We start from the raw sequence: 99,096 nt of genomic DNA, 5'->3' as shown, positions 1-99,096 counted from the left end.
GCGCAACGACTTCACCGCACGCGGGGAGAACAAGCGCGAAGAACTCGCCGCATTCCTCGAAGACCTCGAGCGGCAGGCCACCAAGTTCGAGGAGATGCGCGATCGGTCCCTCGCCCGCGAACGCGCGAAGGCCGAAGCACGCGCGTCGTAAGCTCAGATCGGCTGGTGTGCCCGGTACCGACTTCGGTGCCGGGCACCACTGTTTTCCGGGATCTGTCTTCCGACCGCTGTCCCCGGCCCACCGATGTCACCATGATCACGTTCCCTCCGTTCCAAAGGCTTCCCTCATGACACTGCAGATCGGCTCGCTGGAGTTGCGCAGCCCCGTCGTCCTCGCACCGATGGCCGGCGTCACCAATGTGGCGTTCCGCACCCTGTGCCGGGAGCAGGAGCTGGAGCGGGCCGGCAGTACCTCGGGTCTGTACGTCTGCGAGATGGTCACAGCGCGAGCGCTCGTCGAACGGCAGCCGGCCACTATGCACATGACGACGTTCGGCCCGACCGAAACTCCACGGTCGCTGCAGCTCTACACCGTCGATCCGGACACCACGTACGCCGCCGCGAAAATGATCGTCGACGACGATCTGGCTGACCACATAGACATGAACTTCGGCTGCCCGGTTCCGAAAGTCACCCGAAAAGGCGGCGGTGCCGCACTGCCCTACAAGCGAAACCTGTTCGGCCGCATAGTCGCGGCTGCCGTCAAGGCCACCGAGGGCACCGACATTCCCGTCACCGTCAAGTTCCGCGTCGGCATCGACGAGAACCACCACACTCATCTCGATGCAGGACGAATCGCCGCAGGCGAGGGCGCAGCGGCGGTGGCCCTGCACGCCCGAACCGCCTCGCAGCGTTACTCCGGAACCGCCGACTGGAACGAGATCGCTCGACTCAAGGAACATGTCTCCGGCATCCCGGTCCTGGGCAACGGCGACATCTTCTCCGCGTCCGACGCGGTCCGCATGATGGCGGAGACGGGCTGCGACGGCGTCGTCGTCGGGCGTGGTTGCCTCGGTAGGCCCTGGCTGTTCGCCGAACTCAGCGCCCGCCTCAACGGTCGACCCGAACCAACTCCACCCACCCTCGGCGAGGTGGCCACCATCATCGCTCGGCATGCCGAGTTGCTCGCCGAGCATCACGGCGAGAAGAAGGGCCTGCGAGAGCTGCGCAAGCACGTCTCCTGGTACCTGCGCGGATTCCCGGCCGGATCCGACCTTCGAGTCTCGATGGCATTGGTCTCGACCTTGACCGAGCTGGACGACCTTCTGGCGCAACTCGATCCGACCGTTCCGTTTCCCAAGGACGCCGAGGGCCCCCGTGGTCGACAGGGCTCACCCGGCGCGGTGTCGCTGCCCGACGGTTGGCTCGACGATCCCGAGGACGTCTGCGTGCCCGCCGGTGCCGACCTGATGCACTCCGGCGGCTGATTTGCAGCTGACCAGCCGCCGACCTCGCACGAGTGGACCATGCCGCTCGAGTCAGTACTATGGCTGGGATCGCCGAGCAGGCGGCGTGTGCGTGTGATGGAAGGCCAGGTTCGAATTCGTGGGAGACGATCGAGAGTCGGGCCCGTCTGTGCCCGAGGGTCGCGCCCCATGGGAGCGACCGCTGTCCTCAATCAGACAAACCGGCTCAATCGGACGGTCGGGGCAGCGCCCACCTCATTCCGAGCAGCCTGCAACACCGGACGAGGAGCAACCGCCGCAGCCCGGGGACAGTGGCAGGCTCGGCAAACGATCGCCGCGTAACGCCGACACCGTCTCGGTCGCCGAGTTGGTGGACAAGATGTCCCGCTCGGGATCGACGCGGCGGGTGCCGGACGACCGTCCCGAGGTCGAAGAGCCGACCGAGGTCATCGCCCCCATCACCGATTCCACTCCCCCGCCTGCCCGAGCAGTACCGCCGACTCCGCCGCCGCACGCGGCACCGGAACCGGTGGGTGCGCCCGCAACGGATCGCCCGGCTCTGACACGGTTGGCGATGAGCCGGGTGCGTCGACGCCGTCGGGTGCGGATGATCGGCCGAAGCCTGGTCTCTCTCGTCGCGATCCTGGCGGTGGCCCTGACCGGAGTGGTGTGGGGATATCTCCGCAACACCGATCAGGGATTTCTCCAGGTCGCCGCACTCGATCCCGATTCGACCGACGTCGTCGACGCCGAAGGCCAATACGGCGACGAGACGTACCTGATCGTGGGCACCGACACCCGCACCGGGGCCAGCGGCGAGGTGGGTGCCGGCACCGTCGCCGACGCCGAGGGAGCCCGTTCGGACACGGTCATGCTCGTCAACATCCCGGCCGACCGCAGCCGCGTCGTCGCCGTCTCGTTTCCCCGTGATCTCGATGTGACGCGGCCGGAATGCGAGCAGTTCGACAACGACACCAATACCTACACCGGAGAGATGTTCCCCGAGGCATACGGCGACAAGCTCAACGCCACCTATGCTCTCGGCGGCCCCAAGTGTCTGGTCAAGACCATCCAGAAGATCTCCGGCCTGCGTATCGGACACTTCGTCGGGATGGACTTCGCCGGATTCGAGTCCATGGTCGACGAGGTCGGTGGCGTCGAGGTCTGCACCGCGCAGCCGCTGATCGACTACGAATTGGGTGACGTCCTCCCCAACGTCGGAACACAGCGCATCGACGGCCGCACCGCACTGAACTACGTTCGAGCGCGCAACGTCGAGTCCGAGGGCAACGGCGACTACGGCCGCATCAAGCGACAGCAGCGTTTCCTGTCGTCGCTTCTGAGGTCCGCGCTCTCGAACAACGTGCTGCTCGATCCCGGCAAGCTCAACGGATTCGTCAACGCGTTCACCTCGGACACCTTCGTGGAGAACGTCAAGACTCAGGACCTGGTGACGCTGGGGCGCTCGCTGCAGAACGTGGACGCCGGTGCGGTGACCTTCCTGACCATTCCCACCACCGGCACCAACGACTACGGCAACGAGATCCCCAACGACGACGCGATCGGTGCGATCTTCCAGGCCATCATCGACGACGCTCCGTTGCCCGGTGAGGAACGCGCGGAGCCGGTGACACCCGAAGAGCCCGCACCTGCCGCCGTACCCGACGCGCCGCTGTTGGCCGTCGATCCGGCAACCGTCTCCCTGCAGGTGTCCAACGCATCCGACATCGCCGGGATGGCTCAGACGGCATCCGACGAACTCGCGGTCTACGGATTCCAGATCCTGACGGTCGGCAACTTCTCGGGCACCGCGGCCCAGACCGTGGTGCGCTACTCCCAGGATCAGGAGGCGGCTGCGGCGACCGTCGCGTCGGCGATACCCGGCGCGGCCATCGAGCTGGCACCGAGCCTGAACAACGTCGTCGAGGTCGTGCTCGGCTCGAACTATCCCGGATACACCCAGTTCCCGACAGCATTCGGCACCCAAATCGATCCCACTCAGGTCGAGGGCACCACCCAGAGTGCGCCCCTTCCGGAGGATCTCTCGTACACCAACGCCGCTGACGACACGTGCGCCTGAGTTCATTCATGCTCCGTTAACCCTCGGGACAGGGAACTGGTCGGTGTGACCCACTAAACTTCGCTCATGCGCGTCGCCTACAACGAACAGATGAACGAGCTTGCCGATCTCCTCGGAGAGATGGCGAGCCTGGCTGGTGCGGCCATGGAAAAGGCCACGCAGTCCCTCCTTCAAGCAGACCTGGTACTCGCCGAGCAGGTCATTTCCGAACACGACAGGATCACCGAACTCAGTGCGGTGTGCGAGGAGAAGGCCTTCACCCTTCTCGCCCTGCAGGCTCCGGTCGCAGGCGACCTCCGTTCGGTGGTGGCCGGCATCCAGATCGTCGCCGACATCGATCGCATGGGCGCACTCGCACTGCACGTCGCCAAGATCACTCGTCGCAGGCACCCGAACCATGCTCTCCCCGAGGTCGTCAACGGGTACTTCGCCGAGATGGGTCGCCTCGCCGTTCAGATCGGCGCGTCGGCCCGTGAGGTCCTCGAGACCCGCGATCCCGAGCGCGCTGCGAAGCTGCAGGAGGAGGACGAGGCGATGGACGATCTGCACCGTCACCTCTTCACGGTGCTGATGGACCGCGAGTGGAGCCACGGCGTCGCTGCTGCGGTGGACGTGACTCTGCTCGGACGCTTCTACGAGCGCTTCGCCGATCACGCTGTCGAGGTCGGCCGTCGAGTGATCTTCCTGGTGACCGGTGAGCTACCCGTCGACCTGAGCCACAACAACATCCCCACTTCGTAGTACCCACCCTCGCCGAGACCGAGTGGCGCTGCGCTGCAGCGCTACTCGGCTTTCTCGTCGGAACAACGAGCGCAGACACCCACGAAAGAACCCCCGCCGAGCTTTCGCTCGACGGGGGTTCTTTCGTTCGTGTGTGGTTATCCGAAGCGGCCGGAGATGTAGTCCTCGGTGGCCTTCTGCGTCGGATTGGAGAAGATCTTCTCGGTGTCGTCGATCTCGATGAGCTTGCCGGGCTTGCCGGTCGCCTCGAGGTTGAAGAAGCCGGTCTGATCGCTCACCCGTGCGGCCTGCTGCATGTTGTGCGTGACGATCACAATCGTGAAGTCCTGCTTGAGTTCCTGGATCAGATCCTCGATGGCGAGAGTGGAGATGGGGTCGAGAGCCGAGCAGGGCTCGTCCATCAGCAGAACGTCGGGCGAGACGGCGATCGCACGAGCGATGCACAGACGCTGCTGCTGTCCGCCGGAGAGGCCGCCTCCGGGCTTGTCGAGGCGGTCCTTGACCTCGTTCCAGAGGTTGGCACCCTTGAGCGAGCGCTCGGCGATCTCGTCGAGTTCCTTCTTGCCGCGGCCGCCCTGCAACTTCAGGCCGGCGACGACGTTGTCGCGGATCGACATCGTCGGGAAGGGGTTGGGGCGCTGGAAGACCATGCCGATGGTGCGGCGCACACCCACCGGGTCGACGCCACTGCCGTAGATGTCCTCGCCGTCGAGCAGCACCGAACCTTCGACGCGTGCACCGGGGGTCACCTCGTGCATGCGGTTGAGCGAACGCAGGACGGTCGACTTACCGCAGCCGGACGGTCCGATGAACGCGGTGACGCTGCGCGGCGGTACGGCCAGAGTGACGTCGGAGACGGCATGGAACTTGCCGTAGTAGATGTTGACGTCCTTGAGATCGAGACGCTTTGCCATGTTCTTCGTTCCTTAGGATTCGCTGGAGTCGGGTGGGTCAGAAGTTCTTGGGCGAGAAGAACTTCGAGACCAACTTCGCGCCGATGTTGAGTATTGCGACGATCAGGATCAGCGTCAGGGCTGCTCCCCACATGCGCTCAGCGGTGAGCACGCCGGTTCCTGCTTTCTGCAGGTCGACCATCATGAGCGGCAGAGACGTCTGCGGCCCCTCGAAAATGTTGAAGTTGATGGCGGTGGCAGATCCCACCAGGATCAGCACCGGCGCCGTCTCACCCATCACGCGGGCCAGGGCGAGCATGATGCCGGTGACGATGCCGGAGAGCGCCGTGGGGATGACGATCTTGGCGATGGTCTTCCACTTCGGCACGCCGAGCGCGTAGGACGCCTCGCGCAGATCCTGAGGAACGATGCGCAGCATTTCCTCGGCCGAGCGCACGATCACGGGGATCATCAGCAGCACGAGGGCGAATGCGACCGCCACACCGGATCGCTGGAATCCGAAGGTGGCGATCCACAGCGCGTAGATGAACAGGGCCGCGACGATGGACGGCACACCGGTGAGGATGTCGACCATGAAGGTGGTGACTCGGGCCAGGCGCGTGCCCACGCCGTACTCGACGAGGAAGATGGCGACGAAGATGCCGATCGGGATGGAGATGACGGCGCAGAACAGTCCTTGCAGGAGCGTTCCGACGATGGCGTGGTACGCACCGCCACCTGCGATGAACTGGGTGACGCCGGCCTGCGAGTTCTGCCACCAGGTGGGCGACACGACTGCGGACAGTCCGCGGGAGATCACCGTGTAGAGCACCCAGATCAACGGGACGAGAGCCACCAGCACCGAGAGGCTGACGAGGATCGTCGCCGACAGGTTGGACGCCTTACGCCGAGCGCTGACGCCCTGGAAGGTGGGTTCCTTGACGGGCTTGTCCATGGTTGCGGTCATGGGTCAGTCCTTCTTTCCGGCGATGGCGGCGCGAGCACCGGCGTTGACGACGAAGGTCAGGACGAAGAGCACCAGACCCGCGGCGATGTAGGCACCGGCTTGGAGCGGGTTGTTGAACTCGCCCGCGGCCAGCGCGATCTTCGTGGCGAAGGTGGAACCGCCGTCGAACAACGTTCCGCCGAAGGTCGACTGGGTACTGCGAATGATGATGTAGAGCGCGATGGTCTCACCGAGAGCGCGGCCGAGGCCGAGCATGGAGCCGCTGACATAACCGGACTTTCCGAACGGAATGACCGTGGTGCGCACGACCTCCCAGCGAGTGGCCCCGAGCGCGAGAGCGGCTTCGATCTGCCCCTTCGGCGTCTGCATGAACACCTCGCGAGTGACGGCGGCGATGATCGGCAGGATCATGACGGCGAGCACGATGCCACCGGTGAAGATGGTGCCGCCGCCGGCGATGGAGACCGACCCGGTACCGAAGAGCGGGAACCAACCCAGGTTGGTGTTCAGCCACTCGGCGAACGGGCTGATCACCGGCGCGAGGACGTACAGGCCCCAGAGACCGAAGACGATCGACGGGACTGCGGCCAGCAGGTCGATGACGTAACCGAGCGGTCCCGCGACTCGCTTGGGCGCGTAGTTCGTCAGATAGATGGCGATGCCGAGGGCGACAGGCATCGCGAGGACCAGCGCGAACAACGACACGGTGACGGTGACCAGGAACAGATCGAGAACACCGAACACCATGGCCGAGGTGTTGGTCGTGTCCCAGGCACCGTTGTAGGTCAGGAAGTTGACCGTGTTGTTCGACAGTGAGGGGATCGCGCGCCAGATCAGGAAGATGCCGACAGCGGCGATCAGGGCGATGATGAAGATACCCGAGCCCGTGGCGAGGCCGGAGAAGATCCTGTCACCGGGGCGGGTGACGGTCCCCGATTTCTTCTTGTCTGACAATTGTGGTTCTTCCGGTTTGTGCGCGGCACCCGCGGAGGGCACAGAAGCCGCGGAGGGGACGCCGGTCATCGAGTGGGTGTCGCTCATACCGCTCACTGTCTCGTGTGGAGGTCGAGGACGGTCCTGCTTCGACTCGCGTTGCCGCGAGCCGAAGCAGGATTACGTCTCATTTAATCAGGCGATTGCTTCGATGGCGGTGATCAGACGCTCCTTGAAGCGGTCCGGCAGCGGCACGTAGCCGGCTTCTTCGAGGCCCTGCTGGCCCTCGTTCGCGGCGCTGAGCAGGAACGACTTGACTGCTGCCGAGGTGTCGGCGTCGTAGCCCGCCGAGCAGACGATCTCGTAGGTGGCGAGCACCAACGGGTAGCTGTCGGCCTCGTTGCTGGCGTACAGCGTGTCGAGGTCGAGCACCAGGTCGTTGCCTTCACCGGAGAAGGTCACGGCGTCGATGGCGGCGGCAGCACTCTCGGTGCTCAGCTCGACCGGGCCATTGCCGAAGTCGATGTTCGCGGCGCTGAGGCCTTCCTGCTCGACGAAGCCGAACTCGACGTACGTGATCGAGCCGGGAGTCCCGGACACGGCCTGGGCGACGCCCGAGGAGCCGTTGGCACCTTCGCCGACGCCGCCGGCCCAGTCGGAGCTGTGATCGAGGGTCCATGCCTCCGGGGCAGCGTCGGACAGGAAGCGCTGGAAGTTGTCGCTGGTGCCCGAGGAATCGGAGCGGTAGACCGGGGTGACCGGGGTGGACGGCAGGTCGACGCCTTCGTTGAGGGCGGCGATCGCGGGATCGTTCCAGGTGGTGATCTGGCCGGTGAACATCCGTGCGGTGACATCGGGTGTGAGCACCAGGCTGTCGACGCCGTCGAGGTTGTAGGCCACTGCGACGGGCCCGAAGACCAGCGGCAGGTTCCATGCCGGGTTGCTGTCGCAGCGGGTGGCCGCCTCGGCTGCCTGCTCGTCCTTGATCGCGGAGTCGGAGCCGGCGAAGTCGACCAGACCGGCGACGAACTGCGTACGACCGTTGCCCGAGCCACTGGTGGTGTACTCGACGGACTTGCCCGAGCAGACGCTCGAGTAGACCGAGGTGAAGTTGGACATCGCGTTCTGCTGAGCAGACGATCCTTCGCCTGTGAGCGGAGACTTGCCCTCGCACGAGGCGGAAGAATCGTCCGCGCCGACGGTTTCGACGTTCGCGTCGCTACCGCATGCGGTCAGCAACATGGCGCTGATGGCCACTGCACTCATGAGAGCACCGTTGCGCTTGAGGTTCACCTGTTTCCTCCGAGGAATCTTGGGCCGTGTCCACGGCTCGGACCTGATCGGCCGCGCTGTGACTGTGTGGGTGCCGGCTCGAAAGAAACCTCGCACCAGGCGGCGTAGGTTGCCGCCCATGGAGAAAGGTAGGGGCAGGTGGTAGACGTTTACCCCCGCGTGGGTGAACGGGAGATGAACACCGCAGTCTGAAATGTCCGTTCAGACGCTGCGAGCGTATGCGGCATCCACGTGGTAGTTCTCGAAGCCCAGCTTGCTGTAGGTGTGCACGGCAGCGGTGTTGTCGGCCTCGACGTACAGCATGATCTGGCCGAGTTCTCTGCTATGCAGATAGTGCAGGCCGGCCAGCGTGAGCACTCGACCGAGACCACGACCCTGCGACTGCGGATCGATACCGACCACATAGACCTCACCGATGGCCGGTTCCACACCCTCGGCCGGGTGGACCTTCGTCCAGTGGAAGCCGAGGAGGCGGTCGCTGCCCTCCTCGAAGGCCAGGAAGAGGCCCGCCGGATCGAACCACGATTCGTCGCGGCGCGAGGCGATGTCGCGATCGGTCCAGCCACCCTGTTCGGGGTGCCAGGAGAAGGCCGCATTGTTGACCCGCAGCAGCTCGGCATCGTCCTGATGCCCACGATACGTTCGAAGTGAAATACCTTCCGGCACAACTACATCCGGAAGATCGGGATGCGCGGACGCGCGACGCATCTGCAGCAGCTCGCGAACCACCTGCAACCCGAGCCGCGCCGCGACCGACTGCGCCGCCGGCAGGTTGCCGTGCGCCCAGATACGGGTACCGGAGCCGATTTCGAGTGCGCGAGAAACCAATTCGCGTCCCACTCCGTGACCGCGGAACGGAGGATCGACGACGGCCTCGGCCATCCCGTCGGCGATTCCGACGTAGCCGACGACACGATCACCTTCGGTGGAGACCAGACGAACGACGTCGTCACCTCGGTCGACAGCCTTCACGGCCTGCTCCGACAAGGGTGCAGTGCCGTCGACTTCCGTTGCACGGGAGAGGATCTGATGAATCTCGTAGGAAACACGCGAAGACGGTGCGTCGCCGTCGATGGGGTGGACGTCGAACGCAGGATCCGAATTCATCTACGAGAGAGTACTCTCTTGCTCGAACTCGAAATCCGCATCGTCGGAATCCCCGCCGGCAGCGTCCGAGACCACCGGTCCGCCCTTGGCGTTGCGCGCGGGTCGAACCGCCTTGTATCCCACGTTGCGCACCGTTCCGATGAGCGACTCGTACTCGGTACCGAGCTTGGCGCGCAGGCGTCGAACATGGACGTCGACGGTGCGCGTGCCACCGAAGAAGTCGTAGCCCCACACCTCCTGCAGGAGCTGGGCGCGAGTGAAGACCCGACCCGCATGCTGAGCCAGGTACTTCAGCAGCTCGAATTCCTTGTATGTGAGGTCGAGCGGACGACCTCGCAGCCGCGCGGTGTAAGTACCTTCGTCGATGACCAGTTCGCCGAGCGTGATCTTGCCCGAGGTCTCCGGGCTGGCAACCCCTCCACTACGGCCGACCAGCAACCGCAGCCGAGCGTCGAGCTCTGCGGGGCCGGTACCGGGGAGCAGGATGTCGTCGAGACCCCAGTCGGAATTCACCGCGACGAGCCCACCCTCGGTGAGCACCGCGACGACGGGGATGGCCGATCCGGTACTTCCCAACAGGCGACACAGACCACGAGCGGCGGCCAGGTCCGTACGAGCGTCGACCAGTGCGATGTCCGCCGAGCCGGCTTCGAGCAGCGAGGACACCTCGGTGGGTACCGGGCGTACGTGATGCGCCAGGAGAGCGAGGGACGGCAGAACGCCCTCCGGATTGGGATCGGAGGTCAGTAGTAGGAGCTCCACTGCGTCTCCATTCTTACTGCTGGCCGGTCCAGTCCAGGCTGGACTTGAGTGATCGTCAAGGACACAGACTAGCTTGTCCGTACAACCGGCCGAAGAGGGCAGTGCGCGATTCGTCGGTCACAATGGACCCGTGCGCACACTTCTCATCGGACTCGCCAGCCTGCTGGCCCTCACCCTCGTGGTGGATTTCGGCGCTGCGGCCTACTCGGAGTATCGAGTCTCCCGCGCGATCCGCGCCGGCGGTGAGCTCACCTCGGACCCTCAGGTGATAGTGCACGGTTTCCCGTTCCTCACTCAGGCCGCGGACGGGCGCTACCAGAACATCGAGATCCGCGCGCAGGACGTGCCGACCGAGTACGTCGGCTCGACGACGATCGAGGCCAATCTCCGCGGCGTGCACATCGAGTTGTCCGACTTGATCGACAACAACGTGCGGGCGATTCCCGTGGACGAGCTCGACGGCCGCGTACGGATCGAGGCCACGGACCTCGGCCGGTTCCTCGGCATCGTCGACCTGCAGGTTTCCGCGCCCCCGGCCGACAAGTCGGACGGCACCGGCGGCTCCGGCGGATCGGGCATGACCACTACCGGGGGCGTCGTGCTGACCGGAACGGTTCCGGTCGGCCCGCTCGAGACGACGGTGAGCGTGCAGGCCGACCTGTTGCTCGAAGGTGACGGCGTCGCCATCGTGGCGTCGGACTTCTATTTCGGCCCGGAGGGCCAGGCGGACTTCTCGATCCCCGATTTCGCCAAGCCCACGGTTCTCGGACTGTTCACCAAGACCATCGAGCGTCAGAGCCTGCCCTTCGGGCTCGTCCCGACCGACGTCTATGCGGAGGGCTCGCAGATCGTCGTCGAAGGATCGGGCGAGAACGTGACCATCGACCTCAACGAAATCGAAAAGCCGTGACAGGGATCACAGTTCTCGTCGTCGTGGCGATCCTTGCCGTCGCTACCGGATTGTTCCTCCGCAGCCGATCGGGTGCCGTCCGGGCGGTGCGTGAGCCCGACACCGAGACCGACGAGCTGTACCCACTCCTGCTCGACGCGGGTGCCACGACCGACTCTGCAACCGTCCTGCACTTCTCGGCCGACTGGTGCGGACCGTGCGCAGCCGTGCGACGTGTCGTCCAGCAGGTGCTCGACGACCGGAGCGATGCCCGCGAACTCGAACTCGACATCGACGCTCATCCGATCCTCGCTCGCGAACTGGGCGTGCTGTCACTGCCCACCACTTTCGTACTCGACACCCGATTGCAACGGCGCTCCAGAATCGCGGGTGTGCCGTCCGCGGCGGCGCTGCGGTCCGCACTCGACGCTCTCTGACCACGCTTCTTCGGACCGGCGGTAGGACGCGCCGCTGGTAGCGGGTACGATGCTCTTCGTGTTCTCCTGCCGCGAGCTGATGCTCACCAGTCGTCGCACAGTCGATCTGTGCCGACTGGGCGGTTGTTGCTGTCGCTGCTGCTGATTTCCTTCTGCCGCCACGCCCATGCGTGATGACGGCCCGATGATCGAAATCCATGTCCGAGCACTGCCGATGCGGCGTGCCCCGACCTCGCACAGGAGTACTTCTCGATGTCGACACCCGACACCCGGACCACCACCCCCACTGCCACGATCGACCAGGTGGACGTTCGTGGTCCACGCTTCGCGGCGTGGATCACCACCGCCGTTCTGGTCGTCGTTCTCCTCCTGACCACGTTCTCGGTCCCCGCGGCGGCAATCCTGCTCGGGCTACAGGCGATCGTGTTCGGAATCGGAGCCGTCCGCGGACCCAAGCGCAGTCCGTACGGCACGATCTACGCGACATTCGTCGCACCGCGGCTCTCCCCCACCAGCGAACGAGAGCCGGTGGCACCGTTGAAGTTCGCTCAACTGGTGGGCTTCGTGTTCGCCGCCGTGGGAGTCCTCGGCTTCGCGATCGGCGCTCCCGTCGTCGGAACCGTGGCGGCAGGCTTCGCGTTGTTCGCGGCCTTCCTCAACGCCGCGTTCGCGGTCTGCCTCGGCTGCACGATCTACCCCCTCGCCTCGCGGCTGCGCACCACCTCGCACACCGCATCCTGAACAGGGTCGCTTGAGCAGGCTGCAGTCCTGTCTCGACCTTCACCGATCCATAGAGAAAGACCGAAAGGAACACCATGGCTCGCTCCGACGTCCTGGTCTCTGCCGACTGGGCCGAGCAGAACCTGAACGCACCGAAGACCGTCTTCGTCGAGGTCGACGAGGACGCAAGCGCCTACGACGGCGGACACATCGAAGGTGCGGTCAAGCTCGACTGGCGCAAGGACCTGCAGGACCCGGTTCGCCGCGACTTCCTCAATCAGGAACAGTTCTCGGACCTGCTGTCGGCCAAGGGCATCAGCAACGACGACACCATCGTGCTGTACGGCGGAAACAACAACTGGTTCGCCGCCTACGCCTACTGGTACTTCAAGCTGTACGGCCACAAGGACGTCAAGCTCATCGACGGTGGACGCAAGAAGTGGGAACTCGACGGCCGCGCGCTGTCCAAGGACGTCGTCAGCCGTGAGACCACGCAGTACCGCGCCGAGGCACCCGACCTGTCGATCCGCGCGTTCCGCGACGAGGTAATCGACGCCATCGGCAACAAGAACCTGATCGACGTGCGTTCGCCCGACGAGTTCTCGGGCAAGATCCTCGCCCCGGCTCACCTTCCGCAGGAGCAGGCGCAGCAGCGTGGCCACGTGCCGTCCGCGATCAACATCCCGTGGAGCACCACCGCCAACGAGGACGGCACGTTCAAGTCCGACGAAGCGCTCGAAGAGCTGTACAAGACCAAGGGCTACGACGACAGCAAGGCCACCATCGCCTACTGCCGCATCGGTGAGCGTTCGAGCCACACCTGGTTCGTCCTCAAGGAGCTCCTCGGCAAGGAAGACGTCAAGAACTACGACGGCAGCTGGGTCGAGTACGGCTCTCTCGTCGGAGCACCCATCGAGCTGGAGGTTCACTGATATGTGTGGAGCACCCGTACAAGGCCAGACCATCCCCGCAGGTGTCGACGTCGAGAAGGAAACGGTCATCACCGGCCGCGTCCTCGCCGGCGACGGTGAGCCCGTAGCAGGCGCATTCGTGCGGCTGCTCGACGGCAGCGGCGAATTCACCGCAGAGGTCGTCGCGTCGGGCACCGGAGACTTCCGGTTCTTCGCCGCTCCCGGACAGTGGACGCTGCGCGCCCTGTCGGCATCGGGCAACGGCGACACCGTGATCGCTCCCGAGGGCGCAGGCGTGCACTCGGCGAACGTCACCGTCGGAGTCTGATCCGACCGTCTCGCCCAGAACGAAAAAGGACCCCGCACCTGCTCGCAGGTGCGGGGTTCTTTCGGCTCGGTGGAGGCTTCTAGTTCGGGACGGGCACCGAGGCGGCGGGATCGGGAACCGTCGAATACTGCGGCGGGAACATCCCTTCCGGTACCGGAATGCCCTGCGATTCGAGGAACGCTCCGAGATCGCTCACCTGCGTGACCGTTCCGGGCTCCGGCAGCAGGCGGGGTTCGGGTGCGATCTCCGGGGCGGGGGCTTCAGGTGCCGCCGTCTGCGGTGCGTTCTTCTTCTCGCGTTCGGTGCGCGCAAGGTCGGTGATCCACGCGACCATCTTCTCGCTCTCCCACTCGTACCCGTCGTTGGGGTCGTTGTACCAGTAGGACAGGTGCTGCAGGAAGCCGAGCGCCAGGTAGGGCCCGAGCACGACGTCGGCGATGCCCTTGTTGTTCTCCTCGAACCCGGTGGCCTCGGCACGGAGCTTGGCTTCCACGGTCTCGGCACCGGGCCCCATCGCCCAGTTGAGATCGGCGAGGAGCTGCTCCGGTGTCAATGCGTCCACCGCCTGCTGATCTGCGACGGTGTAATCCACGTCAGCCACCCTCACCAGGACCTGCAGCAGAGTCTCGTCGGAGGTGAACCATGATTTGTCGGTGGCGATATCGACGATCGCGCGCGAAGCAATGGTCGTCACTGCGCGCGCGAAGTCGGACACGGTCTGTACCGGGTTGAGGACGGTCAGCCGCATCTGCGAGATGACCTCGAGGGCGAGCTGCAGAAGTTCGATGTCGTCCGGAGCGTCGCATGCCAGATCCCACGGTCGGCACGACCAGGTGACCTTGTCGGTCAGCGTTCCGTAATCCCGCGGCGACTGGTCCATGAAGCCACCGAGCGATTCACCCGGCTCGTCACCGAAATTCGGCACACCGGCCGGGCGGTAGGGCGAACCGACCATGATCACGCCTGCGATGTCGTCGCCGTTGACCAGGGCACTCGAGTCACGCGCGCCGATCTCGGTGGACAAACGATCGAGTACTTCGCCGCCGACGCTGTATCCGAGGAGTACGAACTTGGTTCGGTCTCCGCACTTGACCTTGTACTCGTCCATCAGACGATTGGTCGTTGCGACGCCTTCCACGATCGACTCGTGGTAGGTCGGCACGTCGTCCAGAACGTCGAAGCCGTACGTCGAGGCGTACGGGACGTAGAGCCAGCCGACGGTACCCGGGCTGTCGGCATTGGCCTCACCGACCGGGACCGTCACGTTCCCGACCCAGTTCGACGCGACCGTGGACGCCTGCTCGGCCAGAGGGTTGCGGTCCGACGCCGAGTCGGTGGCACCGGACACCGCCAGCACCAGCACATCGGGGCAGTCCTGCGCGTAGTTGTTGGGGTCGATGTTCGGGCCCTGCGACGACCCGAAGTCGGAGGAACCCGCGTCGGCGGAACCGGAGTCCGATGATCCCGACTCTGCCGATCCCGATTCTGCCGATCCCGAGTCCGGAGCGGCGAGTGCGGCTGCGGGAGCGGCCAGCGCCAACGCCAGGGTCACCACCGCCGACCTGATCAACAACGGACCGAACGACGATGTCAGAGCCCGTTTACGACGCAGCATTGTTGCGGAGACCTCCCCAGCCTTCGTGACAGAACACAGTGAACAACATCGGAAACTCACCCTCGAGCGCCCGACGCCCCCCCGAAGAAGGTACCTGCTCGACAGGATTTCTCCACAGCTATGAGTGATCCAGCGCACTCGAGGCCCCGAATTCGGTTGGATGTCACCAAGGACACAGGCGGTATTCGGGCCGCTGTCCTCGACGACGATCGCTGCGGGTTAAACTCGCACTCGTGGTCATCTTCTTCGAGCTACTTCTCGTTCTTGCGGCAGTAGCCATCATCGCGTTCTCGCTCTACGTCGTCTACCGACTGGTCAACGACGAGTCGTGACAGAACCGGTTGCGGGGCAACCCGGCAGAGCTGACGAGGGGCTCGATACCCCCGTCACCAGTGGCGACGAAGCAATAGCGGCTGCCGAACAGAAGTTCGCCGACGCGTCGACGCGGAACGTTCCGGTCCTGCCGGACATCCCGCACCCCGACGACACGGCCAATCTTCGCCTCGGCCCCGATCTGCACCCGTCGATGCTCGCTCTGCTGCCGCTCGTCGGCGTGTGGCGTGGCGAGGGCGAGGGCCACGACCCCGAGTCGGGTACCGACTATCCCTTCGGTCAGCAGATCGTCGTCACTCACGACGGCGGTAGCTACCTGAGTTGGGAATCGCGTTCGTGGAGGCTCGACTCCGACGGCAACTTCGCACATCCCGACCTCCGCGAAACCGGATTCTGGCGGATGAGCGGAGGCCACGGGCTCAAGGGTTCCGAGGACGAAGAGCTCGTCGAACTGCTGCTGACCCACAGCACCGGAGTCGTCGAACTGTATTACGGCCACGCCCTGACCAAGTCGTCCTGGGAACTGGCCACCGATGTCGTCATCCGTAGCACTTCGGGTGCGTTGGTCGGCGGGGCCAAGCGGCTCTACGGCATCGTCGAAGGCGGGGACCTGGCATACGTCGAGGAACGCGTCGTCGCCGACGGCCCACTGGCACCGCGGTTGTCCGCGCGCCTGTCTCGCTACATCGGCTGAGACACAACCACTTCGGTACCCACAGCGAACGGCCCCCGAGCCATACCTGATGTCAGGTCCCGACCGGACAGGTCGGGGGCTCGGGGGCCGGGTAGCTGCCTGGGATTCGCTTGCCGCTCGCGCGGTCTTCGCAGTGAATCCGTCAGCGATTGCGGCTAGCTGACAGCCACCTCACGCGTCCTAGAGTTCTTCAACTTCAGACCACCTCCTCTCTCGTGTACTTCACAACGTACGCCCGAGTTTCCGAGTCGGCAAAGAGTTTTTTCCCACGATTCGAGCCGAGGTCGATCACCTGGTCGGCGTCGGTGTTCTCCGGCAGTTGATGAGTGACGACCACCACGATTCGATCGGCTCCGAACAGGCCGTCGTCGGTGGTGAGCAACTCTCGCAGTAGCTGTTCACCGGAGATTCGGTCGAGATGTTCGGTCGGCTCGTCCAGCAGCACGATCGGGGCCGTACTGAGCACAGCGCGAGCCAACAGCAGTCTGCGCCGTTCTCCGCCCGAGACGGCCTGCGCACCGCCGACCAGGGTGGTGTGAACCCCGAGGGGCTGCGCGTCGAGCCATGGGCCAAGGCCCACGCGTCGCAGCGCATCCGATGCCTGTGCTTCGTCGACATCGCCGCGCACCACACGTAGGTTCTCCAGAATCGAGGTGTCGAACAGATGCGCGTCCTCGGCGAACAGCGCTGCGTCCGAACCGCATTCCTCGGCGAACTCCCGCAGCATCGTGGACTTGCCCGATCCGCTGGGCCCGATGAGTGCGCTCCGCGCATGTGCACGGAAGTTCGTAGCAGGGGTCGAGTTTCTACTCACATGCGGCGGAGCCGCATCCAGCATCGCCATGATTCGAGTGGCCGCGATTCGTCCACGCATCAGGGCGATTGCCGCCCCGGGGAGTGCCGCGGTTGCCTCGAAGGCGGCGAGCGGAACCAGCACGATGATCGCCAGAGCCATCGGAGTCATGCCGCCTGCGGTGCCTCCGGTCGGTCCGTACAACCCGATGCCGACGAGAAAGGACCCGATCACCGATGCACCGATCGACAACGGAACGGCGGCATCGGCCAGCGCCGACGGTCGCGCCGCCCGGTCGCGGGCAGTGACCGAATCCTGCGCTGCGCCGCGGGCTTCGGCGAGGGTCGCGTCGAGGCGCCCGGCGACCCGCAGTTCCGCGGCGTGGTCGAGTGCTCGGACGGCGGTCTCGGCGAACCGCGCGTCGGCGTCGGCTCCGGCCTCCTCGGCGATCCTCGCCGACCGCGCCGCCAGAATCGGTGCGCCCACCCCGGCGATCAGCAACGACACCGCCAGGATCGACGCAGCAGCAGGTGCGATACCGGCGAGCAGTCCCACGGCTGCGAGCATCATCACGACGCTGACACAGATGGGGACGATCGCGCGTATGACAACGTCGCCGAGCACGTCGACGTCCGCCCCGGTGCGAGCCAGTACGTCACCGCGCCGCAGAGCGAGCGCGCCGTGTCCGTTCGCCAATTGCTCGTAGATCCTCGTGCGCGCTGCCGTCGTACCGCGTAGGGCCGCGTCGTGCGTGGTCAATCGTTCGAGGTAGCGGAACACACCGCGCGAGATGCCCAGCGCCCGAACGGCTACCACTGCGACGGTCAGGTCCATCACCGGAGGCATCTGCCAGGCTCGGGTGATCAACCATGCCGACAGTGCGGCGAGAGCCAGTGCGCTGCCGAGTGTTGCCACGCCGGCCGCCACCGCCAGTGCCACCCTGCGCGGGGAGAGCTCGAACAGTGCCAGTGCGCGTCGTAGGTCAGACATGATCGAACTCCGGTACCACCGGCGAACTGCTTCGCACCTCGACGACGCGATCGGCGGCGTGCAGCACCGCGCGCCGGTGACCGACCATCACCACGGTGACGCCTCGGTCGGCTGCATCTCGAATGGCGTGCAGCACGGTCTGTTCACTCGCCGCGTCCAGGTGCGCCGTCGGCTCGTCCAGTACCATCACCGTCGCGTCGGAGACGAAGGTTCGGGTCAGGGCCAGGCGTTGCAGTTCGCCGAGGGACAGACCCACTCCGCCCTGCCCGACGCGAGTGTTCCAGCCGTTCGGGTGCTCTCGGAGTACGGCGTCGAATCCCGAAGCGCGGCAGGCTGCGTCCAGTGCATCGGCGTCGGGCACACCGTGGAGGGTGACGTTCTCGTACAGCGTGCCGGGAAGCAGCACCGGCCGCTGCGGGAGCCAGGCGACCTGCGCCCACCACCGGTCGAGATCGAGATCGACCACGGGCACCCCGCCGACGAGTACCGCACCGCTCGTGGGCGTCGTGAGCCCCAGAACGGCCTGCAGCGCAGTCGATTTACCCGAGCCGTTGGGGCCGGTCAGTACGGTGATGGTGCCCGTTCGGCACAGCGCACTCAGTCCGGCCGGAGCGTCGCCGTCCCGGCTCGCGACGGTGAGTCCGACGAGTTCGATGTCCGCGGTCGTCGCGTTCACGGTCCGGCCACCGGTCGGCTGTGTCGTACGCCGGTCCAGGACCCGGAAGGCTCGCTCCGCGGCCTCGACGCCGTCCTCTGCTGCGTGGAACTGGGTCCCCACGGCGCGCAGCGGGAAGTACACCTCGGGGGCGAGGATCAACGCGATGATGCCCGCTTCGAGCGTCATCTCCCCGAAGACCAAGCGCAAGCCGATGCCGACGGCCACCAGCGCGACACACAGGGTCGCGAGCAACTCGAGCACCATCGACGAGAGGAAGGCAACCTTCAACGCGCGCATCGTGGTTCGTCGATGGGCGTCGCCCAGTGCGCGGATGCGAGCGGCCGGGCCGTGTTCGCGGCGCAGCGCGCGCAAGGTCGGCAGACCGGCCAGTAGATCGAGCAACTGCGCAGACAACCGGGTCATCGTGGTGAGCGTCGCCGCGGCTCGGCCCTTGGTCAGCAACCCGATCAGAATCATGAAGATCGGGATGAGCGGCAGGGTCACCGCGATGACCACAGCCGAGGTCACGTCCTGAGTGACGATGACGACCAGAACGAGCGGAGTGACGATGACCGCGGACACCAGCGCCGGCAGGTATCCGGTCAGGTAGGCGCGCAGACCCCCGATGGCTCGGGTGACGACGACGGTCAACTCCTCCCGTTCGCGGTCGAGCTCTCGGGGCTCGAAACGGGTTGCTGCCGTGAGTACCTCGACTTCGAGCTCGGCCACCACACGCGACGCCGACCGGTGCGCATAGCGGGACTGGGCTCCGGTGGCGAGCACACGGACGGCCATTGCGCCCGCCAGCACGGCGAGTTCCGTCGTCCAGGCGGACAACGACCGTGCCGTCGGGTCGGTGATGACGCCTGCCAGTACGCGGCCGATCGCAAGCGCGCCGACGATGATGCAGACGGTGACGACGGTCGACAGAGCGACAGTGCCGATCAGGTAGCCCCGCGCCGATCGGGAGTACTTCCACAGTCGCGGGTCGACGGGCCCCTTCGCCCGTCCCCGCGGCGCAGCGGGCGCGGTCACGATTTCACCGTCAGTCCGATCGAGTCCGGAATCTGGGCACTCGAAATGCGCTGGCGGAAGACCCAGTACGTCCAGGCCTGATATCCGAGAACGACAGGGGCGGCGAAGGCTGCAGCCCACGTCATGACCTTCAACGTGTACGGGCTCGACGACGCGTTCGCGATGGTGAGATCGAACGCGGCATCCGTACTGGACGGCATGACATTGGGGAACAGCGAGGCGAACAACAGCACCACGACGGCAACGATGGCAACGCTGGTGAAGACGAATGCCCAGCCTTCACGCACTTTCGCCGTCAGCGCGACGACGAGAAGCAATGCGACAGCGGCCACCGCGACGAGTAGCCACGTCCACGTCTTGCCGTGCGCGAGTTGGGTCCACAGGGCGAAGGCGCCGCCGACGAGAACTGCCGGAACCGACAGGCGCGTCGCAATTTTCACGGAATCCTCGTGCACGTCCCCGGAAGTCTTGAGCGCGATGAACACCGCGCCGTGCAGGGCGAACACCAGCGCCATGGTGGCACCGCCGAGCAGAGCGTACGGGTTGAGCAGATCGAAGAAGCCTGCGGTGACCTTCTTGTTCTCGTCGATCGCGACGCCGCGCACGATGTTGGCGAACGCGACGCCCCACAGCACCGCCGGAACCCACGAGCCGATGCCGATGCCGATGTCGCAGCGCCGACGCCACACCGGGTCGTCGATCTTGCCGCGCCATTCGATGGCGCAGATACGCAGGATCAGGGCCACCAGGATGAGCAGCAGCGGCAGGTAGAAGCCCGAGAACAATGTGGCGTACCACTCCGGGAAGGCCGCGAACAGTGCGCCACCTGCGGTGATGAGCCACACCTCGTTGCCGTCCCAGACCGGGCCGATCGTGTTCAGTACCGCACGCCTGCGCTTCTCCCCCGTGGCGGCGTCGGGATGCCTGCCCAGGATCGGCATGAGCATGCCGACGCCGAAGTCGAAACCTTCGAGCACGAAGTATCCGACGAAGAAGAAGGCGATGACGAAGAACCAGAATTCGGGCAGTGACATGGTTTTCCCCTAGTACGCGAACGAGAGCTGTTTGGGCTCTTCGTCTTCCGATTCCGGTGGATCGACGTGCGGATGCGCGTCGTGGTCGAGAGGTCCTTCGATGACATAGCGGCGAAGGAGGAAGAACCAGACACCACCGAGGGCTGCGTACAGCAGGGTGAACGTCACCAGCGAGGCGAGAACGAGGCCGACGGGATGGTCGGACACGCCCTGGTCCACGGTCAGCCGTATCTGATCGACTCCCGAGAGGTTCGGCGCGACAACCCATGGCTGACGGCCCATTTCGGTGAAGATCCAGCCCGCACTGTTGGCGAGGAACGGCGTCGGAATCGCCAGCAGCGACAACCACGAGAACCACTTCTGGTCGGGAATCCGGCCACCCCGGGTGACCCACAGACCCGCGATGGCGAGCAGGGCCGAGCCGGCTGCCAGTCCGATCATCATTCGGAACGCCCAGTAGGTGACGAACAGGTTCGGCTTGTAGTTTCCGGGGCCGAACTGCTGCTCGTACTGCTCCTGCAGTTGGTTGACGCCCTGCACGGTGGCGCCGAAGTCGTTCTCTGCCAGGAACGAGGTGAGTCCGGGAATCGCGATGAGGTGAATCACGGATTCGCAGTTGTTGTGGGTGCCCACGGTCAGGAGCGAGAAGCTGGCCCCGGTCTCGGTGTCGCACAGCGATTCTGCGGATGCCATCTTCATGGGCTGCTGCTCGAACATGAGCTTGCCCTGAATGTCTCCGGTGATGGCGAGCGCACCGCCGGCAACGATCATGACGATGAAGGACATTCGTGCTGCGGATCTGAACATCGAACGCGAGTCAGTGGCCGGGAGCGGAGCCTGCAGAGTGGCGACCCCAGCGGCCGGGAGCGGAGCCTGCGGTGCGAGTCCGTTTTCGGACAGCGGAGTGAGCGCAGCCTGCTTCCTGCGAGCCTCACGCACCATCCACCAGCCGGAGATGCCGGCGACGAAGGTCGCGGCGGTGAGGAATGCTCCTGCGACGGCGTGCGGAAAGGCCGCCAGCGCAGTGTTGTTGGTGAGCAGTGCCCAGATGTCCGTGAGTTCGGCGCGGCCGGTCTCTTCGTTGTAGATCGCGCCGACGGGATGCTGCATCCAGGAGTTGGCTGCGATGATGAAGAAGGCGGAGGCGTTGACGCCGATGGCGACGAGCCAAATGGTCGCCAGGTGAACGAGTTTCGGGAGTCGGCTCCAGCCGAATATCCACAGGCCGAGGAACGTGGACTCGAGGAAGAACGCGACCAATCCCTCGAGCGCGAGGGGTGCACCGAACACGTCACCGACGAACCGTGAGTATTCGCTCCAGTTCATGCCGAATTGGAATTCCTGGACGATTCCGGTCGCGACGCCGAGGGCGAAGTTGATGAGGAACAGTTTGCCGAAGAACTTGGTCAGCCGATACCAGGAGTCCTTCCCGGTGATCACCCACATGGTCTGCATGGCGGCCACCATCGGCGCGAGGCCGATCGTGAGAGGTACGAGAATGAAGTGGTAAACGGTGGTGATACCGAACTGCCACCGCGAGACATCCAACGCGTCCATCGATACTCCGAACTCTCACACCCGAGCTGTGACGGGCAACACCGCAGGTCAGGGCGTTGGCCCGCGACAAACTCGAATGTACTACTACGGTTAGTAGTAGGGAAGAGTCTTTCGGCAGGGTCGTTGGACTCCTATCGAGTTTCGACCGCCTCCACGGCCGTATCGACCATCGTCGAAACGTCATCGGCACGCCTCCGCGTGCCCAGAGGAACGCCGTTCATCGCCGTGACCCGAGCCGCGAGGGTGACGCTCGAGACAAGCCAAACGCCATCTGCGGCAATGAGATCCGCGGGATACAGGTGCCCGTGTTCGCATGTCCAACCAGCGGACTCGGCCACCGCGAACAACCCGGCGACCGTGGTTCCGGCCAGGATGCCTTGTTCGACGGACGGTGTGACGAGAGTCTTACCGCGCGCGAGCACCACCGTCGAGCGTGGACCTTCGAGCACCCGCCCCTCGCTGCTGAGGTAGATCACGTCGTCGACACCCTGCGTTGCGGCATGTCGCAGCGCGGCCATGTTGGTCGCATACGACAACGTCTTGGCCCCCGCGAGCTGCCACGGCGCTCTTGACGAGAAGTCCACCGAGTAGCCGCGATCGAGCGTGATCACCGACACCCCTTCGGTGCGCGCTGCCCGTACTCGCTCGGGCAGCGGCCCCACCGTCACGTATGCGGTGGGGCCACCACCGCCCTCCCGTCCGCGGCTGAGGACCACGCGAAGAACCGCCTCGTCCTCCGACTCCTGCGTCCACAGACCCACGGACTGTTCGACGACGGCGCGCCACTGTTCGAGATCGGGAACGGGTAGGTCCAGCGCCTTCGCCGACGCCACCAGCCGGGCCAGATGCAACTCGACCGCACAGGCCGCGCCGCCGCGCACGAGCAGCGTCTCGAAGACCCCGTCGCCGCGTACCGCGGCCAGGTCGTCGGCGAACAGCAACGGCCGATTCGCGTCGTGCACTCGGCCGTCCAACGTCACCACTACCGACTCCGACATGCCCGCCACCTTAGAGGGGAGCGGACGCGTTCGATCAATCCGCTCGGTCGGCCGTTGCCAGCGCGTCGGCGTACTCGTCGAGGTCGAGATCCTCGGCGACGACGACCTTGGTGCCGTTGTAGACCTCGCGGTCGATCTCGTCGTCGGCGTTGGCGACGAGCATCGCGACGAACGTGTCTCCGTTCACGTTGAGGAAGGTACGGAAGATCCCGGCGAACCAGTCCACGGCGATCAACAGGCCGACGGCCTCGAAGGGAAGGTCGAGCGAGGTCGCAAGGAACATCGCGACGACGGGGAATCCGCCGGGCACGGTGATGGTGCCCATGTTCAGCAGAACCGCCAGGCCCATGCCCAGCACGATCTGCCCGAGGCTCAGGTCGATGTTGCCTGCCTGCGCGAGGAACATCACCACGATCATGTAGTTGAGAACGGCACCGTAGGAGCCCATCGTCAACCCGATCGACAGCGTGAAGTTGGCGACCTTCTGACTGACGCCGACCTTCTCGACGGTGTTGCGCAGCACCGTCGGGAACGTGACGGCCGAACTCGTCGTCGTCACCGCGACGGCCGTCTGTTCGGTGAGCTTGCTGGGCAGCTTCCACGGGTTCAATCGGGTCCGCATCGTCACGACCACGACGAAGAGTGCGAACAGAATCAGCACCCCGAGCAGCGTCGTACCGAGGTAGCTCAGCGCGGTGGACACCACGGAGAATCCGACGTCGCCGGCGAGCGCGGCGAGCAGGCAGAACACACCTACCGGGGCGATGACCATGACGAGCCGGATCATCGTCAGGACGATCTGCTGAATCTGGTCCATGAACGAGAGCACCTGGGTGTTGCCGGTCTTGGTGATGTGACTGCGCAGCGCGATACCGAAGAGCAGCGAGAAGACAATGATCGGCACCATCGTCGCCGTCGACATGGCGTCGAACACGTTGGTGCTGACGAAGTTCAGAAGGGTGTCCTGCCAGCCGAGCGCCTCGCTCGCCGACTCCTCGAGCGCCGGATCGAGCTGCTGGGTGAACACCATGCCCGCGCCCGGCCGAATGATGGTGCTCAGCACCCAGGCCAGCACAGCAGCGACGACCGAGAACCCGATCATCCACTTGAAGGTGCGAAACGCGATCTTGCCGGTTCCCGCCCCCGCCATCGACCCGGTGGCCACGATGACCGAAGCCATCACCAGCGGGACGATCGACATCTGGATCAGTCGGATGAACAGATCACCGATGAACTTCAGGTTCGCGGCCCACTCGCCGACCACCAACCCGAACACGATGCCGCCGATCGCGGCGAGGCCGATCTGCGCGGCCGGATGCGCCAGTTTCTTCATGGGTCGACACGCTAGGTCCGTGTCGTCGCGGTGCCGTGTCGTCGCCGTTTCGAGGGTGTAAAGGGACCGGTCACCGAGTTGCTGCGCCGACGGGCTCCTACTATGGGGGATGTGTCCGACACAGTCACGATCAGCCCGAGTCCACTTCTGACACTCCCCGGCGCAGTGCCCTCCCCCGACGACAGCGTCGATGCCGGGGTGGCCTGGCATTACGGCAATCCGTTCGGCGAGCAACGCGACGCGGTCAGCGGCGCTGCCGTCATCGACCGTTCCCACCGTTTCGTGCTGGCCATCAGCGGAGACGAACGCCTGAGTTGGTTGAACACGATCTCGAGCCAACTCGTCTCCAACCTGCCCGACGGCAGCTCGGCCGAGAATCTGAGCCTGGATGTCAACGGCCGCATCGAGCATCACTTCGTCCAGACCGACCTGGCCGGCGTCACGTACATCGACACCGAGCGCTCGGCCGGACCGGATCTGCTGTCGTTCCTGAAGAAGATGGTGTTCTGGGCCAAGGCCGAACCCCGTGAGGCCGACGAACTCGCCGTTCTCACCGTCCTCGGATCCGACGCGGCGTCGGTGCTCGAGAAGGCCGGCCTGCCGGCTCCGAGCGAGGTCTACGGTGCGTCGCCGATCGACGGCGGCGGTTTCGTGCGGCGGATGCCCTGGCCGGGCGCAAATTCGTACGACGTGGTGATCCCCCGCGCGAGTCTGAGCGAGTGGTTCATCCGACTGCGCGACGCCGGGGCCGCCCCGGCCGGAACCTGGGCGTTCGACGCGTTGCGGGTGGAATCGTTGCGTCCGCGGGTGGGCGTGGACACCGACGAGAAGACCATTCCGCACGAGGTTCGCTGGATCGGCAGCGCAGCCGAGTTCGGCGCGGTGCATCTGGAGAAGGGCTGCTACCGCGGGCAGGAGACGGTCTCGCGCGTGCACAATCTCGGTCGCCCGCCCCGGCACCTGGTGCTGCTGCATCTCGACGGCTCTGCGGACGGTCGTCCCGGCACGGGCGATCCGGTGACCGCAGGCGGACGCTCGGTGGGCCGTCTGGGCACCGTCATCGACCACTTCGAGCTGGGGCCGATCGCATTGGCCCTTCTCAAACGAACGATTCCGGTCGACACTGCCCTCGAGGCGGGGCCGTGTGCCGCGTCGATCGATCCGGACTCGATCCCGTCGTACGACGACGTCCAGGCCGGCCGCGCTGCGGTCGACCGCCTGCGCGGCCGGTGACCGGGAGGGTCCTGGCGGTCTGCGTCGTGCACGCCGATGTTCCGTTCGGACGCCGAGCGGTGGTCGACAGTGGTATCGACAAGCGGCCCGTCGACGGGCAGGTGGACGTGCACGAGCTCGGCATCGGCGGTGATCACTGTCGGGACACGAAATTCCACGGCGGACTCGATCAGGCCGTGTACGCCTACGACGAGGTCGAGGCGCAGCACTGGGCCGACGAGCTGGGGGTGCCGGTTCCACCGGGTCGATTCGGGGAGAACCTCCGCACCGAGGGTGTGCCGGTGACCGACGCGGTGATCGGGTCGCGGTTTCGCATCGGCACGGTGGCCTTGGAGGTGACGATCGCCCGCAAGCCCTGCGCGACGTTCGCACGGTGGATGGACCAGCCGAGATGGATCCGTCGCTTCGCGGACCGAGGTGATGTGGGTGCGTACTTCCGAGTTCTCGAACCCGGGGTCTTCGGCGGCGGTGACACGGTGACGGTGGAGTCGGTACCCCAACACGGGGTTACGGTTCGCGACCTGTTCCGAGGAACCGACGCGACCGCGATGTCCACTTTGCTCGATCAGCCCGATTTGGCTCCGAAGGTCTACCGCGATGCGGCTGCGGCACTGAAATCGTTGCGCAACTGACCCCTGAGTGCGTCGCTCCCCATGACGCGCAGCACGTAGTTCTCGTGTCGCGAAACGGAGATAGTTTGCCTGTGCACGGATTTCTGCAGGTACAGGCTGCGTCGACCCATTTTCCGGGCGTGTCGCGCCCGTTCGCCCGGCACCGACACGTGGTGCCGTCTGCGCATCGCGGCGATTCGCGCGCTAGAGTGTGTCCCAGGAAGAAATACCAACTCTAACGGGGCCGCCAAATTTCCCCAGGCCGCCCCGAAAGTCCGCGAGGGGGCACCGCCATGGGCCGAGGCAGGGCTAAGGCAAAGCAGACAAAGGTCGCTCGTGAGCTCAAGTACAGCTCGCCTATTACGGACTTGGAGAGACTGCAGCAAGAGCTCTCCGGTGGTTCGTCGAACTCGCATCGTGGCGGCGTCGACTCGGACGCGCCTTCCCGAGTCGAAGAAGACGAGTACGAGGACTGGCGACGCTAGTACTGAGCACGACAACGACTGAGGGGGAGCCGCGATGCGGCTCCCCCTCACTTGTTTGCCCGTCCTCGGGCGATCAGAACCTCGGGTGGTTACCCAGCAGCAGCGCACGCTCGTCGGCGACGTCCTTACCGGTCGCCTTCTTCACCGTACCCAGCGTCCAGCAGTCGATGTGGCGTGCGGTCAGCACGGCGAGTGCGCGGTCGACGTCCTCGGGTGCCACGATGGCGACCATGCCGACTCCCATGTTGAACGTCTGCTCCATCTCGGCGCGCTCGACGCGCCCGCGCTGAGCGATCAGCGAGAAGATCGGGGCAGGGCTCCACGTGGTGCGGTCGAGTTCGGCGACCAGGCCCTCGGGCATCACCCGTGAGAGGTTGTTCGCCAATCCGCCGCCGGTGACGTGGCAGAACGTGCGCACGTCGGTTTCGGCCGCGAGCGCGAGGCAGTCCTTGGCGTAGATTTTGGTCGGTTCGAGCAGCTCCTCGCCGAGGGTGCGGCCGAACTCCTCGACGTGTCCGCCGAGATCCATGTGGTTGATCTCCAGCAGCACCTTGCGCGCGAGGGAGTAGCCGTTGGAGTGCAGACCCGACGATCCCATGCCGATGACGACGTCACCGGGACGCACCCGCTCGGGTCCGAGGATCGAATCAGCCTCTACGACGCCGATGCCGGTGGCCGAGAGGTCGTAATCGCCGTCGGCCATCAGTCCCGGGTGCTCGGCCGTCTCGCCGCCGAGCAGTGCGCAACCGGCGATGATGCAGCCTTCTGCGATGCCCTTGACCAGTTCCGCGACCTGCTCGGGAACCACCCGGCCCACGGCGATGTAGTCCTGCAGGAACAGTGGCTCGGCACCACAGACGACGAGGTCGTCGACGACCATTGCGACCAGGTCGAGGCCCAGGGTGTCGTGCTTGCCGAGCGCCTGCGCCACGGCCACCTTGGTGCCGACGCCGTCGGTCGAGGCGGCCAGGACGGGCTCGCGGTAGTCGCCCTTGAGCGCGAAGAGGCCGGCGAAACCGCCGAGACCGCCCATGACCTCGGGCCTGCTGGCCTTCTTGGCGAGCGGCGCGAACAGTTGCACTGCTCGATCTCCTGCGGCGATGTCGACCCCGGCCGCCGCGTAGGAGGCACCGCCCGAGTGAGTTGCGCTCGTGGGTTGGGATTCCTCGGTCATTCGGCTCCAGCCTGTGTACTCGATCATGTGAGCGCCCGTGACGGCACAGATAGCGCCCTAACGGTACCGGAGTGCCCGGTGGCGAGAAGAATTCACGTGTGCAGGCGCTTGCCCGGGATCGCCGCCAACAGCTTCTTGGTGTAGTCGGCCTCCGGCGATCGCAGGATCTTCCACGGTGTTCCCTCTTCCACGATTGCCCCGTTGCGCAGCACCACCACGCGATGCGCGACGCGGTCGACCACCGCGAGGTCGTGACTGATGAACAGGCAGGCGAAGCCGAATTCCTGCTGCAGTGCCTCGAACAGATCGAGCACGGCTGCCTGCACCGACACGTCCAGAGCGCTGGTCGGCTCGTCCGCGACCACCAGATCAGGTCCCAGCACCAGTGCCCGCGCCAGGCTGACGCGTTGCCGCTGCCCACCGGAGAGCTCGTGGGGGTAGCGCTTGTCGGTGCCCGACGGCAGTTGCACGGCGTCGAGCAACTCGGTCGTCCTCGCCGCGATCGCGTCCTTGGAGCCGTACTTGTGCACGATCATCGGTTCGGCGATGCACTGCCCGACGGTCAGTCGGGGGTTCAGTGATGCGGACGGGTCCTGGAAGACGAAGCCGAATCGCTTACGTAACGGCTTCAGCTTGCGTTCGCTCACGCCTGCGATGTTCTGCCCCATCACCGTCACGCTGCCGCTGGTCGGCTTCTGCAGTGCTGCAACACATCTGCCGATCGTGGACTTGCCCGAGCCGGATTCGCCCACCAGCCCCAGGGTTTCGCCGCGGTGGATGGTGAGCGAGACGTCGTCGACCGCCCGGAACGCAGGTGAGCCGACGCCGCCGGAGAACTGCACCACCAGACGCGAGACGTCGAGTACCGGTTCTCCCGAGGTGTCTACCGTCTTGTCGGACTCCACGGCGGCGAGGGTCGGCACCGCGGCCAGCAGCTTCTTGGTGTAGTCGTCGGCGGGTGCGTCGAAGAGTTGCGCCACCGGAGCTTCCTCGACGACGCGGCCGTTCTGCATGACGACGACGCGGTCGGCCAGGTCGGACACGACGCCCATGCTGTGGGTGATGAGCACGATGGCGCAGCCGAGCCGATCCTTGAGATCACGGAGCAGGTCCAGGATTTCGGCCTGCACCGTGACGTCGAGAGCGGTGGTCGGCTCGTCGGCGATGATGACCTTCGCCTCGCACGAGATGGCGATCGCGATCATGACGCGTTGCTTCTGCCCACCCGAGAGCTCGTGCGGGTAGTACGAGAAGCGCTGCTCGGGATTGGGCAGACCCACCATCGTCAACAGCTCGACGGCCCGAATCTTGGCATCCTTCGCCGACATTCGCTTACCGTCGTCACTTCGGGTCGTTCCGCCGGCTCCACTCCTGGCGCGTGTGTGCGCCCGCAACGCCTCGACGATCTGATAGCCGATGGTGAACAGCGGATCGAGGGCGCTGCCCGGTTCCTGGAACACCATCGAAATCTTGTTGCCGCGCAACTGCGCCCACGCCTTGTTGCTCAGCGTCGTCACGTCCTGGCCACCGAGTACCACGTGTCCTTCGACGCGTGCGGTGTCGGGGAGCAGGCCGATGGCGGATCGGACGCTGACGGACTTGCCCGATCCGGACTCCCCCACCACGGCCAGTACTTCGCCGGGGAACACCTCGAACGAGACCTCGGTGACGGCATCGACTTCGCCGGCGTCGGTGAGGAACGTGACGGACAACGACTTCACCGACAATGCGGACTCGCGTGGAGTTGCAACACTCGATGTCATACCTTCACCGCCTTCTTGAACTTCTTGCGGGTGCGCAGCAGCGGATTGAGTGTCTCACTTGCGCTTTCGCCCACCATGGTCAGGCCGAGCACCACCAACACGATGCCCAGGCCGGGGAACACCGACGTCCACCAGATGCCGTTGGAGATATCGGGCAGCGCCTTGTTGATGTCGTATCCCCACTCCGAGGCGGAGGTGGGCTCGATGCCGAATCCGAGGAAACCGAGTCCGGCGAGGGTCAGGATGGCCTCGGCACCGTTGAGGGTGATGATGACCGGCAGCGTCTGCACCACATTGGCGAGGATGTGCCGGAACAGGATTCGCGGAGTGCCGGCACCGGTGACCCGGGCGGCGTCGACGTACGGTTCGGTCTTGACCGCCACCGTGGCGTTGCGCACGACGCGAAAGTACTGCGGGACGAAGATGGCCGTGATGGCGATGGCTGCGGATGCGATGCCACCGAAGCTCGACGACTGGCCGCCTGCGACGACGATCGAGATGACCACCGCGAGAAGCAGGGACGGGAATGCGTACATCGCGTCCATGAACAGCACGAGCACGCGGTCGAACCAACGGCCGATGTAGCCCGAGGCGAGGCCGAGCGGAACACCGATGATGAGCGAGAGAATCAACGACGACGCGATCACCATCAATGCCGTTCGGGCACCGTAGATCACGCGCGAGAACACGTCCTCACCGCGAACCGAGGTGCCGAACCAGTGCTGCGCGGACGGGGCTGCTTGTCGGGCGAAATCCTGCCCGGCGTCGCTGGTCTGCGAGAACCCGTACGGCGCGAGAAGCGGGGCGAACACTGCGGCGATCACGAACGCCACCATCAGGGCCAACCCGACGATCAAGGTGACACGTTGCAACCCGGACGTGGACTTGACGAATGCGACGCCGGGAAATCCTCGACGGTGCGGACGGGTGGGAGGGACGTCGGACAGCACGACTTCGGTGCTCATCAGAACCTCACTCTCGGGTCGATGAGTGCGACGATCGCGTCGGTGACGAAGCTGACGACGGCGACCACGACGGCCAGGAACGTCACGATGCCCTGCACCGCAACGAAATCGCGTTGCTGGAGGTACCGGGCGAGTTCGTAGCCCAGGCCCTGCCACTCGAAGGTCGTCTCGGTCAGTACCGCACCGCCGAGGAGCACGGCGATCTGCAGGCCGATGACGGTGACGATGGGAATCATGGCGTTGCGGAACGCATGTCGTCGCGTCACCGTGCCCTCGCTCAATCCGCGAGCGCGCGCAGCGTCGACGAACGGTGCCTGCAACGTCTGAATCAGGTTGACGCGCACCAGCCTCAGGAACACTCCGGCCGTCAACAGACCCAGGGCGAGTGCGGGTAGTACGGCATGCTCGAGCACGTCCACGATGTAGCTCGGCTCGCCGTACAGGAACGAGTCGACGATCAGAATGTTGGTCTTGGGCGAGACGTTCTGCAGTGCCAGTTCCACATTGGTGCTGGCACGACCGGCGACAGGCAGCCAGCCGAGCTTGACTGCGAACAGCAGCTTGAGCAACATGCCGACGAAGAACACCGGAGCCGCGTACGCCAGGATCGCGAAGATCCGCAGCGAGGCGTCGCCGAATCGGTCCCGATGGGTGGCGGCGAAGAATCCGAGCGGGATGCCGACCGCGAAGGCGACCAACAGTGCCCAGAACGCCAATTCCAGTGTGGCAGCACCGTTGACGAGCAGGACGTCACTGATCGCGCGGTTGTCGGTGGCGGAGCGGCCGAAATCGCCGCGCAACAGTCCGGTCAAGTACTCCCAGTACTGCGTCAGAATGGGTCGGTCGTAGCCGGCCTCGGCCTTGCGCTGGGCGATCTGTTCGGCAGGTAGGCGACCACCGAGGGCCGCGGTGATCGGATCACCGATCACCCGCATCAGAAAGAACACGACGGTGACGAGAATCCAGGCAGTCGGAATGATCAGCAGAAATCTGACCCCGAGATAGCGGGCGAGCGCGCCGTACCGTGACGGCGCGCTCACCTGCTGTGCTTGCTTCTCGCCCTCTACCGTCGTGCTGTCGGTAGTGGGCACGCCGGTCAGCCCTTGGCGAGAGTGACGAATCGGAACTTGAACGAGGCGTCGAGAGTCTCGTCCACGCCGCTGATCTCGTCGGTGGCGACGGCGATCTGCTTGCCCTCCAACAACGGAAGCGTCGGCAGGTAGTTCGTCGCGAGCTCGGTCTGAATCTGACCGATGATCTGCATCCGCGCATTCTCGTCGGCGGTCGTGCGCTCGAGATCGAGCAGTGACGTGATGGCCGGGCTCTCGAAGTGCGACTGCAGGAAGTTGTCCGGCCCGAAGAACGGCGTCAGGTAGTTGTCCGCATCGGGGTAGTCCGGGAACCAGCCCAGCTGGTACACCGGGTAGGCGTCGGCGACGCGTTCCTTGGTGTACGTGCTCCACTCGGTGGACTGCAGGTTCACGTTGAACAGGCCCGTCGCGTCGAGCTGGCTCTTGATCGCGGCGTATTCCTCGCTCGAGCTCGAACCGTAGTGGTCCGGGTTGTACTGCAAGTTGAGCTGCACCGGGGTGGCAACGCCTGCGGCAGAAAGGAATCCGGCTGCTTCGTCGCGGTTCGGGGTGGTGCCGTAGACGTCGCCGTACGCGGTGTTCGCACCGGCCAGGCCTGTGGGTACGACGGAGTACAGCGGGGTGTAGGTGCCCTTGTAGACGCCGTCGGACAGCGCCTGGCGATCCACCGAGGCCGCAATTGCCTTGCGCACGGCCAGCTTCTGATCAGGGGTGTCACCGGGCATCGTGTTCATGTTGAAGACCATGTAGCGCGATTCACCGCCGGGTCCCTCGTGCACCGTCAGACCGTCGACGCTGCCGAGCGATTCGACATCCGTCGGGGTCAGCGATCGCCATGCGACGTCGATGGCCTTGTTCTGCACGTCGAGCTTGAGGTTGTCGGAGCTGGTGTAGTACTTCGCGTTGATCGACGAGGTCTTCGGGGTTCCGAGGATGCCCTTGTAGTCACCGTTCGCGGTGAAGCTGACGAGGGAGTTCTTGGCGTAGCTCGCGATGGAGTACGGGCCGGCGAACGGGGTGCCCGCCACGATGGCGTCGTCGTCGAGAATCGAATCTGCCGGGAACACGGTCTGGTCGACGATCGGGCCCGCCGGTGTCGCCAGAATCTGCGGGAACGTCTGATCGTTCGCGGCCTTGAGCGTGAACTCGACGGTCTTCTCGTCCGGAGTCGCGATGCTGTCGAGGTTCGTCAGCAACGACGCGGGTCCGTTGGGATCGTTGATGGCGACGATGCGATCGAAGGAGAACTTCACGCTCTCGCTCGTCAGCGGGTTGCCGTTCGCGAACGTCAGATCGTCCTTCAGCGTGCACGTGTAGACGGTCGGCTCGGCGAAATCGCAGCTCTCGGCGACATCGGGCTCGAGCTCGGAGCTACCGGGCGCGAAATTCATCAGGAAGGGATACGTCTGGTTCATGACCATGAACGAGCCGTTGTCGTACGAGCCCGCCGGGTCGAGTGACGTCACCTGGTCGGTGGTGCCGACGGTGATGGTGTCGCCACTGCCCTCACCGGAGCCACCGGCTTCGTCGGTGCGGCCCGAGCCGCAGGCTGCCGCAGTCAATGCGAGTACCGACAGTGCTGCCACTGCAGCAAATTTCTTGCCGTGTTTGCGTCCCGCTGTACCGGGTGCAGCGGTCTTCGATGCCGCGCTGTAGCGCTGCATGCGTCCGTCGTCGGGCGACAGGGTCATCTGAAAGCCTCTATCCAATCGGTGTGTCCTATGTAACTGAAAGGACAGTACCGACGGACTGTTTCCAATATGTGGCATTGAGAAAACCCTGCTGTTCCCTCGCAGGAACGCCCTGCTCAGGGACGACTCAGAGCACTCACGTTCGCGTCGTTGTCCACCGGCTGCCCGGCCGCCGAGGCCAGCAGACCCTCGAGAACGTGCTTGCCGAGTGCGTTGTCGGCCGGCAGATCGATCGGATACTTGCCGGTGAAACATGCTGCACACAACCGGGATTCAGGCTGCTCGGAGGCCGCGATCATGCCGTCGATGGAGATGTACCCCAACGAATCGGCACCGATCGCCTGCCGAACACCCTCGAGAATTCCGTCCTCGGAATCGACACCGTTGGCGATCAGCTCTGCGGGAGAAGCGAAGTCGATGCCGTAGAAGCAGGGCCAGCGCACCGGCGGCGACGCGATTCGCACGTGAATCTCCAGCGCACCGGCCTCGCGCAGCATCCTGATCAGGGCGCGCTGGGTATTGCCGCGAACGATCGAATCGTCCACCACCACCAGCCTTTTGCCCCGTATGACCTCTTTGAGAGGATTCAGCTTGAGCCGGATGCCGAGTTGACGAATGGTCTGCGACGGCTGAATGAACGTGCGGCCCACATAGGCGTTCTTCATCAAGCCCTGGCCGTAGGGGATGCCGGAGCCCTGCGCGAAACCGACCGCAGCGGGAGTTCCGCTCTCGGGCACCGGGATGACCAGGTCCCCCTCGGCAGGATGTTCCTTCGCGAGACGACGTCCGATCTCGACGCGCGTCGAGTGCACCGAACGACCACCGATGACGCTGTCGGGACGAGCGAGATACACGTACTCGAACACGCACCCCTTGGGCTCGGGAGCCGCGAAGCGTGAGGACCGAACACCGTCGGCATCGATCGCGAGCAGTTCACCGGGCTCGATGTCGCGGACGAACGCGGCACCGACGATGTCGAGTGCCGCAGTCTCGCTGGCAACCACCCAGCCGCGATCGAGGCGGCCGAGGCACAACGGTCGAACGCCGTGCGGATCACGCGCGGCGTAGAGAGTGTGCTCGTCCATGAACGTCAGACAGAAGGCACCCTTGAGCAGAGGCAGCAGTTCCATCGCCGCCTGCTCGATGGTGCAGTCGGCTGCCTTGTGCGCCAGCAGCGCGGTCACCACGTCGGAATCCGACGTGCCGTTGCCCTGCAGTCGGTCGCTGATCAGCCCTGCGTCGCGCGCCTTGGTGGCGAGCTCGGCGAAGTTCACCAGGTTTCCGTTGTGGCCGAGTGCAATCCCGGTCCCGGCAGTGGTGGTACGGAAGATCGGCTGCGCGTTCTCCCACGTGACCGAACCACTGGTGGAGTAGCGGCAGTGCCCGATGGCGACATGCCCGGGCATCGCACCGAGCGTCTGCTCGTCGAACACCTGGCTGACGAGACCGAGATCCTTGAACACCAACACCTGGGAACCGTCGGACACTGCGATGCCGGCAGCCTCCTGTCCACGGTGCTGCAGCGCATAGAGGCCGTAGTACGAGAGCTTGGCCACATCCTCGCCCGGTGCCCACACTCCGAACACACCGCACTCCTCGCGCGGCTCGTTCTCCGGTTCGTCGAGGGGTTTGCCTAGCAGAAGATTCGGACTGTCGACCGACAAATCGGCGTTGGTCACGGGCATTGCTCCCTTGGGGGACGGGGCGGGGGGCCGTGCCTGAGTCTACGGGCACACGACCGGAGTCAACGCATCGTGTGTACGGGAGATTCCCAGTAGGTGAACGTGTGTCCGATTCGAACCGATCACCTGATGGACAACAGCGGCAGCCAGCGACCCACTTCGGCCGCTCTGCTGCCGGACGCATCGATCGAACCGTCGGCGAGAGCGTCGGCGAAATCCCGGATTCCGGTGACCACCTGCAGCCACGTCAGCGCGTCGGTTTCGACCACGTTCGGCGGTGTCCCCCGGGTGTGACGCGGCCCCACGATGCACTGCACCGCGACGAACGGCGGTACCCGCACCTCCACCGAGGATCCCGGCGCATTCTGGCCGAGAGTTCTGGCAGTGGTGCGTACCGCGGCGGCAATCTGCGCCCGCGCAGGCTTGTCCGCCTCACCCTTGATCCATTGCTCGACGGCCAGAACGGCCTCGCGTACCTCGGCGGGGCCGACTTCCTTGTGCGGTGGCACTGCGTCTAACTCCTGTCGTTCGCAGCGAGATGCGCCAGAACGGCGCCGCTGGCGTTGAGGAAGTAATGCAGCAGAGCCGGCGCGAGCACACTGCCGCTGCGGGCTCGAAGCCACGAGAACACCACACCGGCCGCTGCCGTTGCCACCACAGTTCCGACCACGGTGTCACCCGCCGCGCGGGCCGGGTGAATGTGCCAGAGCCCGAAGAAGATCGGCGACAGAGCGGGCGACGCGGCGTCGAGCACACCGCGGAAGAGCAGTTCCTCGGTCAGTACCGTTCCCACCGGGATGCGAAACAGGACCCACTCGGCCAGTTCGTCCTCGGACGGCCGGACGCGGCGTCGCAACGCGGGAATCGCGGCGACGACGGCAGATCCGAGCACCGGCACCGCCGACGCCGCAGCGCCCCACTTCAGGCCGGCAGCGAAATTGCGCAGGCCCAGCTCTGCTGCGCTCGTTCGAGACAGTGCAGCCACACCGACGGCGAACGACGCGTTGGCCACTGCCCGTCCACGGGCATCGAGACCCAGCGCGGGAACGAGGTAGGTACTCCACGCCGTCGTCGCGATTCCGGTCAGAATGGGTCGTTCCGCAGGCTCCACTCCGGCCAGAATGGGTCGTTCCACAGGCTCCACTCCGGCCGTCACTGCGGTTCTCACTTCTCGGGACCGTCTCGGCCGGCGAACTGCTCCATGACTCCGCGGACTCGTTCGGTGTCGCGGTCGGTCCACCCCTCGGGTGCGGCAACGGCCACCCAGCCGTCGAGCACGAGGGTTCCGTAGTTGTGGCCGTGTCCGTCGGGAACGCCCGCGGCGTTGGTCAGATCGGCGGCCACCTGCCAGAAGGTCACGACCGGGAACCATCGCATGCTCGGCAGCCGGTCCGGCCCCGGTGGCTCGGACAGCCAGTCGGGACGCTCGAACAGCAGGTCGGGTGACCACCAGACCACCGGATCCGACGCGTGCTGGACGTAGAGGATCCGCGGCTCGTACCAGGGCTGATCCTCTGGCGGGATACCCGACGAGTTGTCGGCGAATCGGACCGTCAGTCCCTCGGAGTAGACCGGCCGCACCTCCGGGCTTCCCGGGTCGCGTCGGCTGACGAACTGACTCCAGATGCGGTTGTTGTTCGGCGGTCCAACCCACAGGACGCCGTCGGTGGTGGCCCGGATGTCGGCCAGACCGTCGAACGCTCCTTCACCCGCCTGGGTACCGAGGCTCTCGCCGTAGACGTAGAACTTCGGGCGCGTGGCCTCCGGTTCCTCCAGCCAGCGGTCGTGCACCTTGTCGATCAGAGCTCTGCCTGCCTGCGCGGCCTTGTCTCCCTCCGCGATGAAGGAGATCCAACTCGGCAGGTACGAGTACTGGGATGCGACGGTGGCGACATCGCCGTCGAACATGAGCTCTTCGGCTTCGATGGCGGTGGGATTGACCCATCCGGTTCCGGTGGTCGGGACGACGACGAGAGCCGCGCGCTGGAATGCCCCGGTGCGTTCGAGTTCGGCGACCACGATGTTCAGTCGCTCGTCCTGGGTCTCTGCCGTTTCCAGGCCTGCGTATGCCCGGATCGGTTCGAGGCTGGGGCGGCCCGTTGCCCGCTCCATCTCGTCGGCCCGTAGTCCGCTGGAGACGAAGTTGCGACCCTCGAATCCGAGGGTGTCCCATGGCGCCAACGAGTTCGGGCTGCCGGAGCGTTCGTCGGCGACGGGTTGTTCTGCGCCGTCCCGGGTTTCGTCGTTCTGCAGACTGAACACGGAGTTGGTGACCTCGGAGACCGCGCGCAGCAGGACACCCTGAACCAGGGCGACGGACAACACGACGAGGACGACGACCCCGAGCGCATTGGCCACTTCGCGCGGCATCTTCACGACGCGGTTGATCTGACGGGCGAGCAGACGAACGAAGTCACGCAACACCCGCCACACCGAGATCAACAGGGCCGCAATGGCGATGCTGAGCGCGCCGGTGCGGAAATACCCCGTCGTGGTGGTTCCCTCCGCGTCCATCAGAGCGGCCAGCTCACGCTGCCATTCCGCCGAGATCGCCAGCATGATCATCGACGCCGCGATCGCGAGGACAGGAACGGCAGCCTTGACGGCCAGCTCGACCTTGCGCGGCAACGGCCACCACGATCGGGACGAGAGCCACCACCGAGTGACGGCCCACCCCACCGCGACGCCGAATGCGTAGCCGATGGCCGCGTTGATACCGCCGATGATGCCCTGGAACAGCCATCCACGAGGGAGCAGAGACGGAGTCAACGACCAGCAGAAGAACAACGCGCTGAACGCAATTCCGGTGAAGTCCAGGCGCAGCAGGCCCCAGGCCCACATGACGAACGGATGCTCGGCGGGTGAGGGGACGACGAACTCGACCGAGGGCAGGTGGTACCGATGATGCTGGTCCTGCTCGAGTGTCGCGTCGACCTCGTCGTGGCGCTGCTCCGATGTGCGTCCCCCCACCTCGGTCAGCCGAAGAGTCTGGGAAGAGTGCTCTCGAACGTCTCGCGCAGCTCCGTCATCGGGACGGAGAACTGCCCTTGCACCTCGATCGAATCCGAACCCTCGTCGACGACGCCGATGCGTGCCCACGGCAGACCGCGGGCGGTGCACATGCCGGTGAAGCGAGTTTCTTCCGTGCGCGGTACCGCGACCAGTACGCGGCCCGAGGACTCGGAGAACAGTGTCACGAACGGATCGGCGCCCTCGGGAACGATGATGCGGCAACCGGTTTCACCGGCCAGAGCAGCTTCGACGACGGCCTGCGCGAGGCCACCCTCGGACAGATCGTGGGCTGCCGAGACCAGTCCGTCACGCGAGGACGAGAGCAGAATGTCGGCGAGCAATTGCTCGCGGGCAAGATCGACCCTGGGCGGCACGCCGCCGAGGTGATCGTGCTCGACCTGCGCCCAGATCGACCCATCGAACTCGTCGTAGGTGTCGCCGAGCAGGATCAGCGTCTCACCGGGCTCGAGTCCGAGGCCGGTGGGGATGCGGCGATGCACGTCGTCGATCACGCCGAGCACACCGACGACGGGTGTCGGCAGGATCGGCTCGGCACCGGTCTGGTTGTAGAAGCTCACGTTGCCGCCGGTCACCGGAATGCCGAGGGTGACGCAGCCGTCGGCCAGTCCGCGCACGGCCTGCTGGAACTGCCACATGACGCCCGGGTCCTCGGGCGAGCCGAAGTTCAGGCAGTTGGTGACGGCCTTGGGCGTCGAGCCGGTGACAGCGACGTTGCGGAACGCCTCGGCGAGCGCGAGCTGCGCGCCCTGGTAGGGATCGAGTGCGGTGTAGCGGCCCGACGCGTCGGTGGCCAAAGCGATTCCACGACCGGTCTTCTCGTCGATGCGGATGACGCCGGCGTCGGCGTTCTCGGCGAGGACGGTATTTCCGCGCACGTAGCGGTCGTACTGCTCGGTGATGAATCGACGGCTGCACAGCTGCGGCGAGCCGATCATCTTCAGCAGCGTCGCCCGCAGCTCGTCACCGGTCTCCGGACGCTTCAGCGACGCAGTGGTGTTCGCGACCAGATCGTCCTGGGTGGCGGGTCGCTGCACGGGACGGTTGTACACCGGTCCCTCGTGCGCAACGGTCTTCGGCGGAACGTCGACCACGGTCTCGCCGTGCCACGTGATCTGCAGATGCTCACCGTCAGTGACCTCACCGATCACGGTGGCCAGGACGTCCCACTTGCGGCAGACCGCCATGAACGCGTCGACGTTCTCGGGCGTCACCACCGCGCACATGCGCTCCTGGGATTCGCTCGAGAGCACCTCGGCGGGCGTCATGCCGGTGGCGCGCATCGGCACCTTCTCCAGCTCGATGCGCATGCCGCCGCTGCCCGCGGACGCGAGTTCGGAAGTGGCACAGGACAATCCGGCACCGCCGAGATCCTGGATGCCGACGACCAACTTGTTGGAGTACAGCTCGAGGCAGGCCTCGATGAGCACCTTCTCGGTGAACGGATCGCCGACCTGCACGGCCGGGAGCTTCTTGCGGCCCCCGCCGGTCTCGTCTCCGTCGAAGGTCTCCGACGCGAGCACGGACACGCCGCCGATGCCGTCGAGACCGGTGCGGGCGCCGAACAGAATGATCTTGTTGCCCAGGCCCGACGCGAACGCGAGATGCATGTCCTCGACGCGCATGACACCGGCACACAGAGCGTTCAACAGCGGGTTACCGGCGTAGGAGGCGTCGAACACCGTCTCGCCGCCGATGTTGGGGAGGCCGAGGGAGTTTCCGTAGCCACCGACGCCTGCGACGATGCCACTCAGGACGCGGCGCGTATCGGGTGCATCGGCAGCACCGAATCGCAGCTGGTCCATGACGGCGATCGGGCGAGCGCCCATGGCCATGATGTCGCGGACGATGCCGCCGACGCCCGTCGCCGCACCCTGATAGGGCTCGACGTACGACGGGTGATTGTGGCTCTCGACCTTGAACGTGACGGCCCAGCCGTCGCCGACGTCGACGACGCCCGCGTTCTCACCGATACCGGCGAGCATGGGCTTGCGCATATCGTCGGTGGTGGTCTCACCGAAGTACTTCAGGTGCACCTTCGAGGACTTGTACGAGCAGTGCTCGCTCCACATGACGGAATACATCGCCAACTCGGCGTCGGTGGGCCGACGGCCGAGGATTTCCTTGATGCGGACGTATTCGTCGTCCTTGAGTCCGAGTTCCTTGTACGGCTGCGCTACGTCGGGGGTGGCGACGGCGTTGGAGACAGTGTCTGTGGGTACAGAGCTAGCGGACACGAGGAATAGGTCCCTTCGATGGAGCGAAATGCCAGGGAGAGTCTATCGGGACCGTGCGACATGTACGGCATCGGTCGTGCGGGGTCACTCTTCGGTCGTGCGAACATCACCTGATGGACATCGCGCTGACCGAGAACGATCTGGACGAAACGGGCGTCATCGACCCGTCGATGGTGGCCAAGGGAGTCGACGTACCGCCGAAAGCCGTCGTCTGTTTCTTCTCCGAGGTGATCGAGAGCATCTGCGCGAAAGGCGACGCCCGAGTCGTCTCGATCATGCGCTCCGAGCACGGCGAACATCCCGTCTACGAGATCGAACGGAACGGGGAGAAACTTGCTGTCTTCCACCCCGGCGTCGGAGCTCCGCTGGCCGCGCTGTTCCTCGAAGAGGCCATCGCGATGGGCTGCACCCAGTTCGTGGCCGTCGGCGGCGCGGGGGCACTGTCCGACGACCTGGGCATGGGACACGTGATGGTGGTCGACAGCGCCCTGCGTGACGAGGGCACCTCGTTCCACTACCTACCGCCGGGACGGATCGTCGACGCCGATCCCGCAGGGGTTGCCGTGCTGCAATCCGTGCTCACAGACGCCGGAGTCGACTTCGTCACCGGCCGCTCGTGGACCACCGATGCGCTCTACCGCGAGACCCGTGCGCGCGTTTCCCGCCGCGTCGAAGAGGGATGCCGAACCGTCGACATGGAAGCCTCGGCCTTCTGCGCCGTCGCACGATTCCGCGGCGTGCGATTCGCGCAACTGCTGTACGCGGGTGACTCCCTCGCCGCCGACTGGGACCACCGCGGCTGGACCAAGGCCACGACAGTGCGCGAACAGTTGTTCTGGCTCGCAGCCGATGCATGCCTGCAACTGAGCCCGATCTAGCCGAGACGCGGGTTGCCGGTTCACTGGGTTGCTGATTCCTATTCACTGGGTTGCTGGTTCTGGTTCACCGGGTCGCTGACTCACCTCCGCCGCCTACCCCCCACACCCGACCCCCGCAAATGCGCGCGCGTTTGCCACACGCGCGCGAAATCGCCCCAAGCACAGGTCACGAATCCGCGAGCACCTGACGAATGCGCGCGCATTTGCGACCGACGAACGAGAAACGGGAAACGAGAAACGGGGAACGGGGAACGGTGTTGCGCCGCGGTATTCAGCCTCCGTCCACACCCTCCGCCCCGCACCCCCGCAAATGCGCGCGCGTTTGCCACACGCGCGCGAAATCGCCCCAGCACAGGTCACCAATCCGCGAGCACCTGACGAATGCGCGCGCATTTGCGACCGCCGAACGGTCTCAGACTGGGGCCAGGAATGCCGCCAACGCGTCGGCGTAGGACTTCACGTCACTGGCTCCCATCAACTCTCGCGACGAGTGCATGGCCAGCTGCGCTGCGCCGACGTCCACCGTGGACAGGCCGGTGCGCGACGCAGTGATGGGTCCGATGGTCGAGCCGCAGGGCAGATCGGCTCGATGTACGTAGCGCTGCAGAGGAACTCCGGCCTGATCGCAGGCGAGCGCGAAGGCACCGGCACCCGCGGAATCCGTTGCATAACGCAGGTTCTGGTTGACCTTGAGCACCGGTCCCCCACCGAGTTCGATGCGATGCGCGGGCTCGTGCCGGTCCGGGTAGTTGGGATGCGTCGCGTGCGCCATATCGCCTGAGGCACAGATGGATCCGGCCATCGTGCGCAGGAATTCCTCACGGCCGCCGCCGCGTCCGAGCACGATGCGCTCGAGCACGGTGTTCAGCAGATCCGAGAACGCGCCGCGGTCGGACATACTGCCGACTTCCTCGTGGTCGAACAGGGCCAGCACCGGCGTGACAGCGGTCGGATTGTCCACTGCGGCAAGCAAAGCCTGAGTCCCGGCGTAGCAGGTGCCCTGATTGTCCAGACGTGGCGCGCTGACCAGTTCGGACTCGACACCCACGACGGCACTGGGCGCCAGATCGTGCGTCATCAACTCCCAACCCAGTACCGAATGCGGGTCGACGCCTTCTCGCTCGGCGACGTATGCGATGAACGATTGTGGCGAATTGCCCACGCCCAAAATGGCATTGACGTGTCGCTGCGGATCGAGGGTGACACCCTTGCGATCCTCGGAGAGGTGGATCGCAAGCTGCGGGACTCGCAGAATGGGCTCGTCGACCTTCACCAGAACCTCGCGCACCGCGTTTCCGTCGCGCACACTCAGCCGGCCGGAAATGCCCAGATCGCGATCGAGCCAGGAGTTGAGCCACGCACCGCCGTACGGCTCGAGGCCCACCATCTGCCAGCCCGCGGATTGCAGATCGGGATGTTGCTTCACGCGGAGGTTGGGGCTGTCGGTGTGTCCGCCGACGATACGGAACGGGCCATCAGGAGTGGAGCCTGCGGAACGACCCGAACTACTGCTCTCGGTGCTCCAGGCGACCAGTGATCCGCCGCGGATCAGGTAGTAGCGGCCTGCTTCCGTAGGCCAGGTATCGGTCTCGTCGAGCCGTACGAATCCTGCGTCGTCGAGTTGGACGGAGACTGTCCGGCACACGTGAAACGGTGACGGAGAGACGTCGACGAAGTTGCAGAGACCGGTTGCGGAGGCGTGAGTCGACATGGGAACCATTGTGGCAGCCGCCGCGTCGAACACCTCGAGAGCACACACCGACCGGGGGGACGACTTCATGAAATTTCATTCTCTGCCTGATTACGGCGCAGTTCACGCGACCACATTCGCCATCGTGCGAATGAAGACGATCGAAGCATTTCGCAAGCGTGGGGTGGTGGTTCACCGCGAGGATGCGACGACGTTGGCGGTGGGCTCGGGCGTTCGCATGTCACTGAACAACGTGTTCGCCCGATGCTCCGGGGTGAGTCGATCGGCGTGGGACGGCATCATTGCCGGCTATGTCGACCTGATGATCGAGATGATGCGCGAGGCGGATCCCACGTTCTTCACCGGATTGTCGGACGACGAGTTCTACTCGAGGCTGCGCGAGCGCGTCATCGCTCCGTCCGCCCTGGCGGCCATGGGTGAGTGCGAGTACGAGTATTCCGTCCCGCTACTCGACGTGCCGGGCGCACCGCGACGGGTGCTGAACCTGTCTTCTCCGAATCGCGCTGTGACACTGGCAGATCGGCATCTTGTCGGCCGAGACCTGGACGCCGCCTGGGCCGCCGGCCGAAGGAACACCGCAGCGCTGAAATTCGAGGACGGCCGAGTTCTCAGCAGAAACAGCGTCGACATCGAGGTCCTCAGCGGTGATTCGATCTACCTCGCGTCGAAGGTCGCCGATATGACCACGCTGATCTCCGCGCACCTCGGCGAATGTCTGTACGGCGTATTGTTCGTCGTTCCCAATGCCTACGAGTTCATTTTTCACCGGCCTCGCAACGCCGACGTGGCGCTCGCGGCAGCAGCCGAGCTCGCCGAGCTGGCAGATATGTTCACTCGTGACACGCCTAGCCCACTGTCACGCTCGGTGTTCTTCTGGCGGGACGGCGAGTACTGCGACGTATCGGGCGGGCCCACGGGAGTTTTCGCCGCTACCTTGGCTGAGCTGCCGGCGGCCGCGGCCTGACCGCGGTCACGTGCCGGTAGACCCGCTGTTCGGGCGGCGGGGTGGTGGGCCGTCCCGCAGCAGCATCGCAAAGACGTCCCAGCCGACCACGAGCGTCATCCAAGCTTGGGCGGGCATCCGCCGCTCAGTGCGAACCGGACACGCAGAACGAGTTGCCGTCGGGATCGGTCAGTGTCACCCAGCGAAAGTCGCCCATGGTGTGCTGCGCAATTTCGCTTGCACCCGCCTCGACGAGCCGCGTGACCTCAGCGTCGAGGTCACCGGTGGTCATGTCGAGGTGGACGCGATTCTTGCCTGGCGTCGGGTCGTCGATCTTCTGGAAGGCCATTCGATACGGTGCCGACGCGAGTTCGACGACGTAGAACCAGCCGTCGTTCTCCTCCACGATCGTTCCGTCCGCCTGCGCGGCCCACCAGCGGGCGAGCGGTCCCGGGTCGGTCGTGTCGAACGTGATCATCGCCAAGTTCAGTGTCATGGCGGCACAGTAACCGCGACCACCGACACGTTCGAGTCAGGCGTTGACGATCGTGTCCAGTGCCGAATAGAAGATGCCGAGGCCGTCGTCGCTCGGTCCGGTGAGCGGCTCGGTGGCGTGTTCGGGGTGCGGCATCAAACCGACGACTCGACCGTTGGCCGAGGAGATCCCGGCGATCCCGCGCTGTGATCCGTTCGGGTTGCTGCCGCTGTAACGGAAGACCACCCGGCCCTCACCCTCGAGCTCGTCGAGCACGTTCTGCGGTGCCTGGAATCGACCCTCGGCATTCTTGACCGGAATCAGAATCTCAGCACCGGGCTCGTAACGCGACGACCACGCGGTGTCGGTGTTCTCCACTGCCAGCCACTGATCGCGGCAGACGAAGTGCAGCCCTTCGTTGCGAGTCAGCGCGCCGGGGAGCAGGCCCACTTCGCACAGAACCTGGAATCCGTTGCAGATACCGAGAACCGGCATACCGCCCTCGGCGGCCTTGACGACGGACTCCATCACGGGGGCGAAGCGGGCGATCGCTCCGGCGCGGAGGTAGTCGCCGTAGGAGAATCCGCCGGGGACCACGATGGCGTCGACGTTCTTCAGATCGGCATCGGCATGCCACAGGCTGACGGCTTCGCCACCTGCGAGGGTGACCGCGCGAGAGGCGTCGACGTCGTCGAGGGTCCCGGGGAAGGTGATGACTCCTACGCGGGCGCTCATGCGGCGGGCTCTACCGACACGCGAGTGACCGTCCAGTCCTCGATGACGGTGTTGGCCAGCAGCGATTCCGCGATCTTCTCGAGCTCGGCGTCGTCGACCGTGTCGTCGACCTCGAGTTCGAAACGCTTGCCCTGGCGGACGTCGGACACACCGGAGATGCCAAGACGGCCCAGTGCACCGGCGATCGCCTGACCCTGCGGATCGAGAATCTCGGCCTTGGGCATGACATCGACAACGACTCGGGCCACGAAAGCGCTCCTTGAAATACGTACGGCTGGTTACCGGCAGGTGGGAGTCTACGCAGCCCTGGCGGGAGGCGCGAAACCGCGCTTACTGTGGGGACCATGCGGCTGACACACTTCGGACATTCCTGCGTTCTCGTCGAACTCAACGGCACCACCGTGCTGTTCGATCCCGGCACGTTCTCTCACGGGTTCGAAGGCATCACCGGACTCGACGCGATCCTCGTCACCCATCAGCACCCGGATCACGTCGATCTGCAGCGACTTCCCGCTCTGGTCGAGGCGAATCCGCGTGCGGCACTGCATGCCGATCCGATGACCGCAGGCCAACTCGGCGGCCAGTGGACTCCGGCTCCCGCGGGTCAGGCCTTCACGGTCGGCGGCATCACGGTCACCGGCGTCGGCGGCACCCATGCCGTCATCCATCCCGAACTGCCGGAGATCGACAACACCGGTTACCTGCTCGGCACTCCGGAGAATCCGGGCCAGCTGTTCCACCCGGGCGACTCGCTGTTCGTCCCCGAGCAGCAGGTCGAGGTTCTCGCGCTCCCCGCTGCCGCGCCGTGGTCGAAGCTCTCCGAGACCGTCGAATTCCTGCGAGCAGTGAACCCCAGGATGGCATTCCCCATCCACCAGGCCATCGTCGCGGAGCAGGCCAGGGGCGTCTACTACGGCCGCTTCAAGGAGATGTCCGACGCCGAAATCCGCGAGCTTCCCGAGGAATCGTCCGTCTCGATCTAGCCGGTGACCTCGGGCGGGAGGGTGCCGATCATGGCGACCTGTGTCCCGTCCCAGCGGTAGTCGATCGTCACCGGGCCGCCGGTGGGATTGGCATTGGCATCGTTCGCGAGCGGCCAGCGGTAGTTCACTGTGATCGTGTCGGCGGATTGCGCCGCGACAGAGGTGAATCCGTACGGCTCAAGCGTGGCCGTACCCAGATATTCGGCGTCGTGGAAGAACAGCAGATGTGTCGGTGAGCTGACCGTCGCGCCGTACGGCATGGCTTCGACCCAGGTGAACGACGCACACGGGTCGTCGATCCGCGTGGCAACCCACGGTGAATCCGCGAACACCAGAGGCAGTGAGTCGACGGCCGCGGTCACCGGAGCCGACGTCAGACTCAGGCACTGTGACTCCGTTACCGGCGGGCCCATCGGAACCAGGTCGCTGGCCTCCTCGGGTGGCGTCCGCTGCGGCTGTGCTCCCTCGGTCACGGGGGCCGGGCCGGGCGTCACCGGTGCCGGACTTGCCTGGGTGGTTGCCGGAACGGCCGAGGACGGTGCTGCCGACGGGGTTCCTTGCTCCGCTCCGCCGCAGGCGACGAGGGCTGTGGCACTGACTACGAGGAGTAGAAGACGTTTCATTGAGACCACCTGGTTCGATTTGCCCGACGCCAGGTATGTCCGCTCGCAAACGTGTTCCGTTACATCACGTTTCGGTCAAGAGGACGTTACCTCCGCAGCGATCTGCATTTTTCGCACCACTACGCGCACATTTCGCGACATTCCCGCGGAAATTTCGGCACAGTGGAGCATCAGTTGCACACTGGAGCACGCGTCATTCAGGCCAGCCGATGTCGAGCCGAACCAATTCACGAAGTGCCGACTCGTCGACCGTGTCGAGTCCGTCGAGGAACGCGGCAGCGAAGGACCCCGGCCGCGACGTCGACCGGGCAGCGATCTCCGACGCGACCGCAACATGCGCGTGCGCCGCGACGGCACCGATCAGCACATTTGGCGACACCGAGCAGTAGGCAGCCGTCAGCGCACCGAGCGCACACCCGGTAGCCGTAACCCGTTGCAGCAGTGCGCTTCCGCCGCCCACCTTCACCATGCCGTCGGGGCCGAGAATGTGATCGGTCTCCCCCGACGCCGCCACGACCTCGGCCCGATCGAGCAGCGACCGGGCCGCATCGACCGAATCTGCCACGTGTGCAGACGAATCCACCCCGCGCGATCCACCTTCGGCACCCGCCAGTCCCATGACCTCGGACGCGTTCGCGCGAATGACGCTGGGCCGGTTGACAAGTAGCTCGACGGCCACCTGCGTTCGCCACGGCAGACCGCCGGCTCCCACCGGATCCAGTACCCACGGCTTCCCCGCTGCCCTCGCTGCGGCCGACGCCAGGTGAGAACTTTCCACCTGCGCCGCCGTCGGAGTTCCGAGATTGACCAGGACCGCGTCGGCGATCTCGGCGAAGCCTGCCGCTTCCTCGGGGTTGTCCACCATCGCCGGCGCGGCCCCCGCGGCCAACAGCGCGTTGGCGACGAACTGCACCGACACCGTGTTGGTCAGACACTGCACCAGCGGATTGCGCTCGCGCAGAAGTCGATGTGCGGCAACGATGTCGTCCAGGGTCACGCTCGAATTACTCATCGCTGACGAGTCTACGACCGCACTCACCCCGTTCGCGTCAATGGACCACTGCATACGTCTGAGCGGTGCAATGGCACATTCACGCCACAACCCCGTACGCGTGAATGGCGCATTGCAGACGTCTGAGCCGTGCAATGGTCCATTGACGCGGGGTGGGGTGGGGTGGGGTGGAGGGCAGCGAACGGCTTGCTAGGCCACGCGAGAGTTGCTGCGCGGCAGCCATTCGTATACGCCGGCCTCGGCTCCGTGGTGCAGGGAGAGGTCGATGGCGTCGAGGATTGCCTGTCGCGGTCCCGGGCGTCCGAGTTGCTTGGCACTGATGGCCAGGCGCACCACTCCGTCACGTCGCGCGGTGCGGCCTGCGCCGATTACCAGTGCCTTGAACCACCACGGTTCGGCTTTGAATCCTTCGCCGATTCCCCACACCCGAGCACGCACGATGCCGTCACGCTCGAGATCGTGAATACCGTTCAGCGCAGCCAACATTCGGAATCCCGCGTCGGGGAGTGCCTCGACCGCACCGGGTGAGGCGATCCAGCGCGGAGCGGCGAACACTCGGGTGCGCAGGCCCGTCTGTTCCATGACGCGGTCGGCGGCCATCAGACGCAGTCGTGCTTCGTGACGCGGCAGCGAGGAGAACTCGGATCGTCGACGCTTCGTCGCGGCCTGGTCGTAGCCGTGCAGAACGATCGCGTCGCCGCCGTCGCGTTGCGCCCGCAACCATTCCTGGGTGGGCACGTCGGCTGCGAGGCGGTATTTGTCTTTCAGCCGTGGTGCGACGAGCAGCGACAACGGAACGCCGCGACCGTCGAGGATCCGCGCGAACTCGGCGGCGTGCTCGTAGGTGTCGTTCTTGATTCCGCTCACCGACACGATCAGGCGTCCAGACATGACTCGAGCCTCGCACACCAGCGTGAACGAGGCCCGACGTCGATGCAGACAGAAGCTAAACGGCCATCGTGTCCTTCGGCAGGATCTTGTCGATCGCTGCGAGCACCTCGGGTGCGTCCGGCTCGGTGCGCGGACGGAAACGATCGGTCACGACGCCGTCGGGCGAGATCAGGAACTTCTCGAAGTTCCACTGGACGTCTCCGGACTTGCCGTCGGCGTCTTCGGTCTTGGTCAGTTCGGCGTACAACGGGTGCTGGTTGTCACCGTTGACGTCGACCTTCTCGGTCATCGCGAACGTGATGCCGTACGTGGTGGAGCAAAAGGTCTCGATCTCTTCTGCGGTGCCGGGTTCCTGGCCACCGAACTGGTTGCAGGGCACTCCGACGACAGACAGGCCTCGCGCCGAGTATTCGTTGGCGAGCTTCTCGAGCTTTTCGTACTGCGGGGTCAGTCCGCACTTGGAGGCGACATTGACCACGAGGACGGCCCTTCCGGCGTACTCGTCGAGCGAGGTGGGCGCACCACCCAGCGTGTTGATGCCGATGTTCTGAACTTCAGTCATCATCCGAACTTACCTGTGAGTACCGACAGAATGGAACCGACGTACGAAAAACAAGAACGACCCCGCTGGTGGCGGGGTCGTTCTTGGTTCTTCCGAACCGGGCGACGGGGGGATGCGCGGCGCCCGGCAGGTATCACGCCTTGGCGGCGTGCTTTTCGATGATGACCTGCTTGTCGGCAGGTCGCTCGTCCTCGGGGAGGTGGTCGTCGACCATGGTCTCCTCGTCGAACGGCAGGCCGCCGTCGAGAACGGTGTTGACCCGATCCTTGTCGATCGTCTTGGTCCAGGTGCCGACCAGCAAGGTTGCGACGGCATTACCGGAGAAGTTCGTCACCGCGCGGGCCTCGGACATGAACCGGTCGATGCCGATGATGAGGCCGACTCCGTCGAGCAGCTCGGGGCGGTGGCTCTGCAGGCCACCGGCGAGGGTTGCCAGGCCGGCTCCGGACACTCCGGCCGCACCCTTCGAGGCGATGATCATGAACAGCAACAGCGAGAACTGCTCTCCGAGAGAGAGCGGCATGTTCATGGCGTCGGCAATGAAGATCGAAGCCATCGTCAGGTAGATCGCGGTGCCGTCGAGGTTGAACGAGTATCCGGTGGGGACGACGATTCCGACGGTGGTGCGCTGCACTCCGACGTGCTCCATCTTGGCGATCAGACGCGGCAGGGCCGACTCGGACGAGCTGGTGGCGACGATGAGCAGGTACTCACGGGCCAGGTACTTCACCAGCTTGAAGATCGAGAAGCCGGTGACGAACTTGAGAATCAGGCCGAGGAAGAAGAAGACGAAGATGAAGCAGGTGATGTAGAACGCGAGCATCAAAGTGCCGAGTTGGACCACTGCGTTCCATCCCGTCGCTCCGACGACACCGGCGATGGCACCGAACGCACCGATCGGGGCGACCCACAAAATCATGGTCAGGACGCGGAAGACAAGCTTCTGTACTGCGCCGATGCCCTTGAGGATGCCTTCGCCGCTCTTGCCCATGGCCTGAAGTGCGAAGCCTACGAGAACAGCGACGAACAGCGTCTGCAACACACTTCCAGCAGTCAGCGCGGAAACCAGCGTCTCCGGGATGATGCCGGCGATGAAGTCCATGGTGCCGCCGGCACCCTCAGCTTGATCGACGTACTTGTCTACCGCGCCGGAGCTGGGGATGTTCAGGCCCGTTCCCGGCTGGATGAGGTTGCCGACGACCATGCCGATGCCGAGCGCGATCGTCGACATGGCGATGAAGTAGCCGAGGGCCATTCCGCCGACGCGGCCGACACTGGCTGCGGCTCGGACGGCACCGATGCCGAGGACGATGGTGCAGAAGATGACCGGACTGATCATCATCTTGATCAGACTGATGAACAGCGTGCCGAGCACCGCGAGTTCCGTGCCGACACCCGGAGCGGTCAGGCCGACGATCACACCTGCGATCACGGCAATGATCACGGCGATGTAGAGCCAGTGAGTTTTGTCGCGCTTCTTCTTGGGCTCGGCTGGCGGATTGTCGAACCGCTCGGCATCGATGGTTGTCATGAGTCTTCCTTCTGGTTCAAATGAAGCGCGAGTCGAACTGCGGACTTCGTGACTACGGGGAGTGGAGTGAGGTGCATCACCCCTGCTGAGAGATGATGTTGCTGCACGAGGTGACAGGAGTCACCTATACGTTCATTTCGTTCACACCGACTGTTCTTGCGCGAAAGGAATCCGTTGTCCACCAAACGTCCGCTGAGCGTCGCCGGCCAGGTGTTGGTGTTGCAGCTCGTCGTCATCGGGGTCGTCGTGTTCGCCGGCGGCATCCTGACGGTGCTCAACGAACGGTCCAACAGCGACGACGCGACCCGACGCGAAGTCACGGCGATCGCGGTCAGCATCGCCAACGAGCCGTCGACGCCCATTGCGATCGAATCCGAAAACCCGACGTCACGTCTGCAGCCGGAAACCGAGAAGATCCGTCAGGTCACCGGGGTCGACTTCATCGTCGTCATGGCCCCGGATCGCACGCGGTTCACGCACACCACCGTCGACCTGATCGGTAAACCGTTCAGCGGCAACATCGATCGCGCGCTACAAGGCGAGACGTTCACCGAGACGTACGTGGGATCGCTCGGGCCGTCGATCCGTTCGGTCACCCCGGTCACAGATACAGAAGGTGAGATCGTCGGCCTCGTTTCCGCCGGCGTCACCCGTCAGAAGATCAGTGATCAGTTCTTCCAGGGACTCCCGCTGATCATCGGGGTCGTGCTCGCTGCGTTCGTCGTCGCCGCAGCGGGATCGACGCTACTCAGCCGCCGGCTCCGGCGTCAGACACTGGGGATGGCGCCGGCGGAACTGCGCACGATGTACGAGCATCACGATGCCGTCCTGCACTCGATCGGTGAAGGCTTGTTGGTGTTCGGCCGCAGCGACGAGGCGGAGTTGGTCAACGACGAGGCCCGACGCCTGCTCGATCTGCCGGAGGGCCCGGTCTCGCTCGCGTCGCTGCCGGAGTCGATGCAGCAGATGGACACCGGCATCGTGCGCGGTGAGTTGCATCTGACGAAGGATCGGGTGCTCGTCGTCAATCAGGATCCGGTGATGTGGGAGGGCCGACGCCTGGGCAATGTGCTGACCATCCGCGATCAGACCGAATTGCGTTCGTTGATGGGCGAATTGGACTCGGTGCGCAGTTTTGCGGAGTCGCTGCGTTCACAGGCGCACGAGTCGGCGAACAGGCTGCACACCGTCATCACCATGGTCGAGCTCGGCCGGCCGCAGGAGGCCGTCGAGTTCGCCACCGCCGATCTCGAACTCTCGCAGACGCTGATCGACCGCCTGATGAACTCCGTCGGCGAGCCTGCACTCGCGGCGCTGCTGCTGGGCAAGGTCAGTCAAGCTGCCGAGCAGGGTGTGGAGCTCACCATCACCGACGACACGGCGATGGAGGACGAAGGAGTGCTGACGGCCCGCGAATTGGTCACGCTGGTAGGCAATCTGATAGACAATGCCATCGATGCCTCGAAAGAATCCGATCAGCCGTGGGTCGAAGTGACCGTCCGTGACGCCGACGCCGAACTCGTCGTACGCGTTGCCGACAGTGGTCCCGGAATGCCGCCCGAGACGCTGAAAGCTGCTCTGCGGCGCGGCTACTCGACCAAGTCCGGCTCACGCGGTCTGGGGCTGGCGCTGGTGGCCCAGGTCATCAACCGCCATCGGGGCACTCTGACGTCGGAAGTGACGTACGGATCTGTCATGGTTGCCACCATCCCGGGCTCGACGTCGTGATCCGGGTACTGATCGTCGACGACGAACCCTTGATCGCCGAGGCCCACAAGACGTACGTCGAGCGCACCCCGGGCTTCGAGGTGGCCGGGGTGGTGCACACCGGCGCTTCGGCCATGCGCTTCGCCAGTACCGAGGCCGTCGATCTGGTGTTGCTCGACATCGGGCTGCCCGATGCGAGCGGCATCGACGTCGCGGCCGCGCTCGGTGGTCTGCGGCCGAGTCCCGACGTCATCGCCATCACCTCCGAGCGGGATCTGTCGGTGGTGCGTTCGGCGGTGGCACACGGCATCGTGCTGTATCTGCTCAAGCCGTTCACGTTCGCCGCGTTCCGCGACAAGCTCGAGCGCTATCGCGAATTCCATGCCGCGTTGCCTGCCGGCGAGAACGCGTCGAGTCAACGCGACATCGACCGCGCCATGGCACATCTACGAACAGCCGACGAACGCGTGTCGACGCCCAAAGGCATTGCTCCACAAACCATGGACGGCATCACCGCCAGCGTCAGAGAAGCCGCTGACGGACTCAACGCATCCGAGGCCGCCAAGGTCGTCGGAGTGTCCCGCGTGACCGCGTGGCGGTACCTCGAGCGCCTCGCCGACGACGGCCTGGTCACCCGGCACACCGAATACGGCAGAGCCGGGCGACCTCAGGTCCGTTACGTGTGGCGTTAGAGCGGCTGGCGCCGCATGTGAGCGGAAACTCGTAGCAGGCTACGAGTTTCTATGCACGTGCGCCGGAGGTGCTCACGATCCACGCGTACTCGAAGGCCGCTTCTTTCCATTTCTCGTATCGACCGCTGACTCCGCCGTGTCCGGCGCTCATTTCGGTCTTGAGCAGCAGGTCGGAGTCACCCGTCTTCGTTGCTCGCAGGGCGGCAACCCATTTCGCGGGCTCGACGTACAGAACGCGGGTGTCGTTGATGGACGTGATGGCCAGGATCGACGGGTAGTCCTTGGCCTCGACGTTCTCGTAGGGGCTGTACGACTTCATGTAGTCGTACACCTCCTTGCTGGCCAACGGGTTTCCCCATTCGTCCCATTCGATGACCGTCAGCGGCAGCGACGGATCGAGGATGGAGGTGAGCGGATCGACGAACGGAACGTTGGCGAGAATGCCGTTGAAGAGCTCCGGCGCGAGGTTGGCCACCGCCCCCATCAGCAATCCGCCCGCGCTGCCGCCGTCGGCGACGAGATGCTTCGGCGAGGTGCGTCCGGTGTCGATGAGATGCTGTGCCGCAGCGATGAAGTCGGTGAAGGTGTTCTTCTTCTTCAGCGTCTTGCCGTTGTCGTACCAGTGCCTGCCCATCTCACCGCCGCCGCGTACGTGTGCGACGACGAAGACGATGCCGCGGTCCAGCAGCGAGAGCCGGGCGACGGAGAACGACGGATCCATCGAGGCCTCGTACGATCCGTAGCCGTAGAGCAGCGTCGGTGCGGGGCCGTCGGGCACGTCCTTTTGCGCGATGACCGACAGCGGAATCTGCGTGCCGTCCGGCGCAGTGGCCCATTCGCGGTGCTGAACGTAGTCACCGGCATCGAACTTGCCCAGAACCGGCTGCGATTTACGAAGCAGCAGTTCACCACTGGCGATGTCGAGGTCGTAGACCTGGCCGGGGGTGATGAACGAGGTGTAGACCATCCGAAGCAACGGCTGATCCCATTCCGGGTTGGAGCCGGCTCCGACGGAGTACAGCTCCTCGTCGAATTCGAGCTCGCGGTACTCGCCGTATCCCTGATCGGTCAGCGGCCAGATCGCCATGCGGGTCAGGGCTTCTCGCCGGTAGGTGAAGATCAGGTGGCCGGCGAACGCGTCGATGTCCTCGACGCGGACGTCGTCGCGATGCGGAACGAGGATGCGCTGATCGAGTGGGTCCGAGACCGGAGCCTCCGCGAGCAGGAAGTTCTCGGCCTTCTCCCCCTCGGTGCCCCAACCGTTGACCGAGCCGTTGTGGGTGATGAGGAATCGATCCTCACCGGCCACGACGGCATGTTCGATGCTGTATTCGACGCCGTCCGTGCGGGGCAGTACGACGCGGAACTCGCCCTCGGGATCGGTGGACTCCAGCACGAGGCATTCGGAGGTGATCTTCGAGCCGACCCAGATCATCAGGTACTTCTCGCTGCGGGTGGAACCGAAGCCCACCCAGTAGCTTTCGTCGGGTTCGTGGAAGACCTTGACGTCCCCGGACTTGCCGAGGGTGTGTCGCCAGACGGTGTCGGGACGCCAGGATTCGTCGACCGTCAGGTAGAACACGTGCGTGGCGTCGGCAGTCCAGGTGGCCCCGGGCGCGACGTTCTCGATGGTGTCGGCGAGCAGCTCGCCGGTCTCCAGGTTCTTGAAGCGCAGCGTGTAACGCTCGTCGCCCTCGGTATCGGTCGAGTATGCCAGCAGCGTGCCGTCGAGGCTGATCGAGAACGCGCCGAGGGAGAAGAAGTCGTGACCCTCCGCTTCGACATTCGCGTCGAGCAGGACCTGCTCACCGGGAACGTCCACGTCGGACGACAGCGTGGGCGGGGTCCAGTCGTCGGGAGAGTCGACGGGGCAACGGCATTGGAGACCGTACGACTTCCCCTCGACGGTGCGCGAGTAGTACCACCACTGCCCCATGCGCGTCGGCACGGACAGATCGGTCTCCTGGGTCCGCGACTTGATCTCGTCGAAGATCTTGCCCCGCAACGATTCCAGGCCGGCGGTCTGCTGCTCGGTGTAGGCGTTCTCGGCTTCGAGGTAGGCGATCACCTCGGGATCTTCCTTGGCGCGCAACCATTCGTAGTTGTCGATGAAGGTGTCGCCGTGATGGGTGCGCTCGAGTGGCACCTTCTTGGCAATGGGTGGGGTGATCGTCATGGCGTGACCCAATCGTCGAAGTTCAGGCCCGAGATGCGCTCGTAGGCCTCGATGTAGCGGCTGCGGGTTGCGGCGACGATGTCGTCCGGCAACGGTGGCGGTGGAGTGTCGGAGTTGCGATCCCAACCGGAGTCGCCGGTCAACCAGTCTCGAACGAACTGCTTGTCGAAACTGGGCTGAACGCGACCTTCCTCGTACGAATCGGCCGGCCAGTAGCGCGAGGAATCGGGCGTGAGCACCTCGTCGGCGAGGACGAGGTTGCCGTCGGCGTCGGTACCGAACTCGAACTTCGTGTCCGCAAGGATGATTCCGCGTTCCAGAGCGAAGTTGGCTGCCCGCGTGTAGATCTCGATGGTGTCTTCACGCAACTTGAACGCAAGTTCGGCACCGACCTGCTCGACGGCCTGGTCGAAGGTGATGTTCTCGTCGTGGTCGCCCAGTTCCGCTTTGGACGCGGGGGTGAAGATCGCCTCGCTGAGCTTGCTGGATTCCACGAGCCCCGGCGGAAGTTCGACGCCGCACACCTTTCCCGTCGCGTTGTAATCCGCCAGCCCGGAACCGGTGAGGTACCCGCGCGCGACGCATTCGATCGGAACCATGTTCAGCTTCTTCACCACCAGGGCGCGGCCGACCAATTCGGCGGGGATGCGTTCGTCGAGCGGATCGCCTGCCAGATGGTTGACGCCGCCGAGCTCCTCGAAGAAGAACACGCTCATCGCCGTCAACACGCGTCCCTTGTCCGGGATCGGGGTGTCGAGGATGTGGTCGTAGGCCGAGATTCGGTCGCTCGCGACGAGCAACAGATGCGCGTCGTCGATCGTGTACAGATCGCGGACCTTGCCGCCGGCCAGATGCTCGTAGCTACTCAGTGATGGTCGCACGGTGTTCAACACTATCTGGGCCGGTGGCGGCGGGGGTGTCGGCAGGCATCAGACTGGTAGCCGTGGCAACGAACAACTCGACATCGGAAGTCGGATTCCGCTCCGAACGCGGGCCGATACTGATTGCGTTGATGCTCAGCACGTCGCTGGTAGCCCTGGACGCGACCATCATCGCCACGGCGGTGCTGTCCATCGTCGACGACCTGGGCGGCTTCACGCAGTTTCCGTGGCTGTTCTCCATCTATCTTCTGGCACAGGCAGTATCGGTGCCGCTGTACGGAAAACTGGCCGACCTGTTCGGCCGCAAGAAGATCATGCTGTTCGGCATCGCGGTGTTTCTGCTCGGCTCGATACTCTGCGGCCTGGCCTGGAGCATGCCCGCCCTGATCGCCTTCCGAGCAGTTCAGGGTCTCGGCGCGGGTGCCGTGCAGCCCATGGGCATCACCATCGCCGGCGATATCTACACGCTGGCCGAGCGCGCCAAGGTGCAGGGCTACCTGGCCAGCGTATGGGCGATGTCCTCGGTGCTCGGGCCCGCGCTCGGCGGAATTTTCTCCGAATACCTGTCGTGGCGCTGGATCTTCTTCGTCAACATTCCGTTGTGCGCGCTGGCCGCGGGGATGCTGTGGCGCAAGTTCGACGAGGGAGCCGTGGAACGCACCAGGCCCAAGATCGACTACCTCGGTGCCGTGCTGCTGACGGTGGGCGCAGCCCTGGTGCTGCTGGGACTGCTCGAGGGCGGACAGTCCTGGGCATGGAACTCCCCCGTCAGCATCGCCATCTTCGCCGCCGGAGTCTCCTTGCTCGCCGCTTTCGCAGTGGTTCAGACCAGGGTCGAGGAGCCGATCCTGCCGCTATGGGTGTTCACCCGTCGTGTCCTGGTGGTCAGCAGTTTCATCTCGCTGCTCGTCGGTGCGTTGATCCTCGGCCTGACGTCCTACGTTCCGACGTTCGTGCAGGGCGTGCTCGGCACCGGCGCGATCGTCGCCGGCTTCGCGCTGTCGACCCTCACGCTCGGCTGGCCCATCGCGGCATCCCTCTCCGGGCGGGTGTACCTCCGGTTCGGTTTCCGCACCACAGCACTGATCGGTGCCTCCATCGCGGTCGTCGGAGCGGCATTCGCCACCGGCCTCGGTGCCGGTTCACAGGTGTGGCAGGTGGGTGCGGTGTGCTTCGTGATCGGCCTCGGTATGGGCCTGATCGCCAGCCCCACCCTCATCGCCGCCCAGTCGAGCGTCGAATGGTCCGAGCGCGGCGTCGCCACCTCGACCAACATGTTCGCCCGCTCCATCGGCAGTGCAGTCGGGGTCGCGGTGTTCGGTGCCATCGTCAACTCACGCATCTCCGACGACCCGAGCCCCCAACAACTGTCCGACGCCATCCATCCGGTCTTTCTGGGTGTCCTGGCGGCGGCAGCGGTGATGGCCGTCGCGGCACTGTTCATGCCCAAACGTGCGAAGGAAGCGACGCGATAGCCCTCAACTCACCTGACGCGGAAACCAGTGCACCGGAGACATCACGGAAACCTCCACGGCGGTACCGGGAGCGAATCGGTCGGCGGTACGGGCGATGGCCCGAAGCCGCAGCCCGGTGTCGTAGTGCCGCAGAGTGACCGAGGATTCGGGGCCGGTGAAGAACTCGTGTTCGACGAAAAATGCGCCGTCCTTGCGTTCCGAGACCACCAATTGCTCGGGCCTGAGCAACGCCTGCCCGTTTCCCGTTGCTCGGGTGGTGGACTCGAGACGGCCGAGGACGGTGTCGACGTGGCCACCCCGCGCTACGGCGTCGACGAAGTAGGCGTCGCCCACGAACCGCGCGACGGCGGGTGTGGCGGGCCGCTCGTAGACCTCCCGCGGTGTGTCGATCTGGGCGCAGCGACCACCCAGCAGCACGGCCACCCGATCGGCTGTTCCGAGTGCCTCGGCCCGGTCGTGGGTGACGAGGATCGACGCGGTCTTGCTGGACTGCAACAACTCTCGGACGTCCTGTCGAATGGAGGTACGTAGCCCCGCGTCGAGCGCGGCGAACGGCTCGTCCATCAACACCACCGACGGAGCCGGTGCCAGCGCACGCGCCAACGCGATGCGCTGCTGCTGACCGCCCGAGAGTTCACTGGGCTTCACCCCACCGGAATCGGGTAGTCCGACGAGTTCGAGCATCTCGTCGACGCGTCGTGCGCGCTCGTCGCGACCGGACAGGTAGGGCCGCAGAAACCCTGCACGCAAACCGAATTCGATGTTCCTTCGTACCGTCAGGTGTGGAAACAGTCCACCTTCCTGTGGCATCAGGCCTATGCCCCGCTTCTCCGGTGGCACCTGAATCTGCCCCGCCACCGAGATGTCCCGTCCGTCGGAGGTGATCCGACCCGCGTCGATGCGGTGCAGTCCCGCGATCGATCGCAACAGGGTCGTCTTGCCGCAGCCGGAAGGGCCGAGGACGGCAAGCATTTCGCCGTCGCCGAGGTCGAGATCGATACCGTGCAGCACCGCCGTACTGCCGTACGAGGCGACGAGACCGGAAATCACCATGCTCATGGCAGTGCTACTCGCTTCCGCGTCGTGCGTCCCAACGCTCGTGTCAGAACGACCGTCGGGACCACCGAGATCAGGATCAGGGCCAGGGCGTAGGGAGCAGCCTCGCCGTATCGGAACGCCTCGGTGGTGGACCACAGCGTGGTCGCGAGCGTGTCTACTCCCCGCGGCCGCAGCATCAACGTCGCAGGCAGTTCCTTGGCGACGGTCAGAAAGACCAGAGCGGCCCCGGCGGCGATGCCGGGCGCGGCGATAGGGATCGTCACGCGAAGATCGGTACGCAGCCGGCCCGCGCCGAGGGTTCGTGAAACATCCTCGAGGACAACGGGAGTGGCGTCGACGACAGCTCTGGTGCTGCCTACGGCCAACGGCAGGAACAGCACCACGTAGGCCAGTACCAGCAGAACGGCCGTCTGATAGAACGACGGCAGGAACCGGATTCCGAGAAAGACCGTGGCGAGTCCGACGGTGATTCCCGGCAGCCCGTGCGCGATGTAGGTGGACAGCTCGGCACCGCGAGCGGCCCTCGACGTGGATCGGGCCGCGAACAGCGCGACCGGCAACGCGAGCACGGCCACCACCACCGCGGCGGTCGCGGAGTACTGGACGGTCTTGGCGGTGACGGCCAGCACGTCCACCCAGTCGACGGTGAAGCGCAGCGATCGACTCAACCACCGCGCCAGGGCCAGAATCGGTACCAGCACCGAAACACCCAAAGCAGCAACGACTACGGCCAGAGCGGGTACGCGCCACCGGCCCAGGACGACAGGCTCGGCCATCCGGTCGGTTCCCGATCCCACCCTCGCCGTGGCACCGCGTCGGGCACGCCGTTCGAGGAGGGTGAGCACCAACGCACCCACCACGAGGACCAGCCCGAGAACAGCGGCCGCGGTGCGATCGAGTCCCCCGCGGTACGCACTGTAGATGCCCAGCGTGAACGCGTCGTATCGCATCAGAGCCACCGCTCCGAAATCACTGATGGTGTACAACGCGACCAGCAGTGCGCCCGCTGCCGCGGCCGGAACGACGCGACGGCACTCGACGGTCAGCGCCGTGCGCACTGCGCCTCGACCGAGGGTTCGCGAGACCTCGGCCAACGAGGGGTCCGCGGTGGCGAACGCCGCGGACACCGGCAGCATCACCAGCGGGAAGCAGGACAACGTGAGCACGAGAGCTGCACCGGAAAAGCCTGCCAACGAGGGGAATTCGGCGATCCACAGGTACCCCGAGACGTAGGACGGGATGGCGAGTGGAGCTGCGAGGACCATGGCGAAGAAGCGTCGCCCCGGCAGATCGGTACGGACGGTCAGCCACGCCAGCAGCGTCCCGACCACGACCGACGCGAGGAGCACGGTGATCGTCAGTGTTGCCGTACGAATGGCGAGGTCGAGTGTGCGCTGTCGCAGGAGCAGTCGCAGCACCTTCTCGGTTCCGCCGTCGAACGCTCGAACGAACAGGTAGACCAGGGGTGTCAGCGTCAGCGCTCCCACGCACAACGCGGTCGTCCCGAGAACGGGACGACCGCCGAAGTGGCGCCGCCGAAGCGGCTGAAGTGCAGACGCGAGCACCCGACTAGATGATTCCGACGTCGGTGAGGAGGGTCTGCGTGGCCTCGAGCGACGAGAGCTGACCGAGATCGAGATCGGTCGAGCCCAGCTCGGACAGTGGCGGCAGGTCGTAGTCCGAGGTGACTCCGTCGATGACGGGGTATTCGGCGGTCTCGTTCGCGAAGTACGTCTGCGATTCGGTCGAGAGCAACTCGCGCACGAAATCGAATGCGGCTTCCTGGTTGTCCGAGGCGGCCAGCACACCGGCACCGGCGACGTTGATCAGCGCGCCGGGGTCACCGGGCTCGAAGTAGTGCAGCTCGACCGGGACGTCGTCGCCGTTCTCTTCCTTGAAGGGGTACCAGTAGTAGTGGTTGAGCAGGCCGGTGGCCACCTGTCCGTCGTTGACGGCGGTCAGCAGCGGGCCGTTGCCCTCGAAGGCGACGGGCTCGTTGGCGACGAATCCTTCGAGCCAGGTCCGAGCACCGTCCTCGCCGCGCTGCACGCGCAGGGCGGTGACGAAGGCCTGGAACGACGCGTTGGTCGGTGCGTAGCCGATCTGTCCGCGCCAGCGCGGGTCGAGCAGTCCGTCGATACCGGTGGGCAGGTCTGCGGCCTGCACCGAATCGGAGTTGTAGGCCAGCACGCGGGCTCGCGCCGAGGTGGCGACCCAGGTGCCGTCGGCACCGCGGTACTGCTCGGGAACGAGGGAGAGGATGTCCTCGGGCAGCGGCGCGAGAGCACCGGCCTCGTCGAGGGCACCGAGTGCGCCTGCGTCCTGACCGTAGAAGACGTCGGCCGGGGTGGCGTCGCCTTCCTCGAGGATCTTGGCGGCCTGGGCGTTGGTGTTGCCCGAGTAGTCGACCTCGATACCGCCACCGATGCGCTCGATCAGTGGGTCGACGAGCTCTTCACCGCGGCCGGAGTACACCACGAGTGAGGACTCTGCGGTGGCGGACTCGGAGGTGGACGTGCCTTCGTCGGAGGAGCCTTCCGAGCTGCATGCGACGAGACCGAGGGCGAGGGTTGCGCTGAACGAGAGCAGCGCCAGACGGCGAACGGTGAACACGGTTCTCCTGACGAAAACGGGTCATTCGGACAATTCGATGAAAGTACACCACAAAGGTGAGGCTCAGCTACTTTCCCTCCGGGATTGAACGGCCACAGGCCCGGGCACTCCCACTCCATGACCTCTCGTGTACTCGTCACCGGCGCCAGCATCGCCGGCCCGACCGTCGCGTTCTGGCTGGACCGAGCCGGCTTCGAGGTCACCGTCCTCGAACGCTCGCCGCACCTGCGACTGGGCGGCCAGAACATCGACGTCCGCGGCTCCGGCCGCGAGGTGCTGCGACGCATGGGTCTGGACGCGACCCTCCTCGCGAACGGCACCACCGAGAAGGGCACCCGATTCGTCGACGACGCCGACGCCACCATCGCGGCCTTCCCGGCCGGCGACGGATCCCACGACGGCCCGACGGCGGAGTTGGAAATTCTGCGCGGCGAGTTCGCGCGGATTCTGGTCGAGTCCGCCGGTTCACGCACCGAGTATCGCTACGGCGATCGCGTCGTCGGGGTGACTCAGAATGCCGCCGGCGTCGATGTCACCTTCGCAACGGGCACAGCGGAGAGGTTCGACCTCGTTCTCTTCGCCGATGGAATACGTTCCAGCAGCAGAGAACTGGTGTTCGCCGGCGAGGCCGAGACCACCCCGGTCGGCTTGTACACCGCATACGGCGTACTGCCGAAGGGACCGAGCGACGACGGCTGGTGGCGATGGTACAACGCCCCCGGATCCCGAGTGGCCAATCTACGACCGGACAACCTCGGCACGACGCGATTCAGCCTGTCCTGGGTGTCCGACGACAGCGGCTACGAGGGCGCGTCCACCGAACGCGTGATCACCGCTCTGCGTTCGACGTTCGCCGACGTCGGTTGGGAAGTGCCCCGAATCCTGGACTCGCTGGGACCGGACTCGGAGCTGTACGTCGACTATCTGGCGCAGGTGAAGGCCCCGCGCTGGTCCGACGGCAGAATCGGCATGCTCGGCGATGCCGCATGGTGCGCAACGCCGTTGAGCGGCATGGGCACCACGTTGTCAGTCACCGGCGCGTACGTTCTCGCCGGCGAGCTCGCGCGGGCGAGCGATCATCGCGCCGGGTTCGAGGCCTTCGAGACGCGCATGCGTCCGTTCGTCGCTCAGGCTCAGAAACTCCCACCCGGCGTGCCTCGCGTCGCGCATCCGAAGACCTCGGTGGGAGTCGCCGCATTCCGCACCGCACTGCGGCTGGCCGGATCGAAGCCGGTACAGGCCGTGAGCAGCAAGTTCCTCGGTCCCGACGCGGCGACACTCGAGCTGCCGGACTACGAGTTCGAAAACGCAGGTTAGAGCCCCACCCGCTCGAGCAGCGCATCGAATGCCTCGCTGGCTTCCTGCTCGGAGCGGCCGGACTCGATGACGCCGTTGTACACCGCGAGCGCCTCCTCCTGGTATTGCTTGTATTTCTCGAGCCACTTCTCGGAGTCGGCGCGCCAGTACCCGATGATGTCGAAGTACGCGATGTCGTAGCCCAATTCCTTGCGGAAGTACTTGCGCACCCGACGCGAGGACGACGCCTCGCCGGCGAACCACACGTAACCGCGCCCCTCGGGCAGGGGGTACGCCAATGCCGCGTCGTCGAGAACGCTTGCGCTGTCGCCGTTTCCGGATCCGATGCGCCAGTCGAACGTGACGTCGGCCTTGGTCTCGAAGGATTGGATGTCGCCGCGTTCGAGAACCTCGACGATCGCGTGCGCACGCATTCCGGCGGGCAACTGCTCGACGAGTCGGCCGAGTGCGGGCAGCCCGGTCATGTCCGCGACCAACAGCAGCCATTCGACGTCGGCGGGCGGTGAATACCAGGATCGCGGCCGGGTGAACAGCACCGTCTGCCCCGGGACGGCCTGCTGAGCCCAGGTGGATGCGACACCGCCCTCGTGGGCGAAGAAGTCGATGGTCAGCTCACCGCGCTCCGGATCGAGACGGCGGATGGTGTAATTGCGCCCTTCGGGAGCGTCGTCGAGACCGTGGAACCACCAGAACCCGTCGACCTCGGTCATCGGCGGCGGGATCGCCTCGCCTGCCCTGGGGAAATAGACTCCGATGCATTCGTCGGGCACACCGAGCGTGCGGTAGCCGGCAACGTGCTCGCCGCCGAACGTCACGCGCACCATGTGCACCGTGAGTCGTTCCACTGCAACGACGTCGGCGTAGTAGTAACCACGCGGTTGTTCGTTCATCTTCGCCCTCGATACATATCTCGACGTGGCTCTCGAGAGAACCCGCAGGCCGACTCGGCAGCCATTCCTCCTCGATTCTAAACTAAGCCTTGCCTAGCCTGCGACCGCCCGCCTTGGGAATCACCAACGGTGTGTGCGATTCCGGGTCGTCGATGATGCGGCACGGCAGCCCGAAGACCGCCTCCACCAGCTCGGCGGTGACGACGTCGGCGGGCGCACCCTCGGTGACCACTGCGCCGTCCTTCATCGCGATGATGTGGTCGGCGTACCGGCAGGCGTGATTGAGGTCGTGCAGCACTGCGACCAGAGTGCGACCGTTCTCGCGGTTCAGAGTGGCCAACAGGTCGAGAAGCTCGATCTGGTGGGCGATGTCGAGAAAGGTCGTCGGCTCGTCCAACAGCAGCAGCGGCGTCTGCTGCGCGAGAACCATTGCCACCCAGACGCGTTGCTGCTGACCGCCGGACAGTTCGTCCACCGGACGAGCGGACAGTGACGTCACTCCGGTCGAGTTCATGGCCTCGATCACCGCGGCCTCGTCTTCGGTCGACCACTGTCGGATCAGCTTCTGATGCGGATAGCGGCCCCGCGCAACCAGATCGGCCACCGAAATGCCGTCGGGTGCGATGGAGGTCTGCGGAAGCAGGCCGAGGCGTCGGGCAACTTCTTTCGCCGGATACGACGAAATCGCCTTCCCGTCCAGCAGAACGGTTCCACGAGAGGGCTTCAGCAGCCGCGAGAGTGCCCGCAGCAGAGTCGATTTACCGCAGGCGTTCGGTCCGACGATGACGGTGAACTTGCCGTCGGGAATTTCGACGGTCAGGTTCTCGCTGACGACGCTCTTGTCGTATCCGACCGTGATGTCGTCGGTGTGCAACCGAGGCTTCGTCACTGCTTCCTTCCTTCCCGCGCCAGCAACCACACGAAGTATGCGCCGCCGACCGATACGGTCACCACACCCACCGGGAGCTGCGTGGGAGCGAAGACGCGCTGTGCAACAACGTCGCTGACGACCAGCACCAGCGCTCCCATGCACGCGGCAGGCACCATCGCCACTGACGAGGTACCGGTGAGGCGGCGCGCCAACTGCGGCGCGGCGAGCGCGATGAACGAGATGGGCCCCGCGGCCGCAGTGACCATCGCGATCAGCGCAACTCCGAGGAACACCAGCATCAGACGGGTCGGCTCGGCGCGCACACCGAGCGCCCTGGCCGCATCGTCCCCCATCTCCAACATCGGCAGCCGACGCGAGAGCACCGCCAGGCACGACGCGATGACGATCGACACTGCCAGTACCGGTCCCACCTGCGACCACCCCAGCCCGTTGAGGGTGCCCGCACCCCAGACTGCGGCCGCGATCGCGTCGTCCAGGTCGGCCCTGATCACGAGCCAGGTGTTGACCGAGGCCAGGACGGCGCTGACGGCGATCCCGACGATGATCAGCCGAAAGCCCTGCACCCCGCGCCGGTACGCGAGCAGGTAGACCACCGCAGCCGTCGCGAGTCCGCCGACGAGCGCGCCCGCTCCGGTCCGGTAGTAGCCACCACCGAGAGCAAGGATGACGACAAGTGCGCCGGTGTAGGAACCGGTGGCGAATCCGATGATGTCCGGGCTGCCCAACGGATTTCGCGTCAAGGATTGAAAGACCGCACCCGATACGCCGAGGGCGGACCCGAACAGGAAAGCCAGCGCCACTCGGGGAAACCGCCACTCCATCACCACGATCTCGGTGAGGCGTGGCGCGTCGCCGAACACCGCGGCGAGCACCTCGTTCGGCGGAATGTAGAAGTCGCCGGTACCGACCGCGACGACGGAGACCACCACCGTCACGAGCAGCAAGGCCGCGCAGACGCCGACCGTTCGAACGTCGATGCGGCCGTCCACTCGATCCCGCACTCGCACGACCCGCAGCGTTCGGCCGAAATCGATGCCGCCGCCGCGTTGTTCACGGGTCACAGTCCGCTCGCCTTCTTCCGGCGAACCAGCAGGATCAGCACCGGTGCGCCGACGAACGCGGTCACGATGCCGACCTGCAATTCCCCCGGCCTGAGCACGACGCGTCCGACCACATCCGAGAGCAACAGCAAACCCGGTGCCGCGACCACCGTGTAGACCAGAATCCATCGTTGGTCCGGTCCGACGAACCACCGCACCATGTGCGGAATCATCAGTCCGACGAATCCGATGGGCCCGGCCGCGGCCGTCGCGGCACCGGCGAGCAGGGTGACTGCGACGACGCCGATGATTCGCGTACGAATCACGTTCGCCCCCAACGACTGTGCCAGATCGTCGCCGAGCGCGATCGCATTGAGAGGACGAGCGATCAGGGCGGACAGGAACACTCCGAGCGCGATGAACGGGGCGACTTCGGACGCGATGTCCATACCTCGACCGGCCAACGACCCGGCTCCCCAGAACCTCATCCTGTCGAACGCATCGGGATCGAGCAGCACCATGCCCGAGGTGATGCCGCCCAGTACAGCTCCGAGCGCAATTCCGGACAGCGTCAACCGAATCGGAGTGGCTCCCGCTCGCCCCAGCGCCCCCAGCGCGTACACCGCGATCGTGGCGACCACCGCGCCGGCGAACGCGAACCAGATGTAGGACCCGATGCCGGTGACACCGAGCACGCCGACGGCGATCGCAACGAAGAACGCCGCCCCGGCGTTGACACCGAGAATTCCCGGGTCGGCCAGCGGATTTCGCGTCATAGCCTGAATCAGCGCACCAGCCACCCCGAGAGCGACTCCCACGAGCAACCCCAGAACGGTACGCGGAAGCCGCAGTTCACGAACGATCACCGATTCGGTGGATCCGTCGGCGAAGAACAGACCGTGCCACACCTCGCCGATCGGGATGTACTCGGTTCCCACCGAGATGCTCACCAGGCACAGCGCCGCCAGCACACCGGTGACGAAGAACAACCCCGCGGCCCGACGGGCATCGGTGCGAGCGAGACCACCGACTTCGGCCGGAACGCCTCGCTGTTCCGGCTCGTCGCCCACGCTCGTCCTCACCCGATTCACACCACCGATCGCACCCTCGCGCCCACAGCGGACTTCACGATCTCACCGCTGCGAACAGCGATGTTGGACAGCAACGACGAGGTCAGACCATGCGTGTGCTCGGTGCCGCCCTGCAGATAGATCGAACCCGCACTCGGTTCACGCGTCACGAGTCGGTAGTCACGCGTCACGCGAGGCCCACGGGAGTCGTATTCGACGTCGTCGAACAGCGGACCGAGGATCTCGGGTAGGTCGAGGGACGTGAAGCCTGTGGCATAGACGACAGCGTCGCACAGTATGTCCTCGGTCAGCCCCGTCGGGCCGTGCTCGACGGACACACGAACGCCCGACGGCTCCTCGGTGGCTCGGATCAACCGGGATGCTCCGTGCACGAACAACCGGCGCTTCCCGCTGACTCGCTCGGAGTACTCGCGTGCGTACAACTCCTCGATCAACGGCAGGTCGACGGCGGAGTAGTTGGTTCCGCGGTGATAGTGCAGTAGTTGCTCGCGCAGTGTGTGCGACGACGAATAGAAGTCGTCGACGGCCGTCGGATCGAAGATGCGATTGGCGTAGGGGCTGTCGTCGGCCGGGCTGTATCCGTACTTGCGCAACACCGCGTGCACCGACGCGTCGCCGTACGTCGAGTGCAGGTAGTCCACCACCTCGGCGGCACTCTGCCCGGCACCGACGACGACGAAGGTGCGCTGCGTCCGCGACGGCAACCGATCGAGCTCGCCGAGAAGATCGTGGTTGTGGAACTGTCGCGCCGACGCCGTGACCCCGTCGGGCAGGGTGGCGGTCAGTCCTCCGGCGAGCACGATGTTACGTCCTCGCACGGTCCCGGTTCGCCGGCCCTCGGTGCGGACGCCGTAGCCGTCACCGGTGTCGACGACGTCCAGCGCCCGGGTGCCGTAGTGCACGGTCGCGTCGACTTTGCTTGCGGCCCAAGTTAGGTAGTCGTGGAACTCGAGCCGACTCGGGAAGAACGTCTGCAGATTGATGAAGTGATTGAGCCGACCCTGTTCCGACAGATACGCCAGAAAGCTGTATTCACTGCTGGCATTGCGTTGGGTCGCCAGGTCTTTGAGGAACGAGATCTGCATGGACGTCCCTGGCAACAGCATGCCGGGGTGCCAGGCGAACTCGTCCTTGGATTCGACGAAGCAGGCCGTCAATCGCTCTGCCGGCGAGCACATTCGATTGTGCTCTTCGATCGCGATGGCCAGGCCCAGATTCGAGGGCCCGAAGCCGACCCCGACGATGTCGTAGGTGCCGTCGGAAAAATCGTTGTGCGAGGTCATCGACGGCTCGCCCCCGCGGTTCGATCGGCGGGGCCGGCGAGGTGCAGATCGGCATGAACGAGGCCTACACGGTGGATCGCTCCACCGAGCTCGGTGCGGTGCATAGGGCGTCTCCTTCTACTTGCGGACGAGATTCGGGGTGACGCCGGCGAGGGTCCGTCGATGGCCGTCTCGGCAGTGCCCAGCGTCCTGGCTCGATGTCATGAGCAGCGCTACTTGCCTACCGTAGGCTAACCTAACATTTACTGGTCTACAACGGCTCCGTCGTGCGCCGAGTGCGCCCGGACACGTGTGTGGCCCTCGATCTCGTCGGTTCACCGTCCATCATCGAACTCGAAAGTGAGCGCATGTCTTCGACAAGAATCCGCACCATGGGGCGATACAGAAACGGCCCCCGCGCCCTCACTGGAGGTATCGCGGTGCTCGTGCTTCTCGCCGCTGCAGCGTGCAGCAGCGGCACCACCGACACCGAGGTCGTCGACCTGAACGCGAACCCCGCCGCGTGCGGCGAGAACGACCTCGTCGATGCAGTCGACCGAGCATCGGGACCGTTCACGTACACCGACGGTCGCGGACGCACGATTTCGCTCGATGCTCAGCCGACGAGAATCATCGCCGACGAGGAATCGGCAGCAGCGCTGATGTCTTACGGCATCAGACCCATCGCCATCTGGTCGACCACTCCGATGTCCACCAGCCCGATTCTGAGCTGCTCCGATCTCACGGGCATCGAATCGGTCGGCGAGAGCTGGGGGACATTCGATGTCGAGAAAGCCGCCAGCCTCGAACCGGATCTCGTCATCGGCGAGTACAACCCTCGATTCGGCCAGTTCGGCAAACTGACCACCTCAGCCGACTCGTCCAAGGCCGACACGATCGATCAGCTCGCCCCCACTTTGGGTGTCACCTTGGATACGACCTCGACGGCACAGACCATCGAGAACTACGCCGGACTCGCATCCTCGCTCGGCGTCGACCTCGACACGCCACAACTGGCCGACATCAAGGCCGAATTCGACGCCGCTGTCGCGAACTTCGAGAAGGTGGCCTCCGAGAGTCAGGACCTCACCAGCGTCGGCGTCTGGCCACTCGACGTCGCTTACGTCCTCGATCCGTCGGCAGACCCGGACTTCAGCGACTACCAACGGTGGGGCCTGAAGATGTACACCCCCGACGGCACCGATGACGGGTACTGGAAGAAGGTGTCGTGGGAGAACGTGTCGACCGTCGACGCCGACGTCGCGTTCGTTTATCACGACGTCGCCAACGCCGCCGACGTGAAGCTCGCCGATATTCCGAGCCGCTACCCGGCCTTCGACACCATCGCTGCCGTCGACAAGCAGCAGATGGTGTTGTGGGACTACGGTGCCAACAAGAGCTACAGCCGCTACACGAACACAATCGACATCTATGCCGACGCGCTGTCCAAGGCGAAGAAGGTCACGCCCGAGTAATTCGGCGGACCATGAGCCACGGGATCACCGGCAGGCATCTGCCGGTGGCCCCGAACTTCGTCGAGGCGGCCATCACAGCGCGGCTGCGATCTCTCCGGCCTGCCGGTCCAGTTCCGATCGGTGCGGCGACGACGGCCGAGCCCGCAGGCCGAAGCCGTCCCCGATCATGCGTGGGATGACGTGCAGATGCACGTGGAAGATTTCCTGACCGGCGACCGTGCCGTCGGCGAGAAAGAAGTTGACGCCGGCGACACGCGAATTGCTGGCACGCACAGCGGCGGCCACCTTCTGCCCCACCACGAACAGGTGCGCGCCGATCTCCGGCGGCAACTCCGCCAGCGTCCGATACTGCTCCTTGGGCACCACCAACACATGTCCGCTGGTGAGCGGCCTGATGTCCATGAACGCAATCGCTGTCTCGTCCTCGTGGACGCGAGAAGCCTCGGCCGTCCCGGCAATGATCTCGGCGAAAATCGTGTAGGGGTTCACACCTTCCGAGCGTAGGCGCTCGGGGCTCTGAAGCTGCGCGGCCCCGGCCCGGAGACTACTGTTTGCCGATGAGCATCGGCGGGGTTCTCTTCGACATCGACGGCGTTCTCGTCACGTCGTGGCAGGCGGTGCCAGGGGCAGCAGAGACTCTGAAGTACCTGGACAGCAAGGACATTGCTCGCGCCTTCCTGACGAATACGACGTCCAAAACCCGTGGACAGATCGCTACGGCGCTGCGCGAGGTGGGACTCGACGTGCATTCGGACGAGATCGTCACGGCCGCGTCGCTCACCGCGGATCATCTGCGTGAGAACTATCCGGACGCGCGGGTGGTGCTGATCAACAACGGTGAGATCGCAGGCGACATGCCGGGAATCGAATTCGTCGACGAGACGTCCGAGGATCCCGATGTCGTCGTCGTCGGCGGGGCAGGCCCGGAGTTCACCCACGAGCGGCTCAGCCGCGTCTACGACTGGCTGTGCCGGGGCATTCCCGTCGTCGCGATGCACCGTTCGTTGATGTGGAGCACCGGAGCCGGACTGCGCATCGACACCGGCATGTACCTCGGCGGTATGGAACAGGCGTCGGGACACACCGCGAAGGCCATCGGCAAGCCCGCTCCGCTGGGATTCCGGACGGCGTCCGAGCGGATGGGGGTCGACCCCGAAGACGTCGTCATGGTCGGCGACGACCTCGACAACGACGTCCTCGCCGCCCAGGTCGTCGGGATGACCGGCGTGCTCGTTCGCACCGGAAAGTTCCGTCAGGACGTGCTCGACCGACGCATCACCGACGAATTCGCGATGGAACCCGACCACGTGATCGACTCCGTGGCCGACCTCCCCGGTGTCCTCTCCTGACTACAGAATCGGCGACGGGCTGTACGACGCCCCGGCGGGGAACTTCGCGATCAGACGCTCCACTGCCGAGACGACCGCACTGACCTGCGCGTCGGCGGCACCGACGAATGCCGTCTTGTCGGCCAGTGCCGCATCGAGGGCAGCGCGGTCGAGTGGCAGCCGATCGTCGGCGGCCAACCGGTCGAGCAGGTCCGGTTCCAGTCCCTGCTCACGCATCGCCAGCGCAACCGCGACGGCGTGCTCCTTGATCGCCTCGTGCGCCGTCTCGCGTCCGACGCCTGCGCGCACGGCGGCCATGAGCACCTTGGTCGTCGCGAGGAACGGCAGGTAGCGGTCGAGTTCCTTGGCGATGACGGCCGGGTACGCACCGAATTCGTCGAGCACCGTCAGGAAGGTCTCGATGAGACCGTCGATGGCGAAGAAGGCGTCGGGCAGCGCGACGCGGCGCACCACGGAACAGAAGACGTCGCCCTCGTTCCACTGTGCACCGGCGAGCTCGGCGGCCATCGAGCCGTAGCCGCGCAGCACCACCTGCAGGCCGTTGACGCGCTCGCACGAGCGAGTGTTCATCTTGTGCGGCATTGCCGACGAGCCCACCTGGCCTGCCTGGAAGCCTTCGGTGACGAGTTCGTGGCCTGCCATCAGGCGCACGGTGTGGGCGAACGAGGACGGTCCGGCACCGATCTGGACCAGCGCGGAGACGACCTCGTGATCGAGCGAACGGGGATACACCTGGCCGACGCTGGTGAGTGTGTGCCGGAAACCGAGGTGATCGGCCACGATGCGCTCGAGCGCGACGAGCTTGGCGGAGTCGCCGCCGAACAGGTCGAGCATGTCCTGCGAGGTGCCCATCGGGCCCTTGATGCCGCGCAACGGATAGCGCGCGATCAGTTCCTGCACCCTCGACAGCGCCAACAGCAGCTCGTCTGCGGCAGAGGCGAAGCGCTTGCCCAGTGTGGTGGCCTGAGCTGCGACATTGTGGCTGCGACCGGCCATGACCAGCGAGGAGTACTCGGCGGCGCGCTCGGCCAACCGCTTCGCGACGGCGACGCCGTGCGCGTGAACGTGTTCGAGTGAGCGCAAGATCTGCAGCTGCTCGACGTTCTCGGTGAGGTCGCGGCTGGTGAGTCCCTTGTGGATGTGCTCGTGGCCGGCGAGGGCGTTGAACTCCTCGATGCGGGCCTTGACGTCGTGGCGGGTGACGCGCTCACGCTCGGCGATCGACGCGAGATCGACCTGGTCGACGACGGCTTCGTAGTCCGCGATGGCCGCGTTGGGGACGTCGACTCCGAGGGAGGACTGCGCGCGCAACACGGCGATCCACAGTTGGCGTTCGAGGGCGATCTTGTGCTCCGGCGACCACAGCTCCACCAGTTCGGGACTCGCGTAACGGGTGGCCAGGACATTCGGGATGCTCACGAGCATCCAGCTTACGTGGCGCAGTTGTCGGTCTCGGAAGACGACTGCACTGTTTCGGAAAAGGACTCCAGTACCGGCCTCCCGCGATCCCTGTTCCTGGTGCCGGCGGCTTCGCCGCCGTGTGGAATAACCGACGCGCGCTCCGATGTTGGAGCCGTCGTGAGCCGAACAGTGAAGGTCGACATCTGGTCCGATATCGCGTGCCCGTGGTGCTTCGTCGGCAAGCGTCGTTTCGAGGCAGGCGCTGCGGAGTTCACCGCCGGGGGCGGAAGTCTGGAGGTGGAGTTCCACTCGTTCGAGCTGGCACCCGACACACCTGTCGACTTCGATGGCAGCGAGGTCGACTTTCTCGTCTCTCACAAAGGTATGCCGGCCGCCCAGGTCACGCAGATGTTGGGGCAGATGGCCGAGCTGGCCGCAGGCGAGGGGCTCGCCTACGACTTCGACGCCGTGCAGCACACCAACACCGTCAAGGCGCACGAGCTCCTGCACTTCGCCAAGTCGAAGGGCAAGCAGGTGGAGATGAAGGAACGACTCCTGGCGGCCTATTTCGAGGAGGGCCGCCACGTCGGCCGCACAGAGGACCTCGCCGACCTGGCCGCGGAAGTCGGCCTCGACCGTGACGAGGCCGCCCGGGCGCTGAAGTCCGAGGAGTTCCTGCCGGCAGTGCGCGCGGACAAGGAACAGGCCATCGCCTATGGAATCAGCGGCGTGCCGTTCTTCGTGATCGACGGACGGCTCGGTGTGTCGGGCGCGCAGGAACCGTCGGTATTCGCCGACGTCCTGCAGAAGGCTGCTGCCGACTCATGAGCGGTCCTTTGGAGATGGTCGGCGACGACCACGGCCCCGTCTGCGAGGACGGTGTGTGCGAGGTGCCGCCGATCCGAGACGCAGAGTCCGGCGAGAACTACTAGCAGTCAGTCGGCCGGCACCTGTTCCGCCGGTGCCACTATGTCGATGACGGCCAAGAGCATGCTTCGGGCCATGTGGCGCGGGTCGGGGTCCACTTCGCTGAGCGCTCCGACGACGGCCCCGTCTACCACTGCCACGAGTCGTCGTAGCTGCTCTTCCTGCACGGTTCGGCCCGATCTGCGCAGGACGTCGGTGAGCAGGTCGTCGATCTGGGCGCGCAGCCGCAGCTGCACTTCTCGTAGTTCGGGATGCCGGGCCGAGGCGATGAAGCGTTCGTATCTCGCGATCAGCTGCTCGTGGCCGTCCTGCGGCCCGATCAGCAGGTCGACGATGAGGTCGACCGTCGATTCCATTTCGTTCGAGCACTTGCCCTCGTCCTCGATGCGGCCGCGCATGACGTCGATCTCACGGGTTCCGACGACGTCGACCGCCGCGGCCACCAGGTCCCCGAGAGACTCGAAATAGTAGGTGGTCGACGCGAGAGGAAGCCCGGCTCGCGCGGCCACCGATCGGTGTCGCACCGCGTCGAAGCCGCCCTCGACGAGAAGGTCCGCGGCCGCAGACGCCAGTGCCTGCCGGCGGCGCACCCCCTTCGGAGTCGCACCCGACACCTTGTGCTGCGACTCGGTCGGACCTGCGGACATTCAAGTCATCGTGCCAGCTCGAGGCCGTTCGTCGGACTGCTTTCGCGCTATGGAATTGTCGTTGCTCGTGGCACATCGAACGATCGACCTTCGCTCCGACACCATCACCCGACCCGATTCGGTCATGCGAAAAGCCATGGCCGACGCCGAAGTGGGCGACGACGTCCTCGATCACGATCCGACGATGGCCGCGCTGGAAGAAGCCGTGGCGGGGCTGCTCGGGTTCGAGTCGGCACTGTGGGTGCCGTCGGGTTCGATGGGCAACATCATCGCGCTGATGCTGCATCTACAACGCGGCGATCGCTTTCTGGCCCCCGAGCATGCGCACGTGCTGGGGTCCGAGCTCGGTACTGCCGCATGGCTGGCAGGCGGGATGCCCGACGCCCTCCCCCACGACGGTGGCCCCGGCCGCCCTCTCGCGTCGACGGTGCGTGCGAAAGCGGGCGGTACAGGACCGTATTTCGCACTACGGACGACACTGCTTTCGCTCGAGAACACGCACAACTTCGCCGGCGGTACTGTGTTCGGCCCGGACGAATGGGCGGAACTCGTTGCCGCCGGCCGTGATTGCGGACTGAAGGTCCATCTGGACGGCGCGCGACTGTGGAATGCCGCTGTCGCCCTCGATGTTCCGATCGCGTCGCTCGCTGCCGGTGCCGACACGGTGCAGGTTTGCCTGAGCAAAGGCCTCGGCGCACCGGTCGGCTCGATGCTCGTCTCGGACTCCGCACGTATCCACGAGGCGCGACGCGTCCGAAAGATGCTGGGCGGCGGCGTCCGTCAGGGTGGAGTGTTGGCCGCCGCCGGGCTCGTCGCGTTGGATCGAATCGGTGATCTCGCCGACGATCACGCCAATGCGTCGACCCTCGCTTCCGGGCTGCGCGAGCGAGGCTGGGACGTGGCGGAGCCGGAGACCAACATCGTCCTCGCCACTGTTCCCGACCCGGCGACGACGGTCACCGAGCTGGCCGAGCTGGGGATCGCCGCGGTGACCGTCGCGGGCAAGGTGCGCTTCGTGACCCACCGCGACGTCGACGCCGCCGATATCTCCGAGGTACTGGAGCGGCTGCGCCGCATGTGAGCAGAACTTCGTAGTGGGGGTCGAAGTTTCGCTCACATGCGACGAAGTCGCTCCAACGCCTCTTCGACATCGGCGGTCGTCCCGGCGAACGAGAATCGCACCGTGTGATTGCCACGCACGGTGTCGAAGTCGACGCCCGGTGCCAGTGCGACGCCGGTCTCGGACAGCACTCGCGCGCACCAACTCCGTGCATCGTCGGTGAGGTGCGCAATGTCGGCGTAGACGTAGAAGGCACCGTCGGCCGGTGCGAGATCGGTGATGCCCAGGGCCGGCAGACCGTCGAGCATAATTCGGCGGTTGACAGCGTAGCGCCCGACGTGTGAATCCAGCTCGACGCGCGACTCCTCGGTGAACGCCGCGATGGCCGCCACCTGAGAGATCGCCGGTGGGCACACCGTCATGTTCGACGCCAATCGTTCGACGGCCCTGCGCAATCGGGTCGGCAGCAGCATCCAACCGAGTCGCCACCCGGTCATCGAGAAGTACTTCGACACCGATCCGATGGCGACCGATTCTTTCGATGTCTCCCATGCGCTCGACGTACGCGCATTGCCGTAGGAAATGCCGTGGTAGATCTCGTCCGAGATCAGCAGGGTTCCGTGCTCGTCGCACCAGCGCGCGATGGCGGCGAGTTCGTCCGCGTCGATGATCGTGCCGGTGGGGTTGGCGGGGCTCGCGATGATCAGACCCGCGGGCGGCTCGGGCAGCTCCTCGAGCATCGCGACGGTCGGCTGGAATCGCGTGCTTTCCAGGCAATCGAGCTCGACGACGCGGCAGCCCAACGCCGCCAACGTGTTTCGATACGCCGGATAGCCGGGCCTGGCCATCACGACGGTATCCCCCGCGTCGAACGCTGCGAGGAACAGCAACGTGAACGCGCCCGACGAGCCGGTGGTGATCACCACGTCCGCGGCGTCGACGGTGATGCCGTACCGCGCGCTGTGGTGCTCGGCGATAGCGCGACGCAGCGGCAGAATCCCCAGCGTCTCGGTGTACCCCAGCAGATGCGAATCCAGAGCCTCGCGGGTAGCGCGCAACACCGGCTCGGGCGCTCGGGTGGAGGGCTGACCTGCAGCAAGAGAGAGCACGTCGCCGTGAGTGCGCGCCCGCTCGGCCGCCGCGGCGAACACATCCATCACATGGAACGGCTCGACCTTCGATCGCTGCGATTCGTTGTGCATTGTTTCGACCCTACTGATCCCGACTCGCTCGGTACCTCCGACCTTTGCAAACGCGCGCGCGTTCGCCAAGTGCGCGCAAGATCGACTGGCAACCTCCGGCAATTCTGCGCGCGTCTCACGAACGCGCGCGCGTTTGCTGGAACACGCCGGCCGACGCCGGCCCACTCACCGCACCTACAGCGAGATGCGACCCTCCACCGCAGCCAGGCCGATGTCCGTCCGGAAGTGGCTGCCCGGCAATCGGATTCCCGCGATGCGGGAGTAGGCGTCGTCTCGGGCCGCGGTGAGGTCGAATCCGGTGCCGACCACGCTGAGCACGCGTCCACCCGCGGAGACGACCGCGCCGTCCTTCACCGCGGTGCCGGCATGCAGCACGCCTTCGCCCTCGGAGCCGAGGATTTCGTCACCGGTGCGTGGTCGACCGGGGTAGTTCTCGGCGGCGATGACGACGGTGACGGCCGCGCCGTCCTTCCAACGCAGCGGAGGAAGTGACGCAAGTGTGCCGGTTGCCGTCGCGTTCAACACTTCACCGAGAGGTGAGTCGAGCAGCGCGAGCACCGCCTGGGTCTCGGGATCGCCGAAGCGGCAGTTGAATTCGACGACCGCCGGGCCGTCGGCACCCATGGCAAGACCCGCGTACAGCAGACCGGAGAACGGCACACCGCGCTCGACCATCTCGGCGGCAACGGGTTTCACCACATCCCGGACGATTTCCTCGACGGCACCCTCGGGCAGCCACGGCAGCGGGGTGTACGCACCCATGCCGCCGGTGTTGGGTCCTGTGTCTCCGTCGCCGACGCGTTTGTGGTCCTGCGCGGGCAGCAGCGGCACCACGGTCTCGCCGTCGACGAGGCAGAAGAGGGAGACCTCGGGTCCGTCGAGGAACGATTCGAGCAGTACCGGGTGACCGTTCTCGAGGAGCTCCGCTGCGTGATCGCGGGCGATGAGGCGATCGGTGGTGACGACGACACCCTTGCCTGCGGCCAAGCCGTCGTCCTTGACCACCCAATGGGGGCCGAAACGGTCGAGGGCTGCGTCGAGCAGGGCGGGCGAGTCGACAATTTCGCTGTGCGCGGTCCGCACACCGGCCGCTGCCATCACGTCCTTGGCGAAGGCCTTGGACCCTTCGATGCGCGCAGCATCGGCGGACGGGCCGAACGCAGCGATGCCGGCCTGACGGAGGGCGTCGGCCACGCCGAGGACCAGTGGAACCTCCGGTCCGATGACGACGAGATCGGCTTCGACCTTCTTCGCCAGCGCGGTCACCGCCTCACCGGAGGCGACGTCGACCGCGTGTTGCTCGGCGAGCTTCGCGGTGCCTGCGTTGCCGGGAGCCACGAAGAGCTTCTCGACCGACGGATCGGCCTTCAACGCAAGGAGGAGGGCGTGCTCACGAGCACCGGAACCTATGACTAGTACGCGCACAGTGCATCAGACTATCTGCTCGACGCGAAAGCGCCCCGCACCTGTCACGGCGCGGGGCTCTTTCGTGGTGGTTCGGTGTTACTGCGTGAGGTCGTAGAACGTCACGTTGTCGACCGTGGTCGCGGTGAAGTTCTCGGTGACCCAGGCAGAGATTTCTGCCGAGGTCCCCGACTCCATGCCCGGCATGCCGCCGCTCCCGATGAAGTAGTGGATCTCTCCGTCGGCGACGTACTGCTGGAATTGCGCGAGGGTCGGCGAGGGATCGGTGCCGTTGAATCCACCGACCGGCATGACGGGATCCTCGGTGGCCAGTTGGTAACCCGCAGCGGTGTTGGCTCCGATGGCCGCTGCCACCCAGGTGTACGAGTCGGCGTCCTGCTCGAGCATCTCGGTGATGGCCGCAGTCGGTGCACTGCCTTCGAGCAGACCACCCATACCGCCGCCCATACCCCGACCCGTCCCGCCCATCTCGGCCCCGCCGGCAGCCCCGGCCTGACCCGGGAAACCCGCAGGCGGTTGCATTCCGGCAGGTATCTGGACCCCGGCCGGCAACTGCATCCCGCCCGGACCGCCTCGGCCTTCGCCCATACCGCCGAATCCGCGCATGCCGGTGTTGGGACCGGCCGAGACGATGGCTCCGGTATGCGGGGTGCCGATGGTGTCGACCGCATAGGCGGTCGGTCCGGCGAGTCCGGCGAACATCACCGCCAGGATCGACGCCGCAGCCAGCCTGCCGCGAGTCAGTGCCGGGATCAGCAGCGCGACGATCGCCACGATTCCGACGACGAGAATCGCCCACTTCAGCCACGGCACGAAACTCTCACTGCGACCGAGCAACACCCACGCCATCACGACGGTCGACGCCACCGCGACGGCCATCGCGATCCGTACCCAGTACGTCTCGCGTCGACGCCACAGCACCACACTGCCGATGCCGACGAGAGCAGCGACGGCGGGCGAGAGCGCAACGGTGTAGTACGAGTGGAAGATTCCGGCCATGAAGCTGAACGTCAGACCGGTGACCAGCAACCACGATCCCCAGACGATCAGCGAAGCTCGTTGCACGTCTGTCCGAGGGGCTTTGCCGCGCAACACGAGTCCGACGACGAACAGGATCAACGCAGCCGGGATCAGCCAGGCGATCTGACCGCCCTGGGAGGAGTCGAACATGCGAAGGATGCCGGTCTCGCCCCAGATGCCACCGGGCATCCCACCCGCCATGCCCCCGGCCGCGTCGCCGCCCATACCGCCGCGGCCGGGGGTGACACTTCCGGTCTCGTCGCCACTGAGGCGACCGAATCCGTTGTACCCGAGCGTGAGTTCGAGGATCGAGTTGTTCTGCGAGCCACCGACCCACGGCCGTGAGGACGCCGGCCAGAATTCCACGATCAGAATCCACCATCCGGCCGAGACGATCATCGCGCCCAGCGCGCCGAACAGCTGCCACAGCCGGGTGAGGAACTTCGGCGGCCCGGCGATCAGATAGGTCAGAGCCAGCGGCGGTACGACGAGCATGACCTGGAGTTGCTTGGTGAGGAAGCCGAATCCGACGAACATACCGGTGATCAACAGCCACTTGGTCTTTCCGGTCTCGACGCCTCGCAGCAACGCCCACACCGAGGCGATCATCAGCAGCACCAGCAACGCGTCGGGATTGTTGAACCGGAACATCAGTGCGGCAACCGGAGTCACGGCAAGTACCAGGCCTGCGAGCAGACCGGCCGCGCCACCGAATCGACGCTTGACGGTGGCGCGCAGCAGTGCCACGGAGGCGACGCCGAGAAGAGCCTGGGGTACGAGCATCGCCCAGGTGTTGAGTCCGAAGATGCGTACCGACAACGACATCAGCCACAGCGACATCGGGGGCTTGTCGACGGTGATCGAGTTGGCCGCGTCGGAGGATCCGAAGAAGAAGGCCTTCCACGACACCGAACCTGCCTGTATCGCAGCGGAATAGAAGGAGTTGGCCCAGCCCGACGCGCCGAGTCCCCAGATGTAGGCAACGCCGGTTCCGAAGAGCAGAGCCACCAGCCCGATCAATTCCCAGCGCGGGGAGGTCGCCGGTGCAGAATCGGCAGCCGCGGAGGGCCGCTCCATCGTCGTCGTCACAGGCTCTTCTCCGAACTCGCGGACTCCGAGCCTGCGTCCAGTGAGCTACGGAAGACCCACCGCAGGGCGACGAATCGGCACACGGTGGCAACGAGATTGGCGACGATGAGGACGGCGAGTTCGACGTGCCGGGACACATCGGGAACCCAGGCGTGCAGCACGGCGAGCGATCCACTGGTGACGAGAAGAGCGAAGCCGAAGATCGCCAGCCCCTGCAGTTGGTGTTTGCCCGCACCGTCGGGCCCCCGAACGCCGAAGGTGAAGGCACGGTTGGCCGCGGTGTTGAGCACAGCGGTGATCAACAGCCCGAAGAAGTTCGCCGCCTGCGCGCCGATGAGAGAATGCAGCATCAGGTACAGCAGTGCGTAGGCGATGGTGCTGGCGATGCCGATGATGCCGAATCGCACCATCTGGCTGATCATTCCGTGCGGTACTCCGGGCACGAGCGGCTCCCGTCCCAGGCTTCGGCGAAGTTCGGCGACCGGCAGTACACCGGTGGCGAGGGCACGCCCGACGCGCCAGCAGCCCTGCAGGTCCTTGACGGCGGTGTCGACGATGTTGACGCTGCTGTTCGGGTCGTCGACCCAGTCCACGGGCACCTCGTGGATACGCAGGCCGACTTTCTCTGCGATGACGAGCAATTCGGTGTCGAAGAACCACCCGGTGTCTTCGACGAGCGGCAACAGCTGTCGGGCGACGTCGGTACGCATGGCCTTGAAACCGCACTGCGCATCGGAGAAGCGGGCGCGCAGCGAGGTACGCAGAATGAAATTGTAACTGCGCGAGATGAATTCACGTTTCGCACCGCGGACCACTCGGGACGATCGGTTGAGCCGCGAGCCGATGGCGAGGTCCGAGTGACCGGACATCAACGGTGCGATCAGCGGCATCAGCGCATTGAGATCGGTGGACAGATCGACGTCCATGTAGGCCACCACATCGGCGTCCGACCCCAGCCACACTGCTTTGAGTGCCCGGCCCCGCCCTTTCTCGTCCAGATGGTGAACCTGGACTCCGTCGATCTCGTCGGCGAGTCGACGTGCGACAGCGAGTGTTCCGTCGGTACTGGCATTGTCGGCGATCGTGATCGAGGACCGGAACGGGATTCGGTCCTCCAGATGCTCGTGAAGACGACGAATGCACTGTTCGAGATCGGCCTCTTCGTTGTATACCGGAATGACCACCTCTAGCGTGGCCGTGGCGTTCGAGCCGGGCCGCGGGCCTGCTGCTCGTGCGAGGGAATTCGTTGTCATGACGACAACGATCGGGCCCGGACCTTGAATCGCCCTGCGACCGACCTGGCAATTACCTGGGAGCCACGACCACTGGTACGGCCCCGGTCGAGTCGGGTAGGGCATCCTGTTCCCATGGCTTCCATTTTCAGCAAGATCATCGCCGGTGAGATTCCGGGGCGTTTCGTGTGGCAGGACGACGACGTGGTTGCGTTTCTGACGATCGCGCCGCTCACGCAGGGCCACACGTTGGTGGTTCCGCGCGAGGAGATCGACCAGTGGCAGGACGTCGACGGTGCCGCGTTCGCCAAGATCACTGCCGTCGCGCAGATCATCGGTCAGGCCGTACGGACCGCGTTCGATGCTCCCCGCGCCGGTCTGCTGATCGCCGGACTCGAAGTACCGCACCTGCACCTGCACGTGTTTCCGGCCTACGACATGGGCAACTTCGACATCTCCGGTGCCGACCCGAATCCGTCGGCGGAGTCGCAGGACGAGGCCGCAGCCAAGCTCCGAGCAGCGCTACGCCAGCTCGGCCACGAGGCTCACGTCCCGAACTGACGCATCTCGCTCAACGCAGCGGCGTCAGCAGCCGTCGACGCGTCCGAAGCTGCATCGAGACCTCGTCCGATCGAGTGTCGGGGTCGTAGCCCGGGCCGATGTCGGTGTCGATGTCGTGCGGTCCCGGCGCGAGCCCGCATTCGGGGCACATTCCCAGTGGCCCGAGGTCGGTTCCGCAGTCCGCGTGGAGGAATCGTCGACGCTTCCCCGCGGGTTTCGCGGTCTGTTCCTCACCCCAATAGCTCAGGGCGAACACCGCGGGCCACAGCCCTTCGAGGGCGGCGGTCGGGATGTAGTTCTCGCGCCCGCCCGCCGATGAGCGAGCGTGTCGTTCGAGTAGCCCGGCGTCGACCAGCGCGCCGAGTCGTTGCGCGAGGACGGCTTTGGAGATGTCGAGGTGGGCCTGGAAATCACCGAAGCGTCGGACGCCGAAGAAGCAGTCGCGCACGATGAGCAATGTCCATCGCTCACCGACGAGTTCGAGGGCACGGGCCAGGGAGCAGTCCTGGCGGGCGTAGTCGATTCCGAGTGCCATGGCGCGATAGTACAGTCTGTTGACCGAACCAAGTTGGGCGTTTACAGTTCGATCACCAGACCACAAGGACGACGATGACCGATACTGCACCCTCGCCCACCGGCACCGCGAACAGCGCCCGCGCGCTCGCCATCGCAGCGCTCGGCACCCTGCTGACCCTGATGGCGTTCACCGCACCGCTCGCGACCATCAACAGCACCGCAGCCGATCTGATGTCCGACGCCGCAGGACGCACCTGGATTCTCAGCTCCATGAGCATCGGCCTCGCCGCGGCGTTGCTCACCACAGGTACGGTCGCCGACGACTTCGGACGTCGCCGCACGTTCGCACTCGGCGCGGTGGTCCTGGCCGTCGGCGCGATAATCTGCGCACTCGCCCCCAACACGCTGATCTTCGTTCTCGCCCGCATTCTGCAGGGCCTCGGCGGCGCAGCCGTCGTCGCGTCGAGCCTGGGCATCATCGCCCACACCCACGCGGCCGGTCCGGTGCGCGCGAAGGCCAGCGGGGTCTGGGGTGCGAGCGTGGGTGCAGGCATCGCTCTCGGCCCTCTGCTCGCCGCCGTACTGGATCGCTCGGCGACTTGGCGTACGGCCTACGTGGTGCTCGCGATCGCCACGCTCGCACTCGCCGTCGCCGCGCATGTGCTCGTCGAAGAATCCAGGTCCGACGCCCCCCGCGGCCTCGATCCGGTCGGCGCGTTGCTGTTGGCGACGGGCATCGCCGCGTTGCTGGCCGCCTTGGTCGAGGGCAGGCAGGGCTGGACAGCCATGGCCCCGATCATCTTGTTCGTGCTGGCCGCCCTGTTGCTGGGCGCGTTCATGGTCCTCGAATTGCGCAGTGCCGCTGCGATGCTCGATCTCACCCTCTTCCGACACCCACCGTTTCTGGCCGCCACCGTCGCCGCGCTGGCCACCGGCGGCGGCATCATCGCCCTGATGTCGTACATGCCCGGGTTCCTCGGAACCGTACTGGGAATCGACGCGCTCGGTGCCGCCCTGCTGCTGTTCGGTTGGTCGGCCACGTCCGTGGTCACCGCCTTACTGGCCCGCAGGCTGCCTGCGTCGCTGAGCGGTCGAACGCAACTCGCCGTCGGGCTGGTGGGCGTCGCGATCGGCATGCTGATGCTGACGGGGTTGTCCGAGAACGCATCCTGGCCACGGTTGCTTCCCGGCCTGCTCGTGGCCGGAGTCGCCAGCGGCGTACTCAACGCTGCGCTCGGCCGCGAGGCGGTGGCCAGCGTTCCCGCCGGACGAGGCGGCATGGGCAGCGGTGCCAACAACACTGCGCGCTACGTCGGGTCCGCTATCGGGGTCACCGTCGTTGCGGTGGTTGCCGTTCCGGCCGGGAGTGGAGCCGGCGGAATGACCCAAGCGATCAGCCAGAACGACGCCGGCGGACTGGTGCAGGGCTGGAACACCGCAGCTTTGGTCACCGCCGCGATATCGGTTCTCGGGGCCGTGGTGGTGTCGTTCTCACGCACCCGGCGGTAGCGAGTATTCCTGCTCCGGCCTCCCGGTCGATCCGTATCGCAGCTGCATGCGCAACCGGCCCTTGGACACCAAGGTTGCCAGATAACGCTGCGCTGTCGCGCGTGAAATGCCGATGGCTGCAGCAACTTCGCCCGCCGACATCGGGTCGGCCGTCGTGCGCACCGCATCGAGCACCAGGTCACGGGTCACGGACTGCGAGGACGGCAGCGGCGCGGCCGCGCGCGGGCGCAGCGCGTCGAGTCCGCCATCGATCTCGGCCTGGGTCAGCTCCTCCGAACGGTCCAGAGCAGTCCGGTACGTCAGATACCCGGTGAGGCGGTCGATCAACGCCGATCGCGGAAACGGCTTGATCAGATATGTCCAGGCACCCGCGGTCATGGCCGCGCGCACCGTCTGTTGATCGGCTGCTGCCGAGAGCACCACTGCGTCGCAGGCGAGTTCGCGCACCAGGTCGATTCCCGATCCGTCGGGCAGATAGACGTCGACCAGCGCCAGATCGAACGACTGCGACGACGCCAACTCCCGAGCCTGAGCGACACTCGTCGCGACTGCGGCGACCTCGTAGTTGTCGAGTGAATTCACCAGTGCCGCATGCAGATCCGCAACCCGGAAATCGTCGTCCACGACCAGCACTCTCATTGCGAGACCTCATCTGCCTGTAGCGCATCCGGTATCGACGCGATGAACACCGCGCCTCCTCGTTCGTTCTCCTCGGTGATCTGCCCACCGGCATCGGCCAGCGTCACGTCGCCACCGCGGGTGCGCGCGATCTGCCGACTCAGCGCCAGGCCCACTCCCCGACCGCCCGGCGATTCTTCGGTCGACTTGGTCGAGACCCCCTCGACGAACACCTGCTCGGGTGCCAGGTCCACCCCGTCACCGGAATCGAGAACCACGATGTGCAACGTCGAACCGTCCTGTACCAGTTCCACTTCCACCTCGGCCGGCCGCCTCACTCCCAGCCTGGCAGCATCGATCGCATTGTCGACGAGATTGCCCAGCACCGTGGTCACGTCGACGGGGACGGCCACTTCGCCGCCGACCCAGGTGTTCTCCCCCAACACCAACCGCACTCCGCTCTCCCGCGCATGCGCGGCCTTCGCCGTCAGAAACGACCGCAGATAGGCGTCGGACACGGCGTCGATACCCTCGATGGATTCCGATCTCGGTCCGACACCGAGGATCTCGTCGATGTACTGCGACGCCCGATCCGGATGACCCTCGTGCAGCAGTCCACTGACCAGATGCATCCGATTCGCGAACTCGTGACGCTGCGCGCGCAGCACAGCGGACATCGACTGCACCGCGTCGAGCTGACGCGTCAGCGTCTCCACGTCGGTTCGGTCGCGCACGGTCAGCACCGTACCCAGATCACGATTGTCGCGCAGCACTTTTCGGGCGGCCGCAATGACCACGACCTCGTTCACGGCCGCGAGAACCGGCTCGGACGTCGGCGATTCGATGACCTCGAGCAGCCTCGGGGTCAGACCGATGTCCTCGATGCGCATCCCCGGTCTACCGCCGATCGAGAGCAGGGTGCGCGCCTCGTCGTTGACGACCGTGACGACTCCGTCGGGGTCGATGGCGACGACACCCTCACCGATTCCGTGCAACACCGCTTCTTGTTCCCGCACCAGCTCGGCGAGCTCCTCCGGCTCGAGCCCCAGAGTCAGCCGTTTCCATCTGCGCGCCAACAGAGTCGAGCCGATCAGCCCGAGCAGCAGTACGGCACCGGTCACCAACGCGCCGTTGATCAGATCTTTCACCAACTCGGTGCGCACGGCCGTCGTGGAGATGCCCACGCTCACTTCACCGATCACCACGTCGGTCGAACCGAGCGCCAGTACAGGCACTTTCGCGCGTACGGAGTCGCCGAGGGTGCCGCGCTCCTGCTCGACCACCTCGTTGCCCGCCAGCGCCCCCGAGGGATCGGTACTCACCCGCTGACCCAGAACTGTCGGATCGGGATGCGCCAACCGCAGACCCCGATCGTCGGTGATGACGACGAACAGTGCGTCGGTGCGCATTCGGGCACCCTCGGCCGCACGCTGCAGCGCTCCGCCTGCCAACACTCCCGCAGGCGCGGCGTCGGTGCCTGCGGTGTCCACGGCAGAGAACTGCTCGACGAGCGAACGCACCTCCGGGTCCGACGCCACCGTCCGCGCAACGGCCAGCGCACGTTCGCCGTATTCCTCGCTCGCCTGGCTGCCACTGCTGATGGCGAAGACCCCGAACGCCACCGCCAGAGCTACCGCCACCAGCGCTGCCTGCAACAACAGCACCTGAGTCCTCAATCGCACCCACCCAGGCTATGCGCCGAGCGGGCTCGAGCACAATGCGCAAAAGGCTCTTTTCGTTGCTTGCGCGGGTAGTGCGCACAACAGCGAACATGTGATGCCGGTTACGTAACTTCAGTCACACAACCGGTCCGACCGGACCCACCTCACACATTCGAGAAGGAGTGCACGATGTTGGTGATACTCGGCTTCCTCATGGTAGCCGCCTTCATGTTCTTGATCCTGACCAAGAGAGCCACGCCCGTCGTCGCACTCACCCTCGTACCCGTCATCTTCGGTCTGCTGGCCGGCGCCGGACTCGGCATCGGTGACATGATCACCGACGGCATCAAGTCCCTGGCCCCCACTGCAGCCCTGCTGTTCTTCGCCATCATCTTCTTCGGAATCATGATCGACGTCGGACTGTTCGACCCGCTGGTGCGCGGCATCCTGCGCCTCGTGCGAAACGACCCGATGAAACTCGTTGTCGGAACAGCCATTCTGGCCATGGTCGTCTCGCTCGACGGTGACGGCTCCACCACGTTCATCATCGTCACGTCCGCGCTGCTGCCGCTGTACCTCAAACTCGGTGTCAGCCCGGTCATTCTGACCGTCGTCGCCGGTCTCGCCAACGGCACGATGAACATCATCCCGTGGGGCGGCCCGACGGTGCGCGCCGCATCCGCTCTCGGCATCTCCCCGTCCGACGTCTTCGTTCCGATGGTCCCTTCGATGATCGTCGGCCTGATCATCGTGCTGCTCTTCGCCGTGCATCTGGGCATCATGGAGCGTCGTCGCATCGGCAAGTTGATCTACGAACCCGAACTGGTGGCCTCCGGTGGCGGCGGCAGTATCCGTAAGGGCGGCAAGGGAACCGGCGGATCGGGCACCGGCGGATCGGACGACTCCGGCGAATCGGGTCAGTTCTTCGACGGCCTGGACCCCAATCGCGACACGCTGCGCCCGAAGTTGCTGTGGTTCAACGCTGCTCTGACGGTCATCCTGCTTGTCATCCTCGTCATGGACATTCTGCCCATCCCGGTGCTGTTCATGATCGCTGCCTCGATCGCTCTGACGGTCAACTTCCCCAAGGTCAAGGAACAGGGCGACGCGATCGCACGGCACTCGTCCTCCATCGTCTCCGTGGTCGCCATGGTGCTCGCCGCAGCAATTCTCACCGGCGTCTTCCAGGGCACCGGCATGGTCGAGGCCATGGCCGAGTGGCTGCTCAACGTCATCCCGGCGGGCATGGGCCCGTACCTGGCCGTCATCACCGGCATCCTGAGCATCCCGCTGACGTTCTTCATGACCAACGACGCCTTCTACTTCGGCATCCTCCCGGTGTTGACCGAGACTGCGAGCAAGTACGGCATCGACCCCGTCGAGATGGCCCGTGCGTCGATCACCGGTCAGCCCGTCCACCTGCAGAGCCCGCTGGTTCCGGCCATCTTGCTGCTGGTCACCCTCGCCGGAGTGTCGCTGGCCGATCACCACAAGAAGGTGCTGTGGCGAGCTGTGGTCGTCTCCCTCGCGATGCTGGCCGTCGGCATCCTCCTCGGCCAGATCCCGTTCGGCTGATCCCCCACCCCACTCGTCGTAGGAGAAACTGTCATGACCGTTGGCGTACTGCACAACAATTCACCCGAGGGCCGCGCAGCACTGGCGGCCGCAGTGCGAGAAGCCCGCATTCGAGAGACGGACCTCGTCGTCCTGCACGCACTCTCCGGATCGGCCGAGCCCTCCGCCGAGGCGGCCGAGACGCAGGCAGTGTCCACGTCGGTGGAGACCGCTCTGGCCGATATCGATCACGCCGACGCCGTCTCCTGGACCGTGGCGGTGGGCCGGCCCGATCCCGATGCCGTCAACACCCTGCTGACCTTGGTCGAAGAGCAGAAGTCCGAGATCCTGGTGGTCGGCTCCCGACACCGCTCGGCGGTCGGAAAGTTTCTGATGGGACAGACCATTCAGCGTCTGCTCCTCGAGATTCCGGTCCCGGTTCTTCTGGTCAAGTCCGGAGCGTGAGTGCTCCGAAACGGATGAGACGAATACTGGGGAACAGCCTCCGATGGATCGGCCTCGCGGCCGTATCCGTCGGGGGCTGGGCCGTTTTCGCGGCCCTGGGCCTGACGGCACCGTCGTTGTTCGCGGCCCTCGTCGTCGCCGTGGTGTTCGCTCTGACCGGCCTCGGCCCGGCTGCGGTACCGCGCCCGGCGTCGATGGCAGCGCAGGGCACGCTGGCCGTCACCATCGGCCTCATGCTCGACACCGACACTCTCGGCGCGTTGGGCGAGAACTGGATTCCCGCCGTTCTCGTCGGTGCCGGGACGCTGGTGGTCAGCGCCGGTTGCGGCGCACTGCTCGCCCTGCATCGCGATGTCGACCCCGTCACCGGAGCACTGTCCCTGATCGCCGGTGGCGCAACGGGTCTGGTGTCCATCGCTCGAGAACTCGGCGGGGACGAGCGAATCGTGGCCGTGGTGCAATACCTGCGCGTCGCGCTCGTGGTGGTCACCATGCCGCTGATCGTCACCTTCGCCTTCCACACCGACACCGGCGGCGGAGCAGGCGCGGACGATACGGCGACGACGCCCTGGTACATCGGCACGGCCTTTCTGATCGCCGCCGTCATCGCCGGAATCGTTCTGGCGCGGCTCATCCGACTGCCCGCGCCGGCGACACTCGGACCGCTGATCGTCGCCGGTGCCTGCGAACTGCTCGGATGGCCCGTCGACATCTCGGTGCCCACGGTGCTGCTGCCGGTGGCGTTCATCGTCATCGGATGGCAAGCGGGGCTCGCCTTCACCGTGTCGAGCCTGCGGGCCATCGGTCGTATCTTCCCGTGGGCCGCGCTGCTGGTGCTCTCGATCGGGTTGGTGTGCGCGCTGTTCGGCTGGGCGCTGTCTGCGATCACCGGGGTCAGCATGCTCACCGGGTACCTTGCGACCACACCCGGCGGCCTGGCCGCCGTGCTCGCCGTGTCTGCGACCACGGGGTCGGATGTCACCTTCGTCGCGTGTGTTCAGGTGATCCGACTGGTGTCGATGCTCGTGGCCGCGCCACTCGCCGCAGCCGCGTACACGAAACTGGCCGAGCGCAAGAAAGCCAGGACAGCGAGCGAATCAACCGTCGGCGCGGGGTAATTCGACCCGGAAGGTCGCACCCTGACCGGGGGCACTCTGCACCCGAACGGTGCCGTTGTGCGCCGCCACCAAGGCCGCGACGATCGAGAGCCCGAGCCCGCTGCCGCCGCTCTCGCGCGTCCGGGAGGAGTCGGCTCGATAGAAGCGCTCGAACACGTGCGCCGCCTCTTCCTCGCCCAGCCCGGGGCCGGTGTCCTGGACTTCGAGCAGTACCGAGGACTGGGTGGTCCCGACGCAGACGGTGATCGACGCCGATTCGGGTGTGTGCCGCACCGCGTTTCCGACGAGGTTCGCCAGTACCTGGCGCAGCCGAGCGTCGTCGCCGCTGACCTCGGGTATTCCCGGCCCTGCCAACACTTTCAGCGAGATGTCCCGCGCGGGTGAGACCGCCTTGGCGTCGTGCACGGCATCGGCGGCGATGGTCAGTAGGTCGACGCGACGCATGTCGAGCGGGCGTTGCGCGTCGAGTCGCGCGAGCATCAGCAGGTCTTCGACGAGCAGGCCCATCCGCGCCGATTCGCCCTCGATACGCGTCATCAGCAACGAGATGTCGCTCATCGCGCCCTGCCGATACAACTCGGCGAATCCGCGGATCGTCGTCAGCGGGGTACGCAGTTCGTGGCTGGCGTCGGCGACGAAGCGGCGCATCCGATCCTCGGACGCACGAGCCGCCTCCTCCGAGGCCGCAGTTGCCGCGAATGCCCGCTGAATCTGCGAAAGCATCCCGTTGAGGGCCAACGACAATCGGCCCACCTCGGTCTTCTCACTCCACTCGGGAACCCGTCGATGCAGATCTCCGGCAGCGATGGCCGCGGCCGTCGTCTCCACTTCACGCAACGGTCGCAGACTGCGTCGCACCACGAAGTAGGCGATCACGGCCAGGGCCAGCAACACGGCGGCGCCGATGTAGAACTGCAGCACCACGAGCCGGCTGACGGTCTGTTGGTTGGCGCTGAGCGACATGCCCACGGTGGTGGACCCCTCGCTGTTGGTCACCGTGATCACCCGCCACTCCTTCGACGGGTCGCCCTCGGAACCGACGGTCTTCGGAGTTGCCGACGGCGCACCGGACAGGTCCGGAACACTCTCGGCCACATCGTTGATCGGGCCCCGGACGGTACCGTCGTTGGCCACGGACCGAACGAAGAAGTTCGTCGGCGGGCGGTTCGGGTTGGGTTCGTCGATCGGAAAGGGCGGGCGTTCGCCACCCGGTTTCGCCCATCCCTGGGACGCTTCGACCAGTTGACTGTCCAGGCGACGCATCAGGGACGACTCGAGCGAGGACGTCACCGCCACCCCGGACGCCAGCAGGCCCAACCCGACCAGGAGCAGCAACGCCGCGACCAAGGTGAAACGCAGCGGCAGGCTCCGAATCCGACCTCGAACGGCCGTCACCGTGGCTGGCGCATGACGTAGCCGACGCCTCGCAGTGTGTGAATCAAGCGAGTGTCTCCGGTATCGACCTTGCGACGTAGATACGACACATACGACTCCACCACTCCCACTTCACCACCGAAGTCGTAGTGCCACACGTGATCGAGGATTCGCGGCTTGCTCAGCACGGTTCCCGCGTTCACCATGAAGTACCGCAGCAGCGTGAACTCGGTGGGCGAGAGCGAGATCGGCTCACCTGCCTTCCACACCTCGTGGGTGTCGTCGTCGAGTTCGATGTCCGCGAACGCAACTCGCGACGGCTGCGCGTCCTCGCTCTTGCCGGACCGGCGCAGGATCACTCGGAGTCGGGCCACCACTTCCTCGAGCGAGAACGGCTTGGTGACGTAGTCGTCCGCACCGAGGGTCAGCCCGGTCACCTTGTCTTCCACCGAGTCACGCGCGGTCAGGAACAGGGCAGGCGCATCGATTCCGTCGGCCCGCAGTCGACGCAGCAGACCGAACCCGTCCATGCCGGGCATCATCACGTCGAGAATGAGAGCCTCGGGCCTGAAGTTGCGCGCCTTGTCGAGAGCCTCGGGACCGGACGACGCCGTCGCCACCTCGAATCCCTGGTACCTCAGGCTGACCGACAGCAGTTCGACGATGGTCGGTTCGTCGTCGACGATCAGGACTCTGGCCTCGGGTGTCTCGCTCACGGTGTCCATCTTCGCGCGAGATGCTGCTCGTTCGCTGGACTCTCGCTGTGAGGTTGCTGTGAGCCACCCACAACGAAGTTGCCGCGAGCCACCGACAACGAGGCTGCCGCGAGCCACCGACGACACAGCCCAGCCACAGGGGGCATGATGGCAGCGATGCTCGACGCGAAGACCGACGGCCGAATCATGACTCGGTCTCCCGTGTCATCCATGCACGTATTCGCAACTCTGCTCGTATTGGGCATCGTCTTCGGTGCCGATATCGCGCGATGGGTCGACTCGTCCCCTGCGCTGAAGACCGGCGCGACGGTGTTCACCGGGATCTTCGTGCAGGCGACGCCGTTCCTGGTGCTCGGAGTACTCGTCAGTGGAAGTATCGCCGCGTTCGTCTCGCCGTCGGTGCTGCGACGAGTGGTCCCGAAGAACGAAACGGCTGCCGTCGGAGTGACGGGACTGGCCGGAATGGCGCTGCCCGGTTGTGAGTGCGGTGCCGTTCCCGTCTCGCGTCGGCTGATGGATCAGGGTGTTCCGGCATCGGCCGCCCTCGCGTTCCTGCTGTCGGCGCCGGCGATCAACCCGGTCGTCCTGGTCTCGACCGCGGTGGCTTTTCCCGGCGAACCCGGCATGGTTCTCGCGCGGTTCCTCGGCTCGCTCGCCACTGCACTGGTGATGGGTTGGCTGTGGACTCGATTCGGCAAGGCGGAGTGGATCACCGCGCGGCTGGCCGCTCGCGGACACGATCACGACCGCTCGAAGTGGGAGACGTTCCGCGAGTCGGCGCGTGCTGACCTGCTTCAGGCCGGGGCATTTCTCGTGTTCGGTGCCGCGGCCGCCGCCCTGCTGCATCTGGTGATTCCGGACTGGGTGTTCGCCCATCTCGCCGGGCAGTTGCTGCTGTCGATCCTGGTGATGGCCGTACTCGCGGTGATTCTGGCGCTGTGTTCGGAGGCCGATGCGTTCGTTGCCGCCAGCATGTCGATGCTGCCGCTGCTTCCGCGGTTGGTCTTCCTGGTGGTCGGACCTGCCGTCGACGTCAAGCTGATGGCGATGCAGGCGGGCAGTTTCGGACGCGGGTTCGTCGCACGTTTCGCCCCGCTGACGTTCGTCGTCGCGATCGCGTGTGCCTCGGTGTGCGGCTACCTCGTTCTGGGAGCGCGATGAAGCGCGAGGTGCAGAACCTTCTGCTGTTTCTCCTCGGCGGAGCCATGGTCAAGATTTCGTTGGACGGCAGCTTTGTGCGATACGTCAAACCGTCGCTGCATCCGTATCTGCTGACTGCCGGCGTGTTGATCGTGCTCCTGGCGGCCGCGTCGATCGTGGCCGACATCCGCCGCGGTGGGCCGGCCGACGACGGGCACGATCATGATTCGCGTCCGTACTGGCTGCTGTTGGTCCCGCTCGCGGTCATCCTGTTCGTCGCACCGCCCGCGCTGGGTGTCTCCGCGGTCGGCGATCGATCCGTCACCTCGGCTGCCGATCGTCAGCGGACAGCGTTTCCACCTCTCCCGGACGAGCGCGCGCCCGAGGTTCCGTTGCTCGATGTCGTACAACGCGCGGTCAGAGACACCGAAGGCAGCCTCGACGGACGGGAGATTCGCGTCACCGGATTCGCCGTCGCCACCGCGAACGGAGGCTCGCCGCGCGCCGACGGCACGACGGACGGCATCGATCTCGCTCGCATTCTCATCATCTGCTGCGCGGCCGACGCCAGGTCCGTTCGCATCCACCTCGACGCAGGTAGCGCGTCTCTCGACGACATTTCGGACGGCACCTGGCTGCGGATATCGGGGACCGTCGACGCGGCCACAGCGACGGAGAACACTGCGTTCACACCCACGATGACCGTCTCGACGGTCGAGCGAATCGACGCGCCCGCGAACACGTACGCGTACTGACAGCCCGAAACCCATGGCCACTACCGCCCCGAATTGGTACGATCGTACAAGTCACTTCCGACAATCGGACGAGCGCACCGTACCCGAACAGCGACAAGACGGTGCAAGGAGTGATTTTCGTGGCTTGGCTCATTCTCGTCGTCTCCGGCGTTCTCGAAGCGATCTGGGCGACCGCGCTCGGTAAGTCCGAGGGCTTCACCAAACTCGGACCGTCCGTCGTCTTCGGAGTCGCAGTGGTTCTCAGCATGATCGGTCTCGCGGTCGCGATGCGGTCGTTGCCCACCGGTACCGCCTACGCCGTCTGGGTGGGAATCGGTGCCACCCTCACCGTCGCGTACGCCATGATCACCGGCGAAGAAGCTGCGTCACTGCTCAAGGTGGCGCTTCTGGTCGGCATCGTCGGATGCGTCGTGGGACTGAAGGTTCTTCACTGATTTTCCGAGCTACGAGCAGTTACAGTAAAACGATGAACTGGGTGTCAGCGATCACACTGCCCGCGCGCGCCGGAATTGCCATCGCCGAGCAGGCGATCGGCGTCGCGGAGGTCGCGCTGGCGACCACCAGGATGGCCCTGGCCACCGGTGCGTCCGGCACCGCAGGAGTGGCCTCGCTCGCCAATCCACGCGGCGGCACGATGCAACTGCTCGCCCAGCTCGGCCAGCTCACCTCCGACGACCGCGCCCTGGGTAACGCACTCAAGGAAGGCGGACCCTTGGACCGCCTTCTCGCCCAGGGCGGCGTCGTCGACCGCCTCACCTCCGAGGACGGCACCCTCGAGCGGTTGCTCTCCCCGGGCGGCCCGGTCGAGCGAATTCTCGCTCCGGGCGGACCCTTGGACCGGCTGCTCGCCGAGGACGGACCGCTCGAACGGCTGCTCGCCGAAGGCGGTCTGCTCGACCGCATCACCGCCACCAACGGACCGCTCGAACGACTGACGGCCAAGGACGGCCCGCTCGAGGTGCTCACGCGTCAGGACGGCCTGATCGAGCGTGCCATCGCCGAGGAGGGCATCCTCGAAACTCTGCTCGCCGAGGACGGTGCCATCGAGCGACTGACAGCCAAGGGCGGACCGCTCGATCAGCTGGTCAAGCTGTCGGAGACACTGACGTCGGTGGCCCCGAACATCGAGCGGATGAGCATCTCGATCGACATCCTGCAGGATTCCGTGGAGATCCTCTCGGCTGCGGTCCACCCACTGGGCGAGCTGGTCGGCCGACTCCCGAGTCGCTGGCTCAAGAGCGGGAAACAGTCGGTTCACGAGTTGCACTGACGCCCCGGCCCCTCCGGCGAAGATTCTCGACTCTCGGAGCTGCGGCGTCGACTCGTTGTTAGCGCTCACACTGGTGAGCGGGGGTGCGGAAAATAAACTTTGACAATGCCGATGTTATCGCTCACACTTTCGTCTTGATGTGATGTGCGGCACAGACGAGGCCACTCTCCACCAACTTCGAGATCTGATTTCACCGAGCAGGGAGAAACGATGAAGTTTCGACATCTACCCATGGCCGCGGCCGCGGTGGCACTGGCCATCACGGTCACCGCATGCGGATCGAGCACCAAGACGGCGGACGTCCAGCCTGCCGACGGCGGAAGCACGGCGGGCGCGCTGATCGGCGTGACGATGCCGACCAAGTCCTCGGCTCGATGGATCGCCGACGGCGACAATCTCAAGAGCGCGCTCGAAGGACAGGGCTACAAGGTCGATCTGCAGTACGCGGAGAACGATATTCCCACCCAGGTGAATCAGATCGAGAACCAGATCACCCAGGGCGCAAAGCTTCTCATCGTGGCCTCGGTGGACGGCACCGCGATCACCACCCAGTTGCAGGAAGCCAAGGACAACGGCATCGGCGTCATCGCGTACGACCGCCTCATCCGCAACTCCCCCAACGTCGACTACTACGCGACGTTCGACAACTACAAGGTCGGCGTCGACCAGGCCACGTCTCTGCTCGTCGGCCTCGGATTGAAGAACGAGGACGGCACCGACAAGGCCGACGCCCCAGCGGGTCCGTTGAACATCGAGGTCTTCGCCGGTTCTCCCGACGACAACAACGCCACGTTCTTCTTCGACGGCGCGATGGAGACTCTGCAGCCGTACTTGGACGACGGAACACTGAAGATCGGCAGCGGCGAATCCGACTTCGAGACGGCCGCAACACTGCGCTGGGATCCGGCGACCGCGCAGAAGCGCATGGAGGATCTGCTCACCAAGACGTACTCCTCGGGCCAGAAGGTTCAAGGCGTGCTCTCGCCGTACGACGGACTGTCGATCGGAATCCTCTCCGCGCTCAAGAGCAACGGCTACGGCACAGCAGGGCAGCCCTACCCGATCGTCACCGGTCAGGATGCCGAGGTGCCGTCGGTGAAGTCGATCATCGCCGACGAGCAGTACTCCACGATCTACAAGGACACCCGGCAACTGGCCGAGGTCACGATCGCGATGGCTCAATCCATGCTCGACGGTCAGACGCCCGAGACGAACAACACGACGGACTACGACAACGGCGAGAAGGTCGTTCCGGCGTACCTGCTGCAGCCCGAGATCGTCAACAAGGGCAACTACGAGCAGCTGCTGGTCGAAGGCGGCTACTACACCGAGGATCAGTTGAAGTGAGTTCGGAGATGACGAGCCCGATCTTGGAGATGCGCGGCATCACCAAGACGTTTCCCGGCGTGAAGGCGCTGCAGGATGTCACTCTCTCGGTCAATCGCGGCGAGATCCACGCGATCTGCGGTGAGAACGGCGCCGGAAAGTCGACGCTCATGAAGGTGCTGTCGGGTGTGTATCCAAACGACACATTCGACGGCGAGATCGTGTTCGACGGTCGCGCCTGCGAGTTCTCCGACATCCGGAGCAGCGAGGCCGAGGGCATCGTCATCATCCATCAGGAACTCGCACTGAGTCCGTACCTGTCCATCGCCGAGAACATCTTTCTCGGCAACGAGCGGTCCAGGCGCGGGTTCATCGACTGGAACCGAACCAATTCCGAGGCCGCAGCCCTACTGAATCGGGTAGGGCTGCGGGAGAACCCGGTCACCGTGGTCAACGATCTCGGGGTCGGCAAGCAGCAACTCGTCGAGATCGCCAAGGCGTTGTCCAAGGACGTCACGCTGCTGATTCTCGACGAACCGACTGCAGCACTGAACGATTCGGACTCGGCTCACCTGCTCGACCTGCTTCGCGGTCTGCGAGACGAGGGAATCACGTGCGTGATCATCTCGCACAAGCTCAACGAGATCGCGGCCGTCGCCGACCGCACCACGATCATTCGTGACGGCCGAACCATCGAGACGTTGGACATGCGCAGCCCCGAGGTCACCGAGGATCGCATCATCTCGCTGATGGTCGGCCGCGATCTCGAGCACCGGTTCCCACCACACGAATCCACTGTGGGAGAGGAAGTTCTGCGTATCGAGGACTGGACCGTGCACAGCCCGACCCAGCACGGCCGAACCGTCGTCGACGGAGCGAATCTGACGCTGCGCCGGGGTGAGATCGTCGGCCTGGCCGGGCTGATGGGTGCCGGACGCACCGAATTGGCCATGAGTGTCTTCGGACGCAGTTACGGCATCGACATCTCGGGGCGACTGTACAAGTACGGCAAGGAAATACACGTCAAATCCGTCAGCGACGCCATCCATCACGGAATCGCCTACGCCACCGAGGACCGAAAGCGCTACGGCCTCAACCTGATCGACGACATCAAACGCAACATCTCCACTGCGGCACTCGACAAACTGGTGACCGGTGGCTTCGTCGACGACAACCAGGAATACAAGGTGGCCGAGGGCTTCCGGAAGAGCATGAACATCAAGGCACCGAACGTCTCTGCCGTCGTCGGCAAGCTCTCCGGCGGCAATCAGCAGAAAGTCGTGCTGAGCAAGTGGATCTTCAGCGATCCCGACGTGCTCATCCTCGACGAACCGACGCGAGGAATCGACGTCGGCGCGAAGTTCGAAATCTATTCGATCATCAACGATCTCGCCGACGCAGGCAAGGCAATTCTGGTGATCTCCTCCGAGCTACCGGAACTGCTCGGACTGTGCGACCGGATCTACGCGCTGTCCGCAGGCCGGATCACCGGTGAGGTGACTCGCGAGGACGCGACACAGGAATCCCTCATGCACCTCATGACCCGTGGAACAGGAGTACTTCGATGAACCAGCTGTCGACCGTACGGGGGCTGCTCACGCGAAACCTCCGCCAGAGCGGGATCTTCATCGCGTTCGCGTTGATCATCCTGCTGTTCACCGTTCTCACCGGCGGCCAACTGCTGGTCCCGCAGAACATCAGCAACATGGTGGTCCAGAACTCGTACATCCTCATCCTGGCCATCGGCATGGTCGTGATCATCATCGCGGGCCACATCGACCTGTCCGTCGGATCGGTTGTCGCGGCGACCGGAGCGATCTCGGGTGTGCTGATGGTTCAGCAGAACGTGCCGTGGCCTCTTGCGGTGCTCATCACGCTGATCATCGGCGGTCTGATCGGAGCCTGGCAGGGCTATTGGGTTGCGTACTTCGGCATTCCGGCATTCATCGTGACCCTGGCCGGCATGCTCATCTTCCGCGCGGTCACCCTCATCGTTCTCGGTAACCAGGGCATCGGACCGTTCCCCGGACCCGTACGTACTCTCTCCAACGGCTTCCTCCCCGGCTTCCTGGGCAACGTGGGACTCGGGCCGCTCGGGGGTGCGGACATCTTCACCCTGCTCGTCGCGATCCTCGCTGTTGCCGGAATCGTGTTCACGCAGTGGCGTTCTCGGACTGGTCGGCAGAAGTACGGGCAGGCCGTCGACGCGATGCCCCTGTTCCTGCTCAAGATGGTTCTGGCCGGCGGTCTGGTTCTCGCCGTCGCCGTCCAGCTGGCGCGCTTCAAGAACCTGCCGTACGTGCTGATCCTTCTCGCCGTACTGGTGATGGGCTATTCGACGCTGGCAGGCCGGACGGTGTTCGGTCGGCACGTGTACGCCATCGGCGGAAACATCCACGCCGCATCGCTGTCCGGCATCAAGGTCAAGCCGGTCACCTTCTGGATCTTCGTGAACATGGGCGTACTGTCCGCCCTCGCCGGAATCATCTTCGCCGGCCGCCTCAATCAGGCGGGCCCCACCGCAGGCAACGGCTTCGAGCTCGACGCGATCGCGGCGGCATTCATCGGCGGTGCAGCAGTGCAGGGCGGCGTCGGCCGCATCGTCGGCGCGCTCACCGGTGGACTCATCATCGCCGTGATCAACAGCGGAATGTCGCTCATCGGTTCGCCCAGCGAACGCGTTCAGCTGGTCAAGGGCCTGGTACTCCTCGCCGCAGTGGCATTCGACATCTGGACCAAGCGCCGAGCAGCGAGCGGTAAGGGCAACAAGGGCGACAAAGCTGCGCCTCCGAGCAGCTATCTGGGAGTGCCTGTGCCGGCCGAGATGTTCTCCGGTGCCGAGCCAGGCAAGCCTGCGCCCACCACGACCGGTTCCGCGGTGACAACACCCACGTAATCCACACAGTCGCGGGCACCACCGGCCCGGGCATGCTGTGATTGTCTTCGATCACGAAGGGAGGCTCGGAAGATGACACCCACTCGCGGACCCGCCATGACCGATGTCGCCCGTCTCGCAGGCGTGTCCCATCAGACCGTCTCCCGCGTCATCAACGGTCATCCCAACGTGACCGAAGCGACGAGAACCAAAGTGCATCAGGCGATCTCGGAACTCGGCTATCGCCCGAACACTGCTGCTCGCGCTCTGGTCACCGGCCGCAGCAAGACCATCGGAATCGTGGGGACCGGAAACGCTCTCTACGGTCCGGTGTCGACGCTGTACAGCGTCGAGTACGCAGCCCGTCACGCCGGCTACTCCGTGGTGGTCGGCGTCCCCACCTCGTTCGACGAGGCAGCCATCATCACCTGTGTGCGCCGGTTGCAGAAGCAGGGTGTCGACGGCGTCGTCGTCATCGCGCCTCTGCGCACCGACGGTGGAGATATCGCCGATCTGGCCGGGGAACTCCCACTCGTCGCCGTGGAGGGTTCGCCTGCCGGTGATCTGGCCGTCGTCTCGGTGGACCAGATCGCCGGAGCCAGGGCCGCAACCAGTCACCTGCTCTCGCTCGGACACAGCGCCGTGTGGCACGTTGCCGGACCGCTGGGCTGGTACGAGGCCGGCGACCGCGTCACCGGATGGCGGATGGCCCACGAGGAAGCAGGCATCGAACCGCCGCCCACCCTCAGCGGCGATTGGACTGCGAAATCAGGGTTCCGGGCCGGCAGCGAACTGGCCGTCGACGCCGACGTCACCGCAGTGTTCGCAGGCAACGACTCCATGGCACTCGGGGTGCTCCGCGCGCTGAACGTCCACGGAAAGCGAGTACCGCAGGACGTCAGC

Annotated in this window: 90 protein-coding genes, 1 pseudogene and 1 riboswitch (1 of these 92 only partly in view); of the genes and pseudogenes, 37 read left to right on the top strand and 54 right to left on the bottom strand. The window is 65.4% G+C overall.

From position 1 onward, the window contains the following. The 4 genes and pseudogenes from CH283_RS28630 to phoU form a co-directional block, all read left to right on the top strand. Window positions 1–151 (top strand): annotated as a pseudogene (locus tag CH283_RS28630) (acyl-ACP desaturase); the annotation flags it as partial. Window positions 152–287: 136 nt separating this feature from the next. Continuing rightward, window positions 288–1,427, top strand: coding sequence for a tRNA dihydrouridine synthase DusB (gene dusB, locus CH283_RS04730; RefSeq protein WP_068049864.1), 1,140 nt, complete (start codon window positions 288–290; stop codon window positions 1,425–1,427). Between the two features lie 118 nt (window positions 1,428–1,545). Beyond that, entirely contained in the window at window positions 1,546–3,486 is a 1,941-nt protein-coding gene (locus CH283_RS04725) for an LCP family protein (RefSeq protein WP_094639311.1), read from the top strand. 66 nt (window positions 3,487–3,552) lie between these two features. Beyond that, entirely contained in the window at window positions 3,553–4,227 is a 675-nt protein-coding gene (gene phoU, locus CH283_RS04720) for a phosphate signaling complex protein PhoU (protein WP_094639310.1), read from the top strand. Between the two features lie 137 nt (window positions 4,228–4,364). On the opposite strand, the gene pstB is transcribed toward phoU, so the two are convergent. From pstB to CH283_RS04690, 6 genes are all read right to left on the bottom strand, one after another. Next, window positions 4,365–5,141, bottom strand: coding sequence for a phosphate ABC transporter ATP-binding protein PstB (pstB, locus tag CH283_RS04715; protein ID WP_032395896.1), 777 nt, complete (start codon window positions 5,139–5,141; stop codon window positions 4,365–4,367). Between the two features lie 37 nt (window positions 5,142–5,178). Then, the gene (gene pstA, locus CH283_RS04710) at window positions 5,179–6,087 is read right to left on the bottom strand and encodes a phosphate ABC transporter permease PstA (protein WP_094639309.1); all 909 of its coding nucleotides are present in this window, start codon (window positions 6,085–6,087) and stop codon (window positions 5,179–5,181) included. Window positions 6,088–6,090: 3 nt separating this feature from the next. Then, window positions 6,091–7,128: a phosphate ABC transporter permease subunit PstC gene (gene pstC / locus CH283_RS04705; protein ID WP_094639308.1), complete on the bottom strand. Its 1,038-nt coding sequence runs from the start codon at window positions 7,126–7,128 to the stop codon at window positions 6,091–6,093. Between the two features lie 87 nt (window positions 7,129–7,215). Further along, entirely contained in the window at window positions 7,216–8,313 is a 1,098-nt protein-coding gene (gene pstS / locus CH283_RS04700; protein WP_094639307.1) for a phosphate ABC transporter substrate-binding protein PstS, read from the bottom strand. Window positions 8,314–8,514: 201 nt separating this feature from the next. Beyond that, the gene (gene mshD, locus CH283_RS04695) at window positions 8,515–9,420 is read right to left on the bottom strand and encodes a mycothiol synthase (RefSeq protein WP_068049868.1); all 906 of its coding nucleotides are present in this window, start codon (window positions 9,418–9,420) and stop codon (window positions 8,515–8,517) included. Further along, window positions 9,421–10,182 (bottom strand): winged helix-turn-helix transcriptional regulator, encoded by a 762-nt coding sequence (locus CH283_RS04690; RefSeq protein ID WP_068049874.1) that lies wholly within the window; start codon window positions 10,180–10,182, stop codon window positions 9,421–9,423. Window positions 10,183–10,312: 130 nt separating this feature from the next. Between CH283_RS04690 and CH283_RS04685 the strand changes: the two genes are divergently transcribed. The 5 genes from CH283_RS04685 (at window position 10,313) to CH283_RS04660 (ending at window position 13,467) form a co-directional block, all read left to right on the top strand. Continuing rightward, the gene (locus CH283_RS04685; protein ID WP_068049884.1) at window positions 10,313–11,092 is read left to right on the top strand and encodes an LmeA family phospholipid-binding protein; all 780 of its coding nucleotides are present in this window, start codon (window positions 10,313–10,315) and stop codon (window positions 11,090–11,092) included. After that, on the top strand, window positions 11,089–11,508 hold the full coding sequence (locus CH283_RS04680) for a thioredoxin family protein (protein WP_068049876.1): 420 nt from the start codon (window positions 11,089–11,091) through the stop codon (window positions 11,506–11,508). Before CH283_RS04685 ends, CH283_RS04680 begins: the two co-directional genes overlap by 4 nt. A 252-nt stretch (window positions 11,509–11,760) precedes the next feature. After that, window positions 11,761–12,249, top strand: a complete 489-nt coding sequence (locus CH283_RS04670) for a DUF4395 domain-containing protein (protein WP_094639305.1) — start codon at window positions 11,761–11,763, stop codon at window positions 12,247–12,249. 74 nt (window positions 12,250–12,323) lie between these two features. After that, on the top strand, window positions 12,324–13,160 hold the full coding sequence (locus CH283_RS04665; protein ID WP_068049880.1) for a sulfurtransferase: 837 nt from the start codon (window positions 12,324–12,326) through the stop codon (window positions 13,158–13,160). Window position 13,161: 1 nt separating this feature from the next. Beyond that, window positions 13,162–13,467 (top strand): DUF1416 domain-containing protein, encoded by a 306-nt coding sequence (locus CH283_RS04660; protein ID WP_037194601.1) that lies wholly within the window; start codon window positions 13,162–13,164, stop codon window positions 13,465–13,467. 79 nt (window positions 13,468–13,546) lie between these two features. On the opposite strand, the gene CH283_RS04655 is transcribed toward CH283_RS04660, so the two are convergent. Beyond that, complete coding sequence (locus CH283_RS04655; RefSeq protein ID WP_094639304.1) at window positions 13,547–15,082, bottom strand: cutinase family protein; 1,536 nt, start codon at window positions 15,080–15,082, stop codon at window positions 13,547–13,549. A 406-nt stretch (window positions 15,083–15,488) separates the two neighbouring features. On the opposite strand from CH283_RS04655, the gene CH283_RS04650 reads away from it, so the two are divergent. Next, window positions 15,489–16,109, top strand: coding sequence for an FABP family protein (locus tag CH283_RS04650; RefSeq protein WP_068049905.1), 621 nt, complete (start codon window positions 15,489–15,491; stop codon window positions 16,107–16,109). 196 nt (window positions 16,110–16,305) lie between these two features. Here the strand turns inward: CH283_RS04650 and CH283_RS04645 are convergent, their stop codons facing one another. From CH283_RS04645 to CH283_RS04620, 6 genes are all read right to left on the bottom strand, one after another. Continuing rightward, window positions 16,306–17,892 (bottom strand): amino acid ABC transporter ATP-binding/permease protein, encoded by a 1,587-nt coding sequence (locus tag CH283_RS04645; protein ID WP_094639303.1) that lies wholly within the window; start codon window positions 17,890–17,892, stop codon window positions 16,306–16,308. After that, window positions 17,885–19,585 carry a thiol reductant ABC exporter subunit CydD gene (gene cydD / locus CH283_RS04640; RefSeq protein ID WP_094639302.1) on the bottom strand — a complete coding sequence of 567 codons (1,701 nt, stop codon included), beginning with the start codon at window positions 19,583–19,585 and terminating at the stop codon, window positions 17,885–17,887. Before cydD ends, CH283_RS04645 begins: the two co-directional genes overlap by 8 nt. Beyond that, entirely contained in the window at window positions 19,582–20,619 is a 1,038-nt protein-coding gene (cydB, locus tag CH283_RS04635; protein WP_094639301.1) for a cytochrome d ubiquinol oxidase subunit II, read from the bottom strand. Before cydB ends, cydD begins: the two co-directional genes overlap by 4 nt. A 9-nt stretch (window positions 20,620–20,628) precedes the next feature. Continuing rightward, a complete protein-coding gene (locus CH283_RS04630) occupies window positions 20,629–22,176 on the bottom strand; it encodes a cytochrome ubiquinol oxidase subunit I (RefSeq protein ID WP_094639300.1) in 1,548 nt (515 codons plus the stop codon). Window positions 22,177–22,307: 131 nt separating this feature from the next. Continuing rightward, window positions 22,308–23,174, bottom strand: coding sequence for an aminodeoxychorismate lyase (locus CH283_RS04625; protein ID WP_094639299.1), 867 nt, complete (start codon window positions 23,172–23,174; stop codon window positions 22,308–22,310). A gap of 34 nt (window positions 23,175–23,208) precedes the next feature. Further along, the gene (locus CH283_RS04620; RefSeq protein WP_068049893.1) at window positions 23,209–24,507 is read right to left on the bottom strand and encodes a dicarboxylate/amino acid:cation symporter; all 1,299 of its coding nucleotides are present in this window, start codon (window positions 24,505–24,507) and stop codon (window positions 23,209–23,211) included. Between the two features lie 102 nt (window positions 24,508–24,609). Between CH283_RS04620 and ygfZ the strand changes: the two genes are divergently transcribed. From ygfZ to CH283_RS04605, 3 genes are all read left to right on the top strand, one after another. Continuing rightward, the gene (ygfZ, locus tag CH283_RS04615; RefSeq protein ID WP_094639298.1) at window positions 24,610–25,740 is read left to right on the top strand and encodes a CAF17-like 4Fe-4S cluster assembly/insertion protein YgfZ; all 1,131 of its coding nucleotides are present in this window, start codon (window positions 24,610–24,612) and stop codon (window positions 25,738–25,740) included. After that, window positions 25,737–26,372 carry an MOSC domain-containing protein gene (locus tag CH283_RS04610; RefSeq protein ID WP_094639297.1) on the top strand — a complete coding sequence of 212 codons (636 nt, stop codon included), beginning with the start codon at window positions 25,737–25,739 and terminating at the stop codon, window positions 26,370–26,372. Before ygfZ ends, CH283_RS04610 begins: the two co-directional genes overlap by 4 nt. 272 nt (window positions 26,373–26,644) lie before the next feature. Further along, window positions 26,645–26,836, top strand: coding sequence for a DUF3073 domain-containing protein (locus CH283_RS04605; protein ID WP_082898823.1), 192 nt, complete (start codon window positions 26,645–26,647; stop codon window positions 26,834–26,836). 73 nt (window positions 26,837–26,909) lie between these two features. On the opposite strand, the gene purM is transcribed toward CH283_RS04605, so the two are convergent. From purM to purL, 10 genes are all read right to left on the bottom strand, one after another. Beyond that, window positions 26,910–28,010 carry a phosphoribosylformylglycinamidine cyclo-ligase gene (purM, locus tag CH283_RS04600; protein ID WP_032376541.1) on the bottom strand — a complete coding sequence of 367 codons (1,101 nt, stop codon included), beginning with the start codon at window positions 28,008–28,010 and terminating at the stop codon, window positions 26,910–26,912. A gap of 92 nt (window positions 28,011–28,102) precedes the next feature. Continuing rightward, window positions 28,103–29,773 carry an ABC transporter ATP-binding protein gene (locus CH283_RS04595; RefSeq protein ID WP_094639296.1) on the bottom strand — a complete coding sequence of 557 codons (1,671 nt, stop codon included), beginning with the start codon at window positions 29,771–29,773 and terminating at the stop codon, window positions 28,103–28,105. Beyond that, entirely contained in the window at window positions 29,770–30,738 is a 969-nt protein-coding gene (locus tag CH283_RS04590) for an ABC transporter permease (RefSeq protein WP_094639295.1), read from the bottom strand. The genes CH283_RS04595 and CH283_RS04590 overlap by 4 nt, the downstream gene beginning before the upstream one ends. Then, window positions 30,738–31,778, bottom strand: a complete 1,041-nt coding sequence (locus CH283_RS04585; protein ID WP_176460326.1) for an ABC transporter permease — start codon at window positions 31,776–31,778, stop codon at window positions 30,738–30,740. The genes CH283_RS04590 and CH283_RS04585 overlap by 1 nt, the downstream gene beginning before the upstream one ends. A gap of 56 nt (window positions 31,779–31,834) precedes the next feature. Next, window positions 31,835–33,520 carry an ABC transporter substrate-binding protein gene (locus tag CH283_RS04580; RefSeq protein ID WP_094639293.1) on the bottom strand — a complete coding sequence of 562 codons (1,686 nt, stop codon included), beginning with the start codon at window positions 33,518–33,520 and terminating at the stop codon, window positions 31,835–31,837. Between the two features lie 116 nt (window positions 33,521–33,636). Continuing rightward, window positions 33,637–35,199: an amidophosphoribosyltransferase gene (gene purF / locus CH283_RS04575; protein WP_068283319.1), complete on the bottom strand. Its 1,563-nt coding sequence runs from the start codon at window positions 35,197–35,199 to the stop codon at window positions 33,637–33,639. 125 nt (window positions 35,200–35,324) lie between these two features. Then, the gene (locus tag CH283_RS04570; RefSeq protein ID WP_094639292.1) at window positions 35,325–35,711 is read right to left on the bottom strand and encodes a sterol carrier family protein; all 387 of its coding nucleotides are present in this window, start codon (window positions 35,709–35,711) and stop codon (window positions 35,325–35,327) included. A gap of 5 nt (window positions 35,712–35,716) precedes the next feature. Then, window positions 35,717–36,370 (bottom strand): CPBP family intramembrane glutamic endopeptidase, encoded by a 654-nt coding sequence (locus tag CH283_RS04565; protein ID WP_255183084.1) that lies wholly within the window; start codon window positions 36,368–36,370, stop codon window positions 35,717–35,719. After that, window positions 36,367–38,094, bottom strand: coding sequence for an alpha/beta hydrolase (locus tag CH283_RS04560; protein WP_255183085.1), 1,728 nt, complete (start codon window positions 38,092–38,094; stop codon window positions 36,367–36,369). The genes CH283_RS04565 and CH283_RS04560 overlap by 4 nt, the downstream gene beginning before the upstream one ends. Before the next feature lie 83 nt (window positions 38,095–38,177). After that, window positions 38,178–40,469, bottom strand: coding sequence for a phosphoribosylformylglycinamidine synthase subunit PurL (gene purL, locus CH283_RS04555; protein ID WP_094639290.1), 2,292 nt, complete (start codon window positions 40,467–40,469; stop codon window positions 38,178–38,180). A gap of 113 nt (window positions 40,470–40,582) precedes the next feature. Here purL and CH283_RS04550 point away from each other — a divergent pair, with 113 nt between their 5' ends. Continuing rightward, window positions 40,583–41,347 carry a nucleoside phosphorylase gene (locus tag CH283_RS04550; RefSeq protein WP_255183083.1) on the top strand — a complete coding sequence of 255 codons (765 nt, stop codon included), beginning with the start codon at window positions 40,583–40,585 and terminating at the stop codon, window positions 41,345–41,347. Window positions 41,348–41,759: 412 nt separating this feature from the next. On the opposite strand, the gene CH283_RS04545 is transcribed toward CH283_RS04550, so the two are convergent. Next, entirely contained in the window at window positions 41,760–43,067 is a 1,308-nt protein-coding gene (locus CH283_RS04545) for a M18 family aminopeptidase (RefSeq protein WP_094639289.1), read from the bottom strand. Between the two features lie 58 nt (window positions 43,068–43,125). Here CH283_RS04545 and CH283_RS04540 point away from each other — a divergent pair, with 58 nt between their 5' ends. Continuing rightward, entirely contained in the window at window positions 43,126–44,022 is an 897-nt protein-coding gene (locus CH283_RS04540; protein WP_068049926.1) for a hypothetical protein, read from the top strand. Window positions 44,023–44,146: 124 nt separating this feature from the next. Here the strand turns inward: CH283_RS04540 and CH283_RS04535 are convergent, their stop codons facing one another. From CH283_RS04535 to purS, 3 genes are read right to left on the bottom strand one after another with little or no spacing between them, the layout of a single operon-like run. After that, a complete protein-coding gene (locus CH283_RS04535; RefSeq protein WP_094639288.1) occupies window positions 44,147–44,497 on the bottom strand; it encodes a VOC family protein in 351 nt (116 codons plus the stop codon). A gap of 36 nt (window positions 44,498–44,533) precedes the next feature. Next, entirely contained in the window at window positions 44,534–45,211 is a 678-nt protein-coding gene (gene purQ, locus CH283_RS04530; RefSeq protein WP_094639287.1) for a phosphoribosylformylglycinamidine synthase subunit PurQ, read from the bottom strand. Beyond that, window positions 45,208–45,459: a phosphoribosylformylglycinamidine synthase subunit PurS gene (gene purS, locus CH283_RS04525; RefSeq protein WP_032395924.1), complete on the bottom strand. Its 252-nt coding sequence runs from the start codon at window positions 45,457–45,459 to the stop codon at window positions 45,208–45,210. Before purS ends, purQ begins: the two co-directional genes overlap by 4 nt. 96 nt (window positions 45,460–45,555) lie before the next feature. Here purS and CH283_RS04520 point away from each other — a divergent pair, with 96 nt between their 5' ends. Next, the gene (locus tag CH283_RS04520; protein ID WP_068049930.1) at window positions 45,556–46,194 is read left to right on the top strand and encodes an MBL fold metallo-hydrolase; all 639 of its coding nucleotides are present in this window, start codon (window positions 45,556–45,558) and stop codon (window positions 46,192–46,194) included. On the opposite strand, the gene CH283_RS04515 is transcribed toward CH283_RS04520, so the two are convergent. From CH283_RS04515 to CH283_RS04495, 5 genes are all read right to left on the bottom strand, one after another. Continuing rightward, entirely contained in the window at window positions 46,191–46,817 is a 627-nt protein-coding gene (locus CH283_RS04515) for an LppP/LprE family lipoprotein (protein WP_094639286.1), read from the bottom strand. The two genes, CH283_RS04520 and CH283_RS04515, sit on opposite strands and share 4 nt — an antisense overlap. 193 nt (window positions 46,818–47,010) lie before the next feature. Continuing rightward, the gene (gene thiM / locus CH283_RS04510; RefSeq protein WP_176460321.1) at window positions 47,011–47,829 is read right to left on the bottom strand and encodes a hydroxyethylthiazole kinase; all 819 of its coding nucleotides are present in this window, start codon (window positions 47,827–47,829) and stop codon (window positions 47,011–47,013) included. A gap of 189 nt (window positions 47,830–48,018) precedes the next feature. Next, entirely contained in the window at window positions 48,019–48,720 is a 702-nt protein-coding gene (locus CH283_RS04505; RefSeq protein WP_094639328.1) for a DUF2334 domain-containing protein, read from the bottom strand. Between the two features lie 55 nt (window positions 48,721–48,775). Further along, window positions 48,776–49,285 carry a glutathione peroxidase gene (locus tag CH283_RS04500; protein WP_303396119.1) on the bottom strand — a complete coding sequence of 170 codons (510 nt, stop codon included), beginning with the start codon at window positions 49,283–49,285 and terminating at the stop codon, window positions 48,776–48,778. Between the two features lie 130 nt (window positions 49,286–49,415). Then, window positions 49,416–50,813, bottom strand: a complete 1,398-nt coding sequence (locus CH283_RS04495) for a cation:dicarboxylate symporter family transporter (protein ID WP_094639284.1) — start codon at window positions 50,811–50,813, stop codon at window positions 49,416–49,418. 174 nt (window positions 50,814–50,987) lie between these two features. Here CH283_RS04495 and CH283_RS04490 point away from each other — a divergent pair, with 174 nt between their 5' ends. Both CH283_RS04490 and CH283_RS04485 read left to right on the top strand, forming a co-directional pair. Further along, window positions 50,988–52,541, top strand: a complete 1,554-nt coding sequence (locus tag CH283_RS04490; RefSeq protein ID WP_231893851.1) for a sensor histidine kinase — start codon at window positions 50,988–50,990, stop codon at window positions 52,539–52,541. Next, window positions 52,538–53,212, top strand: coding sequence for a response regulator (locus tag CH283_RS04485; protein ID WP_068049855.1), 675 nt, complete (start codon window positions 52,538–52,540; stop codon window positions 53,210–53,212). Before CH283_RS04490 ends, CH283_RS04485 begins: the two co-directional genes overlap by 4 nt. A gap of 49 nt (window positions 53,213–53,261) precedes the next feature. On the opposite strand, the gene CH283_RS04480 is transcribed toward CH283_RS04485, so the two are convergent. Both CH283_RS04480 and CH283_RS04475 read right to left on the bottom strand, forming a co-directional pair. Next, window positions 53,262–55,388: a S9 family peptidase gene (locus CH283_RS04480; protein WP_094639283.1), complete on the bottom strand. Its 2,127-nt coding sequence runs from the start codon at window positions 55,386–55,388 to the stop codon at window positions 53,262–53,264. Further along, a complete protein-coding gene (locus tag CH283_RS04475) occupies window positions 55,385–56,269 on the bottom strand; it encodes a phosphoribosylaminoimidazolesuccinocarboxamide synthase (RefSeq protein WP_094639326.1) in 885 nt (294 codons plus the stop codon). The genes CH283_RS04480 and CH283_RS04475 overlap by 4 nt, the downstream gene beginning before the upstream one ends. A gap of 62 nt (window positions 56,270–56,331) precedes the next feature. On the opposite strand from CH283_RS04475, the gene CH283_RS04470 reads away from it, so the two are divergent. Continuing rightward, the gene (locus CH283_RS04470; RefSeq protein ID WP_176460322.1) at window positions 56,332–57,744 is read left to right on the top strand and encodes an MDR family MFS transporter; all 1,413 of its coding nucleotides are present in this window, start codon (window positions 56,332–56,334) and stop codon (window positions 57,742–57,744) included. 3 nt (window positions 57,745–57,747) lie between these two features. On the opposite strand, the gene CH283_RS04465 is transcribed toward CH283_RS04470, so the two are convergent. From CH283_RS04465 to CH283_RS04455, 3 genes are read right to left on the bottom strand one after another with little or no spacing between them, the layout of a single operon-like run. Further along, on the bottom strand, window positions 57,748–58,803 hold the full coding sequence (locus tag CH283_RS04465) for an ABC transporter ATP-binding protein (RefSeq protein ID WP_094639281.1): 1,056 nt from the start codon (window positions 58,801–58,803) through the stop codon (window positions 57,748–57,750). Beyond that, window positions 58,800–60,368, bottom strand: a complete 1,569-nt coding sequence (locus CH283_RS04460; protein ID WP_255183082.1) for an ABC transporter permease — start codon at window positions 60,366–60,368, stop codon at window positions 58,800–58,802. Before CH283_RS04460 ends, CH283_RS04465 begins: the two co-directional genes overlap by 4 nt. 4 nt (window positions 60,369–60,372) lie before the next feature. After that, complete coding sequence (locus CH283_RS04455) at window positions 60,373–61,416, bottom strand: iron ABC transporter substrate-binding protein (protein WP_094639280.1); 1,044 nt, start codon at window positions 61,414–61,416, stop codon at window positions 60,373–60,375. 117 nt (window positions 61,417–61,533) lie between these two features. Between CH283_RS04455 and CH283_RS04450 the strand changes: the two genes are divergently transcribed. After that, window positions 61,534–62,733: an FAD-dependent monooxygenase gene (locus CH283_RS04450; protein WP_094639279.1), complete on the top strand. Its 1,200-nt coding sequence runs from the start codon at window positions 61,534–61,536 to the stop codon at window positions 62,731–62,733. Here CH283_RS04450 and CH283_RS04445 read toward each other — a convergent pair. From CH283_RS04445 to CH283_RS04425, 5 genes are all read right to left on the bottom strand, one after another. Further along, complete coding sequence (locus CH283_RS04445) at window positions 62,730–63,623, bottom strand: siderophore-interacting protein (RefSeq protein WP_094639278.1); 894 nt, start codon at window positions 63,621–63,623, stop codon at window positions 62,730–62,732. The two genes, CH283_RS04450 and CH283_RS04445, sit on opposite strands and share 4 nt — an antisense overlap. Window positions 63,624–63,705: 82 nt before the next feature. Further along, a complete protein-coding gene (locus CH283_RS04440; RefSeq protein WP_094639277.1) occupies window positions 63,706–64,512 on the bottom strand; it encodes an ABC transporter ATP-binding protein in 807 nt (268 codons plus the stop codon). Next, window positions 64,509–65,576, bottom strand: coding sequence for a FecCD family ABC transporter permease (locus tag CH283_RS04435; RefSeq protein ID WP_094639276.1), 1,068 nt, complete (start codon window positions 65,574–65,576; stop codon window positions 64,509–64,511). Before CH283_RS04435 ends, CH283_RS04440 begins: the two co-directional genes overlap by 4 nt. After that, window positions 65,573–66,625, bottom strand: coding sequence for a FecCD family ABC transporter permease (locus tag CH283_RS04430; protein WP_255183081.1), 1,053 nt, complete (start codon window positions 66,623–66,625; stop codon window positions 65,573–65,575). The genes CH283_RS04435 and CH283_RS04430 overlap by 4 nt, the downstream gene beginning before the upstream one ends. 17 nt (window positions 66,626–66,642) lie before the next feature. Further along, the gene (locus CH283_RS04425; protein ID WP_094639275.1) at window positions 66,643–67,929 is read right to left on the bottom strand and encodes a lysine N(6)-hydroxylase/L-ornithine N(5)-oxygenase family protein; all 1,287 of its coding nucleotides are present in this window, start codon (window positions 67,927–67,929) and stop codon (window positions 66,643–66,645) included. A gap of 371 nt (window positions 67,930–68,300) precedes the next feature. Here CH283_RS04425 and CH283_RS04420 point away from each other — a divergent pair, with 371 nt between their 5' ends. Next, on the top strand, window positions 68,301–69,383 hold the full coding sequence (locus CH283_RS04420) for an ABC transporter substrate-binding protein (protein ID WP_176460323.1): 1,083 nt from the start codon (window positions 68,301–68,303) through the stop codon (window positions 69,381–69,383). A gap of 72 nt (window positions 69,384–69,455) precedes the next feature. Here the strand turns inward: CH283_RS04420 and CH283_RS04415 are convergent, their stop codons facing one another. Continuing rightward, a complete protein-coding gene (locus tag CH283_RS04415; protein ID WP_094639273.1) occupies window positions 69,456–69,872 on the bottom strand; it encodes an HIT family protein in 417 nt (138 codons plus the stop codon). A gap of 68 nt (window positions 69,873–69,940) precedes the next feature. Between CH283_RS04415 and CH283_RS04410 the strand changes: the two genes are divergently transcribed. After that, window positions 69,941–70,732, top strand: a complete 792-nt coding sequence (locus CH283_RS04410) for an HAD-IIA family hydrolase (protein ID WP_094639272.1) — start codon at window positions 69,941–69,943, stop codon at window positions 70,730–70,732. Here CH283_RS04410 and purB read toward each other — a convergent pair whose 3' ends face one another. Then, window positions 70,733–72,157 carry an adenylosuccinate lyase gene (gene purB, locus CH283_RS04405; RefSeq protein ID WP_094639271.1) on the bottom strand — a complete coding sequence of 475 codons (1,425 nt, stop codon included), beginning with the start codon at window positions 72,155–72,157 and terminating at the stop codon, window positions 70,733–70,735. Window positions 72,158–72,310: 153 nt separating this feature from the next. On the opposite strand from purB, the gene CH283_RS04400 reads away from it, so the two are divergent. Beyond that, complete coding sequence (locus CH283_RS04400; protein WP_094639323.1) at window positions 72,311–72,961, top strand: DsbA family oxidoreductase; 651 nt, start codon at window positions 72,311–72,313, stop codon at window positions 72,959–72,961. A 107-nt stretch (window positions 72,962–73,068) separates the two neighbouring features. Here the strand turns inward: CH283_RS04400 and CH283_RS04395 are convergent, their stop codons facing one another. Continuing rightward, window positions 73,069–73,707: a TetR/AcrR family transcriptional regulator gene (locus CH283_RS04395; RefSeq protein WP_045196709.1), complete on the bottom strand. Its 639-nt coding sequence runs from the start codon at window positions 73,705–73,707 to the stop codon at window positions 73,069–73,071. Window positions 73,708–73,774: 67 nt separating this feature from the next. Here CH283_RS04395 and CH283_RS04390 point away from each other — a divergent pair, with 67 nt between their 5' ends. After that, window positions 73,775–74,788, top strand: a complete 1,014-nt coding sequence (locus CH283_RS04390) for a GntG family PLP-dependent aldolase (RefSeq protein ID WP_255183080.1) — start codon at window positions 73,775–73,777, stop codon at window positions 74,786–74,788. 32 nt (window positions 74,789–74,820) lie between these two features. Here the strand turns inward: CH283_RS04390 and CH283_RS04385 are convergent, their stop codons facing one another. The 4 genes from CH283_RS04385 to CH283_RS04370 form a co-directional block, all read right to left on the bottom strand. Next, window positions 74,821–75,969 carry a pyridoxal phosphate-dependent aminotransferase gene (locus CH283_RS04385; protein ID WP_094639269.1) on the bottom strand — a complete coding sequence of 383 codons (1,149 nt, stop codon included), beginning with the start codon at window positions 75,967–75,969 and terminating at the stop codon, window positions 74,821–74,823. A gap of 174 nt (window positions 75,970–76,143) precedes the next feature. Then, on the bottom strand, window positions 76,144–77,394 hold the full coding sequence (purD, locus tag CH283_RS04380) for a phosphoribosylamine--glycine ligase (protein WP_094639268.1): 1,251 nt from the start codon (window positions 77,392–77,394) through the stop codon (window positions 76,144–76,146). Between the two features lie 78 nt (window positions 77,395–77,472). Then, complete coding sequence (locus CH283_RS04375; protein WP_255183079.1) at window positions 77,473–79,503, bottom strand: glycosyltransferase family 39 protein; 2,031 nt, start codon at window positions 79,501–79,503, stop codon at window positions 77,473–77,475. After that, window positions 79,500–80,756, bottom strand: a complete 1,257-nt coding sequence (locus tag CH283_RS04370) for a bifunctional glycosyltransferase family 2/GtrA family protein (RefSeq protein WP_068055844.1) — start codon at window positions 80,754–80,756, stop codon at window positions 79,500–79,502. Before CH283_RS04370 ends, CH283_RS04375 begins: the two co-directional genes overlap by 4 nt. Before the next feature lie 114 nt (window positions 80,757–80,870). Here CH283_RS04370 and CH283_RS04365 point away from each other — a divergent pair, with 114 nt between their 5' ends. After that, window positions 80,871–81,296: an HIT family protein gene (locus tag CH283_RS04365; RefSeq protein WP_094639267.1), complete on the top strand. Its 426-nt coding sequence runs from the start codon at window positions 80,871–80,873 to the stop codon at window positions 81,294–81,296. 10 nt (window positions 81,297–81,306) lie between these two features. Here the strand turns inward: CH283_RS04365 and CH283_RS04360 are convergent, their stop codons facing one another. After that, window positions 81,307–81,831: a winged helix-turn-helix transcriptional regulator gene (locus CH283_RS04360; RefSeq protein ID WP_094639266.1), complete on the bottom strand. Its 525-nt coding sequence runs from the start codon at window positions 81,829–81,831 to the stop codon at window positions 81,307–81,309. Between the two features lie 74 nt (window positions 81,832–81,905). Between CH283_RS04360 and CH283_RS04355 the strand changes: the two genes are divergently transcribed. After that, window positions 81,906–83,321, top strand: coding sequence for an MFS transporter (locus tag CH283_RS04355; protein ID WP_094639265.1), 1,416 nt, complete (start codon window positions 81,906–81,908; stop codon window positions 83,319–83,321). Here the strand turns inward: CH283_RS04355 and CH283_RS04350 are convergent. Both CH283_RS04350 and CH283_RS04345 read right to left on the bottom strand, forming a co-directional pair. Continuing rightward, window positions 83,304–83,960, bottom strand: coding sequence for a response regulator (locus tag CH283_RS04350; RefSeq protein ID WP_094639264.1), 657 nt, complete (start codon window positions 83,958–83,960; stop codon window positions 83,304–83,306). The two genes, CH283_RS04355 and CH283_RS04350, sit on opposite strands and share 18 nt — an antisense overlap. Then, window positions 83,957–85,621: a sensor histidine kinase gene (locus tag CH283_RS04345; protein WP_094639263.1), complete on the bottom strand. Its 1,665-nt coding sequence runs from the start codon at window positions 85,619–85,621 to the stop codon at window positions 83,957–83,959. Before CH283_RS04345 ends, CH283_RS04350 begins: the two co-directional genes overlap by 4 nt. A gap of 168 nt (window positions 85,622–85,789) precedes the next feature. Here CH283_RS04345 and CH283_RS04340 point away from each other — a divergent pair, with 168 nt between their 5' ends. The 3 genes from CH283_RS04340 to CH283_RS04330 are packed head-to-tail and all read left to right on the top strand — an operon-like array spanning window position 85,790 to window position 88,737. Next, window positions 85,790–87,175 carry a CitMHS family transporter gene (locus CH283_RS04340; RefSeq protein ID WP_068055829.1) on the top strand — a complete coding sequence of 462 codons (1,386 nt, stop codon included), beginning with the start codon at window positions 85,790–85,792 and terminating at the stop codon, window positions 87,173–87,175. A gap of 33 nt (window positions 87,176–87,208) precedes the next feature. Further along, entirely contained in the window at window positions 87,209–87,619 is a 411-nt protein-coding gene (locus tag CH283_RS04335) for a universal stress protein (RefSeq protein WP_068055827.1), read from the top strand. Between the two features lie 14 nt (window positions 87,620–87,633). After that, window positions 87,634–88,737 carry an AbrB family transcriptional regulator gene (locus CH283_RS04330; protein ID WP_176460328.1) on the top strand — a complete coding sequence of 368 codons (1,104 nt, stop codon included), beginning with the start codon at window positions 87,634–87,636 and terminating at the stop codon, window positions 88,735–88,737. On the opposite strand, the gene CH283_RS04325 is transcribed toward CH283_RS04330, so the two are convergent. Both CH283_RS04325 and CH283_RS04320 read right to left on the bottom strand, forming a co-directional pair. Next, on the bottom strand, window positions 88,717–90,132 hold the full coding sequence (locus CH283_RS04325; RefSeq protein ID WP_082898815.1) for a sensor histidine kinase: 1,416 nt from the start codon (window positions 90,130–90,132) through the stop codon (window positions 88,717–88,719). The two genes, CH283_RS04330 and CH283_RS04325, sit on opposite strands and share 21 nt — an antisense overlap. Further along, the gene (locus CH283_RS04320) at window positions 90,129–90,836 is read right to left on the bottom strand and encodes a response regulator transcription factor (protein ID WP_068055814.1); all 708 of its coding nucleotides are present in this window, start codon (window positions 90,834–90,836) and stop codon (window positions 90,129–90,131) included. The genes CH283_RS04325 and CH283_RS04320 overlap by 4 nt, the downstream gene beginning before the upstream one ends. 147 nt (window positions 90,837–90,983) lie before the next feature. Between CH283_RS04320 and CH283_RS04315 the strand changes: the two genes are divergently transcribed. The 8 genes from CH283_RS04315 to CH283_RS04280 form a co-directional block, all read left to right on the top strand. Further along, entirely contained in the window at window positions 90,984–91,988 is a 1,005-nt protein-coding gene (locus CH283_RS04315) for a permease (RefSeq protein WP_068055823.1), read from the top strand. Continuing rightward, window positions 91,985–92,722 (top strand): TIGR03943 family putative permease subunit, encoded by a 738-nt coding sequence (locus CH283_RS04310; protein WP_068055812.1) that lies wholly within the window; start codon window positions 91,985–91,987, stop codon window positions 92,720–92,722. Before CH283_RS04315 ends, CH283_RS04310 begins: the two co-directional genes overlap by 4 nt. 45 nt (window positions 92,723–92,767) lie before the next feature. After that, window positions 92,768–92,830: riboswitch (guanidine-III (ykkC-III) riboswitch) on the top strand. An 11-nt stretch (window positions 92,831–92,841) separates the two neighbouring features. Further along, window positions 92,842–93,156: a DMT family transporter gene (locus tag CH283_RS04305; RefSeq protein ID WP_068055819.1), complete on the top strand. Its 315-nt coding sequence runs from the start codon at window positions 92,842–92,844 to the stop codon at window positions 93,154–93,156. A gap of 32 nt (window positions 93,157–93,188) precedes the next feature. After that, on the top strand, window positions 93,189–93,992 hold the full coding sequence (locus CH283_RS04300) for a hypothetical protein (protein WP_037194493.1): 804 nt from the start codon (window positions 93,189–93,191) through the stop codon (window positions 93,990–93,992). Window positions 93,993–94,202: 210 nt separating this feature from the next. Next, the gene (gene chvE, locus CH283_RS04295) at window positions 94,203–95,339 is read left to right on the top strand and encodes a multiple monosaccharide ABC transporter substrate-binding protein (protein ID WP_068055809.1); all 1,137 of its coding nucleotides are present in this window, start codon (window positions 94,203–94,205) and stop codon (window positions 95,337–95,339) included. An 8-nt stretch (window positions 95,340–95,347) separates the two neighbouring features. Beyond that, a complete protein-coding gene (mmsA, locus tag CH283_RS04290; RefSeq protein WP_094639320.1) occupies window positions 95,348–96,886 on the top strand; it encodes a multiple monosaccharide ABC transporter ATP-binding protein in 1,539 nt (512 codons plus the stop codon). Beyond that, window positions 96,883–98,214, top strand: coding sequence for a multiple monosaccharide ABC transporter permease (mmsB, locus tag CH283_RS04285; protein ID WP_068055806.1), 1,332 nt, complete (start codon window positions 96,883–96,885; stop codon window positions 98,212–98,214). Before mmsA ends, mmsB begins: the two co-directional genes overlap by 4 nt. Before the next feature lie 72 nt (window positions 98,215–98,286). Further along, window positions 98,287–99,096: the 5' portion of a LacI family DNA-binding transcriptional regulator gene (locus tag CH283_RS04280; RefSeq protein WP_068055803.1), read on the top strand. Its footprint extends 201 nt past the window's final position; 810 of the gene's 1,011 nt are visible here — the first part of the coding sequence; its start codon is at window positions 98,287–98,289; the stop codon falls past the right edge of the window.

The sequence above is a fragment of the Rhodococcus sp. 05-2254-2 genome, from assembly GCF_002259095.1.
Classification (GTDB): Bacteria; Actinomycetota; Actinomycetes; order Mycobacteriales; family Mycobacteriaceae; genus Rhodococcoides.
The sequence above is the reverse complement of the archived record's forward strand: the minus strand, read 5'-3'. Positions and strand labels throughout refer to the sequence as shown.

Excerpts from the sequence above, each read along its gene's own strand:
- CH283_RS04480 (WP_094639283.1), bottom strand. The coding sequence starts at position 55,388 with ATGACGATCACCCCACCCATTGCCAAGAAGGTGCCACTCGAGCGCACC.
- CH283_RS04385 (WP_094639269.1), bottom strand. The coding sequence starts at position 75,969 with ATGCACAACGAATCGCAGCGATCGAAGGTCGAGCCGTTCCATGTGATG.
- CH283_RS04330 (WP_176460328.1), top strand. The coding sequence starts at position 87,634 with ATGAGACGAATACTGGGGAACAGCCTCCGATGGATCGGCCTCGCGGCC.
- phoU (WP_094639310.1), top strand. The coding sequence starts at position 3,553 with ATGCGCGTCGCCTACAACGAACAGATGAACGAGCTTGCCGATCTCCTC.
- CH283_RS04420 (WP_176460323.1), top strand. The coding sequence starts at position 68,301 with ATGGGGCGATACAGAAACGGCCCCCGCGCCCTCACTGGAGGTATCGCG.
- purM (WP_032376541.1), bottom strand. The coding sequence starts at position 28,010 with ATGACCGAGGAATCCCAACCCACGAGCGCAACTCACTCGGGCGGTGCC.
- mmsA (WP_094639320.1), top strand. The coding sequence starts at position 95,348 with ATGACGAGCCCGATCTTGGAGATGCGCGGCATCACCAAGACGTTTCCC.
- CH283_RS04450 (WP_094639279.1), top strand. The coding sequence starts at position 61,534 with ATGACCTCTCGTGTACTCGTCACCGGCGCCAGCATCGCCGGCCCGACC.
- mshD (WP_068049868.1), bottom strand. The coding sequence starts at position 9,420 with ATGAATTCGGATCCTGCGTTCGACGTCCACCCCATCGACGGCGACGCA.
- CH283_RS04580 (WP_094639293.1), bottom strand. The coding sequence starts at position 33,520 with ATGACCCTGTCGCCCGACGACGGACGCATGCAGCGCTACAGCGCGGCA.
- chvE (WP_068055809.1), top strand. The coding sequence starts at position 94,203 with ATGAAGTTTCGACATCTACCCATGGCCGCGGCCGCGGTGGCACTGGCC.
- CH283_RS04360 (WP_094639266.1), bottom strand. The coding sequence starts at position 81,831 with ATGGCACTCGGAATCGACTACGCCCGCCAGGACTGCTCCCTGGCCCGT.
- CH283_RS04370 (WP_068055844.1), bottom strand. The coding sequence starts at position 80,756 with ATGACAACGAATTCCCTCGCACGAGCAGCAGGCCCGCGGCCCGGCTCG.
- CH283_RS04315 (WP_068055823.1), top strand. The coding sequence starts at position 90,984 with ATGCTCGACGCGAAGACCGACGGCCGAATCATGACTCGGTCTCCCGTG.
- CH283_RS04495 (WP_094639284.1), bottom strand. The coding sequence starts at position 50,813 with ATGACAACCATCGATGCCGAGCGGTTCGACAATCCGCCAGCCGAGCCC.
- CH283_RS04545 (WP_094639289.1), bottom strand. The coding sequence starts at position 43,067 with ATGGTTCCCATGTCGACTCACGCCTCCGCAACCGGTCTCTGCAACTTC.
- CH283_RS04655 (WP_094639304.1), bottom strand. The coding sequence starts at position 15,082 with ATGCTGCGTCGTAAACGGGCTCTGACATCGTCGTTCGGTCCGTTGTTG.
- CH283_RS04535 (WP_094639288.1), bottom strand. The coding sequence starts at position 44,497 with ATGACACTGAACTTGGCGATGATCACGTTCGACACGACCGACCCGGGA.
- CH283_RS04595 (WP_094639296.1), bottom strand. The coding sequence starts at position 29,773 with ATGACATCGAGTGTTGCAACTCCACGCGAGTCCGCATTGTCGGTGAAG.
- CH283_RS04590 (WP_094639295.1), bottom strand. The coding sequence starts at position 30,738 with ATGAGCACCGAAGTCGTGCTGTCCGACGTCCCTCCCACCCGTCCGCAC.
- CH283_RS04355 (WP_094639265.1), top strand. The coding sequence starts at position 81,906 with ATGACCGATACTGCACCCTCGCCCACCGGCACCGCGAACAGCGCCCGC.
- CH283_RS04300 (WP_037194493.1), top strand. The coding sequence starts at position 93,189 with ATGAACTGGGTGTCAGCGATCACACTGCCCGCGCGCGCCGGAATTGCC.
- CH283_RS04445 (WP_094639278.1), bottom strand. The coding sequence starts at position 63,623 with ATGAACGAACAACCGCGTGGTTACTACTACGCCGACGTCGTTGCAGTG.
- CH283_RS04550 (WP_255183083.1), top strand. The coding sequence starts at position 40,583 with ATGGACATCGCGCTGACCGAGAACGATCTGGACGAAACGGGCGTCATC.
- CH283_RS04645 (WP_094639303.1), bottom strand. The coding sequence starts at position 17,892 with ATGTCTGACCTACGACGCGCACTGGCACTGTTCGAGCTCTCCCCGCGC.
- purB (WP_094639271.1), bottom strand. The coding sequence starts at position 72,157 with ATGCTCGTGAGCATCCCGAATGTCCTGGCCACCCGTTACGCGAGTCCC.
- CH283_RS04340 (WP_068055829.1), top strand. The coding sequence starts at position 85,790 with ATGTTGGTGATACTCGGCTTCCTCATGGTAGCCGCCTTCATGTTCTTG.
- CH283_RS04310 (WP_068055812.1), top strand. The coding sequence starts at position 91,985 with ATGAAGCGCGAGGTGCAGAACCTTCTGCTGTTTCTCCTCGGCGGAGCC.
- CH283_RS04505 (WP_094639328.1), bottom strand. The coding sequence starts at position 48,720 with ATGTCTGGACGCCTGATCGTGTCGGTGAGCGGAATCAAGAACGACACC.
- CH283_RS04665 (WP_068049880.1), top strand. The coding sequence starts at position 12,324 with ATGGCTCGCTCCGACGTCCTGGTCTCTGCCGACTGGGCCGAGCAGAAC.
- pstC (WP_094639308.1), bottom strand. The coding sequence starts at position 7,128 with ATGAGCGACACCCACTCGATGACCGGCGTCCCCTCCGCGGCTTCTGTG.
- CH283_RS04425 (WP_094639275.1), bottom strand. The coding sequence starts at position 67,929 with ATGACCTCGCACAACGATTTTTCCGACGGCACCTACGACATCGTCGGG.
- pstA (WP_094639309.1), bottom strand. The coding sequence starts at position 6,087 with ATGACCGCAACCATGGACAAGCCCGTCAAGGAACCCACCTTCCAGGGC.
- CH283_RS04625 (WP_094639299.1), bottom strand. The coding sequence starts at position 23,174 with ATGTCGGAGTCGGTAGTGGTGACGTTGGACGGCCGAGTGCACGACGCG.
- CH283_RS04500 (WP_303396119.1), bottom strand. The coding sequence starts at position 49,285 with ATGATGACTGAAGTTCAGAACATCGGCATCAACACGCTGGGTGGTGCG.
- CH283_RS04660 (WP_037194601.1), top strand. The coding sequence starts at position 13,162 with ATGTGTGGAGCACCCGTACAAGGCCAGACCATCCCCGCAGGTGTCGAC.
- pstB (WP_032395896.1), bottom strand. The coding sequence starts at position 5,141 with ATGGCAAAGCGTCTCGATCTCAAGGACGTCAACATCTACTACGGCAAG.
- mmsB (WP_068055806.1), top strand. The coding sequence starts at position 96,883 with ATGAACCAGCTGTCGACCGTACGGGGGCTGCTCACGCGAAACCTCCGC.
- ygfZ (WP_094639298.1), top strand. The coding sequence starts at position 24,610 with ATGGGGGATGTGTCCGACACAGTCACGATCAGCCCGAGTCCACTTCTG.
- CH283_RS04410 (WP_094639272.1), top strand. The coding sequence starts at position 69,941 with ATGAGCATCGGCGGGGTTCTCTTCGACATCGACGGCGTTCTCGTCACG.
- CH283_RS04320 (WP_068055814.1), bottom strand. The coding sequence starts at position 90,836 with ATGGACACCGTGAGCGAGACACCCGAGGCCAGAGTCCTGATCGTCGAC.
- CH283_RS04630 (WP_094639300.1), bottom strand. The coding sequence starts at position 22,176 with ATGGACGCGTTGGATGTCTCGCGGTGGCAGTTCGGTATCACCACCGTT.
- dusB (WP_068049864.1), top strand. The coding sequence starts at position 288 with ATGACACTGCAGATCGGCTCGCTGGAGTTGCGCAGCCCCGTCGTCCTC.
- cydB (WP_094639301.1), bottom strand. The coding sequence starts at position 20,619 with ATGTCACTGCCCGAATTCTGGTTCTTCGTCATCGCCTTCTTCTTCGTC.
- CH283_RS04540 (WP_068049926.1), top strand. The coding sequence starts at position 43,126 with ATGAAATTTCATTCTCTGCCTGATTACGGCGCAGTTCACGCGACCACA.
- CH283_RS04605 (WP_082898823.1), top strand. The coding sequence starts at position 26,645 with ATGGGCCGAGGCAGGGCTAAGGCAAAGCAGACAAAGGTCGCTCGTGAG.
- CH283_RS04365 (WP_094639267.1), top strand. The coding sequence starts at position 80,871 with ATGGCTTCCATTTTCAGCAAGATCATCGCCGGTGAGATTCCGGGGCGT.
- CH283_RS04350 (WP_094639264.1), bottom strand. The coding sequence starts at position 83,960 with ATGAGAGTGCTGGTCGTGGACGACGATTTCCGGGTTGCGGATCTGCAT.
- thiM (WP_176460321.1), bottom strand. The coding sequence starts at position 47,829 with ATGAGTAATTCGAGCGTGACCCTGGACGACATCGTTGCCGCACATCGA.
- CH283_RS04335 (WP_068055827.1), top strand. The coding sequence starts at position 87,209 with ATGACCGTTGGCGTACTGCACAACAATTCACCCGAGGGCCGCGCAGCA.
- CH283_RS04520 (WP_068049930.1), top strand. The coding sequence starts at position 45,556 with ATGCGGCTGACACACTTCGGACATTCCTGCGTTCTCGTCGAACTCAAC.
- CH283_RS04670 (WP_094639305.1), top strand. The coding sequence starts at position 11,761 with ATGTCGACACCCGACACCCGGACCACCACCCCCACTGCCACGATCGAC.
- CH283_RS04515 (WP_094639286.1), bottom strand. The coding sequence starts at position 46,817 with ATGAAACGTCTTCTACTCCTCGTAGTCAGTGCCACAGCCCTCGTCGCC.
- purQ (WP_094639287.1), bottom strand. The coding sequence starts at position 45,211 with ATGAGCGCCCGCGTAGGAGTCATCACCTTCCCCGGGACCCTCGACGAC.
- CH283_RS04620 (WP_068049893.1), bottom strand. The coding sequence starts at position 24,507 with ATGAAGAAACTGGCGCATCCGGCCGCGCAGATCGGCCTCGCCGCGATC.
- CH283_RS04395 (WP_045196709.1), bottom strand. The coding sequence starts at position 73,707 with ATGTCCGCAGGTCCGACCGAGTCGCAGCACAAGGTGTCGGGTGCGACT.
- CH283_RS04465 (WP_094639281.1), bottom strand. The coding sequence starts at position 58,803 with ATGAGCATGGTGATTTCCGGTCTCGTCGCCTCGTACGGCAGTACGGCG.